Source organism: Streptomyces sp. NPDC044719, assembly GCF_056433405.1.
On record NZ_JBWKHE010000008.1, the window covers coordinates 413709 to 528630 of the forward strand.

Annotated in this window: 98 protein-coding genes, 1 pseudogene and 1 riboswitch (1 of these 100 running past the window's edge); of the genes and pseudogenes, 32 read left to right on the forward strand and 67 right to left on the reverse strand. The window is 70.8% G+C overall.

Going from position 1 to position 114922, the window contains the following annotated elements; all coding sequences use genetic code 11:
• Nucleotides 1-62: 62 nt before the first annotated feature.
• Entirely contained in the window at nt 63-269 is a 207-nt protein-coding gene (locus AC07DF_RS31350; protein ID WP_478978917.1) for a hypothetical protein, read from the forward strand.
• A gap of 19 nt (nt 270-288) precedes the next feature.
• On the opposite strand, the gene AC07DF_RS31355 is transcribed toward AC07DF_RS31350, so the two are convergent.
• From AC07DF_RS31355 to AC07DF_RS31375, 5 genes are all read right to left on the reverse strand, one after another.
• Nucleotides 289-630: an integrase core domain-containing protein gene (locus AC07DF_RS31355; protein ID WP_478978920.1), complete on the reverse strand. Its 342-nt coding sequence runs from the start codon at nt 628-630 to the stop codon at nt 289-291.
• Between the two features lie 55 nt (nt 631-685).
• Complete coding sequence (locus AC07DF_RS31360; protein WP_478978923.1) at nt 686-940, reverse strand: hypothetical protein; 255 nt, start codon at nt 938-940, stop codon at nt 686-688.
• A 310-nt stretch (nt 941-1250) separates the two neighbouring features.
• Complete coding sequence (locus tag AC07DF_RS31365) at nt 1251-2579, reverse strand: class I SAM-dependent RNA methyltransferase (protein WP_478978926.1); 1329 nt, start codon at nt 2577-2579, stop codon at nt 1251-1253.
• 131 nt (nt 2580-2710) lie between these two features.
• The gene (locus AC07DF_RS31370) at nt 2711-4762 is read right to left on the reverse strand and encodes an APC family permease (protein ID WP_478978930.1); all 2052 of its coding nucleotides are present in this window, start codon (nt 4760-4762) and stop codon (nt 2711-2713) included.
• Nucleotides 4763-5027: 265 nt separating this feature from the next.
• Nucleotides 5028-5942, reverse strand: a complete 915-nt coding sequence (locus AC07DF_RS31375) for an adenosine kinase (RefSeq protein ID WP_478978933.1) — start codon at nt 5940-5942, stop codon at nt 5028-5030.
• 269 nt (nt 5943-6211) lie between these two features.
• Here AC07DF_RS31375 and AC07DF_RS31380 point away from each other — a divergent pair, with 269 nt between their 5' ends.
• Nucleotides 6212-6883, forward strand: a complete 672-nt coding sequence (locus AC07DF_RS31380; protein ID WP_478978936.1) for a potassium channel family protein — start codon at nt 6212-6214, stop codon at nt 6881-6883.
• The gene (locus AC07DF_RS31385) at nt 6883-7560 is read left to right on the forward strand and encodes a potassium channel family protein (RefSeq protein WP_189721784.1); all 678 of its coding nucleotides are present in this window, start codon (nt 6883-6885) and stop codon (nt 7558-7560) included. The genes AC07DF_RS31380 and AC07DF_RS31385 overlap by 1 nt, the downstream gene beginning before the upstream one ends.
• Nucleotides 7561-7634: 74 nt before the next feature.
• On the opposite strand, the gene AC07DF_RS31390 is transcribed toward AC07DF_RS31385, so the two are convergent.
• From AC07DF_RS31390 to AC07DF_RS31425, 8 genes are all read right to left on the reverse strand, one after another.
• Entirely contained in the window at nt 7635-8366 is a 732-nt protein-coding gene (locus AC07DF_RS31390; RefSeq protein WP_478978941.1) for a DUF3159 domain-containing protein, read from the reverse strand.
• A 3-nt stretch (nt 8367-8369) separates the two neighbouring features.
• A complete protein-coding gene (locus tag AC07DF_RS31395) occupies nt 8370-8768 on the reverse strand; it encodes an OB-fold nucleic acid binding domain-containing protein (protein ID WP_478978944.1) in 399 nt (132 codons plus the stop codon).
• Nucleotides 8769-8821: 53 nt separating this feature from the next.
• Nucleotides 8822-9505 (reverse strand): response regulator, encoded by a 684-nt coding sequence (locus AC07DF_RS31400; protein WP_391101216.1) that lies wholly within the window; start codon nt 9503-9505, stop codon nt 8822-8824.
• Complete coding sequence (locus AC07DF_RS31405) at nt 9502-12045, reverse strand: sensor histidine kinase (protein WP_478978948.1); 2544 nt, start codon at nt 12043-12045, stop codon at nt 9502-9504. Before AC07DF_RS31405 ends, AC07DF_RS31400 begins: the two co-directional genes overlap by 4 nt.
• Nucleotides 12046-12175: 130 nt before the next feature.
• Complete coding sequence (locus AC07DF_RS31410; protein ID WP_478978951.1) at nt 12176-13342, reverse strand: alginate lyase family protein; 1167 nt, start codon at nt 13340-13342, stop codon at nt 12176-12178.
• 168 nt (nt 13343-13510) lie between these two features.
• The gene (locus tag AC07DF_RS31415) at nt 13511-14260 is read right to left on the reverse strand and encodes a DUF3710 domain-containing protein (protein ID WP_478978954.1); all 750 of its coding nucleotides are present in this window, start codon (nt 14258-14260) and stop codon (nt 13511-13513) included.
• 1 nt (nt 14261) lies between these two features.
• Complete coding sequence (dut, locus tag AC07DF_RS31420) at nt 14262-14813, reverse strand: dUTP diphosphatase (protein WP_382498495.1); 552 nt, start codon at nt 14811-14813, stop codon at nt 14262-14264.
• Between the two features lie 86 nt (nt 14814-14899).
• The gene (locus tag AC07DF_RS31425) at nt 14900-15484 is read right to left on the reverse strand and encodes a PaaI family thioesterase (RefSeq protein WP_478978956.1); all 585 of its coding nucleotides are present in this window, start codon (nt 15482-15484) and stop codon (nt 14900-14902) included.
• Between the two features lie 58 nt (nt 15485-15542).
• Here AC07DF_RS31425 and AC07DF_RS31430 point away from each other — a divergent pair, with 58 nt between their 5' ends.
• Nucleotides 15543-16010: a DUF3093 domain-containing protein gene (locus AC07DF_RS31430; protein ID WP_478978959.1), complete on the forward strand. Its 468-nt coding sequence runs from the start codon at nt 15543-15545 to the stop codon at nt 16008-16010.
• A 38-nt stretch (nt 16011-16048) separates the two neighbouring features.
• Here the strand turns inward: AC07DF_RS31430 and AC07DF_RS31435 are convergent, their stop codons facing one another.
• The 4 genes from AC07DF_RS31435 to AC07DF_RS31450 form a co-directional block, all read right to left on the reverse strand.
• On the reverse strand, nt 16049-17014 hold the full coding sequence (locus AC07DF_RS31435) for a hypothetical protein (protein ID WP_478978962.1): 966 nt from the start codon (nt 17012-17014) through the stop codon (nt 16049-16051).
• A gap of 13 nt (nt 17015-17027) precedes the next feature.
• Entirely contained in the window at nt 17028-17324 is a 297-nt protein-coding gene (locus AC07DF_RS31440; protein ID WP_003993510.1) for a DUF4193 domain-containing protein, read from the reverse strand.
• Nucleotides 17325-17730: 406 nt separating this feature from the next.
• Complete coding sequence (locus tag AC07DF_RS31445) at nt 17731-18963, reverse strand: sensor histidine kinase (protein ID WP_478978965.1); 1233 nt, start codon at nt 18961-18963, stop codon at nt 17731-17733.
• Between the two features lie 5 nt (nt 18964-18968).
• On the reverse strand, nt 18969-19622 hold the full coding sequence (locus AC07DF_RS31450) for a response regulator transcription factor (protein WP_003993508.1): 654 nt from the start codon (nt 19620-19622) through the stop codon (nt 18969-18971).
• 426 nt (nt 19623-20048) lie between these two features.
• Here AC07DF_RS31450 and AC07DF_RS31455 point away from each other — a divergent pair, with 426 nt between their 5' ends.
• Nucleotides 20049-20222: a hypothetical protein gene (locus AC07DF_RS31455; protein WP_478978967.1), complete on the forward strand. Its 174-nt coding sequence runs from the start codon at nt 20049-20051 to the stop codon at nt 20220-20222.
• 120 nt (nt 20223-20342) lie between these two features.
• Here AC07DF_RS31455 and AC07DF_RS31460 read toward each other — a convergent pair whose 3' ends face one another.
• Both AC07DF_RS31460 and AC07DF_RS31465 read right to left on the reverse strand, forming a co-directional pair.
• A complete protein-coding gene (locus tag AC07DF_RS31460; protein WP_478978970.1) occupies nt 20343-21158 on the reverse strand; it encodes an inositol monophosphatase family protein in 816 nt (271 codons plus the stop codon).
• Between the two features lie 8 nt (nt 21159-21166).
• On the reverse strand, nt 21167-22294 hold the full coding sequence (locus tag AC07DF_RS31465) for a ferrochelatase (RefSeq protein WP_478978973.1): 1128 nt from the start codon (nt 22292-22294) through the stop codon (nt 21167-21169).
• Nucleotides 22295-22464: 170 nt separating this feature from the next.
• On the opposite strand from AC07DF_RS31465, the gene AC07DF_RS31470 reads away from it, so the two are divergent.
• The 3 genes from AC07DF_RS31470 to sepH all read left to right on the forward strand — a co-directional run bounded on the left by AC07DF_RS31470 (nt 22465) and on the right by sepH (nt 26768).
• On the forward strand, nt 22465-23703 hold the full coding sequence (locus AC07DF_RS31470) for an MFS transporter (RefSeq protein ID WP_478978976.1): 1239 nt from the start codon (nt 22465-22467) through the stop codon (nt 23701-23703).
• Nucleotides 23663-24982 carry a D-arabinono-1,4-lactone oxidase gene (locus tag AC07DF_RS31475; protein WP_478978979.1) on the forward strand — a complete coding sequence of 440 codons (1320 nt, stop codon included), beginning with the start codon at nt 23663-23665 and terminating at the stop codon, nt 24980-24982. The genes AC07DF_RS31470 and AC07DF_RS31475 overlap by 41 nt, the downstream gene beginning before the upstream one ends.
• 736 nt (nt 24983-25718) lie before the next feature.
• Entirely contained in the window at nt 25719-26768 is a 1050-nt protein-coding gene (sepH, locus tag AC07DF_RS31480; protein ID WP_478978982.1) for a septation protein SepH, read from the forward strand.
• Between the two features lie 81 nt (nt 26769-26849).
• On the opposite strand, the gene AC07DF_RS31485 is transcribed toward sepH, so the two are convergent.
• Nucleotides 26850-27698 (reverse strand): sulfurtransferase, encoded by an 849-nt coding sequence (locus tag AC07DF_RS31485; RefSeq protein WP_478978985.1) that lies wholly within the window; start codon nt 27696-27698, stop codon nt 26850-26852.
• Between the two features lie 252 nt (nt 27699-27950).
• On the opposite strand from AC07DF_RS31485, the gene AC07DF_RS31490 reads away from it, so the two are divergent.
• Entirely contained in the window at nt 27951-28754 is an 804-nt protein-coding gene (locus tag AC07DF_RS31490; RefSeq protein WP_478978988.1) for a VOC family protein, read from the forward strand.
• 100 nt (nt 28755-28854) lie between these two features.
• On the opposite strand, the gene AC07DF_RS31495 is transcribed toward AC07DF_RS31490, so the two are convergent.
• Genes AC07DF_RS31495 through AC07DF_RS31510 form a run of 4 tightly spaced genes read right to left on the reverse strand, consistent with a single transcriptional unit; the run spans nt 28855 to nt 34207 of the window.
• Nucleotides 28855-29505 (reverse strand): thymidine kinase, encoded by a 651-nt coding sequence (locus AC07DF_RS31495; protein WP_478978991.1) that lies wholly within the window; start codon nt 29503-29505, stop codon nt 28855-28857.
• Nucleotides 29506-29549: 44 nt separating this feature from the next.
• The gene (locus AC07DF_RS31500; RefSeq protein ID WP_478978994.1) at nt 29550-30746 is read right to left on the reverse strand and encodes an alkaline phosphatase family protein; all 1197 of its coding nucleotides are present in this window, start codon (nt 30744-30746) and stop codon (nt 29550-29552) included.
• A complete protein-coding gene (locus AC07DF_RS31505) occupies nt 30746-31333 on the reverse strand; it encodes a DUF5998 family protein (protein ID WP_382591913.1) in 588 nt (195 codons plus the stop codon). The genes AC07DF_RS31500 and AC07DF_RS31505 overlap by 1 nt, the downstream gene beginning before the upstream one ends.
• Nucleotides 31334-31384: 51 nt before the next feature.
• Nucleotides 31385-34207 carry a bifunctional acetate--CoA ligase family protein/GNAT family N-acetyltransferase gene (locus AC07DF_RS31510; protein WP_478978998.1) on the reverse strand — a complete coding sequence of 941 codons (2823 nt, stop codon included), beginning with the start codon at nt 34205-34207 and terminating at the stop codon, nt 31385-31387.
• Nucleotides 34208-34386: 179 nt separating this feature from the next.
• On the opposite strand from AC07DF_RS31510, the gene AC07DF_RS31515 reads away from it, so the two are divergent.
• Nucleotides 34387-34668 (forward strand): HPr family phosphocarrier protein, encoded by a 282-nt coding sequence (locus tag AC07DF_RS31515; protein WP_003993478.1) that lies wholly within the window; start codon nt 34387-34389, stop codon nt 34666-34668.
• A gap of 147 nt (nt 34669-34815) precedes the next feature.
• Here the strand turns inward: AC07DF_RS31515 and AC07DF_RS31520 are convergent, their stop codons facing one another.
• From AC07DF_RS31520 to AC07DF_RS31535, 4 genes are all read right to left on the reverse strand, one after another.
• Nucleotides 34816-35511 carry a GntR family transcriptional regulator gene (locus AC07DF_RS31520; protein WP_478979002.1) on the reverse strand — a complete coding sequence of 232 codons (696 nt, stop codon included), beginning with the start codon at nt 35509-35511 and terminating at the stop codon, nt 34816-34818.
• A 196-nt stretch (nt 35512-35707) separates the two neighbouring features.
• Nucleotides 35708-36493 (reverse strand): M23 family metallopeptidase, encoded by a 786-nt coding sequence (locus tag AC07DF_RS31525; protein ID WP_478979005.1) that lies wholly within the window; start codon nt 36491-36493, stop codon nt 35708-35710.
• A gap of 12 nt (nt 36494-36505) precedes the next feature.
• A riboswitch (cyclic di-AMP (ydaO/yuaA leader) is annotated at nt 36506-36670 on the reverse strand.
• 203 nt (nt 36671-36873) lie between these two features.
• On the reverse strand, nt 36874-38262 hold the full coding sequence (locus tag AC07DF_RS31530) for a M16 family metallopeptidase (protein ID WP_478979008.1): 1389 nt from the start codon (nt 38260-38262) through the stop codon (nt 36874-36876).
• Complete coding sequence (locus tag AC07DF_RS31535) at nt 38259-39644, reverse strand: M16 family metallopeptidase (protein ID WP_478979011.1); 1386 nt, start codon at nt 39642-39644, stop codon at nt 38259-38261. The genes AC07DF_RS31530 and AC07DF_RS31535 overlap by 4 nt, the downstream gene beginning before the upstream one ends.
• Before the next feature lie 251 nt (nt 39645-39895).
• On the opposite strand from AC07DF_RS31535, the gene AC07DF_RS31540 reads away from it, so the two are divergent.
• Complete coding sequence (locus tag AC07DF_RS31540) at nt 39896-42352, forward strand: DNA gyrase/topoisomerase IV subunit A (protein ID WP_478979014.1); 2457 nt, start codon at nt 39896-39898, stop codon at nt 42350-42352.
• 26 nt (nt 42353-42378) lie between these two features.
• Here AC07DF_RS31540 and AC07DF_RS31545 read toward each other — a convergent pair whose 3' ends face one another.
• Nucleotides 42379-43437 carry a CobW family GTP-binding protein gene (locus tag AC07DF_RS31545; protein WP_478979017.1) on the reverse strand — a complete coding sequence of 353 codons (1059 nt, stop codon included), beginning with the start codon at nt 43435-43437 and terminating at the stop codon, nt 42379-42381.
• 322 nt (nt 43438-43759) lie between these two features.
• On the opposite strand from AC07DF_RS31545, the gene AC07DF_RS31550 reads away from it, so the two are divergent.
• On the forward strand, nt 43760-44317 hold the full coding sequence (locus tag AC07DF_RS31550; protein ID WP_478979020.1) for a DUF6082 family protein: 558 nt from the start codon (nt 43760-43762) through the stop codon (nt 44315-44317).
• A 74-nt stretch (nt 44318-44391) separates the two neighbouring features.
• Here the strand turns inward: AC07DF_RS31550 and AC07DF_RS31555 are convergent, their stop codons facing one another.
• Entirely contained in the window at nt 44392-44631 is a 240-nt protein-coding gene (locus AC07DF_RS31555) for a hypothetical protein (RefSeq protein WP_382498540.1), read from the reverse strand.
• A gap of 261 nt (nt 44632-44892) precedes the next feature.
• Complete coding sequence (locus AC07DF_RS31560; protein WP_478979024.1) at nt 44893-46056, reverse strand: citrate synthase/methylcitrate synthase; 1164 nt, start codon at nt 46054-46056, stop codon at nt 44893-44895.
• Between the two features lie 110 nt (nt 46057-46166).
• On the opposite strand from AC07DF_RS31560, the gene AC07DF_RS31565 reads away from it, so the two are divergent.
• From AC07DF_RS31565 to AC07DF_RS31580, 4 genes are all read left to right on the forward strand, one after another.
• On the forward strand, nt 46167-47423 hold the full coding sequence (locus tag AC07DF_RS31565) for a citrate synthase (RefSeq protein WP_478979027.1): 1257 nt from the start codon (nt 46167-46169) through the stop codon (nt 47421-47423).
• Between the two features lie 53 nt (nt 47424-47476).
• Nucleotides 47477-48421 carry a sucrase ferredoxin gene (locus AC07DF_RS31570; RefSeq protein ID WP_478979030.1) on the forward strand — a complete coding sequence of 315 codons (945 nt, stop codon included), beginning with the start codon at nt 47477-47479 and terminating at the stop codon, nt 48419-48421.
• A gap of 141 nt (nt 48422-48562) precedes the next feature.
• Complete coding sequence (locus AC07DF_RS31575) at nt 48563-50233, forward strand: ATP-binding protein (protein WP_478979033.1); 1671 nt, start codon at nt 48563-48565, stop codon at nt 50231-50233.
• Entirely contained in the window at nt 50233-50913 is a 681-nt protein-coding gene (locus AC07DF_RS31580; protein ID WP_478979036.1) for a response regulator, read from the forward strand. The genes AC07DF_RS31575 and AC07DF_RS31580 overlap by 1 nt, the downstream gene beginning before the upstream one ends.
• A 31-nt stretch (nt 50914-50944) precedes the next feature.
• Here AC07DF_RS31580 and AC07DF_RS31585 read toward each other — a convergent pair whose 3' ends face one another.
• The 4 genes and pseudogenes from AC07DF_RS31585 to AC07DF_RS31600 form a co-directional block, all read right to left on the reverse strand.
• The gene (locus AC07DF_RS31585; protein ID WP_478979039.1) at nt 50945-52537 is read right to left on the reverse strand and encodes a solute symporter family protein; all 1593 of its coding nucleotides are present in this window, start codon (nt 52535-52537) and stop codon (nt 50945-50947) included.
• A complete protein-coding gene (locus AC07DF_RS31590) occupies nt 52534-53103 on the reverse strand; it encodes a DUF485 domain-containing protein (RefSeq protein ID WP_478979042.1) in 570 nt (189 codons plus the stop codon). The genes AC07DF_RS31585 and AC07DF_RS31590 overlap by 4 nt, the downstream gene beginning before the upstream one ends.
• 69 nt (nt 53104-53172) lie before the next feature.
• A pseudogene (locus AC07DF_RS31595) lies at nt 53173-53396 on the reverse strand (DNA-binding response regulator); the annotation flags it as partial.
• Between the two features lie 257 nt (nt 53397-53653).
• The gene (locus tag AC07DF_RS31600; RefSeq protein WP_478979045.1) at nt 53654-55777 is read right to left on the reverse strand and encodes a DNA gyrase/topoisomerase IV subunit B; all 2124 of its coding nucleotides are present in this window, start codon (nt 55775-55777) and stop codon (nt 53654-53656) included.
• A 441-nt stretch (nt 55778-56218) separates the two neighbouring features.
• Between AC07DF_RS31600 and AC07DF_RS31605 the strand changes: the two genes are divergently transcribed.
• Entirely contained in the window at nt 56219-56449 is a 231-nt protein-coding gene (locus AC07DF_RS31605) for a DUF7455 domain-containing protein (protein ID WP_184589764.1), read from the forward strand.
• Between the two features lie 133 nt (nt 56450-56582).
• On the opposite strand, the gene AC07DF_RS31610 is transcribed toward AC07DF_RS31605, so the two are convergent.
• From AC07DF_RS31610 to AC07DF_RS31640, 7 genes are all read right to left on the reverse strand, one after another.
• Complete coding sequence (locus tag AC07DF_RS31610) at nt 56583-57419, reverse strand: S1 family serine peptidase (protein ID WP_478979048.1); 837 nt, start codon at nt 57417-57419, stop codon at nt 56583-56585.
• Nucleotides 57420-57568: 149 nt separating this feature from the next.
• Nucleotides 57569-59110 (reverse strand): RNA polymerase sigma factor, encoded by a 1542-nt coding sequence (locus tag AC07DF_RS31615; RefSeq protein ID WP_478979051.1) that lies wholly within the window; start codon nt 59108-59110, stop codon nt 57569-57571.
• 430 nt (nt 59111-59540) lie between these two features.
• On the reverse strand, nt 59541-60428 hold the full coding sequence (locus AC07DF_RS31620) for a FadR/GntR family transcriptional regulator (protein ID WP_478979054.1): 888 nt from the start codon (nt 60426-60428) through the stop codon (nt 59541-59543).
• A gap of 161 nt (nt 60429-60589) precedes the next feature.
• Complete coding sequence (locus AC07DF_RS31625) at nt 60590-63079, reverse strand: ABC transporter ATP-binding protein (protein ID WP_478979057.1); 2490 nt, start codon at nt 63077-63079, stop codon at nt 60590-60592.
• 101 nt (nt 63080-63180) lie between these two features.
• Complete coding sequence (locus AC07DF_RS31630; RefSeq protein ID WP_184589838.1) at nt 63181-63939, reverse strand: NUDIX hydrolase; 759 nt, start codon at nt 63937-63939, stop codon at nt 63181-63183.
• A 142-nt stretch (nt 63940-64081) separates the two neighbouring features.
• The gene (locus tag AC07DF_RS31635; RefSeq protein ID WP_478979061.1) at nt 64082-66001 is read right to left on the reverse strand and encodes a glycogen debranching N-terminal domain-containing protein; all 1920 of its coding nucleotides are present in this window, start codon (nt 65999-66001) and stop codon (nt 64082-64084) included.
• Nucleotides 66002-66660: 659 nt separating this feature from the next.
• Nucleotides 66661-68337 carry a DUF4192 domain-containing protein gene (locus AC07DF_RS31640; RefSeq protein WP_478979064.1) on the reverse strand — a complete coding sequence of 559 codons (1677 nt, stop codon included), beginning with the start codon at nt 68335-68337 and terminating at the stop codon, nt 66661-66663.
• 143 nt (nt 68338-68480) lie between these two features.
• On the opposite strand from AC07DF_RS31640, the gene AC07DF_RS31645 reads away from it, so the two are divergent.
• Complete coding sequence (locus tag AC07DF_RS31645; protein WP_478979067.1) at nt 68481-70646, forward strand: RecQ family ATP-dependent DNA helicase; 2166 nt, start codon at nt 68481-68483, stop codon at nt 70644-70646.
• Between the two features lie 345 nt (nt 70647-70991).
• Entirely contained in the window at nt 70992-71606 is a 615-nt protein-coding gene (locus tag AC07DF_RS31650) for a hypothetical protein (protein ID WP_478979070.1), read from the forward strand.
• A gap of 294 nt (nt 71607-71900) precedes the next feature.
• Here the strand turns inward: AC07DF_RS31650 and AC07DF_RS31655 are convergent, their stop codons facing one another.
• From AC07DF_RS31655 to AC07DF_RS31665, 3 genes are all read right to left on the reverse strand, one after another.
• Nucleotides 71901-72530: a hypothetical protein gene (locus AC07DF_RS31655; protein ID WP_478979073.1), complete on the reverse strand. Its 630-nt coding sequence runs from the start codon at nt 72528-72530 to the stop codon at nt 71901-71903.
• A gap of 68 nt (nt 72531-72598) precedes the next feature.
• Nucleotides 72599-73300, reverse strand: coding sequence for a ribonuclease HII (locus AC07DF_RS31660; RefSeq protein WP_478979076.1), 702 nt, complete (start codon nt 73298-73300; stop codon nt 72599-72601).
• Nucleotides 73301-73382: 82 nt separating this feature from the next.
• A complete protein-coding gene (locus tag AC07DF_RS31665) occupies nt 73383-74003 on the reverse strand; it encodes a TetR/AcrR family transcriptional regulator (RefSeq protein ID WP_478979079.1) in 621 nt (206 codons plus the stop codon).
• Between the two features lie 187 nt (nt 74004-74190).
• On the opposite strand from AC07DF_RS31665, the gene AC07DF_RS31670 reads away from it, so the two are divergent.
• A complete protein-coding gene (locus tag AC07DF_RS31670) occupies nt 74191-75738 on the forward strand; it encodes an MFS transporter (protein WP_478979082.1) in 1548 nt (515 codons plus the stop codon).
• Between the two features lie 314 nt (nt 75739-76052).
• Here the strand turns inward: AC07DF_RS31670 and AC07DF_RS31675 are convergent, their stop codons facing one another.
• The 3 genes from AC07DF_RS31675 to AC07DF_RS31685 form a co-directional block, all read right to left on the reverse strand.
• Nucleotides 76053-76958: an ADP-ribosylglycohydrolase family protein gene (locus AC07DF_RS31675; protein ID WP_478979084.1), complete on the reverse strand. Its 906-nt coding sequence runs from the start codon at nt 76956-76958 to the stop codon at nt 76053-76055.
• Nucleotides 76959-76970: 12 nt separating this feature from the next.
• The gene (locus AC07DF_RS31680; protein WP_478979087.1) at nt 76971-77630 is read right to left on the reverse strand and encodes a histidine phosphatase family protein; all 660 of its coding nucleotides are present in this window, start codon (nt 77628-77630) and stop codon (nt 76971-76973) included.
• Nucleotides 77631-77792: 162 nt separating this feature from the next.
• On the reverse strand, nt 77793-78398 hold the full coding sequence (locus tag AC07DF_RS31685) for a YdbC family protein (RefSeq protein ID WP_478979090.1): 606 nt from the start codon (nt 78396-78398) through the stop codon (nt 77793-77795).
• A gap of 155 nt (nt 78399-78553) precedes the next feature.
• On the opposite strand from AC07DF_RS31685, the gene AC07DF_RS31690 reads away from it, so the two are divergent.
• Nucleotides 78554-79087: a TerD family protein gene (locus tag AC07DF_RS31690; RefSeq protein WP_478979093.1), complete on the forward strand. Its 534-nt coding sequence runs from the start codon at nt 78554-78556 to the stop codon at nt 79085-79087.
• A 129-nt stretch (nt 79088-79216) separates the two neighbouring features.
• Here the strand turns inward: AC07DF_RS31690 and AC07DF_RS31695 are convergent, their stop codons facing one another.
• Nucleotides 79217-82102 (reverse strand): vitamin B12-dependent ribonucleotide reductase, encoded by a 2886-nt coding sequence (locus tag AC07DF_RS31695; RefSeq protein WP_478979096.1) that lies wholly within the window; start codon nt 82100-82102, stop codon nt 79217-79219.
• 164 nt (nt 82103-82266) lie between these two features.
• On the reverse strand, nt 82267-82827 hold the full coding sequence (gene nrdR, locus AC07DF_RS31700; protein WP_399027646.1) for a transcriptional regulator NrdR: 561 nt from the start codon (nt 82825-82827) through the stop codon (nt 82267-82269).
• 632 nt (nt 82828-83459) lie between these two features.
• Between nrdR and lexA the strand changes: the two genes are divergently transcribed.
• A complete protein-coding gene (gene lexA, locus AC07DF_RS31705; protein ID WP_215118136.1) occupies nt 83460-84239 on the forward strand; it encodes a transcriptional repressor LexA in 780 nt (259 codons plus the stop codon).
• A gap of 161 nt (nt 84240-84400) precedes the next feature.
• Here the strand turns inward: lexA and AC07DF_RS31710 are convergent, their stop codons facing one another.
• From AC07DF_RS31710 to AC07DF_RS31725, 4 genes are all read right to left on the reverse strand, one after another.
• A complete protein-coding gene (locus AC07DF_RS31710; protein WP_478979101.1) occupies nt 84401-86377 on the reverse strand; it encodes an ATP-dependent DNA helicase in 1977 nt (658 codons plus the stop codon).
• A 145-nt stretch (nt 86378-86522) separates the two neighbouring features.
• The gene (locus AC07DF_RS31715) at nt 86523-87143 is read right to left on the reverse strand and encodes a GNAT family N-acetyltransferase (RefSeq protein WP_478979104.1); all 621 of its coding nucleotides are present in this window, start codon (nt 87141-87143) and stop codon (nt 86523-86525) included.
• A gap of 81 nt (nt 87144-87224) precedes the next feature.
• Nucleotides 87225-89219, reverse strand: coding sequence for an IucA/IucC family protein (locus AC07DF_RS31720; RefSeq protein WP_478979107.1), 1995 nt, complete (start codon nt 89217-89219; stop codon nt 87225-87227).
• Nucleotides 89220-89354: 135 nt separating this feature from the next.
• Complete coding sequence (locus tag AC07DF_RS31725) at nt 89355-90788, reverse strand: diaminobutyrate--2-oxoglutarate transaminase family protein (protein ID WP_478979110.1); 1434 nt, start codon at nt 90786-90788, stop codon at nt 89355-89357.
• 332 nt (nt 90789-91120) lie between these two features.
• Between AC07DF_RS31725 and AC07DF_RS31730 the strand changes: the two genes are divergently transcribed.
• Together AC07DF_RS31730 and AC07DF_RS31735 are read left to right on the forward strand one after the other, a co-directional pair.
• On the forward strand, nt 91121-92344 hold the full coding sequence (locus tag AC07DF_RS31730) for a trypsin-like serine peptidase (protein WP_478979113.1): 1224 nt from the start codon (nt 91121-91123) through the stop codon (nt 92342-92344).
• Nucleotides 92345-92541: 197 nt separating this feature from the next.
• Nucleotides 92542-93744 carry a trypsin-like serine peptidase gene (locus AC07DF_RS31735; protein ID WP_478979116.1) on the forward strand — a complete coding sequence of 401 codons (1203 nt, stop codon included), beginning with the start codon at nt 92542-92544 and terminating at the stop codon, nt 93742-93744.
• 78 nt (nt 93745-93822) lie between these two features.
• On the opposite strand, the gene hflX is transcribed toward AC07DF_RS31735, so the two are convergent.
• The 6 genes from hflX to miaA all read right to left on the reverse strand — a co-directional run bounded on the left by hflX (nt 93823) and on the right by miaA (nt 102167).
• A complete protein-coding gene (gene hflX / locus AC07DF_RS31740) occupies nt 93823-95316 on the reverse strand; it encodes a GTPase HflX (RefSeq protein ID WP_478979119.1) in 1494 nt (497 codons plus the stop codon).
• Nucleotides 95317-95442: 126 nt separating this feature from the next.
• Nucleotides 95443-96969 carry a M1 family metallopeptidase gene (locus AC07DF_RS31745; protein ID WP_478979122.1) on the reverse strand — a complete coding sequence of 509 codons (1527 nt, stop codon included), beginning with the start codon at nt 96967-96969 and terminating at the stop codon, nt 95443-95445.
• Between the two features lie 93 nt (nt 96970-97062).
• Nucleotides 97063-99273, reverse strand: a complete 2211-nt coding sequence (locus AC07DF_RS31750) for a RelA/SpoT family protein (RefSeq protein ID WP_478979125.1) — start codon at nt 99271-99273, stop codon at nt 97063-97065.
• A 295-nt stretch (nt 99274-99568) separates the two neighbouring features.
• Nucleotides 99569-100447 carry a diaminopimelate epimerase gene (dapF, locus tag AC07DF_RS31755; protein WP_478979128.1) on the reverse strand — a complete coding sequence of 293 codons (879 nt, stop codon included), beginning with the start codon at nt 100445-100447 and terminating at the stop codon, nt 99569-99571.
• Nucleotides 100448-100605: 158 nt separating this feature from the next.
• Nucleotides 100606-101121, reverse strand: coding sequence for a hypothetical protein (locus tag AC07DF_RS31760; protein ID WP_478979286.1), 516 nt, complete (start codon nt 101119-101121; stop codon nt 100606-100608).
• A 107-nt stretch (nt 101122-101228) separates the two neighbouring features.
• Nucleotides 101229-102167, reverse strand: coding sequence for a tRNA (adenosine(37)-N6)-dimethylallyltransferase MiaA (gene miaA / locus AC07DF_RS31765; protein WP_478979131.1), 939 nt, complete (start codon nt 102165-102167; stop codon nt 101229-101231).
• 182 nt (nt 102168-102349) lie between these two features.
• On the opposite strand from miaA, the gene AC07DF_RS31770 reads away from it, so the two are divergent.
• Together AC07DF_RS31770 and AC07DF_RS31775 are read left to right on the forward strand one after the other, a co-directional pair.
• Complete coding sequence (locus AC07DF_RS31770; RefSeq protein ID WP_478979134.1) at nt 102350-102610, forward strand: hypothetical protein; 261 nt, start codon at nt 102350-102352, stop codon at nt 102608-102610.
• Between the two features lie 27 nt (nt 102611-102637).
• Nucleotides 102638-102961: an antitoxin gene (locus AC07DF_RS31775; RefSeq protein ID WP_478979137.1), complete on the forward strand. Its 324-nt coding sequence runs from the start codon at nt 102638-102640 to the stop codon at nt 102959-102961.
• A 128-nt stretch (nt 102962-103089) separates the two neighbouring features.
• On the opposite strand, the gene AC07DF_RS31780 is transcribed toward AC07DF_RS31775, so the two are convergent.
• The 4 genes from AC07DF_RS31780 to AC07DF_RS31795 all read right to left on the reverse strand — a co-directional run bounded on the left by AC07DF_RS31780 (nt 103090) and on the right by AC07DF_RS31795 (nt 107225).
• On the reverse strand, nt 103090-103812 hold the full coding sequence (locus AC07DF_RS31780) for a class III extradiol dioxygenase subunit B-like domain-containing protein (protein ID WP_478979140.1): 723 nt from the start codon (nt 103810-103812) through the stop codon (nt 103090-103092).
• Between the two features lie 84 nt (nt 103813-103896).
• Complete coding sequence (miaB, locus tag AC07DF_RS31785; RefSeq protein ID WP_478979142.1) at nt 103897-105423, reverse strand: tRNA (N6-isopentenyl adenosine(37)-C2)-methylthiotransferase MiaB; 1527 nt, start codon at nt 105421-105423, stop codon at nt 103897-103899.
• A 64-nt stretch (nt 105424-105487) separates the two neighbouring features.
• The gene (locus tag AC07DF_RS31790; RefSeq protein ID WP_184589925.1) at nt 105488-106147 is read right to left on the reverse strand and encodes a response regulator; all 660 of its coding nucleotides are present in this window, start codon (nt 106145-106147) and stop codon (nt 105488-105490) included.
• Between the two features lie 34 nt (nt 106148-106181).
• Nucleotides 106182-107225, reverse strand: coding sequence for a sensor histidine kinase (locus AC07DF_RS31795; protein ID WP_478979144.1), 1044 nt, complete (start codon nt 107223-107225; stop codon nt 106182-106184).
• A 140-nt stretch (nt 107226-107365) separates the two neighbouring features.
• On the opposite strand from AC07DF_RS31795, the gene AC07DF_RS31800 reads away from it, so the two are divergent.
• Nucleotides 107366-107851, forward strand: coding sequence for a cation:proton antiporter regulatory subunit (locus AC07DF_RS31800; protein ID WP_189721861.1), 486 nt, complete (start codon nt 107366-107368; stop codon nt 107849-107851).
• 4 nt (nt 107852-107855) lie between these two features.
• The gene (locus tag AC07DF_RS31805; protein ID WP_478979146.1) at nt 107856-109079 is read left to right on the forward strand and encodes a cation:proton antiporter; all 1224 of its coding nucleotides are present in this window, start codon (nt 107856-107858) and stop codon (nt 109077-109079) included.
• Between the two features lie 13 nt (nt 109080-109092).
• Here AC07DF_RS31805 and AC07DF_RS31810 read toward each other — a convergent pair whose 3' ends face one another.
• The gene (locus AC07DF_RS31810) at nt 109093-109512 is read right to left on the reverse strand and encodes a pyrophosphohydrolase domain-containing protein (RefSeq protein ID WP_478979149.1); all 420 of its coding nucleotides are present in this window, start codon (nt 109510-109512) and stop codon (nt 109093-109095) included.
• 98 nt (nt 109513-109610) lie between these two features.
• Between AC07DF_RS31810 and AC07DF_RS31815 the strand changes: the two genes are divergently transcribed.
• Nucleotides 109611-110612, forward strand: a complete 1002-nt coding sequence (locus AC07DF_RS31815; protein ID WP_478979152.1) for a TAXI family TRAP transporter solute-binding subunit — start codon at nt 109611-109613, stop codon at nt 110610-110612.
• On the opposite strand, the gene AC07DF_RS31820 is transcribed toward AC07DF_RS31815, so the two are convergent.
• Together AC07DF_RS31820 and AC07DF_RS31825 are read right to left on the reverse strand one after the other, a co-directional pair.
• A complete protein-coding gene (locus AC07DF_RS31820; protein ID WP_478979155.1) occupies nt 110602-112008 on the reverse strand; it encodes a sensor histidine kinase in 1407 nt (468 codons plus the stop codon). The two genes, AC07DF_RS31815 and AC07DF_RS31820, sit on opposite strands and share 11 nt — an antisense overlap.
• 9 nt (nt 112009-112017) lie before the next feature.
• The gene (locus AC07DF_RS31825; protein WP_478979158.1) at nt 112018-112704 is read right to left on the reverse strand and encodes a response regulator transcription factor; all 687 of its coding nucleotides are present in this window, start codon (nt 112702-112704) and stop codon (nt 112018-112020) included.
• A gap of 288 nt (nt 112705-112992) precedes the next feature.
• Between AC07DF_RS31825 and AC07DF_RS31830 the strand changes: the two genes are divergently transcribed.
• From AC07DF_RS31830 to AC07DF_RS31840, 3 genes are all read left to right on the forward strand, one after another.
• Complete coding sequence (locus tag AC07DF_RS31830; RefSeq protein WP_478979161.1) at nt 112993-113769, forward strand: amino acid ABC transporter ATP-binding protein; 777 nt, start codon at nt 112993-112995, stop codon at nt 113767-113769.
• A gap of 82 nt (nt 113770-113851) precedes the next feature.
• The gene (locus AC07DF_RS31835; RefSeq protein ID WP_478979164.1) at nt 113852-114694 is read left to right on the forward strand and encodes a glutamate ABC transporter substrate-binding protein; all 843 of its coding nucleotides are present in this window, start codon (nt 113852-113854) and stop codon (nt 114692-114694) included.
• Nucleotides 114695-114769: 75 nt separating this feature from the next.
• On the forward strand, nt 114770-114922 hold the 5' portion of the coding sequence (locus AC07DF_RS31840; protein WP_193476363.1) for an amino acid ABC transporter permease. 513 nt of this gene lie beyond the right edge of the window; only the first 153 of its 666 coding nucleotides appear in the window; it begins with the start codon at nt 114770-114772; its stop codon lies beyond the right edge, outside the window.

A 114922-nucleotide genomic window follows, 5' to 3' on the forward strand; every position in this document is an offset into this window, starting at 1 on the left:
TGCGAGCCGTCGCTTCGCCCGTGGCTATGAGCAGTGGTGGTGGACGATGCTGCTCTTACGCCGTGATCATCGCTACGATCGGGGCCGGTGTCCAGGCGGGAAAACTCAAGGACACGCCCGCATATGTGTTCATCCTGGTTGTGATCACCATTGGGGTGCACTACGGCACGAAGTGCGCGGCCGCCGGCCCGGCCGTCTGCGGCAGTATCGCGCGTGCCTTCTCCGCCGGACAGCGACTGGAGATTCTCCGCCGCCGGGGCATCAGCTAGTTCTGCGGCTGACGGACGCCTATGACAGTGGGTCTTGAGCTTTCTGTCGTAGGCGGTCATAGGGTGTCTGGCCAGCGAGGGCGCCGTGAAGGCGATGGCAGTTGTAGTCGTCCTCCCACTCCTGCAGCTTGCTGTTGAAGAGGTTGACGTCGTCAATGACCTGGCCCTCCAAGAGCCGGTAGAACTCCCCTGAGTCGACGCGGTGAGATCGCTCGACCTTGCCGTTCAGCCGCGGTGTGCGGGGCTTGATGCGGACGTGTCCGATGCCTTTGTCCAGCAGGTGCCAGTGGAAGGTCTGGCCGAACTGCTGGCCGTTGTCGGCCTGGACCTGCTCGACGGCGAAGGGGAGTTTGGCCAGCACATAGTCGATGAACTGTATGGCGGTGTACTGGTAGTAGCGCTTCTTCCGTCCGCTCTCACCCGATGAACTTGACGTCAACCTGCATCTGATGGCCCGGTCGCTGCTTCTCGTAGCGCTTCCAGCAGATGGAGCGGCGCTTGTAGCGTTGCGAGGCTGGCAGCCGGTTCAGTCCGGCTTTTTGCAGGATCCGCCAGACACCCGACGTGCTGATCGCGACGTCGTGGTGGCGCTGCAGATACATGGCGATCTTCGCCAGGCCGAAGTCTCGGTGGCCCGACCAGGTGTCGAGGCTCCAAGTCAGCGCCCCCACTCCCCCGCCTCTCTCTTCGGGCGGTGGTGCACGACAGACGTCGGCCCGACCTACCGACTCGCCGCCTTCGAGTCCAGGAGATAGGAGCCCACCCGGCGCCCCCGGCGACGACAAGCCCAGCGCGCCCGGGCACTGACAGACCATCAGAACGAGCGTCACCGGACCGGAGAGGCGCGCTCATCACCTCTGCACAGGCCGCAACACAGCAGTTCAGCGACGTCGATGAGCGCGCGGCGTGTTCAACTTGTGCACCTTGGAGAACAGGTCGAGGAACCACCGGCGATCCTCAGCAATCCAGAGAAACAGCAGGTCAGAGACCCTTTGCAGCAGGCTCCAAAATAGCCACGCACTCCACATGATGCGTCATCGGAAACAGATCAAACGCCCGAAGCGTCCGCACCCGATACCCCCCATCCCGGAAGTACCCCAAATCCCGCGCCAACGCCGCCGGATCGCAAGCCACATACGCGATCCGCCGCGCGCCGAGCGACGCCAGATGCTCCACGGTCCTCCGCCCCGCCCCCGCCCGCGGCGGATCAAGCACGATCAGGTCGACCTCCGTGATACCCGTCCGCGGCAACACGCTCTCGACCTTGCCCTGCTCGATACGCACACGGTCGAAGTCGGCGAGATTGTGCCGCGCGTCCTCCACCGCACGCTTGCCCGACTCGATGCCGAGGACCGCGCCCTGGTCGCCGACCCGGTCGGCGAGGGCGCCCGCGAAGAGGCCGACGCCGCAGTAGAGGTCGAGGGCCATGTCGCCCTTGCGCGGCAGCAGGCCCTGCATGACCGCGGTCACCAGCGTGTCGGCCGACTTCGGGTGGACCTGCCAGAAACCGCCGCCCCCGACCCGGTGGGTCCGGCCGTCCGCGCGCTCGCGGACGAAGGGGCGGCCGTGGACGCGGTGCACGCCGCCGGAGCGTTCGTCCACCCGCAGGACGGACACGGGGCGGTCCAGTTCGACCAACGGCAGGCGCGCTCCCGGCTTCGGCGTCAGGACCACCTGGCGGTCCTGCGACCCCGTCGCGGCGATCGCCTCGACCGAGTCCATGCCCGTCCAGTCGCGCTTCTCGATGCCCAGCTCGCTGACCTCCTCGGCGGCGATCATGCAGTGGTCGATCGGCTCGACCTCGTGGGAGCGGTGCCGGCGCAGGCCCGCCCGGCCGTCGGCGGTGACGGCGTACTGGACGCGGGTGCGCCACGCGGGGACCTGGCCCGCGGGCAGTTTGTCGCCCTCGGCGGGCAGCACCGTGCCGTCCCAGCCTGCCTCCTCCGGCGTGAGCCCGGCGAGCCGCTGGAGCTGTTCGGCGATCACGTCGGCCTTCAGCCGCCGCTGCGCGCCCGGCTTGGCGTGCTGCCAGTCGCAGCCGCCGCAGCGGCCGGGGCCGGCGAATGGGCAGGGCACGTCGATCCGGTCCTTGGAGGGGTCCAGGACGTCCACCGCGTCCGCACGCAGGAACCGGGCGCCCTCCTCGCCCTCCGTCACCCGCGCCACGACCCGCTCACCGGGCAGCGCGTGCCGGACGAACAGCACCTGGCCCTCGGACGTACGGGCGATGCAGTGGCCGCCGTGGGCGACGGGGCCGACCTCGACCTCGTACTCCTCCCCCACCAGCGACTTCCTCGGTTCTGCCTGCATGGCGGGGTGACTCCAAAAGCGTGAGGGGAAACGATCAAAGGGACGCGGCCGAACGGAACGGCCGGACAACAGCCCACCAGTCTACGTGGCTGCCGCCCGGCCGAATCACCCCCGTTTCCCGAGGCATCGCCTCAGGTCTTGTGCTCGGAGGACTCCTTCTGCCGCACCTGAGCGGGGCCTCGCCGCACCGACCCCGGCGCGTTCCACTCCTGCTGCTTGCGGGCCCGCTTCTTGGCCGCCTCGGAGGACTGGAGCTGGTAGGGCACCGAGGTCACCATGATCCCCGGCGTGAACAGCAGTCGGCCCTTCAGCCGCAGGGCGCTCTGGTTGTGCAGCAGGTGCTCGTACCAGTGGCCGACGACGTACTCGGGGATGATCACGGACACCGCGTCCCGCGGCGACTCCTTGCGCAGGCTCTTGACGTACTCGATGATCGGCCGCGTGATCTCGCGGTAGGGCGAGTCCAGGACCTTCAGCGGTACGTCGATGCCGCGCCGCTCCCACTCGGCCCGCAGCGCCTTGGTCTCCGCCGGGTCGACGTTGACGCTCAGCGCCTCCAGGCTGTCCGAGCGCATCAGCTTGGCGTAGGCCAGGGCGCGCAGCGTCGGGCGGTGGATCTTGGAGATCAGGACGACGGAGTGGATGCGGGAGGGCCGCACGCTGTCGTCGCTCGGGCCCTCGGGGGCGGCGATCTCCTCGGCGACGCGGTCGTAGTGCTTACGGATGGCCGTCATCGTGGCGTAGAAGATCACCATGCCGAGCAGGGCGACCCAGGCGCCGTGCGTGAACTTGGTGACGAGGACGACGACCAGCACGAGGCCCGTGAAGAACGCGCCGAAGGCGTTGATCGCGCGGGAGCGGATCATGTGGCGGCGCTTGGCCTGGTCCTGCTCGGTGCGCAGGTGGCGGTTCCAGTGCCGGACCATGCCGGTCTGGCTGAGCGTGAAGGACACGAACACGCCGACGATGTACAGCTGGATCAGGCGCGTGGAGTCGGCGCCGTAGATCCCCACCAGGAGTCCGGCGGCGCCGGCGAGGAGCACGATGCCGTTGGAGAAGGCGAGGCGGTCGCCGCGGGTGTGCAACTGGCGGGGCAGGTAGCGGTCCTGGGCGAGGATCGAGCCGAGCAGCGGGAAGCCGTTGTAGGCGGTGTTCGCGGCGAGGAACAGCACCAGCGCGGTGGCCGCGGCCAGGATGATGAAGAGGAAGCTGCCCTTGCCGAAGACGGCCTCGGCGACCTGGGAGATCACCGGGTTCTGGACGTAGTCCGGGCCGAGGGGTACGCCGTTGTGGACGAGGTCCTTGGCCGGGTTCTCGGCCATGCGGACGTCGGTGGCGGCGGCCAGCGCGATGATGCCGCAGAACATGGTGACGGCCAGCAGGCCCATCATCGCGAGGGTGGTCGCGGCGTTCTTGGACTTGGGCTTGCGGAACGCCGGGACGCCGTTGGAGATCGCCTCGACACCGGTGAGGGCGGCACAGCCGGAGGAGAAGGCGCGCAGGAGGAGGAAGACCAGGGCGAAGCCGGCCAGTCCCTGGTGCTCGGGTTTGATGACGTAGTCCGCCGTCGGGGCGCGCATGCTGTCGTCCAGGACCAGTCCGCGGAAGGCACCCCAGGCGATCATGGTGAAGACGCCGGCGACGAAGATGTACGTCGGGATCGCGAACAGCGAGCCGGACTCCTTCACGCCGCGCAGGTTCATCAGCGTCAGCAGCACGATCACGCCTATCGCGCAGAGCACCTTGTGCTCGACCACGAACGGGATCGCCGAGCCCAGGTTCTCGATGCCGGAGGAGATCGACACCGCGACGGTGAGGACGTAGTCGACGAGCAGCGCGCTGGCGACCGTGAGGCCGGCCTTGGGGCCGAGGTTGGTGTTCGCCACCTCGTAGTCGCCGCCGCCGCTGGGGTAGGCGTGCACGTTCTGCCGGTACGAGGCCACCACGGTGAACATCAGTACGACGACCGCGACGGCGATCCAGGGACTGAAGTGGTAAGCCGTCACGCCCGCGATGGACAGGACCAGCAGCACCTCCCCGGGCGCATAGGCCACAGAGGACAGCGGGTCGGAGGCGAAGACGGGTAGTGCGATGCGCTTGGGCAGGAGGGTCTCCCCCAGCCGGTCACTGCGCAGTGCGCGCCCGATCAGGATCCGCTTGGGCACGTCGGTCAGTTTGGACACAACAGAGGATCGTAAGCGTTCGATTGCGGGCTCGCCCACCCGCCACCCCTCATCGGCCTCCCATCTGCCCTCCGAGTGAATTCGAAGGCCACCGCGGCTGCGGATTCCGCGGGCCACCCGGTTCCCATGCCTATATGACTAAGCCCCGTCCGTCACCCGGCCGTTGTCGACCCCGGAGGTCCCATGCACACGCCCGCAGAACTGATCGGCGCCGCGGCCACCGTCATCGCCCTCGGAATCCTGACTCTCGCGAGCGTGCGCAGCATCAGCCGTCGCTGACGAGGTCGCCGACCCGGGCACACAGTTCCGCCCGCCCGATGCTGTCGGCCCGGGTCGAGGGCACCGTGCAGGCGTACGCCCCGGCCACCGTGCCGTACAGGGCGCAGCGGCGGGGCGGCTCACCGTTCAGCCAGGCGTAGAGGAAGGCGGCGGCGAAGGCGTCGCCCGCGCCGTTGGAGTCGACGACCGGTGCCGGGGGTGTCGCGGCGGGTACGTGGGTCAGCTCGCCATCGGCCAGCAGACAGGCTCCGTCGGCCCCGGCGGTGGCGACGACCACCCGGGCCCTGCCCTGTTCGGTGATCCGCCGCATGGTGCGCTCCGGGTCGGCCAGGGCCGCGCTGGACAGGAAGACCAGGTCGGCCTGGTGCGCGAAGGTCTCGTGGTACGGGTTGGACCCGTTCCAGTCGTGCAGGTCGGTCGAGACGGTCACGCCGGCCTCGCGCAGGGCGGGCAGGGCGTGGCCGCACGGCTGGGTGATGACGACATGGGCGTGCCGGCTGACGGCGGCCAGCTCCCGCAGGGTGGCCTCGGGCAGCCGGTCCGTCTCCGCCGCGCGCGTGGCGTCGTAGAGGGAGAGCCGCTTGCCGTCCGGGCCGACGAGGTTGACCGCGCGCTTGGTGCCGAGCGGCTGGGGGACGGCGGTGAGCGCGATGCCGCGGTCGCGGTGCAGGGCCCGGACGAGGTGGCCCTCGGGGTCGTCGCCCAGCATGTCGAGGTGGTGGGTGCGCAGGCCCAGCGCGCTCGTGCCGAGGGCGACGAAGTCTCCGCTCTGGCCCGCGCGCGTCACGATCCCGGGCCGGATCATGTGGCTGTCGGCGAGCGGCACGGGCAGCTCGGGCACGTGCACGATGGTGTCCACGCCCGCGCCGCCCAGGACCAGGACGTCGATCTCGGTACTCATGGTGTCTTCCTCCCCCGCCGAGGGCCCGGCCGAAGCCCGCTCCGGCCGGGGCGGGGCCCTCGGCAACCCCCTCGACTTTGCCGATACGTTGGAGTCGGGCAGTCGAACGCGGCACCGCCCCGCAGGGCATCATGGCCTGATTCCACCGGCATGATGTTGCCCGGCGGTCCGCACGCAGGCCGCGCTGTGATGCCCGGCGAGCCGAAAGAGAGACATGATCACGACATTCATGAAGGTCAGAGGGCCTGCAGGAAGCGCGGTGTGACGCGATGCATATTGTCATCATGGGTTGCGGGCGGGTGGGCTCGGCCCTGGCCCAGAACCTGGAGCAACAGGGCCACACGGTCGCCGTGGTCGACCAGGACCCCACCGCCTTCCGCCGTCTGGGGTCCGCCTTCGGAGGCCGCCGGGTCACCGGGGTCGGATTCGACCAGGACACCCTGCGGGAGGCCGGCATCGAGGAGGCCGGCGCCTTCGCCGCCGTCTCCAGCGGTGACAACTCCAACATCATCGCCGCACGCGTGGCCCGCGAGATGTTCGGCATCGAGAACGTCGCCGCCCGCATCTACGACCCCCGCCGCGCCGAGGTCTACCAGCGCCTGGGCATCCCCACCGTCGCGACGGTCCGCTGGACGGCCGACCAGATGCTGCGCCGGCTGCTGCCCTCCGGCGCCGAGCCCCTGTGGCGCGACCCCACGGGCGGCGTCCAGCTCGCCGAGGTGCACGCCTCCACCGCCTGGGTCGGCCACAAGATCAGCCGGATCCAGGAGGAGACCGGTGTGCGCGTGGCGTTCCTGACCCGGCTCGGCGAGGCGGTCCTGCCCACGTCGCAGACGGTGCTGCAGGAGGGCGACCTGGTGCACGTGATGATGCGCACCGACGAGGTCGACACGGTCGAGGCGGCGTTCGCCAAGGGTCCCGAAGAGGAGGGCGGTCACTGATGAGGGTCGCCATTGCCGGAGCCGGCGCGGTCGGCCGCTCGATCGCGGGCGAGCTGCTGGAGAACGGCCACGAGGTCCTGCTCATCGACAAGGCGCCGACGGCCATCTCGGTCGAACGCGTCCCGCAGGCCGAATGGCTGCTCGCCGACGCCTGCGAGATCACCTCCCTGGACGAGGCGGCGCTCCAGCGCTGCAACGTCGTCATCGCCGCGACCGGCGACGACAAGGTGAACCTGGTCGTCTCGCTCCTCGCCAAGACGGAGTACGGCGTACCGCGCGTGGTCGCGCGGGTGAACAACCCGAAGAACGAGTGGCTCTTCAACGAGTCCTGGGGCGTGGACGTCGCCGTCTCCACCCCGCGTCTGATGTCCGCCCTGGTCGAGGAGGCGGTGAGCGTGGGCGACCTGGTCCGCCTGCTCCGCTTCAGCCACGGCGACGCCAACCTGGTCGAACTGACCCTGCCGGAGGAGTCGGCCCTGGCCGGCACGCAGGTCGGCGACGTCGAGTGGCCCGAGGACACGTCCCTGGTCACGATCATCCGCGGCACCCGCGTCCTGACCCCCTCCCGGGAGGACTCCCTGGAGGCGGGCGACGAGCTCCTCTTCGTGGCCGCACAGGCACGCGAGGAACAGCTGGAGGACCTGCTGTCGGTACGCCGGGACAGCGCGAAGAGCTGAGCGAGGTCTTCGCAGGGCAAGCAGGAAGGGGCGTCCCTGGTACTCGGGACGCCCCTTCTCTCAGCTCTGGGGACTCACTGCTGGGCGGATCGAGAAGCAGCCTCCCGCTCCCTCTCCTCCGCGGCCTTCTCCTCCGCCTCCATCTCCGCGAACACATCGATCGGCGCGGGCGCCTTCGCCAGGAACACCCAGGTCAGCCACACGGCGAGCAGGAACGGCGGGATCTTCAGGGCGATCAGGACCCAGCCCAGCTGGGTGGTGTCGGCCCACCAGTACAGCGGGAAGAGGATCGCGCACTTGGCGAGCAGGATCGCGCCCCACGCGTAACTGGCCTTGGCGTAGGCCTTCTTACGGCCGGGGTTGCGCGTGCGCCAGGAGAGGTTCTCCTTGAAGACCGGGCCGAGGATCAGCCCGATCAGCGGGACACCGCACAGCGTGGTGACGATGTACGCGAGTCCGAGGCCCAGCGTGTAGAGCATGCCGGGCAGGTAGAAGTCCTTGGCGTTGCCGGTCATCATCGCGAAGACGACACCGAAGGCCACACCGAAGACACCGCTGAAGGCGTGCTTGACGGTGTCCTTCATCACCAGCCGGACCGCGACCAGCACCAGCGACACGGCCAGCGCCGCGATCGCCGACAGATGCAGGTCCTTGTTGATCGTGTAGATGCTGACGAAGAGCAGGCCGGGCAGCACCGTCTCGACCATGCCCCGGACGCCGCCGAACGCCTCGAACAGGGCGGCCTCGGTCACCGCCCGGTTGTCGTCCGCAGATGTCTCTTCGGTCGGCTTGTCGAGCGACGTCACCGGCTACTCCCGTCCGAGGGGTCTCAGTTCGTACTTGGGGTTGAACAGCACCCGGCGGCCCCGGCTCATCGAGATCCGGCCCGATGCGATCAGCTTGCGCCCCGGTTCTATGCCCACGATGGAGCGTCTGCCCAGCCACACCACGTCCAGCGCGGCGGAGCCGTCGAACAGCTCGGCCTCCAGGGCCGGGACTCCCGCGCGCGGCCGCAGGGTGACCGTGCGCAAGGTACCAGTAACCGTCACTATCTGCCGGTCCTGACAGTCTCCGATCCGGATACAGCCGGCCGTCTCGGTGTCCTCCCGCAGCTCCTCGGACTCCAGGTCCTCCTGCGACGAGGAGAGCCGGTCGAGCATGCGCCGGAACCGGCCCGCCGGCTTCTGCGAACGAGGAACAGCACTCATGACTAGAGCGTACCGGGGCGCGCTGACAGGTACGCAGCCCTGTGCCACAGGCGCTACTTCTCGAACCGGTACCCCATCCCCGGCTCGGTGATGAAGTGCTTCGGATGCGAGGGGTCCGCCTCCAGCTTCCGCCGCAGTTGTGCCATGTACACGCGCAGATAGTTCGTCTCCGTCCCGTACGACGGCCCCCACACCTCCTGGAGCAGCTGCTTCTGCCCGACCAGGCGGCCGCTGTGGCGCACCAGGACCTCCAGCAGATGCCACTCCGTCGGCGTCAGGCGTACGTCCTTCCCGGCGCGGTTGACCTTCTTCGCGGCCAGGTCGACGGTGAACTCGTCGGTCTCCACGATCACGTCGTCCTCACCTCCTCCGGCCGGCTCGGCCCGGCGCACGGCGGCCCGCAGCCGGGCCAGCAGTTCGTCCATGCCGAACGGCTTGGTCACGTAGTCGTCGGCACCCGCGTCCAGCGCCTCCACCTTCTCGTCGGAGGAGTGCCGGGCGGAGAGCACCAGGATCGGCACCCGCGTCCAGCCGCGCAGACCCCTGATCACCTCGACGCCGTCCATGTCGGGCAGCCCGAGGTCGAGGACGACCACGTCGGGGTGGCGGGCGGCGGCGAGCTCGAGAGCGCCGGCGCCGTCGTGGGCCGCGTCGACCTCGTACTTGCGTGCCTTGAGGTTGATCACGAGAGCGCGCACGATCTGGGGCTCGTCGTCGACCACCAGGACGCGGGTCATGAGACCTGCCTTTCGGGTTCTGCCGCGTGCAGCGGTTCCGGGCGTGTTCCCGCCGCGCGGAGGGTGAGGACCATGGTGAGACCACCGCCGGGCGTGTCCTCGGCGTTCAGGGTGCCGCCCATGGCCTCGGCGAAGCCGCGCGCCACCGCGAGACCCAGACCCACGCCGGCGCCGCGCGGGGCGTCGCCGTAGCGCTGGAAGGGTTCGAATATGCGGTCCTTGGCCTCGTCGGGGACGCCGGGCCCCCGGTCGACCACCCGCACCTCCACCCGGTCGGCGAGCGCGCTGGCGGAGACCAGCACGGGCGAGCCGGCCGGACTGTACTTGACGGCGTTCTCGACCAGGTTGGCCATCGCCCGCTCCAGCAGCCCCGGGTCCACGGCGACCATCGGCAGGGTCTCCGGCACGTCCAGGCCGGCGCTGCCCTCGGGCACCCCGCCGAGCGCCATCGGCACCACCTCGTCGAGGTCGATCTCGCGGATCAGCGGGGTGACCGTGCCGGTCTGGAGACGGGACATGTCGAGCAGGTTGCCGACGAGGTGGTCGAGGCGGTCGGCGCCCTCCTCGATGCCCTCCAGGAGTTCCGCCCGGTCCTCCTCGGACCACTCGACGTCCTCGGAGCGCAGGGAGGACACGGCCGCCTTGATCCCGGCGAGCGGGGTGCGCAGGTCGTGGCTGACGGCGGCCAGCAGCGCCGTACGGATGCGGTTGCCCTCGGCGAGCGCACGGGCCTGGTCGGCCTCCTCCTGGAGCCGGCGGCGGTCCAGTACGACGGCGGCCTGGGCGGCGAAGGCGGCCAGCACCCGGCGGTCCTCGGCGGGCAGGACGCGGCCGGTCAGCGCGAGCGCCATATGGTCCCCGACCGGCATGTCCACGTCCGCCTGCTCGGGCCGCTCCACGGGGTGCCCCTGCCCGACGCGGCCCGCGCAGGTCCACGGCTCGACGTCGCTCGCCCGCTCCAGCAGGGCCGCCGACTCCATGCCGAAGGTCTCCCGGACGCGTTCCAGCAGGTCCTCCAGGCCGGTCTCGCCGCGCAGCACGTTGCCCGCGAGGAAGGACAGGATCTCGGACTCGGCCCGCAGCCTGGCCGCCTGGTGGGTGCGGCGGGCCGCGAGGTCGACCACGGAGGCCACCGCCACACCGACGGCCACGAAGATCACGATGGCGACGATGTTCTTCGGGTCGGAGATGGTCCACCGGTGCAGCGGCGGTGTGTAGAAGTAGTTCAGCAGCAGCGATCCCACCGCCGCCGAGGCCAGGGCGGGGAGCAGCCCGCCGAGCAGGGCCGCCGCGACCGTCAGCGCCAGGAACAGCAGCATGTCGTTGGCCAGGCCGAGGTCGACGGTGTTGAGCAGCGCCGCCAGGGCCGGCGGTCCCGCGACGCCGACGATCCAGCCCCACACCCGGCGGGAGCGCCCGAGGCGCGCGTCCCGGGCCACGGGGAGGCCGCGGCCCTTGGCGACCTCGTCGTGGGTGACGATGTGCACGTCGAGGTCGGGCCCGGACTCCCGGGCGACCGTCGCGCCGACGCCGGGCCCGAAGACGTACTGCCAGGTCTTGCGGCGCGAGGACCCCAGCACGATCTGGGTGGCGTTCACGCCTCGGGCGAAGTCGAGCAGGGCGGCCGGTATGTCGTCGCCCACCACGTGGTGGAAGGTGCCGCCGAGGTCCTCGGCCAGGGTCCGCTGTATCGCCAGTTCCTTGGGCGAGGCCGAGGTCAGCCCGTCGCTGCGGGCTATGTAGACAGCCAGTACCTCGCCGCCGGCCCCCTTCTCGGCCAGCCGGGCGGCGCGGCGGATCAGCGTCCGGCCCTCCGGACCTCCGGTCAGGCCGACGACGATCCGCTCGCGCGAGCCCCAGATCCTCGACACCCGGTGATCGCTGCGGTACTGGGTGAGGTACGCGTCGACCCGGTCGGCCACCCACAGCAGCGCCAGCTCGCGCAGGGCGGTCAGGTTGCCGGGCCGGAAGTAGTTCGACAGGGCGGCGTCCACCTTGTCCGGCTGGTAGATGTTGCCGTGCGCCATCCGCCGCCGCAGCGCCTCGGGCGACATGTCGACGAGTTCGATCTGGTCGGCCCGCCGTACCACCTCGTCCGGCACGGTCTCCTGCTGCCGCACCCCGGTGATCGACTCCACGACGTCGCCGAGGGACTCCAGGTGCTGGATGTTGACGGTCGAGATCACGTCGATGCCGGCCGCCAGCAGTTCCTCCACGTCCTGCCAGCGCTTGGCGTTGCGGGAGCCGGGGACGTTCGTGTGGGCCAGTTCGTCCACCAGGGCGACCTGGGGGCGGCGGGCGAGAACGGCGTCGAGATCCGTCTCGGGGAAGACGCCGCCGCGGTACTCCAGCCGCCTGCGCGGCACCTGCTCCAGGCCGTGCAGCATCACCTCGGTGCGCGGCCGGTCGTAGTGCTCGACGAACGCCACCACACAGTCGGTGCCCCGCTCCACACGGCGATGCGCCTCGGAGAGCATCGCGTACGTCTTGCCGACGCCCGGTGCCGCACCGAGATAGATCCGAAACTTGCCGCGTGCCATGGCCTCATTGTCTTCCGGTCCGCTGCCTGCGCAGCGTCGACCTTACGGCCGGCTGATGCGGCATATGGGTGCCGGACGCGCCCGCGGGCCGTCTTTGACGGAACTCTGACGCGCCCGGCGGGTCAGGGCCTCACGCGGGATTGTCGCCGTGGCTGAGGGTCTCCCAGGCGACGAAGAGGTTGTTGCTGCCGGCCGGACGGCCCCGCGCGGTCAGCGCCTCGGTGTTGGTCATGGCGTGTCCGAGGCGGTTGGCCAGGGCGTTGTGGCCGACCTCGGTGACCGGCCCGAGGCCGGGCTTGAGCGAACCGCCGCACAGCCAGCCCGGGACGGCGGCGCCCAGCTCGTACTTGGCGTGGAAGCCCAGCCCGTGCCGCAGCCGCTCGCCCACGTCGGTGCGGTAGAGGTCCTGGCCCTGGATCCGGCTGGTCTCGGCGACGTGCGAGATGGCGGAGAGGCCGTAGCCGGTGTGGGTGAAGTCCCGGCAGGTCTCCTGGCTGAGCCCGTCGACGAAGCTCGACTGCCCCTGCCAGTACCGGACGATCTTCTCCCGGGTGTTCAGGTTCTGGCTCGGCACGGTCTTCGGCAGCTCACCGTCGGAGGCCAGGTAGACGTAGGCGGCCGTACGCGTCCGGAACTTCGCCATGGCCTTGTCGTACGACGCCTTGTCCTCCAGGAAGACGGAGATGCCGACGGCGGCCTCCATCATCGACAGCTCCCAGTTCCCGTTGGAGTGGGAGCCGTTGATCACCTCGGGGAGGTAGACGTCGCGGAGCATGGTGGCGAAGCGGCCGGAGTTCGCCCAGGTCCCGGCGTAGGTGTACTTGATGATCTCTGCGGCCTTGGGCCAGGAGGAGCCGGCCCAGCCGGTCTGCAGGGGCGCGTTGCTGTTGGTGTGGTCCCTGATCACGGCCGACCAGGCGTCCATCAGCTCGATCGCCTTGCGCGCGTGCCGTTCGTCGCGGGTGACGTACCAGGCGAGGGCCTGGGTGTAGGCGGCGATCGCGTCCTGACGTTCGTCGGTGCAGCCGTGGTTGGGGTTGGAGTACGAACCGCACTCGACGACCGTCCGGGGCGCGGGCGTGCGATTCAGGTCGGCGTACTTGCTCGCCATCATCCGGTCGAAGGCGCCCTTCCAGGGCTGGGCACCGGAGTCGACCTTGGAGCGGGCGAAGTCCAGCTGCCCCTTGGAGACGGTGACTCCGGGGTGGACGAAGCTGCTGGGAGCGGCGTTCGCGGGCCAGGCGAGGAGGCCGGCGACGAGGGAGGCCGTGGCGGTTAACAGAGCGGTTCTGCGCATGCGGAGGAGCCTTCCGTTCTTGTATGTGAACGTGAAGCGCCTTTATGAACAGACGCGGTGAACGGAGGCGGTAGGTACAGACCAATGACCCGTCAAGGCTTCACGCATGAGCACGCATGAGAAAGGGCCGCACCCCTGGGGAGTGCGGCCCTGCTGTCCCTACGCGCCTCAGCGGACCTCGGTGATCTCCGGTCCGCGCTGGAGCTGGCCCATTCCGCCCGCGAAGCGGGAGCCCTCCTCCTGCTGGACGCCCTCGGGGACCATCTGAGCGTCGTTCGGCAGCTTCAGGACGATCGGGTCGCGGGGCGCCATCGGGCCCTCGCCGCGGACCACGACGGTGTCCCGGAAGATCTGCTCGAGCAGCCCGGCGGCCTGCGGCTGCACCGCACCCTGACCCGAGATGACCCCGCGCAGGAACCACCGGGGACCGTCCACGCCGATGAACCGCACGACCTGGAAGCCGCCGGTGCCGTCCGGCAGCTGTACCGGCACCTGGGCCCGCAACTCCCAGCCCAGCGGCCCCTCGACCTCGTCGACGATGCCGCCCTGCTGGGTGATGCCCGAGCCGATCTCCTCGCGCACCTCACCCCAGATGCCCTCGCGCTTGGGCGCGGCGAAGCCCTGCAGCTGGATGGCGCTGTCCCGCAGCACGACCGTCGCCGCCACGATCGCGTCGCCCGCGACCTCGACCCTGAGCTCCATGCCCTCGACGCCCGGTACGAACAGACCACCCAGGTCGACCCGGCCCTCGGCCGGATCGCGGACCTCGGAGTCGTCCCAGGGCCCGTCGGGCCGCGGCGCCGGCTCGAGCCTCAGGCGCTCGCCCTCATCCGCCTCACTGTCGACACCGTCGACGACCTGCTCGGTCTCGCCGGCCGCGCCCTCGGCGGCATCCCTATTCTTGCGACGTCCGAACACGTCACTGTCCTTCCCGGTCGGATACGACCGAAGCGTATCGATTCCCACCCGTCCGACCGCCCAGGGCGGCCTGACCGCTTGTGCCGCTCGTCCCGTCCACCGCCGCATGGCCTCCGGTGGACCCGAAGCCCCCCTCGGCCCGCGCCGAGTCGGGAAGTTTTGCCACCTCTTGGAAGCGAACCTTCTCGACCTGCTGGACTACCAGTTGGGCAATCCGGTCGAAGCGCTCGAACCGCACGCACTCGCGCGGGTCGAGATTCACCACGATCACCTTGATCTCCCCACGGTACCCGGCATCAACCGTCCCCGGGGCATTCACCAGGGCGACGCCGCAGCGGGCGGCCAGACCGGAGCGCGGGTGCACGAAGGCCGCGTACCCCTCCGGCAGCGCCACAGACACTCCCGTGGGCAGCACCGCCCGCTCGCCCGGCTCCAGTTGGCACGCCTCGGTGGTGCGCAGATCGGCTCCCGCGTCACCGGGCTGCGCATACGACGGAAGAGGTACCTCCGGATCGACGCGCCGGATCAGCACGTCGAGAGGCTGACGGCTCACGGGGCTCGTGGAAGTCATGGGGCTTTCCGGGCTCGCGGGGTCGGTGGGGCTCTTGGGGCCGGCCTGGCTCACGGGGCCTTCCAGGCTCACGGGTTCACCTCGAAGGCCCGGGCGCGCCGGACCTGGTCCGGGTCGTTCATGGCCGCCTGGATCTCCTCATGGCGGCCGTGCTCGACGAAGTGGTCGACCTTCACCTCGACGAAGAGCGCGTCGGCGCGCACGGCGACGGGTCCGTCGGGGCCTCCCACGCGTCCGGTCGCGGTCGAGTAGATCTTCCGCCCGGCCACCGCCGTCACCTCCGCCTGAAGGTGCAGTGTGGTGCCGACGGGCACGGGCCCCATGAAGTCCGTCTCCAGCCGCCCGGTCACGGCGATCGTGCGCAGCAGCCAGTTCAGCGAGCCGAGGGCCTCGTCCAGGGCGGTGGCGAGCACCCCGCCGTGCGCGAGGCCGGGGGCGCCCTGGTGGGCGGACCGCACGGTGAACTCGGCGGTGAGTGACACGCCCTCTCCGGCCCGCGCCTCCAGGTGCAGCCCGTGCGGCTGGTCACCACCACAGCCGAAACACTGGCCGTAGTGCGCGCCGAGGAGCTCACCGGGCGCCGGAGCGTCCGGATGCCGCACCGGTCGCACGGCGTCGGCCGGAGGCTGAAGAGCTGCGGAAGTACGACTCACAGCCGGAGACCTTACCCGCGCGTCGGCCCGTTCCGGACACCGTGTCAAGCTTGGCTCCATGCAGCTCTCCGCCGCCCCGTACGAAGAACGCCTCACCGCCCCCCGGACCTGGTGGCTGATCTCGTTCCTCGTCGGCGTCTCGATGGCCCTGATCCTGCTTCCGTTCGGCACGCTGCCCATGCTCGGCGGCTTGGCCGGAGGCACCGCGGTCGCCGCCGTCGCCGCGAGTTCGTACGGCTCGGTCCGCATCCGTGTGGTGGGCGATTCGCTGATCGCGGGCGAGGCGAAGATCCCGCTGGCGGCGCTGGGCGAGGCGGAGATCCTGGACGCGGAGGGGGCGCGCGCCTGGCGCACCCACAAGGCCGACCCGCGCGCCTTCATGCTGCTGCGCGCCTACATCCCCACGGCCCTGCGCGTGGAGGTCACGGACCCGGAGGACCCGACTCCGTACCTGTACCTGTCCACGCGCGAGCCGGAGCGCCTGGCGGAGGCGCTGAAAGCCACGAGGCCGGCGAAGTCCGAGTAGCACATCCGAGCGGGGCTTCACCCGACGGACGGGCGGCTTCAGCGTCCGTCGTCGGGCTTGTGCCCGTCGTCGCGTTTCGCGTCCGCGTCGCGGCCCAGCGGGTCGCTCGTGATCTCGCCCATCTCCAGGGCGTCCGCCGGACGTTCCAGGGCGGGAAGCGCCTCGAGTGCCTCCCAGGGCACCTGGAGCTCGCGCAGGTCCTTACGGATCCGCCCGGCGAGCTTTCTCGTCTCGCTGCGGTTCATGGCCGCCCCCACGGCGGCGCCCACCAGGAACGGGATCAGGTTCGGCATGCTGCGGACCATCCGCTTCATGATCCGCTGCCGCAGCTCCCGCTTCATGCGGCTGTTCAGCGCCACGCTCAGCGTCGACGGCTTGGTCGCGTCGATCCCGCGCTCCCCCGACCACGAGTCGAGATACGCGGTGCTGCGCTGCTTGAGGTTGCCGGGCGGCCGTACGCCGTAGACCTCGTGGAGTTCGGCGATCAGCTTCAGCTCGATCGCGGCGACGCCGGTGACCTCGGCGGCCAGTTCCGTCGGCAACGCGGGCGGTACGGGAAGCATCGCGGCCGCGCCGATGCCCGCTCCGACCGTCGCCGTCGCGCTCGCCGCGCCCGCCACGAGTTTGTCCGCGAGCTCTTCGGGCCCGAGGCCCGGGAACTGTCTGCGGAGTGTCGCCAGGTCCCGTACGGGGATCCGTGGCGCCAGTTCGATGATCCGGTCGGCGAGGTAGGCGAGCCCTGCCCGGGCCCGGACACCGCCCTTGCGGGCGCTCTCCCTGGCCCTTTCCCGGATCGTCCCCGCCCGCCGTCGGGCGACGGGTGCGGGGACGTCCACGGACGCCGGGAGGTCACTCCGGTCCGCGGCCGGTTCGAGCGAGGCCGCCCCCGTACCGGTTGGGCCTCGCTCGTCGTCACGCGCGCCGTACTGCGGGCCGTCCATCGGCCCTTCGTCCGCCTTCCGCTTGGAGAAGCGGCGCTTCCAGGGAGGGGTCGAGCCAGTCACGGCCGACCCGTCCTCAGTCGCAGTCGCGGCAGATCGGCTGACCGTTCTTCTCCCGGGCCAGCTGGCTGCGGTGGTGCACCAGGAAGCAGCTCATGCACGTGAACTCGTCCTGCTGCTTCGGGAGCACCCGGACGGCGAGCTCCTCGTTCGAGAGATCGGCTCCGGGCAGCTCGAGGCCTTCGGCGGCCTCGAATTCGTCGACGTCCACTGCGGAAGCCGACTTGTCGTTCCGCCGGGCCTTCAGTTCTTCGAGGCTGTCCGAGTCAACGTCGTCGTCGGTCTTGCGTGGAGTGTCGTAATCGGTTGCCATGGTCGCTCTCCCCCTCTGGGTGTCTGCGGTGTCTCCAGCGCACGTAACGCGTGAGAGGCCGGACTTGTGCCCGACCTGAGGCGGAGATTTTGCCTCACATCAAGGTCTGTTACTCAATCGACACCCAACCGGACTCCTCACGAGTGATCGGCTTGGATGGCGATGGGGACCGTACACGGTCCGAATGCCGCACCTCAAAGGCGTCTCACCCTGTACTTCCCGTGATCAAGACCCCCGAAAACCGGGATTTTCCCGGCTTTCCGACGCGGCCCATGATCACGGAGAGTAGATGGCCGGAAAGGCGCCTCTGTGATCGATCACACACGAGGTGCCCGAGGTGAGGCCTCAGAAATTCCGCGCAAAGCGAACATCCCCGTGCACCGCCGAGTTGATCGGCGACATGATCTCAGATGGGCAGCGTGACTCGCATCACGAGCCCACCTCCCTCGCGGGGCTGGGCGTAGATGTGCCCGCCGTGCGCCCGGGCCACGGACCGGACGATGGACAGACCGAGTCCGACGCCCTTGTCGCTGCCCGTGCGCTCTGTGCGCAGCCGCCGGAACGGCTCGAAGAGATTGTCGATCTCGTACGCCGGCACGACCGGGCCCGTGTTCGACACGACCAGGACCGCCTGGCCGTGCTGGACCTCGGTGGTGACCTCGACCCAGCCGTCCTCGGCCACGTTGTAGCGCACGGCGTTCTGCACCAGGTTGAGCGCGATCCGCTCCAGCAGCACGCCGTTGCCCTGGACGACCGCGGGCTTCTGTTCGCCGCGGATCCGCACGCCCTTGTCCTCGGCCTCGCCGTACACCTGGTCGATGGCCTGCGAGGCGACCTCGGCCAGGTCCACCGGCCCCCGCTCCACGATCTGGTTGTCGCTGCGGGCGAGCAGCAGCAGGCCCTCGACGAGCTGCTCGCTGCGCTCGTTGGTGGCCAGCAGCGTCTTGCCGAGCTGCTGGAGCTCCACCGGTGCGCCCGGGTCGGACAGGTGCACCTCCAGGAGCGTGCGGTTGATCGCCAGCGGTGTCCTCAGCTCGTGCGAGGCGTTGCCGACGAAGCGCTGCTGGGCGGTGAAGGCGCGCTGCAGCCGCTCCAGCATGTCGTCGAAGGTGTCCGCCAGCTCCTTCAGCTCGTCGTCCGGGCCGTCCAGCTCGATGCGGCGGGACAGGTCGGAGCCCGCCACCGTGCGGGCGGTGCGGGTGATCCGGCCCAGCGGCGACAGGACCCGGCCGGCCATGGCGTAGCCGAAGGCGAAGGCGATGACCGCCAGGCCCAGCAGGGCCAGCAGCGAGCGGCTGAGCAGGTTGTCCAGGGCGTGCTGGCGCTGGTCGTTGACGCACTGGTTCATCGCGTCGTTGAACTCGCTGGGCGAGGCCTGGCTGGGGAGGTTGCAGATGTCGCTGGTGACCTTGCCCTCGACGATCTTGAACGGCAGCTCGCTGCCCACGTTGAGCGCCTGCGCGGCCAGCAGGTAGATGATCGACAGCAGCAGGATGCCGGCGATCAGGAACATGCCGCCGTAGAGCAGCGTGAGCCGTATGCGGATGGTCGGGCGCAGCCACGGGAAGGGCGGCGCGGGCCTCCTGGGGTCCCAGGTGGGCTTCGGGGGCGCCTGCGGGGGCGCGGGAGTCGCTGCCACGGGTATCAGATCCGGTAGCCGGAGCCGGGGACGGTGACGATGACGGGCGGCTCGCCGAGCTTGCGGCGCAGGGTCATGACGGTCACGCGCACGACATTCGTGAACGGGTCGGTGTTCTCGTCCCAGGCCTTCTCCAGCAGCTGCTCCGCCGACACGACGGCGCCCTCGCTGCGCATCAGCACTTCCAGGACGGCGAACTCCTTGGGCGCGAGCTGGACCTCCTTGCCGTCGCGGAAGACCTCCCGGCGGTTGGGGTCGAGCTTGATCCCGGCGCGCTCCAGGACCGGCGGCAGGGGCACGCTGGTGCGCCGGCCGAGGGCCCGCACGCGCGCGATGAGCTCGCTGAACGCGAAGGGCTTGGGCAGATAGTCGTCGGCGCCGATCTCCAGACCCTCCACACGGTCGCTGACGTCGCCGGAGGCCGTGAGCATCAGCACGCGTGTGGGCATGCCGAGCTCGACGATCTTGCGGCAGACGTCGTCGCCGTGCACGAGCGGGAGGTCACGGTCGAGGACGACCACGTCGTAGTCGTTGACGCCGATGCGCTCCAATGCGGCCGCACCGTCGTACACGACGTCGACGGCCATGGCCTCCCGGCGCAGTCCGGTGGCCACCGCATCGGCGAGCAGTTGCTCGTCCTCGACGACGAGTACGCGCACGTCCTGGTCCTTCCTCATGTCCACCCGCACCGCGCTTTCTCGGGCGCATGCGGGCAGGGGTCTTCGACGGTCTGTTGGTGTGTTGCCCTCCATCCTGCCCTTTTCGGCCATAAGTCGGAGGTAAGGCGGGTGAGGGAGAGGTCGGGCGCGGGTGTGGCCGCGGGGAATAGGAGATTTTCTCCTCCGGTTAGGTTTCCACGGAAGGGAGCTTGGGGAGGACGGCTTTACATCCCACGATCACACTCTGCTGGTACCGCACCACCATGCGGTGCGCATCAATCCGCTTTTCCGCAGGGCGGGCGTGGGTGTCCGGCACCGTCGCCGCCCAGCTGAGCGGCGCTGGGCATCCACCGGAGACGTGATCGTCCCTTCCGAACGGCACACCCCCGTGCCAACGACCCACGACCCAGGACGAGGGGGCGCAGCATGGACGCATTCACCGCAGGACTTCTGCAGCGCATAAGGGCGACCGAGTCCGATCTGTCCCGGGCTCGAGACGAGGGCGACGACTTCCTCGTCGAAGTGGAGCAGGGCGAGCTCGACGACCTGCGCCGCCTCGCCGCCGAGCACGGTGTGGAGGTCGGCGCAGCGAGCGTCTGATCAAGGCGTACGAAGCGGGCCCCGGCGAATCCAGCGCCGGGGCCCGCTTCGTCGTCGTACGGACCCGTTCACCCGGTGTTCAGCACGGCACGGCCCGTCGTACGCCGGTCCGGGCCGTCCTCAGTCGTGCCAGGCGCCGAAGTCCTCCAGGAGGCGCTGGAGGGGTTCGAAGACGCCGGGGGTGGCCGCGACCGTCAGATCACCGGACGGGCGCTCTCCGGGGCGTCCACCGGTCAGGGCGCCCGCCTCCCGGGCGATGAGGTCACCCGCCGCGAGGTCCCAGGCGTGCAGACCGCGCTCGTAGTAGCCGTCCAGGCGTCCCGCGGCCAGGTCGCACAGGTCGACCGCGGCCGAGCCGCCGCGCCGGATGTCACGCAGCAGCGGGATCAGGCGCTGGGCGACCCCGGCCTGGTGGGCGCGGACCTCGGCGACGTAGTTGAAGCCCGTCGAGACCAGCGCCTGGTCCAGGGGCGGCGCGGGGCGGCAGGCCAGCCGGCGCTCGCCGTCCCAGGCGCCCGTGGCCCAGGCACCGCCGCCGAGCACGGCGTGGAACGTCTCGCCGCGCATCGGGGCCGTGACGACTCCGACGACGGTCTCCCCGTCCTGCTCGGCGGCGATGGAGACGGCCCAGGTGGGCAGGCCGTACAGGTAGTTGACCGTGCCGTCGAGCGGGTCGATCACCCAGCGGATGCCGCTCGTGCCGTCGCTGGAAGCGCCCTCCTCACCGAGGAAGCCGTCGGCCGGGCGGCGCTCGGCGATCAGGCCGGTGATCAGCTTCTCGGCCGCGATGTCCATCTCCGTGACGACGTCGATGGGGCTGGACTTGGTCGCGGCGACCGCCAGGTCGGCCGGGCGCCCGTCCCGCAGCAGCGCGCCGGCGCGGCGGGCGGCCTCCTGGGCGAGTCCGAGCAGGTCCGTGTGCAGGGGGTCGGTCACGGGGCTCCTCACGCGTAGGTGCTGTCGGCGCCCGCGGCGGCGGGCCGGGGGGCACGGGCCGGGCAGCAGCCGACCGGGCAGAGGTCGTGGCTCGCCCCGAGGGCGCCCAGGGCGCAGGGGGTGACCTCCTGCCCGCGCTCGGCGGCTGCCCGCTCCACGACCAGCTCGCGGATCGCGGCGGCGAACCTCGGGTCGGCGCCGACGGTGGCCGAGCGGCGCATCGGCAGCCCCAGCTCCTCGGCCTTGGCCTTGGCCTCCGTGTCGAGGTCGTACAGGACCTCCATGTGGTCGGAGACGAACCCGATGGGCGCGATCACGACGGCCGGGACACCGGCCGCGTGCCGCTCCTCCAGGTGGTCGCAGATGTCGGGCTCCAGCCACGGGATGTGCGGGGCTCCGGAGCGGGACTGGTAGACGAGCTGCCAGGGGTGGTCGACGCCGGTGCGCTCGCGGACGGCGTCCGCGAGCAGCTTCGCCACGTCCAGGTGCTGCCTGACGTAGGCGCCGCCGTCGCCGTGGTCCTCGACGGGCCCGGAGGTGTCGGCGGAGGCCGTCGGGATCGAGTGGGTCGAGAAGGCGAGGTGCGCCCCGTCCCGGACGTCCTCGTCGAGCTCGGCGAGGGACCGGAGCACCCCGTCGATCATGGGCTCAAGGAAGCCCGGGTGGTTGAAGTAGTGCCGCAGCTTGTCGATCTTCGGCACCTCCAGGCCCTCGGCCTCCAGGGCGGCGAGCGCGTCGACGAGGTTCTCGCGGTACTGGCGGCAGCCCGAGTACGAGGCGTAGGCGCTGGTGGCGAGGACCAGAACGCGGCGGCGGCCGTCGCGGACCATCTCGCGCAGCGTGTCCGTCAGGTACGGCGCCCAGTTGCGGTTGCCCCAGTACACCGGCAGGTCGACGCCGTGGTCGGCGAAGTCCTTGCGCAGGGCGTCCAGCAGGGCGCGGTTCTGGTCGTTGATGGGGCTGACCCCGCCGAACAGGAAGTAGTGCTGCCCGACTTCCTTGAGGCGTTCCTTGGGGATACCACGCCCGCGCGTCACGTTCTCCAGGAACGGGACCACGTCGTCCGGGCCTTCCGGACCGCCGAAGGAGAGCAGCAGCAGGGCGTCGTAGGGGGTGACATCGCGCGCGTCTGGCATGGGTCGATCCTGCCACCCTGCACTGACACCCGGGAAACGGCGGGGTGACACCTGCGCGGCAGCCGGGTCGGGGCGCATCCGCGGCTGGTCCGAACGGGTGCCGCAAGGTGTTGCGGGACGTAAGCTGTGTCGACTGCGTTCGCAGCTTACTGAGCCCTTGGGAGCCCTCGTTGCCCAGTCCCTACCGCGCTCTGTTCGCAGCCCCGGGCTCCAAGCGTTTCTCCGCTGCGGGCTTCCTCGGTCGCATCCCGGTGTCGATGATGGGCATCGGCGTGGTCACGATGGTCTCCCAGCTCACCGGACGCTATGGGCTGGCGGGCGCCCTCTCGGCCACCATCGCGCTCTCCGCCGCGGTGGCCGGACCGCAGGTCTCGCGACTGGTCGACCAGTACGGGCAGCGGCGGGTGCTCCGCCCGGCGACGCTGCTCTCGCTGACCGCCGCCGCGCTGCTGCTGCTCGCGGCGCACCACGAGTGGCCCGACTGGGTGCTGTTCCTGGCGTGCGCCGGCATCGGCTGCGTGCCGAGCGTCGGCGCGATGGTCCGGGCCCGCTGGGCGGCCCTGTACCGGGGCACGCCGCAGTTGCACACCGCGTACTCCTTCGAGTCCGTGGTGGACGAGGTGTGCTTCGTCTTCGGGCCGATCATCTCCATCGGGCTGTCCACGGCATGGTTCCCGGAGGCCGGTCCGCTCCTCGCGGCCTGCTTCCTGGCGGCCGGCGTGTTCTGGCTGACCTCGCAGCGCGCCACCGAACCCGAGCCGCACCCGCGCGAGCGGCACGGCGGCGGTACGGCGATCCGCGCGCGGGGCCTTCAGGTCCTGGTGGCCACCTTCGTGGCGACCGGGGCGATCTTCGGCGCGGTCGACGTCGTCACCGTGGCCTTCGCCGAGGAGGAGGGGCACAAGGCGGCCGCGAGCATCGTCCTCGCGCTGTACGCGGCGGGTTCCTGCGTGGCGGGCATGATCTTCGGGCTCCTGCACTTCGCCGGGGCGCCGGAACGTCGGTGGTTGCTGGGCGTGTGCGCCATGGCCGTGAGTATGATCCCCCTCCTACTGGTCGGAAACTTGCCGTTTCTGGCCGTGGCGCTGTTCGTTGCGGGACTGTCCATCGCTCCGACGATGATCACGACGATGTCCCTCATCGAAGAGCACGTACCACGTGCGCAGCTCACCGAGGGCATGACCTGGGTGAGCACCGGGCTCGCGGTGGGGGTCGCGCTCGGCTCCTCCGCGGCCGGCTGGGTGATCGACGCGGCCGGGGCGCGTGCCGGGTACGGGGTTCCGGCGGTGGCCGGGGCCGTCGCGGTCGCGGTGGGTTTCCTGGGATTCCGCCGGCTCAAGCGGCCGGCTCCGGGTCGGGGAGGCTCCGTTGAGCAGCACAGCGAACGGAAAGAACGGCACGTGGCGTAACTGGGGCGGCAACGTCTCCGCGCGTCCCGCGCGGCAGGTCACCCCGGCCTCCGTCGAGGAGCTGGCCGCGGCCGTGCGGCGGGCCGCCGAGGACGGCCTCAGGGTGAAGGCCGTCGGCGCCGGGCACTCCTTCACGTCCATAGCCGCGACGGACGGTGTATTGATCCGCCCTCAACTGTTGACCGGTATACGTGGCATTGATCGCGACGCCATGACGGTCACGGTGGAGGCCGGCACCCCGCTCAAGAGGCTCAACATGGCCCTCGCGCGTGAGGGCCTGTCGCTCACGAACATGGGCGACATCATGGAGCAGACCGTCTCCGGGGCCACCAGCACCGGCACGCACGGCACGGGCCGCGACTCGGGCTCGATCGCCGCCCAGATCCGGGGCCTGGAACTGGTCACCGCGGACGGCTCGGTGCTCAGCTGCTCCGAGAAGGAGAACCCGGAGATCTTCGCCGCGGCCCGCCTCGGCCTCGGCGCGCTGGGCATCGTCACCGCGATCACGTTCGCCGTCGAGCCGGTCTTCCTGCTCACGGCCCGCGAGGAACCGATGCCGTTCGACAGGGTCCTCGCCGACTTCGAGGAACTCTGGGCCGAGAACGAGCACTTCGAGTTCTACTGGTTCCCGCACACCGGCAGCACCAACACCAAGCGCAACAACCGCAGCGCGGGGCCGGAAAACCCAGTGCCGCAGCTCAAGAGCTGGTTCGAGGACGAGTTCCTCTCCAACGGCGTCTTCCAGGTGGCCAACTGGGTCGGCCGCGCGGTGCCCGCCACGATCCCCGCGATCGCGCAGATCTCCAGCAAGGCCCTGTCGGCGCGGAGCTACACCGACATTCCCTACAAGGTCTTCACGTCTCCGCGCCGCGTGCGCTTCGTGGAGATGGAGTACGCCGTTCCGCGCGCGGCCGTCGTCGACGCGCTGCGCGAGCTGAAGGCCATGGTCGACCGCTCCGGCCTGCGGGTCAGCTTCCCCGTCGAGGTGCGCACCGCTCCCGCCGACGACATCACGCTGTCCACCGCCTCCGGCCGCGACACCGCGTACATCGCCGTCCACATGTTCCAGGGCACGCCCTACCAGCGGTACTTCACCGCGGCCGAGCGCATCTTCACCGCCCACGAGGGCCGTCCGCACTGGGGCAAGGTCCACACCAGGGACGCCGAGTACTTCTCCCGGGTGTATCCGCGCTTCGGCGAGTTCACGGCGCTGCGGGACCGTCTCGACCCTGATCAACGGTTCCAGAACGACTACTTGCGGCGGGTTCTGGGGGCGTAGGCGACGCGCTGGGGGGTTGTGCTCCCGGGGTCCTCACTCCCCTCGTCACTCGGCGTGGGCACCGGGTCGGTCGCCGTACCGGTGTCCTCGCCGGGAGGGGGCGAAGTGCCCCCATCCCGCGGTGTGCCGGTGCCCTCGCTCGTGCCGGACGGGCCGGGGCGTCGCGGTGCCGGCGCCGGAATCGGAGTCTCCCGAGTGATTCCGGCCATCGTGACGCCGAAGGCCACGGCCGCCGCGAGCACCGGCCGCTTCCACACTGACGACGCCGGCGCCCAGGATCGCGCCGTAGACCCCGAAGCAGGAAGCCAGTTCGGCGGCCAGGACCGCCGCGAGGGCGCCGCCCGCGACCTGGGGCGTTACGTGAACTTCCCCACGTTCAAGATCACGAATTGGGGGCATGGGGCGACCAAGTCCCCCCTCTTGTCAGAAGTTGGGCGGCGTGCCAATCCACGCACGTGGCCCAAATGGAGTACTGTGGCGAGCCCTGGGTCCGGTCTCCCACCAGGGTGTACGGGGCCTTTAAGGACCGCCGGGAGGGGGCTAGTTGCACAGGGTGACAGAGTTCGTCACTTAGCGTTGCGAATAGGTAACCGTGCCATAACGGCGATCCAGGGCCCGTGCCCGACACGCCGGGCAACTCGGCAAGGTTGTGGCAGGCTGCACCCGGGCAGGCCACACTCGACTAGCGGAAGCAGCGACGCACGTGACGTCGGCAGGCACCACCCGGGAGGTCCCCATGCCCGAACTGCGTGTCGTGGCCGTCTCGAATGACGGCACACGGCTGGTGCTGAAGGCTGCGGACAGCACGGAGTACACGCTTCCGATCGACGAACGGCTCCGCGCCGCCGTGCGCGGCGACCGTCCCCGCCTCGGCCAGATCGAGATCGAGGTGGAGAGCCACCTCCGCCCCCGTGACATCCAGGCGCGTATACGAGCCGGCGCGACCGCCGAAGAAGTCGCGCAAATGGCAGGCATCCCCGTCGACCGGGTACGCCGCTTCGAGGGCCCCGTGCTCGCCGAGCGCGCGTTCATGGCCGAGCGGGCCCGCAAGACCCCGGTCCGCCGCCCCGGCGAGAACTCCGGTCCGCCGCTGGGCGAGGCCGTGCAGGAGCGGCTGCTCATGCGCGGCGTCGACAAGGACACCGTCCAGTGGGACTCGTGGCGTCGCGACGACGGCACATGGGAGGTCCTGCTGGTCTACCGCGTCGCGAGCGAGCCGCACTCGGCGAGCTGGACCTACGACCCGCCCCGGCGGCTCGTCCAGGCCGTCGACGACGAGGCGCGCATGCTCATCGGCGAGACCGACGACCTGGCGGCGCCCGAGCCCAGCTTCCCGTTCGTCCCCCGGATCGCCAGGCTGCCGCGCGACCGGCCGCTGGACCGGCCCGCCGACCGTGAGCGCCCCGCCCTGCCCGCGCAGGCGTCCGAACCGCTCGAGGAGAGCACGACCGCCACGGGCGAGCGGGACTCGCTGACCAGCCTGCTGGAGGCGGTGCCGAGCTTCCGTGGCGATCTGGTGGTGCCGGAGCGCCCCACGCCGGAACTCGAGGAGGAAGAGCCCCTCGTCGTCGAGCCCGAGGAGGAGGAGCCCCCGGCCCCCGCCGCCTCGGCCGGTTCCGCCTACGCGGACGTCCTCATGCCGCGCTCCGTCGGCAGCCATCGCGACCGGCTCATCGGTTCCACCGACCGGCAGGCCGAGGCCGACGGTGTCCGTCCGGGTCGCAGAGCCGCCGTCCCGAGCTGGGACGAGATCGTGTTCGGGACGCGGCGCAAGAAGCAGGAGTAGCCGGACCACACGGCGTTGACGCCGACCGTACGGCCATGAGGGCCGCGCCTTCCGGGGCGCGGCCCTTCCGTACGCTCCGGGCTACTGGGGATCCGGCCCCACCGCGACCGGCCGGTCCGGGTCCGAGGACCAATCCGACCACGACCCCACGTACAGCTCCGCCGGAATGCCCGCGACCGCCAGCGCCAGGACCTCATGGGCGGCGGACACCCCCGACCCGCAGTACACGCCCACCCGCGAGCCTTCGGACACTCCGAGTCCCTTGAAGCGCTCCCGAAGCTCCGGCGCGGGGAGATAGCGCCCGTCCGCTCCCACGTTCTCGGTGGTGGGCGCCGACACCGCGCCCGGAATGTGCCCGGCCACCGGATCGATCGGCTCGACCTCGCCCCGGTACCGCTCCCCCGCCCGCGCGTCCAGCAGCACCCCGGACCGCGCCAACTCCGCTGCGGCATCGGCGTCGAGCAGCCCCGCCCCGGGCTCGGGCACGAAGTCGCCCTCCGCCGGGGTGGGCACGGACTTCTCCAACGGCCCCTCCCAGGCCGGCAACCCCCCGTCGAGGACCCGCACGTCCGGGTGACCCGTCCAGCGCAGCATCCACCAGGCCCGGGCGGCCGCCCAGCCCTGGCCGCCGTCGTAGACGACCACCGGCGTTCCGGACGACACGCCCGCCCGGCGCATCGCGGCGCCGAAGTGCGCGAGGCCGGGCAGTGGATGCCGGCCGCCCTCGCCCGGCGGGGAGGCCAACTCCCGGTCCAGGTCCACGAAGACGGCCCCGGGCAGGTGCCCGGTCTCGTAGTCGGCCCGGCCGTCGTACGGCGGTTCACCCGCGGCCTTGGCCGCGGTGAGCTGCCAGCGGACATCGAGCAGGACCGGCGGGTTGGCGCCCGTCAGATCGTTCGCGAGGTCGGATGCGGAGATGATGGCGTTCATGGCCCCATCCTCGCGCACGGGGGTGGCCGAGCCGTCCGTGTCCGGCTACTCTGCTCGGCCGGACCGGGGCGATCACGTGGCGTACCGGAGCGGGCACATGTTGTACAGCTGAACGACACGTGCCGATAAGCGCGCCGCAAGGGACAGCGCCCCGCACATCGGGCATTCTCCCGGACACGGGCCGCCCCACAGGGCGGGCCCCACGAGGGCTGCGGAGAGCACGGCCACCGCGAGGCCGAGAAGAGAGTGACAATGACCGACGCACGGGAGTCCGCCGGCCCGAAGGGCGAAGCGCCCGCTCGGCACACGCCCGGCACGCCCTGCTGGGTGAGCCTGATGGTGCACGGGCTGGCGGCGACCGAGGAGTTCTACGGGGCGCTGTTCGGCTGGGAGTTCCGGCCCGGTCCCCAGCAACTCGGCCCGTATGTGCGTGCACTGCTCGACGGGCGCGAGGTCGCCGGCCTCGGCCAGCTGCCGCCCGAACGTCAGCTGCCCATCGCGTGGACGCCCTACTTCGCCTCCCGGAACGCGGACTTGACGGCCGAGACGGTGCGCAGCCGCGGCGGCACGATCGGCGTCGGCCCGCTCGACGCCTCCGACGCCGGCCGCCTCGCGATCGGCTCCGACCCCTCTGGCGCGGTCTTCGGCATCTGGCAGGCCGCCGCGCATCTCGGCACGGCCGTCTCGGGCGTCCCCGGCACGCCCGCCTGGAACGAGCTGCTGACCTTCGAGTCGGCGAGCGTCGCCAAGTTCTACCGGACGGTGTTCGGCTACGAGGAAGAGCCGGTGGTCTCCGCCGACTTCGACTACGTGACCCTGCTCAGCGACGGCGAGCCCATCGCCGGCATCCACGGCCTGGGGCAGTCCCTGCCCCGTGACCGGGGTCCGCACTGGGTGACGTACTTCCAGGCAGCCGACCTCGACGACACGCTGGACCATCTCGTCCACCTGGGCGGGCACGTCCTCAGACCGGCCCACGACACCGCGCACGGCCGGGTGGCGACCGTGGCGGATCCGGAGGGGGCACGGTTCGCGCTGCTGCAGCGGCGGCGCTGATGTGCTGCCGGACGTGCAGGCGGTCGGACTCAGGCGGTCAGGGCGTCAGGCTCGGGCCGTCCGGCGCCGGCGGTCACAGCGGTCAGGGCAGTCGGGGCGGTCAGGCGGTCGACATCGGCAGTACGTCCGGTGACAGGGCGGCCGCGTGGGCCGTCGCCGCGGTCATGCGGCGACGGTGGTGGCGGCGGCACAGCACCTCGTACCCGACCTCGTCGCCGGAGTGGGTGACGTCGCCGACGACCACCTGGGCGCCCTCGACGACCATGGCGCCGCCTATCGTGCGGGCGTTGTGCGTGGCGCGGGCGCCGCACCAGCACAGGGCCTCGACCTGGAGCACCTCGACCCGGTCGGCCAGTTCGACCAGCCGCTGGGAGCCGGGGAACAACTTGGAGCGGAAGTCCGTCGTGATGCCGAAGGCGTAGACGTCCAGGCCCAGGTCGTCGACCACGCGCGCGAGTTGGTCTATCTGCTCCGGCACGAGGAACTGCGCCTCGTCCGCGATCACGTAGTCCGCGCGGCCGCCCTGCGAGAGATGGTCCACGAGGTAGGCGTAGAGGTCCTGCCCGTCCCCGACCTCCACCGCGTCCGTGACCAGGCCGAGGCGTGAGGACAGCTTGCCCTCGCCGGCGCGGTCGTCGCGCGAGAAGATCATGCCCGCCAGGCCGCGCGCCGAGCGGTTGTGCTCGATCTGGAGAGCCAGGGTCGACTTCCCGCAATCCATCGTTCCGGAGAAGAACACCAGCTCGGGCATGGGAAGGTGAGCACCTTTCGGTGAAGCGGGGATGTGGCGGGACGTCAGGAGCGTACTTCGAGCAGGGGGACCAGTTGCTCGGCAGGGGTCATCGAACCGTGGTTCCCGACCATCGCCGACTCGTTGGGCTCCCGCTCGGAGGCGATGATCAGGACGTCGTCCCGGGCGGCGGCGACCACGTCCCCGATACGGCCGTACACCCGCTCGTCGATCCGCGGGCCGAACCAGCCCGCCGCGATGGCCTCGTCGCGTGAGGCGACCCAGAACTGCTCGCCGAGCACCTCGCGCCAGCAGGTCAGGACGTCGTTCGCGGCACCCGGTACCGCGTAGACGTGCCGGGCGCGGCCCTCGCCGCCGAGCAGGGCGACTCCGGCGCTCAGCTCCCAGTCCTCGTCGAAGTCGATGCGGTGCTCTTCGTCGAAGGGCACGTCGATCATGCCGTGGTCGGCGGTGACGTAGAGGGCGCTGCGGGGCGGCAGTTGCTCGGCGAGGCGCTGGACCAGGCGGTCGGCGTACATGAGCTGGCCGCGCCAGGTGTCGGAGTCGACGCCGTAGCGGTGGCCGGCGCCGTCGACCTCGGCGAAGTACGTGTACACCAGGGAGCGGTCGCCCGCGGCCAGTTGCTCGGCCGCCAGGTCGACGCGGTCCTCGCCGGGCAGCCGCCCGAGGAACGTTCCGCCGCTGAGCGCGACCTTGGTCAGCGGGGTGTTCTGGAAGGTCGGGGACGACACCTGGGCGGCGTGCACGCCCGCCTCGTGCGCCAGCTGGAACACCGTCGGGTACGGCTGCCAGGGGCCGGGCGGGGCCCACGGCTGCCAGCGCAGCTGGTTCATCAGCTCGCCGGTGTCCGGGTTGCGCACCGTGTAGCCGGGCAGGCCGTGCGCGCCGGGCGGCAGGCCGGTGCCGACGGAGGCGAGGGAGGTCGCGGTGGTCGCCGGGTAGCCGGCGGTGAGCGGGCGGCCGGTGCCGCCGCGCGAGGTGGCGAGCAGGGACGTCATGAACGGGGCGTCCTCGGGGTGCGCCCTCAGCTGCTCCCAGCCGAGCCCGTCGATCAGGAACACGCAGTTCCGGTCGGCGGGGGCCAGCTCGGAGATCGCGGCGCTCATCCCCGGCACACCGAGGCCGGCGGCCAGGGTGGGCAGCAGGTCGGCGAGGGAGCCGCTGCCGTACTCGGGGACCGGTGCGGAGGCGACGGCGAGCGGTTCGGGGTGGTGGTCCCAGACCGTGTCGGGCTGTGCCATCAGCGGGTGGCGTCCGCGGTCGCCTCGGAGAGGGCCTGCGCGAAGGCGAGTGCCTGGCGCACGGTCTCCGGTCCGTCCCCGGCCTCGCTGACGCGCAGGCTGAGGTCGTCCGCCGTGGAGTTGCCGGTGTAGCCGTGGTCCGCCTCGCAGTTGGGGTCGCCGCAGGCGGCCGGCTCCAGATCGATGCGGGAGACGGCGCCCCAGCCGATGGTGAGGACGACCTCGCGGGGCAGGGTGCCCGGTTTGTACGACTCCGGGTTGGCGACGACCCGGCTGACCACGATCGACGAGATGCGGCCGATCTTCACGGACTCCGTCGACGTCGTAGCGTACGGCGTCGGGGAGGTGCTGTCGGCGGCCTGCTCGTCGGTGTGGCTGACGATGAAGCGGTTGTCGGTGAGGACGAGCACCGTCACATGCCGCCGCACCTCGTTCTGGTCGAACGTCGTTTCCTGGTGGACCAGGTACGACCGCATGGGCTCGCCGCCCACGGCGGCCTCCACCGCCTCGGCCACGAGGGCCGGGTAGTAGCCGCTGCGCTCGATCGCCGCCCGCAGCCCCTGGGTCGTCGTACTGGTCTTGGCCATGACGCCCATCCTACGGGGGCCCACTGACTGCGAGGCACAGCTCGCCCCCTGTCAGTACGCGGGGAGGGTCCGGGGGCCGAGGTCGTCGCGGGCGGGCGGTGTCGCCAGGCGGACGGAGGCGCCCAGGACGCTCAGGCCGTGCGAGGCGACGACCACGGGCTCCAGGGTGACCGCGACGACCTCGGGGTGGTCGTCCACCAGCCGGGACACGCGCAGCAGCAGCTCCTCAAGGGCGCGGGTGTCGGCCGGTGCGGAGCCGCGCCAGCCGAACAGCAGGGGCGCGGTGCGGATCGACCGCACCAGCGAGCCCGCCTCACGATCGGTGACCGGGATCAACCGGTGCGCGGTGTCGCCGAGCAGCTGTGAGGCGGCGCCGGCGAGCCCGAAGGAGAGCACCGCTCCGGCCGCGGGATCGATGACGGCCCGTACGACGACGTCCACTCCGCGCGGCGCCATCCGCTGCACCACGGGGCGCAGCTCGTCCGGTGCGCCGAACAGCTCGGTCAACTCGGTGTACGAGCGTCGCAGTTGTTCCTCGTCCGCGAGGTCGAGGCGGACGCCGCCCAGGTCGGCGCGGTGCCGCAGATGCGGGGCGGTGGCCTTGAGGGCCACGGGGTAGCCGAGGGTGCGGGCGGCCTCGGCGGCGGCGTCGGGGGTCGGGGCGGGCAGGGTGCGGTGGACATGGATGCCGTAGTGGCCGAGCAGGTCGCAGGTCTCTTCCGGGCCGAGCGTGAGTCCCTGCCCGCGCGCGAGCAGCCCGTCGATCAGGGTGGCGGCGCCCCTCTCGTCGATGTCGTCGTACTCGGGCACCTTGCCGGGGTCGGCGGCGTCGCGCCGCCACTGCGCGTAGGTGACGGCCTGGGCGAGGGCGCGGACGGCGCGCTCGGCGGCGGGGTAGGCGGGGATGAGGTGGGCGCCCTCGGGGGCCTCGACAGCGGGGGGTGGTTCTTCCGCGGGCGACGGCCGAGGAGCGGTTTGCGGTGAGGTGCCCGACTCCGCTTGGGGCGCGGTGCTCGCCGCCGCCGACAGGGCCTCGGCCAGGCCGCCGAGCTCCACGTGCACGACCAGGACGGGCTTGCCCGGGGCGGCGGCCGACGCCGACCTCAGGGCCTCGGCGAGGGCCGCGTCCGCGACCGAGGCCTCCCCCACCGCCGGTATGGCCGTGACGACGACCGCGTCGCACCGGTCGTCGGCCAGTGCGCGCGAGAGGGCCGCGTGGAAGTCCGCCGCGGACGCCGCCGTGGTCAGATCCTGCGGGGAGTGCGGCCTCAGGCCCTCGGCGAGGCACGCGTCGTAGGTGAGCAGGCCGAGCGACTCGGAGTTGCCGAGGATCGCCACCCGGGGGCCGGCCGGCAGGGGCTGGCGGGCGAGGAGCAGGCCCGCGTCCACCAGGTCGGTGATGGTGTCGACGCGGATGACTCCGGCCTGCCGCAGCAGGGCCGAGACGGTCTCGTGCGGCAGCCGGGTCGCCCGGACCGCGTGCCCCTGGGGAGCGGCCGCGTGCCGCGCGCCCTGGACCACGACCAGCGGTTTCGCCGCGGCCGTCCGGCGGGCGAGGCGGGTGAACTTGCGGGGGTTGCCGATGGACTCCAGGTACATGAGGACGACATCGGTGTCGGGGTCCTCGTACCAGTACTGGAGCACGTCGTTGCCGGAGACGTCGGCCCGGTTGCCGGAGGAGACGAAGGTGGAGACGCCGGTCACGCCGGTGACGCCGCCGCCGCGGCGGTGCAGCCGGGAGAGCAGCGCGATGCCGATGGCGCCGGACTGGGCGAACAGGCCGATCCGGCCCGGGCGGGGCGTCTCGGGGGCGAGGGAGGCGTTGAGCCGTACTCGCGGGGAGGTGTTGATGATGCCGAAGGCGTTCGGCCCGATGATCCGCATGCCGTACGTGCGCGCCTGCCGCACCAGCGCGCGCTGGCTCTCGCGCCCCTCGAGGCCGCTCTCGGCGTATCCGGCGGAGACCACGACGAGCCCCTGCACGCCGTGCTCGCCGCACTCGGTGACGACCTCGGGGACGTGCTCGGCCGGTACGGCGACGACCGCGACGTCGACCGGGCCGTCGATGTCGCGCACCGAGCGGTGGGCCGGCACGCCGTCGAGCTCCTTCTGCCCCTCGGGCAGGGCCTTGTTCACGGCGTACAGGCGGCCGGTGAACCCGGCGTCGCGGATGTTGCCGAGGACGCTGCGGCCCACGCCGCCCGGTGTGCGCCCGGCGCCGATGACGGCGACCGAGCCGGGCGCGAGCAGCCGCTGCACGGACCGGGCCTCGGCGCGGTGTTCGCGCGCGTACTGCACGGCCAGGGAGCGGTCGGTGGGTTCGAGGTCGAACTCCAGACGGACCACGCCGTCCTCGAAGCTGCGCTTCTGGGTGTACCCGGCGTCCGTGAACACCTTGATCATCTTGTTGTTGGCGGGCAGCACCTCGGCGGCGAAGCGGCGGATGCCGCGCTCCCGGGCGACGGCGCCGATGTGCTCCAGCAGGGCGGAGGCGACGCCGCGGCCTTGGTGGGCGTCCTGCACGAGGAAGGCGACCTCGGCTTCGTCGGCCGGTGCCGACGCGGGCGTTCCGTCGGCGCCGATCCGGTCGTAGCGTACGGTGGCGATGAACTCGCCGCCGACCGTGGCCGCGAGTCCCACCCGGTCCACAAAGTCGTGGTGCGTGAAGCGGTGGACGTCCTTGGCGGACAGGCGAGGGTACGGCGCGAAGAAGCGGTAGTACTTCGACTCGTCGGAGACCTGCTCGTAGAAGCTGACCAGGCGATCGGCGTCATCAACGGTGATGGGCCGGATGCGCGCGGTACCACCGTCGCGCAGCACCACGTCGGCTTCCCAGTGGGCGGGATACTCGTGCCGGTCCGGCGAGGTCTGCATGGGCCCCAGAGTACGGCTAGCGCCTGACAACGGGCGCGAGGCAATCTGTGGAGGGCGTCAGTCGGGTCGAGGCCGCGATCCGACGGCACCCCGGGGCGGGTCATCAGGACCGCTCCGGCACAGCTTCACGTTATGGGAAACTGGTCTAGACAACCCTGAACACCGAAGGGCAGCAACACATGGCTGAGCGCCGCGTCAACGTCGGCTGGGCCGAGGGCCTCCACGCCCGCCCCGCTTCCATCTTCGTCCGAGCCGCCACGGCCGCAGGCGTCCCGGTGACGATCGCCAAGGCAGACGGCAACCCCGTCAACGCGGCCTCCATGCTGGCCGTCCTCGGCCTGGGCGCCCAGGGCGGCGAGGAGATCGTCCTCGCCTCCGACGCCGAGGGCGCGGACGCCGCCCTGGACCGGCTGGCCAAGCTGGTCTCCGAGGGCCTGGAGGAACTGCCCGAGACCGTCTGAGTATTTCTCCGCGCCTGACCCGGCGCACTCTGAAGGGCTCGTCCGAATTCTCCGGGCGAGCCCTTCGCCTTTTCCGTGCATTTCCTGCCGACGGGCAGCAGAAATAATCCCCCGCGAATTTCCCACTCTTTGTATACGGCTCCCGTGTTAATGCCGCAGGCTTGCCGTGTTTACGGCATGTTGCGAGTTCCTCACACGTTGGGCGCGCTCCCCGGCGGAGCCGAAGCGCAGCCGGTGCGCGGCGGTCGCGCGCTCGGTGTGCAGCGCCGTGACCGCCCGCGCGCGCTCGCCGTCCCCGCGCGCCACCGCGTCCACGATCGCGCCGTGCTCGGCCCAGGACTCCACGGGTCCGGCCGGTGGATCCACCGCGTACATCCAGGCGATCTTGTGCCGGAGCTGGGTGAGCATCGAGGTCAGCGCGGGGCTGCCGGAGGCCTGGGCGAGCGTCTCGTGGAACCAGCCGCCCAGCGAGCGCAGGTCGTCGCTGTTGCCCCGGCGGGCGCGCTCCTGGCCGAGCTTGACCAGGCCGCGCAGGACCTTCAGATGGGCCTCGGTGCGGCGCTGGGCGGCGCGGGCGGCACCCAGCGGCTCCAGCAGCATGCGCATCTCCAGCAGGTCGGCGGCCTCCTGCTCGGTGGGTTCGGCGACGCACGCGCCCGCGTGCCGCCGGGTGACCACGAAGCCCTCGGCCTCCAGAGTGCGCAGGGCCTCCCGGACGGGGACGCGCGAGACGCCGTAGCGGCGTGCGAGAAGTTCCTCGGTGAGCCGGCTGCCGCGCTCGTAGACACCCGCGACGATGTCGTCCCGGATGGCCGTGCACACCGAGTGCGCGGGAATACGCATGACCGACCTCCGCTTAATCCCCGTGAAACGTCGACTGGTGACGTGTGTTCCGTGACTCTATTGCAATGAGCCGGAATTTCCGACGGGGGGCAGGAATCCAGGGATATTTTTTGGACAGTCGGCCGTGGTGAACGCCGAAAGCCCCGGCTCGGGGAGCCGGGGCTTTCGGGAGGCGGAGCGGTCGCCGTCAGACGATTCAGACGTCCACGCCGTGCGAGCGGAGGTAGGCGACGGGGTCGATGTCGGAGCCGTACTCGGGGCTGGTGCGGGCCTCGAAGTGCAGATGCGGGCCGGTGACGTTGCCGGTCGCGCCGGACAGGCCGATCTGCTGGCCGGGGGTGACCTTCTGGCCCACCGAGACGCTGCTGGACGACAGGTGACCGTACTGGGTGTACGTCCCGTCGTTCATCTTGATCACGACCTGGTTGCCGTAGGAACCGCCCCAGCCGGCCTCGACGACCTCACCCATGCCGACCGAGCGGACGGCCGTGCCGCTGGAGGCGTGGAAGTCGACACCGGTGTGGCTGCCGGAGGACCAGACGGCGCCGCCGGTCTTGTAGCCGGTGGAGACGTACGAGCCGGAGATCGGGGAGACGAAGGTGTTGAGGCGCTTGCGCTCGGCCTCGCGGGCGGCACGCTCCTTGGCCTCGCGGGCCTCCTCAGCGCGCTCCTTGGCCTCCTTGGCCGCCTCGGCGGCGCGCTTGCGGGCGGCCTCCTCGGCCTTCTTCTTGGCGGCGGCCTCTTCGGCCGCCTGCTTCTGGGCGACGGCCTGGGCGTCGATCTTCTGGGCCACGGTGTCGCCCATGGTCACGACCGGGGTGAGGCCCGTCTGCTCGACAGCGGGCTCCGCGGCGAAGGCCGGGGCGGCCACGGTGCCGACGACGCCGGTGGTGGCGAGGGCGGCGACGCCCGCCGCGCGGGCCGTGCGACGCTGGATCCGGCTGGGACGACGGTGCTTCCCGGTGGCGCGTGTGAACGCCATGTAGTGGCTGATCCTTTCCTTCCCTCTCGCCTACCGGGTTAGCTGACGGGTTCGGAGCAGGAAGGTCTCCTACGGACCCCCTCGCGACTCGCGCGGGCGTCCGATTCACCCCAGGGACTGCGGTGGGTCCCCGGCTCCCCTGGCTCGCGCCGTACGGGGACTCGGCGATGACTGTCCGGTGCCGCGGGTGCGGCGCACTGCCTGACGAACAGCCCGGACGACGCTAAGCGGCGCCACTTTCAATTCCCAAACGGATCCCGGGTTTTGTAGCGCATCCCACAGGGCAGACGGGCAACTCCCATCCCAATTCAGACATAAAGGAGCCCTGGTGCCTTAGAAGACAACCAGGGCCCCTACGCGCGCGTGCCGCTCGCCTCCCGCTACTCGGCGGCGACCACGGCGACTTCGCCGATGCCGAGGGCCTCGACCGGGCCCTTGATCTGCGCAGCGTCACCGACGAGGACGGTCACCAGACGGTCCACCGGGAAGGCGCTGACAGCCGCCGCGGTGGCCTCCACGGTGCCGGTCGCGGCGAGCTGCCGGTACAGCGCGGCCTGGTAGTCGTCGGGCAGGTGCTGCTCGACCTGGTCCGCCAGCGTGCTCGCGACAGCCGCCGCCGTCTCGTACTTCAGCGGCGCCACACCGACCAGGTTCTGCACGGCGACGTCCCGCTCGGCGTCGGTCAGCCCCTCGGCGGCGAGGGTGCGCAGCACCGTCCAGAGGTCCTCGAGGGCGGGGCCGGTGTTGGGCGTGTCCACGGAGCCGCTGATGGCGAGCATCGCGGCGCCGGTCCCGTCCGGGGCGGACCTGAGGACCTGGGCGAACGCCCGCACACCGTAGGTGTAGCCCTTCTCCTCGCGCAGGACGCGGTCCAGGCGGGAGGTGAGGGTGCCGCCCAGGCAGTACGTGCCGAGCACCTGGGCGGGCCAGACGCGGTCGTGCCGGTCCGAGCCGATCCGGCCGATGAGCAGCTGCGTCTGGACGGCGCCCGGGCGGTCCACGATGACGACCCGGCCCGTGTCGTCGGCGGTCACCGGCGGCACCGGACGCGGCTCGGCCGAGGAACCGGTCCAGGCGCCCAGTGTGTCGCCGAGCAGCGCGTCGAGGTCGATGCCGGTGAGGTCGCCGACGACCACGGCGGTGGCCGTCGCCGGGCGGACGTGCTTCTCGTAGTAGGCGCGTACGGCCGCGGAGTCGATCGCGGCGACGGTCTCCTCGGTGCCCTGCCGGGGCCGGGACATGCGCGAGTCCGCCGGGAACAGCTCCTTGGAGAGCTCCTTGGCGGCACGGCGGGCGGGGTTGGCCAGCTCGTGCGGGATCTCGTCGAGGCGGTTGTTCACCAGCCGCTCGACCTCGCTGTCCGCGAACGCGGGCGCCCTGAGGGCGTCGGCGATCAGGCCGAGGCCCTTGGCGAGCCGGGAAGCGGGAACCTCCAGGCTCAGCCGGACGCCCGGGTGGTCGGCGTGCGCGTCGAGGGTGGCGCCGGCGCGCTCCAGCTCGGCGGCGAACTCCTCGGCGGAGTGCTTGTCAGTGCCCTCGGAGAAGGCCCGGGCCATGATCGTGGCCACCCCGTCGAGGCCGGCCGGCTCGGCGTCCAGGGGCGCGTCCAGCAGCACCTCCACGGCGACGACCTGCTGACCGGGGCGGTGGCAGCGCAGCACGGTGAGGCCGTTGTCGAGCGTGCCGCGCTCGGGGGCCGGGAAGGCCCACGGCTTGGCGTCGCCCGCCTGCGGCTGCGGGTGGAAGTCCATCGTGGCGAGCTCGGTCACTTGGCCGCCTCCTCGTTCTCGTTCGTGACCGCGGCTGCGGCGTCCTCGGTGCTGTTGTCGGCGTCCTCGCCGGTCTCGTCGGCGACGGGCTCGTAGACGAGCACCGCGCGATTGTCGGGCCGCAGCCGGGCCTTGGCGACCTCCTGGACCTCCTCCGCCGTGACCTCAAGCACGCGCTGCACGGCGGTCAGGGCGAGCTGCGGGTCACCGAACAGCACGGCGTACCGGCACAGTTCGTCGGCCCGGCCGGAGACCGTGCCGAGCCGGTCCAGCCACTCGCGCTCCAACTGGGCCTGGGCGCGCTCCATCTCCTCGGCCGTGGGGCCCTCCTCGGCGAACCGGGCGAGCTCCTCGTCGATGGCGGTCTCGATGACCGGCACCTCCACGTCACCGGACGTCTTCACGTCCAGCCAGCCCAGCGAGGGCGCACCGGCGAGCCGCAGCAAGCCGAAGCCGGCCGCCACGGCCGTACGGTCCCGGCGTACGAGGCGGTTGTAGAGACGGGAGGACTCGCCGCCGCCGAGGACGGTGAGGGCCAGGTCTGCGGCGTCGCACGCGCGCGTGCCGTCGTGGGGCAGCCGGTAGGCGGCCATCAGGGCGCGCGCCGGGACCTCCTCCTCGACGACCTCGCGCAGCTGCTCGCCGAGGGTCTCCGGCAGGGCGCCGTCACGTGGCGCGGGCTTGCCGTCGTGGCCCGCGATGGAGCCGAAGTACTTCTCGATCCAGGCCAGGGTCTGCTCCGGGTCGATGTCACCGACCACGGAGAGCACGGCGTTGTTCGGCGCGTAGTAGGTCCGGAAGAACGCGCGCGCGTCCTCCAGGGTCGCCGCGTCCAGGTCGGCCATCGAGCCGATCGGGGTGTGGTGGTAGGGGTGGCCCTCCGGGTAGGCGAGGGCGGTCAGCTTCTCGAAGGCGGTGCCGTAGGGGACGTTGTCGTAGCGCTGCCGGCGCTCGTTCTTGACGACGTCGCGCTGGTTCTCCATCGACTCGTCGTCGAGCGCGGACAGCAGGGAGCCCATCCGGTCGGCCTCCAGCCAGAGGGCGAGCTCCAGCTGGTGGGCGGGCATGGTCTCGAAATAGTTGGTGCGCTCGAAGCTCGTGGTGCCGTTCAGCGAGCCGCCCGCGCCCTGGACGAACTCGAAGTGGCCGTTGCCCTTCACCTGGGCGGAACCCTGGAACATCAGATGCTCGAAAAGGTGAGCCAGGCCGGTACGCCCCTTGACTTCGTGGCGCGAGCCGACGTCGTACCAGAGGCACACCGCCGCGACCGGGGTCAGGTGGTCCTCGGAGAGCACCACGCGCAGGCCGTTGGCCAGGCGGTGCTCGGTCGCTGTCAGGCCCCCGGAGCCTGCCTGGGCTGTGGCCGTGTGACCCATGGGCATGTACGTCCCTTCGATCGCGGTGCGGTCGTTCCAACCGCGGATTCCTGCCGGTCCTGCCACTGTATGCAAGCGTGCGAAGCGCTGGTGAAGTTCCCGGGCGCGTACGCGGAGAGCGAGACGGGGTGACCCGCTGTGCCGGGCCGGGACGGCGCGGCAGGCGTCAGAGACCGGGTCCTGGTCCCGGTTGTCAGTGCGGCGGTCCACAATGGTCGGCGTCAGATCCGGATCGCAGAGGCAAGGAGCCGGCAGCGATGGCCCGCCGCAGCACGAAGACCCCGCCGCCCGACGACTCGTACGAGGAGAGGATCCTCGACATCGACGTCGTCGACGAGATGCAGGGCTCCTTCCTCGAGTACGCGTACTCGGTCATCTACTCCCGCGCCCTGCCGGACGCACGCGACGGCCTCAAGCCGGTGCACCGCCGCATCGTCTACCAGATGAGCGAGATGGGCCTGCGCCCCGAGCGCGGGTACGTCAAGTGCGCCCGCGTCGTCGGCGAAGTGATGGGCAAGCTGCACCCGCACGGCGACGCGTCGATCTACGACGCCCTCGTGCGCATGGCCCAGCCCTTCTCGATGCGCGTGCCCCTGGTCGACGGCCACGGCAACTTCGGCTCGCTGGGCAACGACGACCCACCGGCCGCCATGCGGTACACCGAGTGCCGGATGGCCGAGGCCACGAGCCTCATGACGGAGTCCATCGACGAGGACACCGTCGACTTCAACCCCAACTACGACGGCCAGGAGCAGGAGCCGGTGGCTCTGCCCGCCGCCTTCCCGAACCTCCTGGTCAACGGCGCCTCGGGCATCGCGGTCGGCATGGCCACGAACATGCCGCCGCACAACCTGCGCGAGGTCATCGCGGCAGCCCGCCACCTGATCAGGTACCCGAACGCGGATCTCGACGCGCTGATGAAGCACGTCCCGGGCCCCGACCTGCCCACGGGCGGCCGCATCGTCGGCCTGCCCGGCATCCGGGACGCGTACGAGACGGGCCGTGGCACGTTCAAGATGCGGGCGACCGTCGCCGTGGAGACGGTGACGGCCCGCCGCAAGGGCCTGGTCGTCACGCAGCTGCCCTTCACGGTCGGCCCGGAGAAGGTGATCGCCAAGATCAAGGACCTGGTCGGCTCGAAGAAGCTCCAGGGCATCGCCGACGTCAAGGACCTCACCGACCGCGAGCACGGCCTGCGCCTGGTCATCGAGATCAAGAACGGCTTCGTGCCGGAGGCGGTCCTGGAGCAGCTGTACAAGCTGACGCCGATGGAGGAGTCCTTCGGCATCAACAACGTGGCCCTGGTCGACGGCCAGCCGCTCACGCTGGGCCTCAAGGAGCTCCTGGAGGTCTACCTCGACCACCGCTTCAACGTCGTACGGCGGCGTTCGGAGTTCCGCCGCGGCAAGAAGCGCGACCGGCTGCACCTGGTCGAGGGCCTGCTGACGGCGCTGCTGGACATCGACGAGGTCATCCGCCTCATCCGCTCCAGTGAGAACTCCGCGCAGGCGAAGCAGCGCCTGATGGAGCAGTTCTCGCTGAGCGAGGTGCAGACGCAGTACATCCTCGACACGCCGCTGCGCCGTCTGACCAAGTACGACCGCATCGAGCTGGAGGCGGAGAAGGACCGGCTGAACGCGGAGATCGAGGAACTGACCCGGATCCTCGATTCGGACGCCGAGCTGCGCAAGCTGGTCTCCTCCGAACTGGCCACCGTCGCCAAGAAGTTCGGCACCGACCGGCGTACGGACCTGCTGGAGTCCAGCGGCACCCCGGTCGCGACCGTGCCGCTGCAGGTGGCCGACGACCCGTGCCGGGTGCTGCTGTCCTCGACGGGTCTGCTGGCGCGTACGGCGAACGGCGAGCCGTTCGCGGAGGACGCCGGCGCCGCGCGCGTGAAGCACGACGTGATCGTCTCGGCGGTGCCGGCCACCGCCCGTGGCGAGGTGGGCGCGGTCACCTCGTCGGGCCGGCTGCTGCGGCTGAACGTGATCGACCTGCCCCAGCTCCCGGACTCGATGCCGACGCCGAACCTCGCTGGGGGCGCCCCGCTGGCGGAGTTCCTCTCCCTGGAGGACGGCGAGACGGTGGTCTGTCTGACGACCCTCGACGAGTCGTCGCCGGGCCTGGCCCTCGGCACGGCACAGGGCGTCGTCAAGCGTGTGGTGCCGGACTACCCGTCCAACAAGGAAGAGCTCGAGGTGATCACCCTCAAGGAGGGCGACCGGATCGTCGGCGCGGTGGAGCTGCGCACCGGCGACGAGGACCTCGTCTTCATCGCCGACGACGCCCAGCTGCTGCGCTACCCGGCCGCGCAGGTCCGCGCCCAGGGCCGTGCGGCGGGCGGCATGGCGGGCATCAAGCTCACCGAGGGCGCGAAGGTCATCTCCTTCACGGCGGTGGACCCGGCCACGGACGCCGTCGTCTTCACGGTCGCGGGCTCGCGCGGCACGCTGGACGACTCCGTCCAGACGACGGCCAAGCTGACCCCGTTCGACCAGTACCCGCGCAAGGGCCGCGCCACGGGCGGCGTCCGCTGCCAGCGGTTCCTGAAGGGCGAGGACTGCCTGTCCCTGGCCTGGGCGGGCCCGGTCCCGGCCCTCGCCGCGCAGAAGAACGGCACTCCGGTCGACCTCCCGGAGATCGACCCGCGACGGGACGGCTCGGGGGTGTCCCTGGCGAAGACCGTCTGGGTGGTGGCGGGCCCGGCCTAGGCTCCGGCGGGTTCCGGACAGCAGGCCTAGGCAGGCTCCGCTAGATCCTCCTCGGTGCCCGGTACGTACCGCAGGACGCCCCACATGCCGTGCTCATCGGCGTGTGGGGCCTCACTGCGGCACGCGTCGAGCTGCTTGCCGAGGGCGGCGGTGTCGATGCCGGAGCCGATGAGGACCAACTGGGAGAGGCGTTCGTCGCCGGCCGGCCAGGGCTCCGGGTAGAAGCGCAGGAACCGTCCGACGGCGTGGACGGCGTAGCGGTTGCGGACGTCGTAGGGGCCGAAATCGACGTAGCCCTTGATCCGGTACAGCCCCTCGGGCCGGCTGTCGAGGAACTCCATCAGCCGGCGTGGGTCGAGGGGCTCCCGGGAGACGAACGACAGGCTGTCGTACGCGCTGTGCAGATGACCGGCATGGCTGTCCGCGCCGATCTCGTGCAGGTCGTCGAAGGACAGCTGCCCGACGCGTTCCGCGCTCGGCCGGCAGTCGAAAAGGAACTCGGGGTCGATCCGGCCGTAGGTGGCCGGGACGACGGCCGCCCGGTCGACGAAGGACCGGACCAGCTTGAGGACGCGTTCGCCGTCCACTGCCCGGTCGACCTTGTTGACCACGACGAGGTCGGCCAGCGCGAGATGCCGGTCGATCTCGGGGTGCCTGGTCCGGGTGTCGTCGAACTCGGCGGCGTCGACGACCTCGACGAGCCCGCCGTACACGATCCGCGGATCCTCGCTCGCGAGCACCATCCGCACGAGTTCCTGCGGCTCGGCGAGACCGCTGGCCTCGATGACGATGACGTCGATGCCGAGGGACGGCTCCGTGAGCCGCTCGAGATAGAGATCCAGTTCGTCGGCGTCGACGGCGCAGCACAGGCATCCGTTGCCGAGCGAGACGGTCGAATCGCCGAGCGCACCCGCGACGGCCATCGCGTCGATCTCGATGGCCCCGAAGTCATTGACGACCGCGCCGATCCGGCTGCCTCCGCTGCGGTGGAGGAGATGATTGAGCAGCGTGGTCTTTCCGGATCCGAGGAATCCGGCCAGCACCACGACCGGGATCTGCCGCGGACTCGGGCTCGGCTGACTCACCGTGCGACCTCTCTCACGCCGACGCGTGCACCGGCTCGCGTTCTCGGCACAGGGACGAAGAATGAATGCCGAACCAGGATACGAGCCGCAAGAATCGCGCCGAAGTGAACGATTGTTAGCTGCACTTGCGGGGCAGACGTTCGGCAAGGCGCCGGATCGTGCGACCCTCGCTTCCCTCCGTGCGCCGCCTCTCCGCCTCCCCGCCGATCAGAGCCGCTCGGCACTCTGGGGAGACGGCAAGCGCCGCCCACTGCTCGCCGGTCCCCTCCAGTCGACCCGCATCCCGACGACCGGCGGACGGCCGCCTGACTCGGGGGTTGACATGGCCACACGGAACTTTGGGATACAGGGACTGCGCTCCGCCGCCGCGGCCGGCCTCGGCATGGTGGCCGGCGCTCTCGTCGCCATGGCGGCACAGAAGCAGGCGATGGACACGCTGCACGAACGCCTTGACCAGTTGGAACAGCACGCACGTACGCAGCAGCGCTCCAATCTGGCCAGGCAGCAGCGGCAGCACTGGGAGCTGTTGAGCAAGGCGATCGACGACACCGAACTCGCCGAGGTCCTGGACATCTTCGAGAGGCCCGTCACCCCTGAACGGCGTCGGCAGTACCTCTTCGCCAACGCCCTGTACACCAACCTGCTCTGCTACTACCGCATCGGCAACATGGGAAGGGACGAGTTCTTCAAGCACGTCCGGGGCATCTTCCAGAACCCGATCGTCAGGGAGTACTGGTACGCGACCCAGGGGCAGCGCGCGAGCCTCACGGGCACCGAGGAGGCGGAACTCGGCCGGCTCGTCGACGACCTGCTACTGCAACTCGACGAAGCGGACACCGATGAGTGGTGGGTGGTCGGTGAGCCTCCCACCGACCCATGACGGGAGGAGCCGTCCCACACGGCAGCGCCGAGACGGGACGGCTCCTTCACGGCGGCGACATCACCAGGACATCACTAGGCGTCCGGGATGTCCTTCTTCGCCTTGACCAGGGTCTCCCGGGTGATGACGACAATGCGTTCGTAGTCGGCGCGTCCGGCGTCGGCGGGCAGCTGAGTATCGAGGGAGTCAGTGACATCCGTACCGATGACCGCGAAGTTCCCGTCGGCCAATTCAAAGATGTCGGGACATGTCCCGCCACCGGCACTGCCTCGATAGCGGGGAGCGACACCAAGGCGGCGGATGATCTGACTCACTGTTGAATTCCCTCTGTTCTCAAGGCACAAGCGCCTGCGCCCGCGGCCGCGCGAGCGGTGGCATCCTCGCAGGTCCGAGCCTTGGCCGCCGCGCGACACGCACACAGCCCGCCCCCACGCCCCAAGGAGGCAAGGCATCTATGCGGCCCTGTTTTATCACCCGCGAGGGTGGAGCCACGCGCGATCCTGGAGAACATCCGCAAGAGTGACGGAAGGCAGCGAAGAATCGATCATCAGCCCGTATGGGGCAGTTGCGACCGTTTACGCAGTCGGCACGGACACCGGCGCCTCCGGCCCCACATACCGCGCCACCGGCCTGATGATCTTCGTGTCCTCCGCCTGCTCCAGGATGTTGGCGCTCCAGCCCACCGCGCGCGCGGCGGCGAACGTCGGGGTGAACATCTCTCGGGGCAGGCCACAGAGTTCCATGACCACGCCCGCGTAGTACTCGACGTTGGTGTGGAGCTCACGGCCGGGTTTCAGCTCCGCCAGGATCGCCTCGACGCGACGCTCCACCTCCACGGCGAAGTCCACGCGCGGCCCGCCGAACGCCTGGGCGACCTCGCGCAGCATCCGCGACCGTGGGTCCTCCGTGCGGTAGATCGCGTGCCCGAAGCCCATGATGCGATCTCCCGCGAGCACCCGCTGACGCACCCAGGAGTCGATCCGGTCCGGGGTGCCGATCGCGTCCAGGGTGTCCAGCGCGCGGCTGGGCGCACCTCCGTGCAGCGGCCCGGACAACGCCGCCACCGCACCGGCGAGGCATGCCGCCACGTCCGCGCCGGTCGACGCGATCACCCGGGCCGTGAAGGTCGATGCATTGAATCCGTGATCAATGGTTGAGATCAGGTATTGCTCGATCGCCCGCGCATGCCGCTCGGTCGGTACCGAGCCGGTCAGCATGTAGAGGTAGTTCGCCGCGTACGACAGATCCTCGCGCGGCTCCACGGGCTCGAGACCTCGCCCCAGCCGGTGCAGCGCGGTGAGCAGTGTGGGTACGGCGGCGGCCGCCTCGAGCGTGTCCCGCAGGCGCTGCTCGGCGTCGACGTCGTACACGGGACGGAACCCCTTCGCCGCACCCAGCAGCGACAGCGCCGTGCGCATCCCGGCGAGCGGGCCGGAGCGCCCGCCGGCTGCCGCTATGGCCGGCAGAGCCGCTCGCACCTCGTCTGGGAGCCGCCGCAGCTTGGCGGTCTCGGCCGCGAAGGCCGCGCTGCGGCGGGCATCCGGCAGTTCGCCGTGCACGAGCAGGTGCCAGACGTCCTCGAACCCGCGGGTCCGCGCGAGGTCGACGGCCGAGTACTGCCGGTAGTGATAGAAGCCCTCGAGACCGCGGACGTCCCCGATCCGGGTGTCGGTGACGACGACCCCGGCGAGTCCCCGTGGCACGTCGAGAAGAGTGGCTGCGGGCCTGTTGACGGACATGTCTTCCTCCCTGGACTTGATTCGACTGTCCATGATTGACTTAAGACCTGTCAATATTGATTCAGTCAATACATCAGTCAATGGGCTGCTAGGCGGATACGGTGACCCCCATGCGCGATCAAGAACCCGCCCCCCGCGACGCGGACAGGCGCCTGAGCACCAAGGAGGCCGCCGAGCTGCTCGGCGTGAAGCCGGAGACCGTGTACGCGTATGTGAGCCGCGGCCAGCTCAGCAGCCGGCGGGTCAGCGGCGGCCGGGGCAGCACCTTCGACGCCCGTGAGGTCGAGGCGCTCGCCCGGCGCAACAGGCGGGAGGGGGCGGGCAGTTCCGGATCGGGCGGCGAGCTGTCCGTACGCACCCGCATCACGCTCATCGAGAGCGACCGCTACTACTACCGCGGTGTCGACGCGGTGGACCTGGCCGCACGGCACACCTACGAGGAGGTCGCCGAGTGGCTGTGGACCGGCCGGATGCACCCGGGTGGCACCTTCACCGCGCCTTACGCCTCCGTCGCCGTGGCCCGCCGCGCCGTCGACGCCCTGCCCGAACACGCCGCGCCCACCGATTCGCTGCGCGTCGCCACGATCGCCGCCGCGACCGCCGACCCGCTGCGGTTCGACCTGTCCGAGGAGGCCGTGCTCGGCACGGCGCGCACGCTCATTCCCACGCTCGTCGCCGCTCTGCCACCCGTGAGACACGACCGCCGCGGCGAGGGCCCGCTGGCCCACCGCCTGTGGACCCGGCTGACCGGACGCGACGCCGACGAGGCATCGCTGCGCGCCCTGGACACCGCTCTCGCCCTGCTCGTCGACCACGACCTGGCCGCGTCCACGCTCGCCGTGCGCGTCGCCGCGTCGGCCCGCGCCCACGCCTACGCTGCGGTGTCCGCGGGGCTGGGCGTGCTCGAGGGCCCGCTGCACGGCGCGGCCAGCGGGCTCGCCCACCGGCTGCTCCTCGATGTCCTCGACCAGGGCGACGCGGCGCCCGTGATCGCGGACGAACTGCGCGCCGGCCGCCGCATCCCGGGGCTCGGCCACCGGCTCTACCCCGGCGAGGACCCACGCGCGCGTGCCCTCTTCGCCCTCCTGGAACAGATCCCGCGCGCGGAGCCCGCCCTGCTCGCGGCCCGCGACATCGTCGAGACCACCGCCCGCCACGCCCCGCTGCACGCCAACGTCGACCTGGCACTCGCCGTGCTCACGACGTCGTGCGGCATGCCCTCGACCGCGGGCGAGACGATCTTCGCCGTGGCCCGTACGGCGGGCTGGATCGCTCACGCCCTGGAGGAGTACGGCGAACGCCCCCTGCGCATGCGCCCGAGCGGCCTCTACGCGGGTCCGAAGCCGCCTCGGCCACTGCCGGAGTAGGGGAGGGCGGACCCGGGCGTCGCCGCGAGCGAACTCAGGTTAGGCTCACCTGTGTGAGTACGTGCACGAGCGTCTCCCGGGACTTCGACGAGCCCGTTTCGGCAACCGCGGCCACCGCGAGGACCTGGCTGCTGCTGGAACAGCCCGGTCCGTGGGGTGCCAAGGCGCTCACCTCGAGCCACCTGGACCCCGTGCTGGGCCGTGCCCTGGAGGCGGCCGCCAAGGACACGGGCGTGCGGATCGCGCTCATCCGCCGCCCCGGGCGCCACGCGGACCGCCGTATGCCCGCCTCGCGCCGGGTGTACGCGGCCCACACCGTCCCGGGAAACGTCTGGCTGCACGGCGCCACCACCTCGGACCCGGAGCAGCTGCTCGATCTCGACTTCGCCGCGCTCGGCCGGGGCGACCACCACGCGTTCGACGCGGTGCTCGGCGGCCGGCCCCACGACGGTGATCCGCTCGCGCTCGTCTGCACCAACGGCAAGCGGGACCGCTGCTGCGCCCTCCTGGGCCGGCCTCTGGCGGCCGAGCTCGCCACGTCGGGCGTCGAGGGCGTCTGGGAGGTCACCCATCTGGGTGGTCACCGCTTTTCCCCGACCGTGCTCGTGCTGCCGTACGGATACGCGTACGGCCGGGCCGAGGCCCACACCCTCAAAGAGGTCCTGCACGGCGCCGGGGAGGGGCGGATCGTCGTGGAGGGCTGCCGGGGCAGCTCGGCCTGGGAACGGCCCGGTCAGGCGGCCGAGCTCGCCGTGCGCACCGCGACCGGCGAGTATGCCGCGGAGGCGCTGAGCGTCGTACGGACGGCGGGCGCGGCCCCGCGCTGGGAGGTGACCGTCGCCCACACCGACGGACGCCGCTGGCAGGTCGAGGTGGCCCAGGGCGCGGCTCTGCCGCCCCGCCCGGAGAGCTGCGGGGCGTCCGTCCTCGGTTCGCCCGCGCGGATGGACGTCGTGGCGGTGCACGAACTGAGGGTGACGACGGCGCTCGCGAGCTGATCGGCCGACCTCCGGGGCGGGGCGGTTCCTCGTCAAGCATTGATGCCACCTCTCGCCCGACGCCGCCGTCACAAGCATTGATCAAGAGATCCACGCCACACCAGTTACGGCAGGTAGGCAGCCGCACGTACCGTCTTGGGTATGAGCCCCACTCCCCCCGCACGCCGCCTGCGCCTCGGCCTCCCACGGCGGGTGTTCTCGCAGGTGCTGCTGATGCAGGTGGCGATCGCCGCGGGAGTCGCGGTCCTCGCGACCGGGCTGTTCCTCGCGCCTCTGAGCAACCAGCTGGACGACCAGGCGATGCGCCGCGCGCTCGCGATCGCGCAGACGACCGCAGAGCAGCCGGATCTCGCACAGGACCTGAGGGAGACCCCTCCGTCCCCGAACGGCCCGGTGCAGCAGGAGGCGGAGCGAATCCGCAAGGCCACCCAGGCCGAGTACATCGTGGTGATGGACTGGCGCGGTGTGCGCTGGTCGCACCCCGACACGCAGCAGATCGGCGGCATCGTCTCGACCGACCCCGGCCAGGCCCTGGCCGGCAAGGAGGTCATGGAGATCGACAGCGGCACCCTGGGCCGCTCCGCCCGGGGCAAGGTGCCGCTGCGCGACAGCGGCGGCTCCGTCGTCGGCGCCGTCTCGGTCGGCATCGCCTACGACAGCGTCCGGGCCCGGCTGATCCACGCGATCCCGGGGCTGCTCGCGTACGCCGGCGGTGCCCTGGCCGTCGGTGCGCTGGCCGCGTGGCTCATCTCCCGGCGGGTCCACAGGCAGACCCGCGACCTGGCCTTCTCCGACATCGCGGCCCTCCTGTCGGAACGCGAGGCGATGCTGCACGGCATCCGGGAGGGCGTCGTCGCCCTGGACCGCACCGGCCGCATCCGTCTCCTCAACGACGAGGCGCAGCGGCTGCTGAGCATCGGCGACGCGGCGGTGGGGAGCTCCCCCGACGAGGCGCTGGGCGCGGGCCGCACGGCCGATGTGCTGGCCGGACGCGTGACCGGCACGGACCTGCTCACCGTGCGCGGTCAGCGCGTTCTGGTCGCCAACCGCATGCCCACCGACGACGGCGGCGCCGTGGCCACCCTGCGCGACCGCACCGAGCTGGAGCAACTGGGCCGCGAACTCGACTCCACCCGTGGTCTGATCGACGCCCTGCGCGCCCAGGACCACGAACACGCCAACCGTATGCACACGCTCCTGGGGCTGCTGGAACTGGAGATGTACGACGACGCCGTCGAGTTCGTCGGCGAAGTCGTCGGTGACCACCGGGCCACCGCGGAGCAGGTCACCGAGCGGATCGAAGACCCGCTGCTCGCCGCGCTCCTGGTGGGCAAGGCGACCGTGGCGGCCGAGCGGGGCGTCGCCCTGGGGGTGTCGGACCGGACCCGGCTGCCCGACCGGCTGATCGACCCCCAGGGGCTCGTGACGGTCGTCGGCAACCTGGTGGACAACGCCCTCGACGCCGTGGCGGGCAAGCCGCATGCGCGCGTGGAGGTCGAGTTGCGCGCCGAAGGACGTACGGCGATCCTCCGGGTGCGCGACACGGGCCCGGGCATCCCGCCGGAGCACCGGGAGTTGATCTTCACCGCCGGATGGTCTACGAAGAAGCCGCCGGCGCACCGCGAGCGGGGCATCGGCCTCTCCCTGGTGCGCAGGCTCGCCGAGCGGCAGGGGGGCAGCGCGACCGTCGACGAGGCGTACGGCGGGGGCGCGGAGTTCACGGTCGTCCTGCCCGAAGCGCTCGCCGAGCCGGGCCCCGAACCGGCTCTGACCGTGCCGTCAGCTCCGCAGACCGCCAAGAAGGAGTCGTGATGATCGAGGTCCTGGTCGTGGACGACGACACCAGAGTCGCACGGGTCAACGCCGCCTACGTCGAGAAGGTGCCGGGCTTCCACGTCGCCGGCGAGGCCCACAGCGCCGCCGAGGCGCTGCTCCAGCTGGAGACGCTGCCCCGGCTGGACCTGGTGCTCCTGGACCATTACCTGCCCGACGAGACGGGGCTGCAGGTCGTCCAGGAGATGCGGCGGCGCGGCCACCAGACCGACGTGATCATGGTGACGGCGGCCCGGGACGTGTCCACCGTGCAGGCGGCGATGCGGCAGGGCGCGCTGCAGTACCTGGTCAAGCCGTTCGCCTTCGCCGGCCTGCGCGCCAAGCTGGAGGCGTACGCGGAGCTGCGCCGCACCCTCGACGGCGGCGGGGAGGCCGAGCAGGCCGAGGTGGACCGCATCTTCGGGGCGCTGTCGACCCCGTCGGAGCCCGATCTGCCCAAAGGGCACTCCCCCACCACCGCGGAGCTGGTCCGCCAGTCCCTGATGCACGCCGACGGGCCCCTGTCGGCCCAGGAGATCGCCGAACGCACCGGGGTGAGCCGCCAGACCGCCCAGCGCTATCTGAAGCTCCTGGAGCGCACGGGGCGGGCCAGACTGACCCTCAAGTACGGGGACGCGGGCCGCCCGGAACACCGCTACGTGTGGGCGACCCGCGCCTAGCCCGAAGATCCGCCCGGGGAGGGCACGGGCCCTACGCCGCTCCCGCCCCGGTCAGCGACCGCACCTCGGTCTCCGCGTGCTTGGCCTCGTCCGGGACGTCCGCCGAGGTGACCGTGCCCAGCCAGCCCGCGAGGAAGCCCAGCGGGATCGAGACCAGGCCCGGGTTCTGCAACGGGAAGTACTGGAGGTCGGCGCCCGGGAACAGCGAGTCAGGGCTGCCCGAGACCACGGGTGACAGCACCACGAGCACGACGGCCGGAACGAGACCGCCGTAGACGGCCCACACGGCGCCACGCGTCGTGAAGCCGCGCCAGAACAGGGAGTAGAGCAGCACCGGGAGGTTCGCCGACGCGGCGACGGCGAAGGCGAGACCCACCAGGAACGCCACGTTGAGATCCCGCGCCAGCAGGCTGAGGGCGATCGCCACCACCCCCACTCCGACGGCCGCGACGCGGGCCACCGCGACCTCGCTGCGCGGCTTGCCGCCCCGGCGCCGCAAGGACGCGTACAGGTCGTGGGCCACCGAGGCCGAGGACGCGAGCGTGATCCCGGCGACCACGGCGAGGATGGTGGCGAACGCGACGGCGGCGACGATCGCGAAGAGAACTGTTCCTCCCGTGGACCCGGCACCGCCCCCCAGATCGAGCGCCAGCAGCGGAACCGCCGTGTTCCCGGCCGCGTTCGACCCGCGTACGGCGTCCGGCCCCACGAGGGCGGCGGCGCCGAAGCCGAGCACGATCGTCATCAGGTAGAAGCCGCCGATGAGTCCGACGGCCCAGACGACCGAGCGGCGTGCGGCGCGCGCGGTGGGGACGGTGTAGAAGCGGGACAGGATGTGCGGCAGCCCGGCCGTACCCAGTACCAGGGCCAGTCCCAGGCTGATGAAGTCGAAGCGAGCGGTCCAGTCCCCGCCGTACTTCAGCCCGGGCGCCAGGAACGCCTCCCCGTGACCGCTGCGCTCGGCCGCCGTGAGCAGCAGCCGGTCCAGGTCGCCGTGGAAGCGCATCAGGACGAGGACCGTGAGCGCGATGGTGCCGCCGAGCAGCAGAACGGCCTTGACGATCTGAATCCACGTGGTCGCCCGCATCCCTCCCAACGACACATAGATCACCATGAGCGCGCCCACGCCGATGACCGTCCATGCCCGCGCCGCCTCGCTCGTACCTCCCAGCAGCAGCGCCACCAGGCTGCCCGCGCCGACCATCTGCGCAACCAGGTACAGAACGGACACGGTGACCGAGGAGGTTCCCGCCGCGATCCGCACCGGCCGCTCCCTCATCCGCGCCGCCACGACGTCGGCGAGTGTGAACCGGCCGCAGTTGCGCACGAGTTCGGCGACGAGGAACAGCACCACCAGCCAGGCCACGAGGAACCCGACGACATACAGCAGCCCGTCGTAGCCGAACAGCGCGATGAGCCCGGTGACCCCCAGGAAGGAGGCGGCCGACATGTAGTCGCCGGCGAGGGCAAAACCATTCTCCATCGGTGAGAAGAGCCGCCCGCCCGCGTAGAACTCCTCTGCCGAACCGCGCCGTTTACGGCTCACCCACGTCGTGATCGCCAGCGTGACCGCGACGAACGCGCTGAACAGCAGCAGCGCCAGCGTCTGATGTTCACCCGTCACGAGACACCGCCGTTCGCTCCGCGCGTCAGTTCCTGTGTGTCCCAGCGCAGTTCGAGCGCCGCCCGGTCCCTGCGCAGCCGCGCGTGCCGGGCATACGCCCAGGTGAGCAGGAACGTGGTCAGGAACTGCCCGAGCCCCGCGGCCATCGCCACGTTCACCGCTCCGGCCACGGGCCGGGCCATCAGCTCCGGCGGCGCGGTCGTGGCAGCCACGACGTAGCCCAGGTACCAGGCGAAGAAGGCCACGAAGGCCGGCACCACGAACCTCCGGTACCTCCGCCGCACCTCCTGAAAGGCCGCACTGCGCTGCACTTCCAGGTACACCTCGGCCGGCGCGGGCCCGGTCTCGCTCTCGCCTTCCCTTCGCGCCGACGGCACCCCCGTCTGAGCGGGCACCCCGGCACCGGCCGACTCGCCCCAGCCGGAGGCAAGGGCGTCGTACCAGGGGTCGTCGTACCTGAGATGCCCGGCCTCTTCGGCCGGGACCGGGTCCTGAGCGTCGAGAGGCTCGACCCAACTTTCCTGACCGGCCCCGCTTCCGCGGGGACGGCCCTTGCTTGGCTGCATGCCCAAGGATGGACAGAACGGGAAGATCCCCGACTCTTCTTCCCTTTCCGCTTCACCCCTTCAGGTGACTCAACCCGCTGGTGGCCGCACGAGACCCTTTCCAGGGGCGTAACGCACCGCCTGGGGACGGTCCTTGATCCCTGCCTTGGCGAAGAGGCTCTTGGTGTGGGTCTTCACGGTCTCAGCTCCGCCAGGCGTAGCCGTCTCTGGATGCTCGGCGAGAGCCCCGCATCCCCGGACAGCACACTGTGCGCGGCCCGCACGATCTCGTCTCCGCCCGCATCCTTCGTGAGAGCCACCAGCGGCGCTCGCCGTCGATCCGGCTTGCGCGGAGCTGACAGGCGCTCACCACTACGGCACCGGCCGCGATCATCAACGCGTCCACCCGGGTGGATCCCGGCCCGGGCACCTCTCCACCCACGGGTGGAGAGACACTTCGGGCAAGGCCGGGGTCATGTCCGGACGCCCCATGCGCGCTGCTCGCCGGTCACCGACGCCCTGGCCCTGCCCGGCTACCGTCGGGCACGGCGGCCGCGGCCCGGCGCGGCGGCTACGCGTCGATCCGCGACCGGTCCAGCGTCGCCGCCGAGTTGGAGATGAACTCCTTGCGCGGCGCGACGTCGTTGCCCATCAGCAGGTCGAAAACCTGCTCGGCTGCCTCCAGGTCGGAGAGGTTGATCCGGCGCAGAGTGCGGTGGCGCGGGTCCATGGTCGTCTCGGCCAGCTGGTCGGCATCCATCTCGCCGAGACCCTTGTAGCGCTGGATCGAGTCCTTGTAGCGGATGCCCTTGCTCTGGAACTCCATGAGCTTGTCGCGCAGTTCCCGGTCCGAGTACGTGTAGACGTACTTGTCCTGGCCCTTCTTCGGCTGGACGATCTCGATGCGGTGCAGCGGCGGCACCGCCGCGAAGACCCGGCCGGCCTCGACCATGGGCCGCATGTAGCGGTGGAACAGGGTCAGGAGCAGGGTGCGGATGTGCGAGCCGTCGACATCGGCGTCGGTCATCATGATGATCTTGCCGTAGCGAGCCGTGTCGATGTCGAAGGTCCGGCCCGATCCGGCTCCTATGACCTGGATGATCGCGCCGCACTCGGCGTTCTTCAGCATGTCGGTCACGGACGACTTCTGGACGTTGAGGATCTTGCCCCGGATCGGCAGCAGTGCCTGGAACTCGGAGTTCCGGGCGAGCTTCGCCGTACCGAGCGCGGAGTCACCCTCGACGATGAACAGTTCACTGCGGTCGACGTCGTCGCTGCGGCAGTCGGCGAGCTTGGCCGGCAGCGAGGAGGACTCGAGGGCCGTCTTACGGCGCTGCGCGTCCTTGTGCTGCCGGGCGGCGATGCGCGTACGGGCCGCGGCGACGGCCTTCTCCAGCACGACACGGGCCTGCTGTGCGGCGTCCCGCTTCGTGGAGGTCAGGAACGCCTTGAGCTCCTTGGTGACCACGTTGTTCACGATCCGGCGGGCCGCCGAGGTGCCGAGCACCTCCTTGGTCTGGCCCTCGAACTGGGGCTCGGCGAGACGCACGGTGACGACCGCGGTGAGGCCTTCCAGAGCGTCGTCCTTGACGATGTCGTCCTCGGCGACGCGCAGGAGCTTCTTGGTGCGCAGCACCTCGTTCATCGTCTTGGCGACGGCCTGCTCGAAACCGGCGACGTGCGTACCGCCCTTGGGGGTGGCGATGATGTTCACGAACGACTTGAGCGTCGTGTCGTAACCCGTGCCCCAGCGCAGCGCGACGTCGACGCCGAGTTCGCGAGTGACCTCGGTGGGCGTCATCTGGCCGTGGTCGTCGAGGACGGGGACCGTCTCCTTGAAGATGCCCTGTCCGGAGAAGCGGAGGACGTCGCAGACCGGCTTGTCGTTCGCCAGGTACTCGCAGAACTCGCTGATTCCGCCGTCGAAGCGGAAGGACTCCTCGCCCTTGCTGCCGCCCTCGCCGAGCCCGTACTCGTCGCGCACGACGATGGTCAGGCCGGGCACCAGGAACGCGGTCTGGCGGGCCCGCTGGTGCAGCGTCTCCAGGGCGAGCTTGGCGTCCTTGAGGAAGATCTGGCGATCGGCCCAGTACCTCACGCGCGTACCGGTGCGGCTCTTCGGGATCTTCTTGGCCTTGCGCAGCCCGCCCTTGGCCTCGAACTTGGCGTCCGGGCCGTTCCCGGCGAAAGCGCCCGGGACGCCGCGCCGGAAGCTGATGGCGTGGGTGTGCCCGCCGCGGTCCACCTCGATGTCCAGGCGGGCGGAAAGGGCGTTCACCACGGAGGCGCCGACGCCGTGCAGGCCGCCGGAGGCGGCGTAGGAACCGCCGCCGAACTTGCCGCCGGCGTGCAGCTTGGTCATGACGACCTCGACACCGGAGAGTCCGGTCTTGGGCTCGACGTCGACCGGGATACCCCGGCCGTTGTCCCGGACCTCGACGGACCCGTCGTCCTGGAGGATGACCTCGATGTGGTCGCAGTAGCCACCCAGGGCCTCGTCGACGGAGTTGTCGATGATCTCCCAGAGGCAGTGCATGAGACCGCGGCTGTCGGTCGACCCGATGTACATGCCCGGGCGCTTGCGCACGGCCTCGAGCCCCTCAAGGACGAGCAGGTGCCGCGCGGTGTAGTTGGAACCGTCCCGGTCTGCTCCTGCCAGCAGAGCTGTGGACGGCACGGACGTTTCGGCGGTCACGCGGTTCGCTCCTCGCTGAATTTCAGATGGGGCCCTCGTGGGTAAGGGCGCGGCTTCAGTCACCGGTGAGAGGGTACCGAGGCCTGGTAGAGCCGATGTAACGCCACCCTCGTCAGAGACTCAGACTAGTCCAGGCTCGCATGCGTGTTCGATCCCTCGATGGAGTGAAGTACACATCACGTTCCCTTCCAGGCATGAACCATTTAGGCTCCGGGCACGTCCTCATGAACAACCGGCAACCCAGCCGGGAGGACCGACCACCGAAACAACGCGAAGCCCCGTAAGACACATAGACACGCAATACGGCACATTCGCCGCCAACCGGCAGCAGACAGCCGCCTCGCAAGATTTTTTCGAGGAAAAGCCACGAGCGGGAACGTTTTATGGCTGGTTGGATGTTGACCCTGGTACGACAGCTCGTCGAGCTAGAGAAGAGGCGACGTGACTACTGTTCTGACCCCCGCGAGCCCGTTGACGGCCGCTGATCGCTGCGACCGCTGCGGCGCCCAGGCGTACCTGCGCGTCGTCTTGCTCAGCGGCGGAGAACTGCTCTTCTGCGCCCACCACGGCCGCAAGTTCGAGCCGGAACTCAAGAAGATCGCCGCTGAGATACAGGACGAGACGGAGCGGCTCACGACCGTTCCCGCGACCGCCTCCGAAGAAGAGCGCTGAGACCTCGCGTCCGACGACGAGCCAGCCCGGCACAGGCCGGTGAACGGGCGGCTGCCTCTGGAGAGCAGAGGCAGCCGCCCGTCCTCGTCCCCACAAGCCCGCCCAGGCTCCGCCGGACGCCCTTCGAGCCCTCTCACCTTCGTGCCCAGCCGAGCGTCCGCATGATGTCGGACACACGCATGTACACCCCGGGACTGCCGGCCCGCCCGCAGCCGATCCCCCAGGACACGAGCCCGATCAACCGCCCCTTGGCCACCAGCGGCCCCCCGCTGTCGCCCTGGCAGGCGTCCCGGCCTCCCTCCCGCTCCCCGGCGCACAGCATGCTCTCCGCTTCGTACGTGCCGTCGGATCCGCCCGGATAGGCGTCCTCGCAGCGCTCATCCGAGAGCACACGCACCCGCGCGGCGCGCAGACTGTTCGGGTACTCGCCCACGCCGGAGATGTCGCCCCACCCGTACACCGTCGCGACCCCACCCACTGCGTACGCGGGATCACCGTCGGCCGCCATACCGATGACCGAGCCGGCGGGCAGAGGTTCGGCCAGGGTGAGTACGGCGTAGTCCCCGAAGTTGCTGACACCGTCGTACGCAGGGTTCACCCAGGATCGCCGCACGGCGATCTCCCGGCCGCTGCGGTCCGAGAGCAGGTCCGTGCGTCCCGCTATGACCTTGAGGTCCCGCACACGCTCCGGCGCTACGCCCAGGACCTCCTTGTCCAGACAGTGGGCCGCGGTGAGCACCGTGCTGCGACCGACCACCACGCCGCCACAGAACTGCCCCGCACGCGTACCCCCGAACCGGTCACGGCTGGACAGGGCGACCGTCCACGGACTCTCGGACACATCGACCGGGTAACCACCTATGACCACGCTGTCGGCGGCCACAGGGGCGCTGGAGGCCACTGATATGGCGGATGCCGCGGCCGCCAGGACCAGCGGTCGGGCCAAGGCCCGGGCAAGGCGACGACGCATACGCACTCCTCACTCCATGCTGTTCACTGAACACCAAGAGTGATTCACCCGGCGCCGCGCCGCACCCGCGGAGAGACACGGAGAGACACGGCACGGCGAAGGCCCGGTCCCCTGAGGGAACCGGGCCTTCCGCGTCGTACGACCTGCGACTAGTCGAGGTAGTCGCGCAGCACCTGCGAACGGGACGGGTGGCGCAGCTTCGACATGGTCTTGGACTCGATCTGGCGGATCCGCTCGCGCGTGACGCCGTAGACCTTGCCGATCTCGTCGAGGGTCTTCGGCTGACCGTCGGTGAGACCGAAGCGCATGGAGACGACGCCCGCCTCGCGTTCGGAGAGCGTGTCGAGCACGGAGTGCAGCTGCTCCTGCAGGAGCGTGAAGCTGACCGCGTCGGCCGGGACGACGGCCTCGGAGTCCTCGATGAGGTCACCGAACTCGCTGTCGCCGTCCTCGCCCAGCGGGGTGTGCAGGGAGATGGGCTCGCGGCCGTACTTCTGGACCTCGATGACCTTCTCGGGGGTCATGTCGAGTTCCTTGGCCAGCTCCTCCGGGGTGGGCTCGCGACCCAGGTCCTGGAGCATCTGACGCTGCACACGCGCCAGCTTGTTGATGACCTCGACCATGTGCACCGGGATACGGATGGTGCGGGCCTGGTCGGCCATGGCGCGGGTGATCGCCTGACGGATCCACCAGGTGGCGTACGTGGAGAACTTGTAGCCCTTGGTGTAGTCGAACTTCTCGACCGCGCGGATCAGACCGAGGTTGCCCTCCTGGATCAGGTCCAGGAAGAGCATGCCGCGGCCGGTGTAACGCTTGGCCAGGGAGACCACCAGACGGAGGTTGGCCTCCAGCAGGTGGTTCTTGGCGCGGCGGCCGTCCTCGGCGATGATCTCCAGCTCGCGCTTGAGCTTGGGGGCGAGCTTGTCCGCGTTGGCCAGCTTGTCCTCGGCGAACAGACCAGCCTCGATGCGCTTGGCGAGCTCGACCTCCTGCTCGGCGTTGAGCAGGGGGACCTTGCCGATCTGCTTGAGGTAGTCCTTGACCGGGTCGGCGGTGGCGCCGGCGGCCGCGACCTGCTGGGCGGGCGCGTCGTCCTCGTCCTCGTCGGACAGCACGAAGCCCGCGTTCTCCGGCGTGCCCTCGGGCTCCTCGCCGGGCTTGCCGGGGGCTGCTTCCTCGAGCACCTCCTCTTCGAGGAGTTCGGCGTCGTCCTTCTTGGCGCTGGTCTTCTTGGCCGCCGTCTTCTTGGCGACGGTCTTCTTCGCGGCCGCCTTCTTGGCGGTCGTCTTCTTGGCGGCCGCCTTCTTGGCGGGCGTCTCTTCCTCGACGGCGGGCTCGGCGGCGGGCGCCGCCGGCGTGGCGGAGGCGGTGGCCTTCCTGGTGGTCACCGCCTTGGCCGCGACCGCCTTGGTGGCGGTGCGCTTGGCGGGACTCTTCGCTGCGACGCTCTTTCGGGTGCGCTTGGGCTCTGCGGCACTGACCATCAGCGTCACACCCTCTTCCTCGAGGATCTGGTTGAGGCTGCGCAGTACGTTCTTCCACTGAGTGGCCGGAATCTGGTCAGCTTCGAAGGCCCGACGCACGTCATCGCCGGCGATCTGCCCCTCAGCCTTTCCCCGCTCAATGAGCGCCATGACAGAGACGGACTCGGCGATCTCCGGCGGGAGCGTACGGGATGTGCTGGCCGACACGAACAACCTCTCGGAACGTTGGAAAACGGCTTCCGGCCCCGTCCACAGGGGACAGGAGCCGACCGCCGGCTTGGGGATGTGGGCCGACGGCGCGGGCGGGGGCCGGGAAGATGCACAGCGCCGTGAACGGCGTCCGTATTCCCTCCGCGGCTGTCACCTCTTAGGTCATCGCGTTCTTCCCGCGAGCGTTACGCCCAATCCGCGTGGCCCGAGTCACACCCCGTAAGCGAATAAAAACGGTCAGATACGGATAGAGGCTGTCACTCCTGGACGTGACTTTACCGCTGCGGCGGATGGGCGGCCCCCTTCAGGCCGTCGGACCCCGCGGGATCGCGAAGATCCCGCGGGGTCCGACGGGAGGCGGTTCACCGATCGGGCGCTGCCACAGGAGGGGGGTGGCACACCCGGCCGCGCCGCCCGCGGAACGCGGTCAGTGCTCGCGCGGGGCGGGCACTACCCGTTCCACCTCGGGGTGGACCGTGAGGAGTTGGCGCATCGCCGCCTCGGCCGCGGCTCCGTCACCGGCGCCGAGGGCGTCACAGATGCGGCCGTGGTGCGCCAGCGACGTCTCGTTCGGCCGGTCACAGCCCGTGACCGGACCGCCCGAGACCTGGAGGGCCGCGGACACGATCCCCGAGAGGTGCTCCAGCATGCGGTTGCCCGCGACCTGGATGAGCAGCGAGTGAAACTCGGAGTCGGCGCGGGAGAACGTGAGCGCATCACCCTGGGCCATCGCGTGCCCCATGATCTCGACCATGTCGACCAGGCGCTGCTGGACGTCCTCGCGCCCGTGGCCGGCGGCGAGGCGGGCGGCGAGCGGCTCGATCGTCCAGCGCAGCTCGCTCAGCTCGCGGCGCTGGTCGTCGCGCTGCGGCCCGAAGGCCCGCCACTCGATGATGTCCGGGTCCAGGAGGTTCCAGTCGCTCACCGGGCGCACGCGCGTGCCGACGTTCGGGCGGGCGCTCACCAGGCCCTTGGCCTCCAGGACGCGGAGGGACTCGCGGACGACGGTGCGGGAGACCTCGAAGCGCTGGCCGATCTCCTCGGGCACCAGCGGGCGGTCGGCGCCCAGGTCGCCGGAGACGATCATCTGTCCCAGTTGCTGAACGAGTTGTCCGTGCAGCCCGCGTCCGCGGCTGCCCGCGGCACGTCGGCCCACACGGCCCAGCTCGGGGTCCGCGCCGTCCCAGGCAGAGACCCCGACGCGGTCGACGGCGGGCGTCTCGGCGTACGGGTAGCGGTCGAGTTCGCCCGGGCTCGCGAGGCCGGAGTCAGCGGAGCGGGCGGCGGTCATCATGGTGTGCGCAAGGGTACTCACGCATCCTTTGTCGGCGCCGTCTTCAACTCCCTTGAGGTCTTTGGTGAAAAGCACACGAAAGGGTGATCGCTCACCCCGTCGCAATTGACGCCTTATCGGAAAGAAATGGGCGTTCTGCGGGGAGTTGTGCGCATGGCTGAACGGGGGGTTACGGACAGTCGTCACCGGAATCTGCTCCGCAGGGTGGTGAGCAGGTACGCGCAGAGCAGCGCGGCCAGCGACAACGTCATTGCGCCGCCGACGGGTTGGGACAGCACTCCGAGCGCGGCCTCCAGGTAACGCTCTCCTCCGAAGGGCCACCGCGGTACGAGGACCTCTCGCAGCCGCATGGGCAGCCCGGCCGCGGTTCGAACGGACGGTCCGTCCAGGACCTTGTGCACGACAGGTACGACGAGAAGGGGCACGGCGGCCACCGCGGCGAGCCCGGCCGTGGTGGACCGGAAGACCCCTGCGGCCAGAACGCCGGCCCAGGCACAGCCGATGACGAGGCCGACCCAACTCGCACTCAGCGGCAGCCAGTCGGCGGGAACCTGCGCGAGCTCCCGTCCGTAGACGAGATAGAGCACCTCGGCGTCGCAGCCGACGGTGAGGACCGCCAGCGCCAGGGCGGTGGCCGAGGCGACGAGCAGTTTGGCGGCCAGCAGCCCCAGTCGGCGGGGCACGGTGCCGCGGTCAGCGGCCAGGGCAGGGTGACGGAACTCGTCGCCGAAGGCCAGCGCGCCGAGCAGTCCCGCGCCGAGCGCCGCGGGCGGCAGGGGCAGCTCCCGCGGCCAGGCGGCCAGCAGGCGCGGCTGCGGGGTGTGCCCGATGCGGGCGAGCACGACGGCGGTCACGGCGGACACGGCTAGCACAACGGCCCCGGTGAGAAAGCCGGTGCCGATCCCGGTGGCACGGCGGATCTCGTAGCGGAGGGGACGGAGCGGGCTCGGGGCGGGACGGACGGAGATGGGAGGCGGCAGAGGAGGCAGTGCGTCGATGCTGCGAGCCATGCCACGGGCTTCGACGGCGTGCGGCGCAGGGGTCGTCTCCCCCTGGGGAGGGGCGGCTGCGTTGCTCGTACGACCCGCCGCGGGTGTGTCGGGGCGCTCACGAGGCTCGGCGACGGGCTGCGCCTGGCCGGAGGCGGGCAGCGGCGCGTCGGCGGCTGGTTCCGGTGGGTCAGCGGTCGGCAGCGGTTCGAGGGTGGGTCGCAGCTCACAGGAGGGCGTCCTCGTCTCCTCCTGAGGGGGGACGACGGCATTGCCCGGGTGGTCGGCCGGGGGCGCGTCCGGGCACTCGTCAGGGTCGACGGCGGGCTGCGCATGATCGGAGGCGGGCAGCGGCTTGACTGTGGCTGGTGCCGGTTGGTCAGCAGCAGGCATCAGCTCGATGGTGGGGAGCGGCTCAGGGGCGGTGGCCACCGTGTCCGATGTGGTCGGCGCCGACTCGTCGAAGGAGGGCTCCGGCTCAACGGCCAGGGGCGCGGCGGTTGGCCAGAGGGCGTTGGTGAGGCGCCTCGGCTGGGCAGGGACTCGCTCCGGCTCGGCACTGGCTCCCTCCAGCTCGACGCTGTCGTGGCCCTGCTCGGCGCTGTCGTGATGCTGCTCGGCGCTGTCGTGATGCTGTCCAACGCTGTCGTGATCGCGCCCGACGCTGCCATGATCCGGCTCGTCGGCGGAGTTTCGCCCCGTGTCACCCCGCTGCCGCTCGTCCGCCGGCTGCCCCGATTCGGCCAGGGCCCCAGCCGGCTCACGGTGCGGCTCACCCGGCTGCGCAGCGCCCGCACCGGGGCCCATGTCTCCGATCTCGTCGGCGAGTTGGTGGACGACGATGCCGTGGCGGAACGCGGTCTCCCCGACGTCCGCGCAGGTACTGCCGTACACGGAGAGGCGGTTGTTGCCCTCTCGTACGACTTCGACGGAGCGCTGCGCGGTGCGGGCCTGCTTGGCCAGGAGAGCAGCCAGACGGGCCGCGTGCGGGCTGCGTACGGCCACTCGGGGACGTAGGCGGGTGCGCGAGAACTCCGTGGCCTCCTGGTCGGCCACGAGCCTGCCCTGCTCCAGTGTGACGACGCGGTCGGCGGTGCGCGCGGCCTCCTTGGGGTCGGCCGTGGTGAACAGGACCGTGCCGCCGTGGCCGGCGTGTGCCCGGAGCATGCCGTGCAGCCAGTTGCCCTCGCGGACGGAGAGCCCGTCGGCCGGGTCGTCGAGGACGAGCGTGTGCGGGTCGGCCAGGAGGACGCAGGCCAGGCCGAGGCGTCGGTCCATGCCCCGCGACAGGGCGCCGAGGCGTTCGTCGCGCAGACTCACGAGCCCGACCGCCTCGAGGACTTCGTCCGCGCGCCGGACCGGAACCCCCGCGGCGGCACACAGCATGCGCAGATGGCCACGGACCGTGCGGGCCGGGTGCCCCGGCACGTCGCCCAGCAGCACGCCGACCTCGCGCGAGGGATGGGCGATGCGGTGCAGGGGGCGGCCCCGGAAGTAGGTGATGCCACGACCCTGTTGGAGCTCGAGCATGAGCCTGAGTACCGTCGTCTTTCCGGCGCCCGGTGCTCCGAGCAGCGCGGTGACGCGGCCCGCTCGCGCCTCGAAGGAGACGTCGTCGGCCGCGGGCGGAAGCTCTTTGCGAGGGTTGCTGGTCAGTCCGAAGGCCTGGATCACTCGCAGCAAGATAGCGCGCTATGTCCGTTTTTTCGGGCAGCGCAAGGCCGTCTCCAGTAGGGCAATCACCCTTGTCAGGGCTGCGGGCGGGTCATGTTCCAGGCCCGGCGTCACACCTCGGGGCGCAGCATCGGAGGGTTGAGCAGCGTCGCGCCACCTGCCCGGAAGAGCTGTGCCGGGCGGCCGCCCTGGCGGGTGGTCGTCCCGCCGGTGGGGACCAGGAAGCCCGGGGTGCCCGTGACCTTGCGGTGGAAGTTGCGCGGGTCGAGCGCCACCCCCCACACCGCCTCGTAGACACGCCGCAGCTCACCGACCGTGAACTCGGGCGGGCAGAAGGCTGTGGCCAGCGACGAGTACTCGATCTTGGATCGTGCTCGTTCCACTCCGTCCGCCAGAATCTGCGCGTGGTCGAAGGCGAGCGGGGCGACCGGCTCGGCGTCTCGCCCGTAACCGCCCTGCTGCAGCAGTTCCTCGACCGGAGCCCAGCGGGCGTTGCTGGCGTCGCCGCCCGCCCTGGGCGCGGGCAGGTCGGGAGCCAGAGCGAGGTGGGCGACGCTCACGACCCGCATCCTGGGGTCCCGCTTGGGGTCGCCGTAGGTGGCGAGCTGCTCCAGATGTGCGCCGTTGTCCTGGGCGGGTACGGCCGGGTCGTGGACGCGCAGCCCCGTCTCCTCGGCCAGCTCACGCGCGGCGGCCTGTGCCAGGTCCTCGTCGGCCCGTACGAAACCGCCGGGAAGCGCCCAACGTCCCTGGAACGGTGGTTCGCCCCTCCGTACCGCCAGCGCGCACAGGGCATGGCGACGCACGGTCAGTACGACCAGGTCCACGGTGACGGCGAAGGGCGGAAACGCTGACGGGTCGTAGGGCATGCGGCGATCATAGTCGTCTGCCTGACGATAAACACTCCCTTCGCGGCTCGCATCGCTTACTGATCCACTACTGATCCACTTCGGTCGGTTATGGGCTTCACTGTCGATTCCCGGTGATCCGGCGGTGATCCGTCGTGGCAGGTCAAGCCCCCAGCTGCAGTCCGTCGGCCGCCTCCTCGACCATGGCGAGGCCGAGCCGGCTGACCCGTACGGAGAACGGGGCGCCCACCACGCGCAGGCCGGTGAAGCCGACCTCGCCCAGGGGTGCGCAGCGCACGGGGCGCAGGGTGACGGTCCCGGCCGGGGCGTCGGGACGAATGCCGGCGAGTGTGGTGAGGAGGAGGACTCCGGCAGCCGCCGGGGTGGCCGCGGGGCGGCAGGCCGCCGGGTGCGGGAGGGGGGCGCTTCCCTCCGTACGCTGTTCCCCCGCATACATCTCGGGCAGGCGATGTGTGAAGGTCTCGGCGGCCTCGAGTACGCCGCGCAGCAACGAGCTCGCCTCCTTCTCGTAGCCTGCGGCGGCCAGACCGGCGACGGCGAGTGCCGTCTCCTGGATCCGTACGGCCCCGGCGCGGTGGCCGAACGGGTTGAATCCTGGTTCCTTCGCGCCCAGTCCACGCAGGCCCCAGCCCGAGTCCATGACGGGGCTGCCGAGCAGCCGGGCGAGCTTCTCCGTCTGGACCTTGTCGAGCAGACCGGGTGCCACCGCGCCCCCGCCCAGCAGGCCGGTGTCGAGAAGGTGGACGGCGGCAGCGCCCAGGTGAGGCACGGGCCTGCCGTCCGGGGCACGGGCTGCCGCGGGCCGTCCGCCCCCGCGGTCGTCGAGCCAGAAGTCCTCCCGGAACGCGGGACGTAAGGTCTGCGCCCACTCCCGGAGTGCCGCTCCGCCGGACCGGCCGCAGGCGTCGAGCAGATCGGCACCGAGCAGTGCGGCACGGTGGGCGTGGGCCTGTGTCTCGCAGCGGACGGGTCCGCCAGGGTGTGGGTCGCGCAAGTACGCGTCGTCTCCCACGGTGGTCCGCAGCCAGGTCAGGCAGCGCTCGGCGGCGGGCAGCAGTTCCTCCGTCTCCTGCTCGCCGAGCCCCCAGCGTCGGGCTTCTGCGAGCAGTACGGGGAAGAGCAGCGTTGCCTCCGTACCGGTGCACTGCGGCGGAAGGTACGGCCCGGCATCCCGTCTCGGGCCGGGGATCATCCCGGACTGCGCGCCCGGGCCGGTGAGTTGGGTCCGGGCGAGGATCCGCAGCGTCCCCGCTGCCAGACCGGTACCGAGCGGCAGGGCCATCCGGGCAGCGACGAGCGCATCGGCTGGTGCCAGACCGCAGCGCCAGGGCGCCCCGCCCGCGAGATGGGTGTCGGCGGGGTTGGCGGAGTCACGCAGCAAGAGGGCCTGGAGGTCCTCGATGCTCGTCCGCAAGAGGGCGGAGACTCTGGGGTCGTCGCCTTCCGCACACGCCGCGGCCAGGGGGCTGGTCGCGGCTCGGCCCACAGCTCGGAGAGGCCCCGCACCGTCCGGCCGCACCCGCAGTTCCACACTTCTGCTTCCGCCCGGCGGCAGGTCGAGCTCCCACCGCAGCAGCCCGGCCGAGGCCAGGGCGTCCGAGGGGGGCGGTTCGGCCGTCACGGACGCGTTGCCGGTGAGGCAGGACCAGCGCAGGCCGGAGCCGTGCACGCTGGCGGGGAGTTCGGGTCCCGCGGTGCCCGAGGCGATCGAACCGAGGTCGGCCAGGTCCGTGCCCAGGACCACCTCGACCGGCAGGCGCATCGGGCGGGGAGCCGCGCTGTGCAGGGTGATCCGCTCCGTGCCGTCCGCGAAACGGTTGCGTTCCACGATGACGTCCGGGTCCGGGCCGGCCTGCGGGGACATGCGGAGCGTGCCCACGAACCTGGCGCGGTCGGCCGAGGCCATGCGGGCCTGCACCGCGAGGGGTTCCCGTCCGCCCACTCGGATCTCGCACCGGGAGAGCACGCGCCGGCCGCCGCGATAGAACCCTTGCAGCCCCCGGCCGGTCATCTGCCCTTCCTCCGTCGAGATGGCCAGGCCGGGAAGAGCGACACAGATCATCGCGGTGTGGGCGGGCGGCAAATCTGCGGACCAGCGCAGGCCCGGGATCGTGGCACCCCGGGGCGGGGGCGCGTGCCCCGGGGGCGCCGACGTACGGCCCTGAGCCGAGGACGGTGCGGGTGAGCCGTACCCCGACGCGGACCCGGGGCGACGGCTCTGGCCCGCCCATCGGGGCGACGAACGGCCCGGGCCCGGCGGCGAGGGAGAACGAGAGTCCGGGCCGGTGGGCGGCGCGACGTCTGAGGCACCTCCGGGGAACCTGGGCCCGTAGCCGTCGACACGGGCCACTGGTCGCGGAGAGACGTCCTGGTCCCCCGGCCGCGGAACGCCGCCCTCGGACAGGCCGAGGCCAGACACGGAGGACGGTGGAAGCCCCTCTGTGGAGCGGCGGTCGCCGGCAGCGGAGGAAGGCGGAGTCGGCTGATGCATGGGAAGGCTTCCTCTGGGCTCTGTGCGCCTCGATGGGGTTCGGCGCCGGTGCCGGAGGGCTCCGACGGGGCAGGGGCGGTGCGGCGTCACCCCTTGTTCGGGCGTTCCGCCACTCAGGTGAACGCCGTGGACGTCCTCCGAGTCACGCCCGCACCCCGGCCCCCTCCGAGTCACACCCCCGCCTCGTCCCTTGTGCGTCAAGGCCACCCGGCGACAGGAGCGGCGATGAGTCACTCCTCCCCCTCCGTGCCGTGGCCGGGCTGAACGCCGTCCTGACCCGCGTCCCGGCAGGGCATGGCCGCCTTCCGTGAGGTACGCGCACGCGTGCCGCCCGCGCGGGCACTGCCGGACCGCGCGGGACCCGTCGTCGCACTCTCGGGGCGCATGCCCGTTTCCGGGGCACCGGCCGGGCGCGTGGCACCCGCCGGCTTACGCCCGAGCGCGGTCGGGGTGCTCGTGTCACGGCCGGCACGGGTACGGCCGGAGGCGGTGTCGGCAGCACCGGCGGAGCGGGAGCGGCGGCGACGGCGTGAAGGCGACGCCGCGGGCGTGGGTGCGGGGTCGGGCTGTGGTGCCACTGTCTCTCGCTCGACATCCTCGGCAACATGCGCACGGATCATGGCGTGGTCGACCACCGCTCGCCCTCGGCCTTCGCGCTCCGCTTGCAGGCAGGTGCGGATCGACTCCGGGTCGAGGCCTTCGTTGCAAGCCTGGTGCAGGAGACGGGCGAAGAGGTAGTCGGGATCCGCGCCCAGGGCCATGGCGAGGGCTTCCCGGGCCTCCAGTTCGTCACCGGTGGACCATGCGACCCAGCCCGCGAGGGTGAGCGGCGCGGCGGCATGTTCGCCATAGGGTCCGACGCAGCGGCGGGCCAGCGTCCGCCAGAGACGAAGGGCGCGTGCGGCTTCGTCGCCCTCCATCCATTCGGCCGCGCGGTCGCGGGTCGCGCGGTCCTGAAGACCGAGGATCAACCGGGCGGCCTCGTCGTGCCCCAGTAGTTCGTCGTCGCGGAGGTCCGCCAGAAGCATCCCGGAGACGGGCGGGGCCTCGGCGAAGCGGTCCAGGATCCTCCCGGCCAGTTCCAGCGTCTCGTCGGCCACGGAGGCGCGGCCCACGTCGTCCAGGATCCTTGGGACCAGCGCCATGCTGGCGGTGTCGAGGGCGGCCTCCTGTTCGAGGGCGGCAGCGTTCTCCCAAGGCAGCAGCCTGGCCCGTAGCTCGCGTAGCGTGCCGCGCACCTGGATCCCCGCGTAGGTGGCCGCGGCGGCCAGCACGGAGGTGCCGGGCAGGCCCATGGGGGCTCCCTCGGACGGGCAGCATGCCGCGTTGTCACAGCAGTACGACCAGTAGCGGCCCTCCGAGATGCACAGCGCCTCGACCACCACCACGTCCCGGGAACCGCACTCGACGCGCAGCCTCTGGGCCAGAGGCCTCAGCCGCTCCATGACCTGCTGCCCGGACTCGCCCTTCCGCGGCTCCTGGCAGAGGAAGGCGACCATCGACTCGGGCTTGGCCCCTCGGCGCTCGCTGCCCGTCACCAGGCCGTGGGCCAGTTGTCCGGCCGCGGACGGCCAGTCGTCCGCGTTGGCGGGGATACCGAGCCGGGCCCGCCCTCCGAACCGTCCGCGTCCGTCCTTGTCGTGCAGGGCGACGAGGACGATGCTGTCCTCCGGGCGGTAACCGAGCAGATACGGCAGGGCGTCGGCCAGTTCGGCCGGGGTGCGCAGGGTGACCTGGTGCTCGCCGCCGTGACCGTCGTGCGCGGGGCTGGGAACGTGCAGTCCCGCCGTGTCGGCCGCGTTCGTCTCCCGTTTCCGCTGCCCACCGTCCTTGTGCCTGCCTGACGCATCGGGCCCGGTGATGTCGCCGTTCTCAGGGGATCCAGTCGCTTCGCTGTGGTTCGTCATGCGGAGACGATCTCGCGGAATGCGCAGCTCCGGTTTGCCCTGTGGATAACTTCGATCAGGGACACGTCACCATAAATCTCCCGGCACCCGCCTCTCCCGGTGCGGCGATCCCGTTGTCACTGCCGTCCTGTTTCATGGAACGCATGGAGCACACAAGCAACGCGGATCTCCGGGCGGCGGCCGACACGGTCCTCGCCCGTCTCGTCGGGGATGCCTCGGGAGCGGCCCGGCTACGCGAGGACCAGTGGCGGGCGATCGAGGCACTGGTCGCCGACAGACGACGTGCCCTGGTCGTCCAGCGCACGGGCTGGGGCAAGTCCGCGGTCTACTTCGTGGCGACCTCGCTCCTGCGGGCACGCGGCAGCGGTCCGACGGTGATCGTCTCCCCGCTGCTCGCCCTCATGCGGAACCAGGTCGAGGCGGCGGCCCGGGCCGGCATCCACGCCCGGACCATCAACTCCTCGAACACGGAGGAGTGGGAGGCCGTTCAGGACGAGATCGCCGCGGGTGAGGTGGACGTCCTGCTGGTCAGTCCGGAGCGGCTCAACAACCCGGACTTCCGGGACCAGGTGCTGCCCCGGCTCGCCGCCGCCACCGGGCTCCTGGTGGTGGACGAGGCCCACTGCATCTCCGACTGGGGCCACGACTTCCGGCCGGACTACCGTCGCCTGCGCACCATGCTCGCCGACCTCCCGCCCGGTGTGCCGGTGCTCGCGACCACGGCCACCGCCAACGCACGTGTGACGGCCGATGTCGCGGAGCAGCTCGGCACCGGCGGGAGCTCGGACGCCCTCGTGCTGCGGGGTCCGCTGGACCGCGACAGCCTGAGCCTGAGCGTGCTGCGGCTGCCGGATGCCGCGCATCGGATGGCCTGGCTCGCCGAGCACCTCGACGAGCTGCCGGGCTCCGGGATCATCTACACGCTCACCGTGGCCGCCGCCGAGGAGGTCACCGCCTTCCTCAGGCAGCGCGGGCACACGGTCTCCTCGTACACGGGCAAGACGGAGAACGCTGATCGTCAGCAGGCCGAGGAGGACCTGCTCACCAACAAGGTGAAGGCACTGGTCGCCACCTCCGCACTCGGCATGGGTTTCGACAAGCCCGATCTGGGCTTCGTGGTGCACCTCGGCTCGCCCTCCTCGCCCATCGCCTACTACCAGCAGGTGGGCCGAGCGGGACGCGGTGTGGAGCACGCCGAGGTGCTCCTGCTCCCCGGGAAGGAGGACGAAGCGATCTGGAAGTACTTCGCGTCGCTCGCCTTCCCCTCGGAAGACCTGGTGCGCCGCACGCTCGATCTCCTCGCGCACGCGGAGAAGCCCTTGTCGCTGCCCGCGCTGGAGCCCTTGGTGGAACTGCGCCGCTCCCGCCTGGAGACCATGCTCAAGGTCCTCGACGTGGACGGCGCGGTCAGGCGGGTCAAGGGCGGCTGGGTCGCGACCGGGCAGCCATGGACGTACGACGCCGAGCGGTACGCGTGGGTGGCGCGTCAGCGGGAGACCGAGCAGCAGGCGATGCGCGCGTACGCGTCGACGACGGACTGCCGCATGGAGTACCTGCAGCGCCAGCTCGACGACGAGGCCGCCAAGCCGTGCGGTCGCTGCGACAACTGCGCGGGCCCGCGCTTCGTCGCCGATACGTCCGTGGAGGCACTCGACGCCGCGCGCGTGGACCTGGGCCGGGCGGGGGTCGAGGTGGAGCCCCGCCGCATGTGGCCCACGGGGCTGCCGGCGATCGGTGTGGACCTCAGGGGACGTATCCCGGCCGGCGAACAGGCGGCGGCGGGACGCGCCTTGGGGCGGTTGTCGGACATCGGCTGGGGCAACCGGCTGCGCCCCCTGCTCGCTCCCCAGGCTCCTGACGGGCCCGTTCCGGACGACGTGGCGAACGCGGTGGTGAACGTGCTGGCCGACTGGGCCAAGGGGCCCGGCGGCTGGGCTTCCGGCACGTCGGACGCCCAGCCGCGCCCGGTCGGCGTCGTCACCGTGACGTCCCGCAGCCGCCCCGTGTTGATCCACTCCCTGGGAGCACGCATCGCCGAAGTCGGCCGACTGCCGCTGCTGGGTGCCATCGAGTACACCGGCGAGGCGCACGCCGGATCCCGGAGCAACAGCGCACAGCGGCTGAAGGCGCTGGACGGCGCTCTGACCGTGCCGCCCGCCCTCGCCTCCGCTCTGGCCGAGGCCCAGGGCCCGGTCCTCCTCGTGGACGACTACACGGAGACCGGGTGGACCCTCGCGGTCGCCGCCCGCATGCTCCGACGCTCCGGTGTGCAGGGGGTGTTGCCGCTCGTGCTGGCCTTGCAGGGCTGACGACCGACGGTCCGGGGCGGAGTGTCAGCCCCGGAGCGCAGGGCACTCGCCACCTGATCACCTGCGCACACCTCTGGACGCCGCACACCCCCGTGACGTACGAACGTGTCGCGCTCGAACGCCCCATGGGTGGCCCGGCGGCGCACAGGGTAGGGATATTAGCCGCGCATCATCTGATAACGGTCGACGGCCTCAATTGCTCGTTGCCGCATTCAAGTTCGACAGGAAGAATTGGGGTCCGCTCCCGTACGGCGCGCCCGCCGATCCGGTAGGGCTTCGCTGCGGTGCGCGCTCCCAGGAATCCGACCTCGCCCGCAGTGTGGGCGCGTAGCCGAAGGGAGGACCGTGACCTTCGGATTCGCTCCGGCCTCGGCAGCGGCGTCGACGTCCGCCGCTTCCGCCAACCGCTTGCTCGAACCCGCGGAATGGGCCGCCGCCGGGATCCCACTGTTGCGCGACCCCCGTGAGGTCGTCAGCGGACTGCACGCCCGGCACCATCCGCAGCCGGCGACCGCCGTCGTCGCCGTGCTCGACCCGGACGAACGACTGCGGGCAAGCGCCTCGTTCGTACGCCGCCCGGCCCCGGCCGACGGCTGGATGTTCCGCAACGTGCTGCTCGCGCAGCTGCGCCGGGTCATCCCGCACGACCTGCGGCGCCGCACTCCGGTGCGGACCGCGGTGCTGCTCTACTGCCGTGAGGGCGACGCGCGTTGGACGGAGGAGGACGGCGCGTGGATGTGGGGCCTGCGCGACGCGTGCACCCTGCACGGGTTGCGCTGCGGGGCGTACATCACGCTGACGCGTGACGGCTGGCAGGTCCTCGGCGAAGGCCGCGGCGGTCGCCGCCCCCACTCGGGCTCGGCACCGGAGCCGTTCGCGACGTCCGAGGCGGCGCCACCACCTCCGCGCACCGGTGGCGCCGCCTCGGAGGTCCTGCGCCGCGCGGCGGCGGCACGCTGAAGTTCTCCGGCCAGACCATTTCGCACGGGTGCTGTGCCGTGCCCCCAAGGCACGGCATACGAACCCGTGCGTTCCGACCGGCGCAGGGCCGCAGGACGCATTCCGGGCCGAGCATGCCGCCGCCCAGCGCGGCCAGCGCCGCGCCCGCGACGAGCCAGAAGTCCCCAGCCGGGCAAGGCCGGTAGCAGCCACGACGTCGAGTCCTTCGGGCATGCCGAACCAGCCACCCTGCGGAGCCGCCGCAGCGGCGCCTGAAGCCCTCCCCAGCGCCCGACCGGACGCCGAGGAAGCGGCTCAGACGCCCGCGCCCAGCACCGAGTTGATCTGCTGCGGGTCGCCGCAGACGATCAGCAGGGTGCTCGCCCGGGAGTGGGCCAGGGACAGCGCGCTCGCGGCTGCGGCCTCGGACCCACCGTTGACGGCGACCACGACCACCGGACGCGACGCGGCGCGGGCCGCGATGGTGGCGTCCGTGTAGAAGACGTCGTCACGGGCGTCGTGCTGGGCCCAGTAGGAGGTTTCACCGAAGGACAGCTCGTGGGTGGCCCACGGGTGCTGTTCGCCGGTCGTGATCACCAGAACGTCGCTGGGGGCGCGACCGGAGTCCAGGAGCAGGTCCACGGCTTCCTCGGCAGCGTCGAGCGCGCCCTGCGCGGAAGCCGGGATCAGCTGGATCTGCGGGCCGGCCGGAGCGGCGGCACCGGCGGCGGGCCCGGTCGGACCGGGCTTGGCGGCTGTGTCACGCGGCGTACGCTGCACCGGCGGCGCGGGCCGGAGAGGGCCTGGACGACCGGGACGCGACGGAGCCGCGGGACGGGGGCCGGGTACGGGACGGGGGGTCGGCGCGGTGCGGCCGCTGGCCGGAGTGGCGCGGGGACCCTGGGCACTCTCGTGAATCTGAGGCTCCTCGGGAATGAGAGGCATGAGTTGATTTTTATCAAACGCTGGTACGGCCCGCGTCGGCGGGTGGCGCATGTGTGCGAACGAAACCGTCAGAAATCGAAGCCGAGCTGACCCTCGATTTCCGGAACACTTCCGTCCGCCCAGTTGCGGACCTTCTTGAGGTGCCGCCACTGGGGCAGCGCATCAAGATACGCCCATGACAACCGGTGGTGGGGGGTGGGGCCCCGCTCCGCCAGTGCGGCCTTGTGCACGGGGGATGGATACCCGGCGTTGTCCGCAAAACCGAAGTCTGCATGGTCGATACCCAGTTCGGCCATCATTTTGTCGCGCTGAACCTTGGCGATCACCGATGCCGCGGCCACCGCCACGCAGGACTGGTCGCCCTTGATCACCGTACGGACCCGCCAGGGCGCACCGAGATAGTCGTGCTTGCCATCGAGGATGACCGCGTCCGGGCGGACTGGCAAGGCATCCAGCGCACGCCCCGCCGCCAGCCGCAGCGCGGCCGTCATCCCCAGTTCGTCTATCTCCTCCGGGGAGGCATGACCCAGGGCGTACGACGTCACCCATGTCCGCAGCGCCTCGGCGAGTTGGGTGCGTCGCTTGATGGTGAGCAGCTTCGAGTCCGTGAGGCCCTCGGGCGCCCGGCGCAGTCCGGTGATCGCCGCGCAGACAGTGACAGGACCGGCCCACGCGCCGCGCCCCACCTCGTCGACGCCTGCAACGATCTTCGCTCCGGTCGTGGCTCGAAGGGAGCGCTCGACGGTGTGAGTAGGCGGTTCGTACGGCATGGCGCCCCTAGGTTACGCCGCCCTGAAGCGCCCGCGACACCCTGGCCCACCCCTGCGGCTTCACATCCCTCGCGAGCACCTGTCAGGAGCCGCTCGGCCGCAGCAGCGGAACCATCAACTGGTCGATCATCTCCTCGATTTCATGATCCTGCCATTCGCAGCCGCACATCTTGGAGCGGTACATCATCATCGCCGGGACGGCGTCGAAGACAAAGCCGTTCGCGGCGTCAGAGCGCACCTCTCCTCGCTGGATCCCGCGCTCGATGACCTCTCGAAGCCTCCTGATGGTGGGCTCCACGACCCCGTCCAAGATCACGCCATGAAACCGCTCGGCCTGCGTCGTATCGCATTCGTGAATCACCGAGCGAAGCGCGACACCAGGGCGGGAGAACATCGCGTCCCGGGCTCGCAGACACAGCGCCAAGAGGTCCTCACGCACCCCACCCTCGTCGGGTGCCGCGTCGAAATGAGGGAGACCGGCGCGCAGGGCGTCGGCGACAAGGTCCTCCTTGGACGGCCAGCGCCGGTAGACCGCGGCTTTGCCGGTCTGCGCTCCGGCGGCGACACCCTCCATCGTCAGGCCGTTCCAGCCGACGGTGCTGAGTTGGTCCAGTGCGGCGTCGAGGATCGCACGCTCGAGCACGGCGCCGCGGCGGCGGGCGGCTGTCTGAGCGGGGGCATCCGCCCAGCTCGGGGTAACCATCTGACTCTCTCCAACGAACAGAGAAGCGGGGGGTTTGGGGATGTGGGGGCGCGCCGGACGGCGACAGAGGGGGACACACCGAACAACGACGCCACGAGTGAACGCTTGCGTTCACTGTCGGGGACTCACTACCTTTGACGCGGCAGTGAACGCGAGCGTTCACTAACGCACTCGTGGGGGACCCATAGTGACAACCTCTCCATTGCTCAAGGACCAGAAGCCAGGTGCGGCCCGCCGGGAGGGACATCCCGGCATCGCGCTCACCGTCATCGCGGCCTGCCAACTCATGGTGGTACTCGACGCGACGATTGTGAACATCGCGCTCCCGCACATTCAAGACGCGCTCAAGTTCAGCACCACCGACCTCACCTGGGTCGTCAGCTCCTACACACTCACCTTCGGTGGTCTGCTGCTCCTCGGCGGTCGCGCCGGTGACATCCTCGGCCGCCGCCGGGTCTTCATGACCGGCATCCTGCTGTTCACCCTCGCCTCGCTGCTCGGCGGGCTCGCCCAGGAGCCCTGGCAGTTGCTGGCCGCACGAGTGCTGCAAGGAGTGGGGGGCGCCATCGCCTCGCCCACCTCGCTGGCCCTCATCACCACCACGTTCCCCGAGGGCCCGGAGCGCAACCGGGCCTTCGGGGTCTTCGCCGCCGTGTCTGCGGGCGGCGGCGCCATCGGCCTGCTCGCCGGCGGCATGCTCACCGAGTGGCTCGACTGGCGCTGGGTGCTCTTCGTGAACGTGCCGATCGGCGTGCTGATCGCCGTGCTCACACCGCTCTACATCAGCGAGTCCGACCGGCACACCGGCCGGTTCGACATCGCGGGTGCGGTGACCTCGACGACGGGCATGGCGTCCCTCGTCTACGGCTTCATCCGGGCGGCGGACGAGGGATGGCGGGACAGCCTCACCATCGGATCCTTCGGCGCCGCCGTGGTCCTGCTGCTGGCCTTCGGCATCATCGAGTCCCGGGCCAAGGAACCGATCACCCCGCTGCGGATGTTCACCGACCGCAACCGCTCCGGCACTTACGTGATCATGCTGAGCCTGGCCGCGGCGATGTTCGGCATGTTCTTCTACATCGTGCTGTTCGTGCAGAACGTGCTCGGCTACAGCCCGATCGAGGCGGGGCTCGCGTTCCTGCCCGTAACGGTCGTGATCGCGCTCGGCGCGGGTCTGTCGCAGCGGTTCCTGCCAGTGCTGGGACCCAAGCCGTTCATGCTCGCGGGCTCGGCCCTCGCGATGATCGGACTGGCCTGGCAGGCGCTCATCAGCTCCGACAGTTCCTACGCCGGCGGGGTCCTCGGTCCGATGCTGGTGTTCGGCTTCGGTATGGGACTGAACTTCGTCACGCTGACGCTCACCGCCGTCTCCGGTGTCGCCCCCCACGAGGCGGGCGCCGCGTCCGGGCTGCTCAACACGACGCAGCAGGTGGGCGGATCGCTGGGCCTGGCCATCCTGACGACGGTCTTCGGCACGGCGACCCGGGACGAGGCGGAGAAGCAGCTTCCGCAGTTCATGGCCGAGGGCTCCGCGGAACAGAAGGCGGAGTTCGCCCGTACGCAGCAACTGCCCGCACCGTGGGGGCACGAGGTGCTGGCCCAGGGCATCTCGGCAGCCTTCGTCCCGGCGGCGGCGATGGCCGTCCTCGCCCTGGCCACGGCCTGGCTGGTGATCCGGGTCCGCAAGAGTGACCTGGAGGCACTCGCCGGCTCGGCAGGGCCGGGACTCGGCTGACGCGACAGCACCACGAGCCGGCTTCGGCTGCTCGCCGACGGGCGTGACACTGGCCTGACGGCGGCCGCCGGGCCGGTTCGCGACCCGTTCGTTCCCCGGACGGCACGCGAAAGCGCCCCACCAGTGGATCAGAACCGCGAGCAGGACGCCCATGTTCACCCCCATTGCTGCACTCCGGTGCCTGCGCGCCCTGACGGCTCGCACAGCGGATGTCACGACAACGAGCGGGTGATTACGGAGAGTTCCCGCGAGGTACGGAGAGTTCGCGAAGGAAAGTACGGAGAGTTCACGAAGAGGCCCAAGAGCCCCTGCCGCTAGGCCGAAACAGGCACCCACTCAGGGAGCGGTTCGGTCCGACTCGCCCACTCGACGGGCGGCGTCCCCGCCTTGCCCGCGGCGATCACGCCGCCGACGATGGCGCAGGTGGTGTCGACATCCCCGCCGACCTGCGCGGTCGTCCAGAACGCCTGCTCATAGTCACCGAGGCTTCTCGCCGCCGACCAGAGGGCGAAGGGCACGGTGTCGTGGGCAGTCGTGCGCCGGCCGCACCCCAGTACCGCCGCGACCGTGGCCGGATCGCCGTAGTCGAGCATGTCCCGGGCCCGGCGCAGCCCCGCGCCCACCGCGCTCTTCGGCACCAGGTCGATGACCCCGTCGAGGAGTGCCTCGGCGCCGGGCGGCCCGCCGGGGTCGGCCGCGAACGAGGCGGCGGCGGCGACGGCCATCGCTCCGACGACCGCCTCACGGTGCTGGTGGGTGGTGTAGGCCGAGATCTCCGCCTGGTGGGTCGCCTGCTCCGGGTCGCCCGCGTACCAGGCGCCCAGCGGGGCGATCCGCATCGCGGCGCCGTTGCCCCAGGACCCCTGTCCGTTGAAGAGCGCGGCGGCGAGTTCACGCCAGTCCCCGCCCTCCCGGACGAGTCGCAGCAGGCGGTTGACCGCAGGGCCGTAGCCGCGGTCGAAATCGTGGTGCTCGGCGAAGGAGCGGGCCAGGGCGTCCTGGTCGACGCGGTGGTGGGCGGCCAGGACGGCGACGACGGAACCGGCCATTTCCGTGTCGTCGGTCCACTGCCACAGCCCGGACGGCACCTCGCGGCGCTTCAGCAGCGGGTAGTTCACCGGCACGAAGTACTGGGAACCCAGGGCGTCCCCGACGGACAGTCCGCGCAGGCTGGCCAGGGCGCGGTCCAGGCGCACGTCATGGGAGGAATCAGCGGTCATCGCCCTGCCACTCTATCCGGAGATCCCGTAGGGCTCGGGATCTCGCCAGCGGTCGAACGGCCGGTCGAGGGTGTACTTGCCGTCCTCTCCCAGAACGAGCATCCGCACCTCGCCGTTCCCCGGGTTCGACAGCGACTCGAACTCCGCGACCGTCCAGTGGAACCACCGCATGCAGAACAGCCGCATGGCCAGACCATGGGTGACGATGAGGACGTTCGGCGGATGGTCGGGGTCCTCGAAACTGCGGAACAGGCTCTCCAGGAAGCCGCCGACCCGGTCGTAGACATCGGCGCCGGACTCGCCCTGGGCGAAACGGTAGAAGAAGTGGCCGTACGCGTCCCGATAGGCCTTCTGGAGACGGACCTCGTCCCGGTCCTGCCAGTTGCCCCAGTCCTGCTCGCGCAGCCGGGGCTCCTCGCGTACGCGTATCAGCTCAGGGTCGAGGTGGAAGGCGCGCAGCGTCTCGTGCGTACGGCGGTACGGGGAGACGTAGACACTCACCCGCTCATCGCCGAACTGTTCACGCAACTGCTCGCCCGTCGCCTCCGCCTGCCACCGACCCCGTTCGGTCAGTGCCAGGGCGTGGTCGGGTTCACGCTCGTACACGGAGTCATCAACATTGCCCGTTGACTCGCCGTGCCGGACAAGGACGATGCGCCGTGGTCGTGCCATGCCAAGACCCTAGATCGGGTGAGGGCTCGTGGAGCACTCCTACCCCACCCATACAGCGTAGGTCACACAGATCCTGCACCACAGGTCACACAGGTCACGCCGGTCGGCGACCTGAACCGATCCGGCCAAACCATTCTGAATCAGACCGTCCGGCCGGCCGGGTCAGACGGTCCAGCTCGACTCCATGCCCACGATGTCCCCGGTGAGCGCCGCCACGTCCGCCTCCGTCTGGGCCCTCAGGGCGAGCCGCTCCACGCGCTCGGTGCGGTACTTGCCGTGCTCGGCGTCCGAGCGCCACATCGACAGCACGAGGAACTCGTGCCCGGGCGCCTCGCCGAACAGTCCGCGCACCATGCCGGGAGAGCCGGCCATCGCCGGGTTCCAGACCTTCTCCTGCATCAGCACGAAGTGCTCGGCCCGCTCCTGGTGGACACGGCAGAGCGCCACCCGCAGCAGGTCGGCGTCCGTGAAGCGCGGTTCGAAGCCCGTCTTCACGTCGAAGCGATAGTCGAAGAGCCTGACCTGGGCGTCCTTGAAGGTGCCCGACTGGGCCGACGCCAGCCGGTCGTGGGACCGCGCCATGAACGAGTCGTAGAAGGCACGGCTCTCCCAGAACGCGAAGATGTGCGCCACGTCCGGCCGCCCCCGGCTCCAGCCACCCCCCTGCCCGCGAAACCCCGGCTCCCCCAGAAGCCCCGCCCACTTCCGCTGCCCCCGCTCGAAACCGCGGCGGTCCACCACGGTGCAGCGAATCCACTTGACCAGCACCGCGCCATGGTAAGGCCACGGAGCGTGGCGCCGGTCACTCTCGGCCGGACCGCTCCCCCACGCGCGCACCCGCTCCCGTGGCAGGATGGACAAACAGTCGCAAGCGCCCGGCAGTTGGGGCGAACAGGCGGGTCGGTACGGGGAAGGGGACTCTGGTGGACGGGCTCAACAAGGGACTGAGCAAGATCGAGATCGCGATGAGGTGGGATCCCAGTCCGGCAGGGCAGCCGTCCACCGATCTGGACCTCGTGGCGGCGACGTATCCGGCGGACGACCCGCACGGCGATCCCGCCTATGTGGTGCACTTCGACAGCCGCTCCCCCGACGGCACCATCTACCTCAACCGGGACAGCAAGGACGGCCAGGGCTTCGGCTACGACGAGGTCATGACGCTGGAGCTCGACCGGCTCGACGACCGGTACGCGCGCGTGGTGGTCGGTGTCGTCATCCAGCAGCGCCCGGCGGAGCGCACCTTCGTCAGCGTGGTCAACCCCGGCCTGCGGATCCGCGAGGGGTACACGGTCCTCGCGGAGGACGACTTCGGCGGCGTCCTGGGAGCGACGGCTGCGACGGTCGCGGAGTTCACCCGGGACGGCTCGGGCCCGTGGGCCTTCCACTCCGGCCTCCGTGGTTTCGAGGGCGACCCCGTGGCCTTCACCAGGACGATGGGCGCGGCCCGCCGGGCATGAGCACCATGCCGTGACATCCGCGGCCTGTGACGACAAGAGGGGCTACCGCCCATGGGCGGTGGCCTGTGACAACAAGAGGGGCACCGCCCAAAGGCGGTGCCCCTCCGTCATCGGCTCAGGCGTTCGGCGTCAGCTGCAGCCGCTGGTCGAGCCGCAGCCCTCGCAGATGTAGCACGAACCGGCGCGCTGCATCTTCGTACCGCAGGAGAAGCACAGCGGGGCGTCGGCCTGGATGCCCAGCTGCATCTCCACCAGTTCGGCACTGGTGTGGGCCTGCTGCGGGGCGGGCTGGGGCGCCACTTCGCTCTTCGGAGCGGTGACGGCCTTCAGCTCCTGGGCGCGCGGCGCCGACTGGGCCAGACCCTCGACGTCGACCTCGTCCTCGCCGATGTTCTGCTCGTACGAACCCGTCTCCAGGTGGCGCTGGCGCTCCTCGGCGGAGTGGATGCCGAGCGCGGAGCGCGTCTCGAAGGGCAGGAAGTCGAGCGCCAGGCGGCGGAAGATGTAGTCGACGATCGACTGCGCCATCCGCACGTCCGGGTCGTCCGTCATGCCGGCCGGCTCGAAGCGCATGTTCGTGAACTTCGAGACGTACGTCTCCAGGGGGACGCCGTACTGGAGGCCGACGGAGACCGCGATGGAGAAGGCGTCCATCATGCCCGCGAGGGTCGAGCCCTGCTTGGACATCTTCAGGAAGACCTCGCCCAGACCGTCGTCCGGGTAGGAGTTGGCGGTCATGTAGCCCTCGGCACCGCCGACGGTGAAGGACGTGGTGATGCCGGGACGTCCCTTCGGGAGGCGCTTGCGGACCGGGCGGTACTCGACCACCTTCTCGACCTTGGCCTCGACGGCCGCGGGCTCCTCGGCCTTCTCCTCCTCCTTCTTCTTGGCGGAGAGGGGCTGGCCGACCTTGCAGTTGTCGCGGTAGATCGCGAGCGCCTTGACGCCCAGCTTCCAGGCCTCGAAGTAGATCTCCTCGACCTCCTCGACGGTCGCCGACTCCGGCATGTTGACCGTCTTGGAGATGGCGCCGGAGATCCACGGCTGGATCGCGGCCATCATGCGGACGTGGCCCATCGCGGAGATGGCCCGCTCGCCCATGGCGCAGTCGAACACCTCGTAGTGCTCGGGCTTGAGGCTCGGGGCGTCGATCACATTGCCGTGGTCGGCGATGTGGGCGACGATCGCCTCGATCTGCTCTTCCAGGTAGCCCAGCCGACGCAGGGCCTGCGGGACGGTGCCGTTGACGATCTGCATCGAGCCGCCGCCGACCAGCTTCTTGAACTTGACCAGCGCGAGGTCGGGCTCGACACCGGTGGTGTCGCAGGACATCGCGAGACCGATGGTGCCGGTCGGGGCGAGCACCGACGCCTGGGAGTTACGGAAACCGTTCTTCTCACCGAGGCGCACCACGTCCTGCCAGGCCTCGCTGGCGGCGGCCCACACCGGGGTGTCCAGGTCGTCCATGCGGACGGCCTTGTCGTTTGCGTCCGAGTGCTGCTTCATGACGCGCTTGTGGGCGTCGGCGTTGCGGGCGTAGCCGTCGTACGGGCCGACGACCGCGGCGAGTTCGGCGGAGCGCCGGTACGCCGTACCGGTCATCAGCGAGGTGATGGAGCCGGCGAGGGCGCGGCCGCCGTCGGAGTCGTAGGCGTGACCGGTCGCCATCAGCAGGGCGCCGAGGTTGGCGTAGCCGATGCCGAGCTGGCGGAAGGCGCGCGTGTTCTCGCCGATCTTCTGGGTCGGGAAGTCGGCGAAGCAGATCGAGATGTCCATCGCGGTGATGACCAGCTCGACGACCTTCTGGAAGCGCTCGGCCTCGAAGGACTGGTTGCCCTTGCCGTCGTCCTTGAGGAACTTCATCAGGTTCAGCGAGGCCAGGTTGCAGGACGTGTTGTCCAGGTGCATGTACTCGCTGCACGGGTTCGACGCGGTGATCCGGCCGGACTCGGGGCAGGTGTGCCAGTTGTTGATGGTGCCGTCGTACTGGATGCCGGGGTCGGCGCAGGCCCACGCGGCCTCGGCGATCTTGCGGAAGAGCGCCTTGGCGTCGACCTCCTCGATGACCTCGCCGGTCATCCGGCCGCGCAGCCCGAACTGGCCGCCCTGCTCGACCGCGGTCATGAACTCGTCGTTCACACGGACCGAGTTGTTGGCGTTCTGGTACTGGACGGACGCGATGTCGTCGCCGCCCAGGTCCATGTCGAAGCCCGCGTCCCGCAGGATGCGGATCTTCTCCTCTTCCTTGACCTTGGTCTCGATGAAGTCCTCGATGTCCGGGTGGTCCACGTCGAGGACGACCATCTTGGCGGCACGGCGGGTGGCGCCACCGGACTTGATCGTTCCTGCGGAGGCGTCGGCTCCGCGCATGAAGGAAACCGGGCCGGAGGCGTTGCCGCCGGAGGACAGCAGTTCCTTGGAGGAGCGGATCCGGGAGAGGTTCAGGCCGGCGCCGGAGCCGCCCTTGAAGATCATGCCCTCTTCCTTGTACCAGTCGAGGATCGACTCCATGGAGTCGTCGACGGCCAGGATGAAGCAGGCGGAGACCTGCTGGGGCTGCTTGGTGCCGACGTTGAACCAGACAGGGCTGTTGAAGCTGAAGATCTGGTGCAGGAGGGCGTACGCCAGCTCGTGCTCGAAGATCTCGGCGTCGGCGGGAGAGGCGAAGTACTTGTGGTCCTCGCCGGCCTTCCGGTACGTCTTCACAATGCGGTCGATGAGCTGCTTCAGGCTCACCTCGCGCTGCGGGGTGCCCACGGCACCGCGGAAGTACTTGCTGGTGACGATGTTGACCGCGTTCACCGACCAGAACTCGGGGAACTCGACGCCACGCTGCTCGAAGTTGACCGAGCCGTCGCGCCAGTTAGTCATGACGACGTCACGGCTCTCCCACGCCACCTCGTCATAGGGATGGACCCCAGGGGTGGTGTGGATGCGCTCGATACGCAGGCCCTTGTTCGCCTTGGTGCCCTTGGCGCGGGAACTCCGTGCCGGACCGCTCGCCGTCTCTGTCATGCCGCCTCCCTGTACGGGCGAAAACGCCCTGAAGTGCCCCGTTGTTCCCGTGGCACGGTGTTCTGTCTGGTGTTGCGGGCACCCACTCACATCGCCCGCAACAGGTCTTCACATCGCCGCCGCCCGGCCGGGCCCGGAGCTGCCGTCCGGGTCCGGCCCGCCGGTCAGTCGGCGGCGCCTGCGGGCTCGGGGACCTGTGTCGTCCCTCCGGGCCCGCGGTCGTCTTCCTGGCTCCCCGCACCCGTGTCCTCGCGGTCGCCGTCGTCCGCGTCGGTGCGTCCCGTCTCTTCCCTCAGTTCCGTGATGGCCGCCTCGAAGTCCTCGAGCGAGTCGAACGCGCGGTAGACAGAGGCGAATCGCAGATAGGCGACGAGATCGAGCTCCTGCAACGGGCCGAGAATGGCCAGCCCCACGTCGTGGGTGGTCAGCTCGGCGCTTCCAGTGGCCCGCACCGCCTCCTCGACCCGCTGGCCGAGCTGGGCGAGCGCGTCCTCCGTGACGGGCCGTCCCTGACACGCCTTGCGCACACCATTGATGACCTTGGTGCGGCTGAAGGGTTCGGTGACTCCGGACCGCTTGACCACCATGAGCGAGCACGTCTCCACGGTCGTGAAACGACGGGAGCAGTCAGGGCACTGGCGGCGCCTGCGGATCGACGTGCCGTCGTCGGTCGTACGACTGTCGACGACACGGCTGTCGGGGTGCCTGCAGAAGGGGCAGTGCATGAACTCCCAACCCTCCTCACAGCAGACTCAATGGCCTCGCGGGGCCTCTTGCGCCCCACGAAGCAGTCCCAAGCATAGGCGATGACCATGGGCACCGAGACCCGGGGGACCACAACTTGTGGGCTGCTGCTGCAATCCAACCACTAGATGTGGGGATTGGCTCATACATCCACGCCATCCACGCGTGTCGCACGCGTAGCCGCAGGTGAGGCCCGGAAGGCCGGGCCACACCGGCCTCCACCGCACACCGGCACCCGCCGTTCACGCGCGAACGCGCCCGCCACTCGCGCCCCGGAGGCATCCGTTGGCGCGCGGCCGTATCGCTACGGCACATGCGGAGATACCGTGGGCGCCGCGAGGAGGGGGCGTGGGACTCCCGCACAGATGGCCGCTGCCCCCAGGGCAGGGGAATGCCGGATGGCAGACTGGGGCAACAGTCCACGAGGCGATCACTCCGGCGGTGAAGAGTACAGCAATGGACCCTTTTGCCCGCCAGGACACACGGCAGCCAATACACCCGGACACATGATCGCGGCAGTCGATTCGCGATTTTTCACTCGAACGTGTGTTTGGCGCAACCTTTCGAAACCAACTACCGTTGTCCAGCAGGGAGACCATCGAGAGGGGCCGACGTGACCACCACCGCAGACAGTGCCACCATCACTGCCCAGGACCGCTCCCAGGGCCGACTCGAGCCGGTGCACGCGATGAACGAAGTTACGAACCCGGAGGGGCACAAGCGCTCCCTGCCGGGACGACCTCCCGGCATCCGGGCGGACAGCTCCGGACTTACCGACCGCCAACGCCGCGTGATCGAGGTCATCAGGGACTCAGTGCAGCGGCGCGGCTACCCGCCGTCGATGCGGGAGATCGGCCAGGCCGTCGGCCTTTCCAGCACCTCCTCCGTCGCACACCAGCTGATGGCCCTGGAGCGCAAGGGTTTCCTGCGCCGCGACCCGCACCGCCCGCGCGCGTACGAGGTGCGCGGCTCGGACCAGGCCGCCTCCGTGCAGCCCACGGACACCGCGGGCAAGCCCGCCGCGTCGTACGTCCCGCTGGTCGGGCGCATCGCCGCCGGTGGCCCGATCCTCGCCGAGGAGTCCGTCGAGGACGTCTTCCCTCTCCCTCGCCAGCTCGTCGGCGACGGTGAGCTGTTCGTCCTGAAGGTCGTCGGCGACTCGATGATCGAGGCCGCGATCTGCGACGGCGACTGGGTCACGGTCCGCCGCCAGCCCGTCGCGGAGAACGGCGACATCGTGGCCGCGATGCTCGACGGCGAGGCCACCGTCAAGCGCTTCAAGCGCGAGGACGGCCACGTCTGGCTCCTGCCGCACAACGCGGCCTACGAGCCCATCCCCGGCGACGACGCGACCATCCTCGGCAAGGTGGTGGCCGTGCTGCGCCGCGTCTGACGCCACGCACCGCGTCGGGTGGGCCCCAGCGGGCCCGCCCTCTGACCGGGCCCCGGAACCCCTGCGCCGGTTCCGGGGCCCTGTGCTGTCCGGGGCCGACCGGCACCCGCAGGTCGGCCTGCAGCCGGATGAGTGTCGGGGGCCGGGCCGGCCCCCGACACTCATCCGGCTTCCGTCTCCTGCGCCGCCGCGTCGATCGCCGCCAGCGACTTCCGCACCTGATTGCGGTCGGTCGTGACCCAGAAGTCGGGCATCGACGCCTTGAGATAGCTCCCGTAGCGGGCCGTGGCGAGCCGCTGGTCCAGCACGGCGACCACACCGCGATCGCCCGACGCCCGTACGAGACGGCCGGCGCCCTGGGCCATGAGGAGCGCGGCGTGGGTGGCCGCGACCGCCATGAAGCCGTTGCCGCCCGCGTCCTCCACGGCCTTCTGCCGGGCGCTCATCAGGGGGTCGTCGGGACGCGGGAACGGGATCTTGTCCATCACGACCAGCTGGCAGCTTGGCCCGGGGACGTCCACGCCCTGCCACAGCGACAGCGTGCCGAACAGACAGGCCTTCGGGTCCGCCGCGAAGTTCTTGATGAGCTCGCCGAGCGTTTCCTCGCCCTGGAGGAGGATCGGGAACTCCGGGATCCGGGAGCGCAGTTCTTCGGCGGCCAGCTGGGCGCCGCGCATGGAGGAGAACAGGCCCAGGGTGCGGCCGCCCGCCGCCTGGATCAGCTCCGTGAGCTCGTCGAGCATGTCGGCTCGATCGCCATCCCGCGCCGGGCGCGCCAGGTGCTTGGCGACGTACAGGATGCCCTGCTTGCGGTAGTCGAAGGGCGAGCCGACGTCGATGCCCTTCCACTGCGGGAGGTCGTCGCCCTCGGTGCCCTCGGGGGCGAGGCCGAGGGAGGCACCGACGCCGTTGAAGTCGCCGCCCAGCTTCAGGGTCGCGGACGTCAGGACCACGGAGCGGTCCGCGAAGAGCTTCTCGCGCAGGAGGCCCGAGACGGACATGGGGGCGACGCGCAGGGAGGCACCGAAGCGGTCGTGGCGCTCGTACCAGACCACGTCCCATTCGGAGCCGTTCGTGATCCGCTCCGCCACGTCGTGCACGTTCTCCACGGACGCCAGGGCCTGTTTGCGGATGGCGTCCTCGTCCTGGACGGACTTGTCGCGGGTCGCGCCCATCGCGGAGATGACGGTGCGGCACGCGTCGCGCAATGCCATGAGCGCGTAGCCGAGGTCCTCGGGGATTTCCTCGAGCCGGCCCGGCAGCGCCAGCTCCATCAGCCGTTCGAACCCCTCGGAGGCGGTCTGGAGCTGGTCCGCCGCCTTCTCGTTGACGAGTTTCGCGGCGCGGCGCACCGCGCGGTTGACCTGGCCGGGGGTGAGCTCGCCGGTGGCGACTCCGGTGACCCGGGAGACCAGCTCATGGGCCTCGTCGACGATCAGCACCTCGTGCTGCGGAAGGACCGGGGCGCCCTCGATGGCGTCGATGGCGAGCAGCGCGTGGTTGGTGACGACGACGTCGGAGAGTTTGGCCCGCTCGCGGGCCATCTCGGCGAAGCACTCCGCCCCGTACGCGCACTTCGAGGCGCCCAGGCACTCCCTCGACGACACCGACACCTGGGCCCAGGCCCGGTCCGAGATACCCGGCGTGAGGTTGTCCCGGTCCCCGGTCTCGGTCTCATCGGCCCAGTCGCGCACCCGCAGCAGATCCTGACCCAGCTTGCTGGTGGGCGCGGCCGCCTCGAACTGGTCGAAGAGGCCTTCCTCCTCGTCCTGCGGGACACCCTCGTGCAGACGGTGCAGGCACAGGTAGTTCGACCGGCCCTTGAGCATCGCGAACTCCGGGCGGCGGCGCAGCAGCGGGTGCAGCGACTCGACCGTTCTCGGCAGATCGCGCTCCACCAGCTGGCGCTGCAGGGCCAGGGTGGCGGTCGCGACGACCACACGCTCCCCGTGAGCGAGCGCGGGCACCAGATAGCCCAGTGACTTTCCTGTGCCGGTGCCGGCCTGGACCAGCAGGTGGGAGCCGCCGTCGATCGCTTCCGCGACGGATTCGGCCATGGTCACCTGACCGGGGCGCTCCGTACCGCCGACGGCAGTGACGGCGGCATGCAGGAGTTCGGGGAGTGAGGGCTTCGTCATAGCGCGACCACCCTACGACCCGGCACTGACAAACGGGTGATCAAGGCGGAGGCGGGGGACGGGATCAAGACCTTGGACTCCTCGGCGGGTGGGAACCACAGCGTCACGCGCCGCGTTCAATGAGTGATGGTGCGGTGACACAGCGCTACAGCAGATGCCGGAGGGACCGGTCTCGGACCATGAGGGCGGCCCGCTTCGAGGGCAGGTCGACCTCGGCGGAGAACCGGAAGCCGGCAGTCAGGAAAGCGGCGATGGAGGGGGTGTTGCGAATGTCGGGCTCTGCGATGACGCGTGCGCAGGAGGGCCGCTGCGCGAGAGCGAGATCGGCTACGGCTCGCAACAGCAGACCGCCCAGGCCACGCCTCCGGTCGGCGACGGCACCGACGAGGAGGTGGAGTCCCGTGTCATGAGGCCGGGCGGGATAGTGGCGGGCCAGCGGGTCGAGGTCCGCCCGGTAGATCTCCCAGTAGCTCATCGGCGTTCCGTCCAGCACGCCGATACACGGGACGCTCCGTCCGTCGTCGGCGAGCTGGGCCCGTAGATGCTCCTCGGTCACCGTCTGCGGTCCGGACAGCTCCCAGAACGCCGCGGCAGGGTCGTTCATCCATCGGTTGATGAGCGGAAGGTCACGGTCGACGCGCACTGGGACGAGGCGGAAGACGCCCGCGGAAGTGTCGGCCGGGCCCCAGTGGGCGACGCGGTCGAGGAGGTCGGCCGTGACGGGAACAGCGGTGCCGGCGTCGGTCATGGGGTCGGCGAAGGGCACCGAACGCTCCTCTCGGTAAGGGGGTGGGGCAGGTCCTCAGGGATGAAGGAGATCGGTCGTGGTCAGAGACGGCAGGGGCGGTCAGGAGTGCAGGGGGTTGGCAATGGTGACGTAGACGGACTGGGTGTCGACCGGGCCGACGAGTTCGTCGAGGCCGTGCAGCCGGGTCAGCAGGTTGGCCTTGCAGCGCAGGACCGGTGAGTCAAGCAGGCGGGTGGGCAGCGACGTGCGCAACCGGGCCGGACCGGAGGCGGCGTTTCCGAGGAAACGGCGGAAGGCGGCGAGCAGCAGCCGCTCGTCGGCCAGCCCCTGGGAGCCGAACGCGCCGATGAGGCCGAGGACGTTGTTGACGGCCAGGTAGTACACGAAGCGCTCGTCGGCGACCTCGTCACGGACGAACGTGTCGCTCTGCTCTCCGATGCCGGGCAACCGGGCATCCAGCTCCGTCCGCCGGGACTCGCGGAAGTAGTAGCCCTGGTTGTCGCGGTAGCGGCCGCCCGTGGGCCAGCCCTCGGCGTCCATCAGGAGCAGGGTGTTCTGCTGGTGCGCTTCCAGGGCGATGCCGGCCTCGGCGTCCAGCCACAGGACGGGGCGCACGACATGCTGGAGGTAGCGCAGGAACCACTCGGCGGCAACGGCTCCCTGCGGTCGGCCGGTCCGGCGGGCGAGGCCTGTGACGACCTCGGCCAGCCTGGACCGGAGTACTGGGCCTTGCGTCTCCGGGCGGTCCGGAACGGCCCCTGGCCCAGCCGGGGAGCTCGGGCGAGGCGAGACGAGTCCGGCGACGCAGGAGACGTCGTCGGAGGGGGCGAACGGGTTGTGGCGGATCACCACGTCCAGGCCGGGCAATGGCGCGCCGTCGGCATCGTCGACAGCCAGCCAGGCCGGGTCACGCACGATGTCGAAGCCCGGGTGCACGGCACGCCACTGTTGCGCGAGACCGCCGCGGAGCAAGCGGTGGACCTCGACGCCCCGGCGGAGTTCCTTACGGAGGTTCTCGCGGCGGGAGTTGGTGATACGCAGGCCCAGCGACAGCTTGAGCATCGCGGGGGCATCGGTTCGGTAGACGGTTCGTACGGAGGAGGTGGGCTGCCAGGGAGCGCCGTGCGTGCCGAGGTCACGGAGCAGCCCCGAGTCCAGCAGGGCAGCCGTCTCCGGACGGTGCCGGACCTCGCGCACCTGCCAGGGGTGCAGGGGCAGCAGGGAGTACCCGTCCGGCAGCGACAGGCCGGTCCCCGCCAGGCGTGCGGTGAGCCGGGCGGCGGGGACAGGGCGGCCGCGTTCGGTCCAGGCGGAGTCGGTGGCGAGGACGGAGGGAGCGACAGCGAGCCAGTGCAGAGGGAAGCAACCGCGCGACTCGGGTGAGTACAGCCGTGCTTCGGTCTCGGAGAGGCCCTCGCGGCTCTTCGGGGACGGGTGCAGAGGGTGTCCGAGGACGAGTGCCTGCTCCGCGGCGAGGAAGAGGTCAGGGCCGTCGGCCGGATGTTCCCGGCGATCACTGACGAAGGTGGCGACACGGCGTAGGGAGTCGGCGACACCTGCGACCAGCGCGACGCATCCTGGACCGTCACCGCCACCGTCACAGGCACCGGCACCGGCACCGGCACCGGCACCGGCAGCGCGGCCGGCCTCGGGGCTCTCCGCGAACGTCTCCCTGGTGAGCAGGGCGGCGACTGTGACGGCATCGGCCGGCGAGGCGTGTTCGGGGGCTTCGGCCAGCTGTGGCTGGCCGAAGCGGTGCCAGCCCGTCGGGGACCAGTAGCGGACCGGGGCGAGGAGGGCCGTGCCGCTGGCGGGCAGGGGGATGCGGAGGATCCCGTCGGCAGGGGCGGGCTGGTCGTTCTCACGCACCCAGCAGCGCAGCAGGTTCTCCACGGCGGCCGCTTGGGCGGCGATGTGCGGGTCGGGGTGGTCCAGGAGGTCGATGACGGGTCCGGCGTTCAGCCCCTCCGCGGGACGTGCCCCGGGCCTCGGGGCAGGGACCACCGGCTCGCCAGGCACGCCCGGCAGCCGGGCGTCGACCGCCCCCTCTCCCCGCATCGCGGCGTGTTCGTCGGGCTCGGGGATGGCGTTCAACACGGTTACCTCGCGGGGTGGTTCAGGGTCGTGCGGTCGGGGCGGGCGAGCCGAGGAGTGTTACTCGGCCGGCTGGTCGGAGCCCGAGGCCCAAGGCGTGCGGGCTCACCACGTGCACCCGCACGGCATGGAGGCTCACGGCGTGAACGGCGCCGCTGCCGCGCCCCCAGGGCACCGAGCGGCCGCTCGGACGGCGTCGGCCAGGCGGTCCAGCACGGCGGCCGCCTGTTCGTCGGTGATCGTCAGTGGCGGCAGCAGTCGTACGACGCTCGCGTGACAGCCGCCGAGTCCGACGATGAGGCCGCGGCGCAGGCACTCCCGCTGTACCGCGGCGGCCAGTCCGGGGGCGGCGGGAAGGGGCCGGGGCGCACGGTCCGGCATCACCGACGCTCCCCCGGCTCTCCCCTCGGGATCCACGAATTCCACCCCGATCATGAGCCCCTTCCCTCGCACATCCCCTACACAGGGGAACTGGTCTGCCAAGCCTCGGAGTCGGCCCAGCATGCGCGCGCCGAGAGTCGCGGCGCGCTCGGCGAGGTCGTTCTCGCGGACGTGGGCGAGAGTTGCCGTGCCGGCGGCCATGGCGAGCTGGTTGCCGCGGAAGGTGCCGGTGGGAGCGCCTGATTCCTCCGTGTCGAGGTCGTCGCGGTGAACGACGACGGCCAGCGGCAGGCTGCCCCCGATGGCCTGGGAGAGGACCATCACGTCGGGGGTCACTCCGCTGTGTTCCACCGCCCAGAAGGCGCCGGTCCGCCCGACGCCCGTCTGGATCTCGTCGGCGATCAGGAGGACGGACCGGTCGGCGGTGAGCTGCCGCATGCGCCGCAGCCAGGCGTCCGGTGCGGGGATCACCCCGCCCTCGCCCTGGACGGGCTCGACGATCATCCCGGCGGGGAGGGGCACCCCTGACCCGGGGTCGTCGAGGACGGACTCGGTCCAGCGGGCGGCGAGGTCGGCCCCGGCCTCTCCGCCGACTCCGCACGGACATGGGGAGTCCTGCCGGTAGGGCAGGCGGGTGACCCGTACGTCGTGGGCGCCCGGGGGCGTGTCGGGCAGCCCGGCGGTTCCTCCGTGGCAGGCGCCGGTGAACGCGATGAGGCCGGTCCGCCCGGTCGCCGCGCGGACGAGTTCGCAGGCGGTCTCCACGGCGTCGCTGCCGCCCGGTCCGCAGAAGCGCACCCGGGCCCGGCCGACGAGGCCTGGCGGCAGGGTGTGGAACAACTCGGTGATGAAGGCGTCCTTGACGGGGGTCGCCAGGTCGAGGACGTTCAGGGGCGCACCGGAGTCCAGGACCTTGCGGATGGCCTCCAGGACGACGGGGTGGTTGTGCCCGAGCGCGAGCGCGCCGGCGCCGGAGAGGCAGTCAAGGTAACGGCGGCCGTCGGCGCCCTCGATGGTCATTCCTCGCGCCCGCACCGGGACGATCGGCAGGGCCCGGGCGTAGGTCCGGGCAGCGGACTCGCGCGCGGACTGGCGGCGCAGAATCCCCTCCTGTGCGACACGCGTTCCTGGTGCCCTGTCGTCGTCGACCGCACCACCGGGGAGGGTTCTCACCGGCGTACGCCCCACAGCGGCCTCCTCTGACGCACATCCCCCACGGGTGGATTCCGCCACGACTTCCCTGACCTCCCACTGGGCACGGGCATAGAGGACCGCACACAGACAGCAGACCCCCCACCGCTACCAACCCCGGACCGCTCACCGGGTTACGGGTTGCTTCAAGATCCTTTCCGTGACGGAACTGTTGCGGTTCCGTCGGACTGCCCCCACAGCCACCGCATAGTGTGTGGTGCCGTTCCCGGGCGCCGGGAGGTCGGCCCGAACTCCCCGCGAGTTCGGTGGACACCGCGCCCGAGGCGCCGGTTCGTGCCAGTTCGTTTCACATCAGGGGGAGTCAGATCATGCGATCCATACGGCCGTCGTCCACCACCAGCCGAGGGGGGTGGACGCGCCGCAGGAACTCCCCCGTGCTGGTGGCCGTGACCCTTGCCTCGACGCTCGCGCTGACCGCCACCGCCTGCGAGTCGGGCGACGCCGCGGCGGGCGGTGAGGCCTCCGCGTCCGCCACCGCCTCCGACGACGGCAAGCTCAAGATCCCGGACGACATCAGGGACCGGCTCCGCGAGCACGGGATCGACGTCGACAAGTGGAAGAACGGCGCCTGGAAGAACTGGGACCGGGACGACTGGCTGCGCGAGGCCAACGAGTACATCAACCCGATCATCGAAGGCCTGTGGAACCCGGACCGCATGCGGGAGGCCGAGGAGCCCGACCAGGGCGTGGACGACAGCGATCTCGCCGGTGACCAGGGCGTGACCGACCCCACGCCCGAGCCCGTCGAGGCGCAGGCCGTGCCGCCGTCGTACCACGCCAACGCCCCCACGGCCGGGAAGGTGTTCTTCGACTCCCCCAAGGGTTCGGCCGTCTGCTCGGCGACGGTGGTGAAGGACCCCGCCCACCCGGGCAAGTCCAACCTGGTGTGGACGGCGGGCCACTGCGTGCACGCGGGCCAGAAGGGCGGCTGGTACCGCAACATCGCGTTCGTTCCGTCGTACAACGACGACGGCAAGCCGGTCGCGGAGCTGCAGAACGCCACCCGGGAGGACGTGGCTCCCTACGGAGTCTGGTGGGGCGACTGGGCGCAGACCTCGGACCAGTGGATCGAGCAGGGCGGTTCGACGGGCGGGGACGGCGCCGCGTACGACTTCGCGGTGATCCATGTGACGCCGGAGAAGGGCAGCGGCGGCAAGTCGCTGGAGGAGATGGTCGGTTCGGCGCTGCCGGTCGACTTCAAGGCTCCCGCCGTACCGAAGACGAAGAGCGTCACGGCGATCGGTTACCCGGCCGCGCCGCCGTACGACGGGCAGAAGCTCTACCGGTGCCAGGACCGGCCCGGCCGGCTGTCGGTCACGGCGTCGGATCCGACGATGTACCGCATCGGCTGCACCATGACCGGCGGTTCGTCGGGCGGCGGTTGGGTCGCGCCGGGGCCGGACGGCAAGCCGGCGCTGGTGTCCAACACCTCGATCGGCCCGGTGACATCGGGCTGGCTGGCCGGACCGCGTCTCGGCGGCGAGGCCAAGGGCGTGTACGACTCGGTGAGCGAGAAGTTCGCGGGCCACTGACCGCAGGCCGGTCAGCGCGGTGGCGGGGCCGGGGGCTCACGGAAACCTTCACCGGCCCACCGCTGTTCGCACCCAACTCCACGGGCATAGTGGGGAGTCACGCATCCGAGGCCACATCGCGGCCTCTGCGTGACAAGCACATGACATTCACAAGCGGCAGCACCTTTTCTGCACGCACCAACGGGGGTCATCGCACCATGCGTTCCACACGTACGTCCTCGGTACCGAGGCGCGGGCGGCGCACCGTCCTCGCCGCCACCGGGCTCGTCGCCGCCCTGGCGCTCACGGCTACCGCCTGTGACGGTTCGGCGGACTCGGCGAGCGACAAGCCCGACGCCACCACCTCGCAGGCCGCGGACGGCGGCGGCAAGGTCCGGATCCCGGCCGACCTCGCGGGCAAGCTCAAGGAGCACGGGATCGACGCCGACCGGTGGAAGGACGGGGGCTGGAAGGACTGGGACAAGGACAAGTGGCTCAGTGACGCCAAGGACTTCGTCAACCCGGTGATCGAGGGCCTCTGGAAGCCCGACCGGATGCAGTCCGCGAAGGAGGCCGACAAGACGGTCACCACCAAGGACGCGTCGGCCGGTCAGGGCGTCAGCGACCCGGATCCGGCGCCCGTCCGGGCACAGGCGGAGAAGACGCCGTACCACCGGAACGCGGCGCCGGTCGGCAAGGTCTTCTTCGACTCCCCCGACGGCCCGGCCGTCTGCTCCGGCACGGTCGTCAAGGACGTCAACCATCCGGGCAAGTCCAACCTGGTGTGGACGGCGGGCCACTGCGTGCACGCCGGCGGCAACGGCGGCTGGTACCGCAACATCACCTTCGTCCCCGCCTACAACGACTACGGCAAGTCCGAGGCGGAGCTGACCAACGCGAACCCGACCGAGATCGCCCCGTACGGCAACTGGTGGGCGGACTGGGCCTCGACCTCGAACCAGTGGATCAAGGGCGGTTCGGAGACCGGCGGCGAGGGGGCCGCGTACGATTACGCCGTGCTGCACGTGAAGCCCGAGCGGGGCAGCAAGTCGCTGGAGGAGACGGTCGGCGCCGCGCTGGACGTGGACTTCTCCGCCCCCTCCGCGGCCCAGGCACGCAAGATGGGCGCCTGGGGCTACCCGGCCGCGCCGCCCTACAACGGCCTGAAGATGTTCAAGTGCGTCGACATCCCCGGCCGGTTCTCGCTCAGTGCGACCCTGCCGACGATGCACCGCATCGGCTGCACCATGACCGGCGGTTCGTCCGGCGGCGGCTGGTTCCGGGTGCTGAACGGCAAGTCCGTGCTCGTGTCCAACACCTCGATCGGCCCGGCCGACAACACCTGGCTGGCGGGCCCGCAGCTGGGCCGCGACGCCGAGGCGCTCTATCAGAACATGAGCAAGACGTACGGCGGTCGCTGACCGAAGCACGCCGAAGGCCCGCTCCCTGCGGACAGGGAGCGGGCCTTCGGCGTGTTTGCTTGCGCGCTTGCGCTTACGTCAGAGCGCCGGTGCCGGAGCGTACGGCGCGAGCTCCGCCGCCAGCTCCTCGTGCACCCGCACCTTGAGCAGGGTGCCCTCCGGGGTGTGCTCCTCGGAGATCACCTCGCCCTCGTCATGGGCACGGGCGACCAGCTTGCCGTGCGTGTACGGCACGAGCGCCTCGATCTCGACCGACGGGCGCGGCAGCTCGTTGTCGATGAGCGCGAGCAGGGCGTCGATGCCCTGGCCGGTGCGGGCCGAGACGGCGATGGACCGCTTCTCGACGCGCAGCAGCCGCTGCAGGGTCAGCGGGTCGGCCGCGTCGGCCTTGTTGATCACGACGATCTCGGGTACGTCGGTGGCCCCGACGTCCCTGATCACCTCGCGCACGGCGGCCAGTTGCTCCTCCGGGAACGGGTGCGAACCGTCCACCACGTGCAGGATCATGTCGGACTCGCCGACCTCCTCCATCGTGGAGCGGAACGCCTCGACCAGGTGGTGCGGCAGATGGCGGACAAAGCCGACCGTGTCGGCCAGCGTGTACAGCCGTCCGCTCGGGGTCTCGGCCCGGCGCACGGTCGGGTCGAGGGTCGCGAACAGGGCGTTCTCGACCAGCACGCCCGCGCCCGTGAGGCGGTTGAGCAGCGAGGACTTGCCGGCGTTGGTGTAGCCCGCGATGGCGACCGAGGGCACCTTGTTGCGCTTGCGCTCCTGGCGCTTGATCTCGCGGCCGGTCTTCATCTCCGCGATCTCCCGGCGCATCTTCGCCATCTTCTCGCGGATCCGCCGCCGGTCCGTCTCGATCTTGGTCTCACCGGGACCACGGGTGGCGAGGCCGCCGCCCTTGCCGCCGCCCATCTGCCGGGACAGCGACTGACCCCAGCCGCGGAGCCTCGGCAGCATGTACTGCATCTGCGCGAGCGCGACCTGTGCCTTGCCCTCCCGGGACTTGGCGTGCTGGGCGAAGATGTCCAGGATCAGGGCCGTACGGTCGATGACCTTGACCTTGACGACGTCCTCGAGGTGGATGAGCTGGCCCGGGCTGAGCTCACCGTCGCAGATGACGGTGTCCGCGCCCGACTCGAGGACGATGTCCCGCAGCTCCTCGGCCTTGCCGGAGCCGATGTACGTGGCCGCGTCGGGCTTGTCGCGACGCTGGGTGACACCGTCGAGCACGAGCGCGCCGGCCGTCTCCGCGAGGGCGGCGAGCTCCGCGAGGGAGTTGTCCGCGTCCTGCACGGTTCCCGAGGTCCAGACGCCGACGAGCACGACCCGCTCCAGGCGGAGCTGGCGGTACTCGACCTCGGTGACGTCCTCGAGCTCGGTGGAGAGGCCCACCACACGGCGCAGGGCCGCGCGGTCGGAGCGGTCGAACTGGTCGCCGTCCCGGTCTCCGTCGATCTCGTGGCTCCAGGCGACGTCCTCTTCCATCAGGGCATCGGCCCGAAGACCCTCGGGGTGGCTCTGCGTGAAGCGCTTGGTGTCCTGGGAAGGGGAAGAAGAGGAGGTCATTGGATCCTTACGTAGCTGGGAAGCCGTTCACTGTTCAGAACGCACGAGCACTCCGGGAGATTCCCGGCGCTCCGTGCCGCGCCGACCCGTCGATAGTCGCACGGCACGGGGCGTCTCGTCACCGTGTTATCGGGCGGCCCCCGGCGCGGGCGCGCTCTGCTTCGCGGGCACAGCCGGTTTCGCGGACGCCAGAGGCTTCCAGTCAGGGTGTCCCGGCATCGGCGGGGTCTTCTCGCCGTACAGCCAGCTCTTGAAGAAGCCGCTCAGGTCGCGCCCGGAGATCTCGGAGGCGAGCCGGACGTAGTCCGCCGTCGAGGCCGTGCCGTCCCGGTAGCGGCCGACCCAGGCGCGCTGCAGGCGGTCGAAGGCGGGGCCGCCGATCTCCTCGCGCAGGGCGTACAGGACGAGCGTCGCGCCCTCGTACACGTTGTGCCGGAAGATGCCGGTCTTGCGGCCGGGCTCGGGAACCTTCGGGGCGGCGGGCGGGCCGCCGACCGTCCGCCAGCCGTCGGAGGAGCCGTACGCGGCCTTCATGCGGTCCCGCATCGGCTTGCCGCCCCGGGCCTCGGCGTACATCGCCTCGTACCAGGTGGCGTATCCCTCGTTGAGCCACAGGTCCGACCAGGTGCGGGGGCTGACGCTGTCGCCGAACCACTGGTGGGCCAGCTCGTGGACCATGATCGACTCGACGTACCACTCCGGGTAGGCGGACTGGGTGAAGAGCTCCCGCTCGAAGAGGGAGAGCGTCTGGGTCTCGAGTTCAAAGCCGGTGGAGGCGTCCGCCACGAGCATGCCGTACGTCTCGAAGGGGTAGCGGCCGAGCTTCCTCTCCAGCCAGGCGATCTGGGCGGGAGTCTTCCTGAGCCAGGGTTCGAGCGCCTTGCGGTCCCGGGTCGGCACGACGTCCCGTACGGGCAGCCCGTGCGGGCCGGTGCGGTGCAGCACGCTGGAGCGGCCGATGGAGACCTGGGCGAGCTCGGTGGCCATGGGGTGATGGGTGCGGTAGATCCACGTGGTCGAAGCGTCGGACCTGGCCACACCGGCGGGCAGACCGTTGGACACGGCCGTGAGGCCCTTGGGTGTGGTGACCCGGATGGTGAACATCGCCTTGTCGGAGGGGTGGTCGTTGCAGGGGAACACCCGGTGCGCGGCATCGGCCTGGTTGGCCATGGCGAGGCCGTCCGTGGTGCGTACCCAGCCGCTCTCACGGCCCTTGGCGGACACCGGGTCGCTGGTGTGCCGCACGGTGATCCGCATCCAGTCGCCCTCCGGCACGGCTTCCTGGGGCGTGATCACCAGGTCCTCGCCGGCGGTGCTGAACCCGGCGGGCTCGCCGTCGAGCTCGACCGAGTCGACCGTGCCGTTGGCGAAGTCGAGATTGACGCGGTCCAGGTCGGCGGTGGTCCGGGCCTTGATGGTGGTGACGGCCCGCAACGGCCGGCTGTTGCTGCCGGGATAGGTGAAGGAGAGGTCGTACGACGTCACGTCGTAGCCGGGGTTGCCCAGGTACGGGAAGAGGCGGTCGCCGACGCCGAGCGGGACGACGGGGGCACTCGCGGCGACGAGGCAGACGGAGACGGCCGAGGCGAGCAGCGCAGCGGTCGTTCTCCGACGACGCGAACGGGGGGCCTGGTTCTGGGGGGTGAGGAGCATGCCCCACGGCTATCAGCGCAGGCGAGCAGGGTGGGGACGGCGCGCGTCCGGCCGGTCCGGGGCTCACCCGCCCGGCCGTCCTTCCGTACCTGCTCAGCCGCCCGGTGCCTGCGGCTGCGCCCGGCTGACGTCGTACACCCCGGCCACGTCGCGCATAGCGCGCATGAGGGCGGGCAGGTGGGCGGCGTCCGGGAGTTGCACGGTGTACGTGTGCCGCACCTGCTGCTGGGTCGGGGGTTCGACGGTCGCGGAGACGATCTCGGCGCCTTCGAGGGCCATGGCCTCGGTGAGGTCCGCGAGCAGATGGGGCCGGACGAACGATTCGGCGACCAGTGTGACCCGGCACTCGGTGGTGTCGCCCCAGCGCACGCCGACCTCAGGACGCCCCGTGTCCTTCATACGGGCCACGGCGGCGCACTCGACGCGGTGCACCGTGACCGCTCCGCCGCGTACGGAGAAGCCGGTGATCTCGTCGGGCGGTACCGGCGTACAGCACCCGGCGAGCCGGACGGCCGCGTCGGGCAGGTCGGCGAGGACGTGGCCGGTGGCGGGGCGGGCGGACGTCTGTTCGGGAGCCGGCCCGTCCGTGGCGGAGGCGTCGCCGGTGGCGGGCCGGGGAGCCGCCGCGCGATCCTCGGCCTGCCGGTCCTCCTGGGCCTCGGTCTCCCGGGCCTCGGTCTCCTGGGCCTCGGCCTGCGCCGGGTGGGCGGTCAGCCACCGTTGGATGGCGATCCGGGCCGCGGGCGTGTGGGCGTGCTCCAGCCACTCCCGGGACGGCTCGGACGCCGGGTCCTGGCCCATGAGGAGCTGGACGGTGTCGCCGTCCTTCAGGACGGTGCTGAGCGTCGCCAGGCGGCCGTTGACCCGGGCGCCGATGCACGCGTGCGCGTCCTCGCCGTACTGCGCGTACGCGGCGTCCACGCAGGTCGCGCCGTCGGGCAGGCCGATCGTGCCGCCGTCGGGCCGGAACACGGTGATCTCGCGGTCCTGGGCGAGGTCCTCGCGCAGCGTCGACCAGAAGTGGTCCGGGTCGGGCGCCGCCTCCTGCCAGTCGAGGAGCCGGGAGAGCCAGCCGGGGCGGGTGGGGTCGACGCGCTCGCCGTCGGCAGGATCGTCGGGGGCCGGTGCGTAGGGGTTGCCGAGGGCGACGACGCCGGCCTCGGCGACCTTGTGCATCTGGTGCGTGCGGATGAGGACCTCGACGACCTGGCCGTCCTCGCGCGCCACGGCCGTGTGCAGCGACTGATAGAGGTTGAACTTCGGTACGGCGATGAAGTCCTTGAACTCGGAGACCACGGGCTTCATACACGTGTGCAGTTCGCCCAGGACGCCGTAGCAGTCGGCGTCCTCGTTCACCAGGACCAGGACGCGGCCGAAGTCGGAGCCGCGGAGCCGGCCGCGTTTGCGGGAGACCCGGTGCACGGAGACGAAGTGGCGGGGCCGGATGAGGACTTCGGCCGGGATGTCCGCCTCGCACAGCACGGTCCGCACCTCGTCGGCGACCTCCGCGAGCGGGTCGTCCGCGCGAGCGGCGTTGCGGACGATCAGCTCCCTTGTGTGCGCGTACTCGTCGGGGTGCAGGATCGCGAAGACCAGGTCTTCCAGTTCGGTCTTGAGCGCCTGGACGCCGAGCCGTTCGGCGAGCGGGATGAGCACGTCACGTGTCACCTTGGCGATGCGCTCCTGTTTCTCGGGGCGCATGACGCCGAGGGTGCGCATGTTGTGCAGCCGGTCGGCGAGTTTGATCGACATGACACGGACGTCGTTGCCGGTGGCGACGAGCATCTTGCGAAAGGTCTCGGGCTCGGCGGCGGCGCCGTAGTCGACCTTCTCCAGTTTGGTGACGCCGTCGACGAGATAGCGGACCTCCTCGCCGAACTGGTCGCGGACCTGGTCGAGCGTCACGTCCGTGTCCTCGACGGTGTCGTGCAGCAGGGACGCGGTCAACGTCGTGGTCTCGGCGCCGAGTTCGGCGAGGATCAGGGTCACGGCGAGCGGGTGCGTGATGTACGGCTCACCGCTCTTGCGCATCTGCCCTCGGTGCGAGGACTCGGCCAGGACGTAGGCGTGGCGCAGGGGTTCGAGGTCGGCGTCGGGGTGGTGGGCGCGGTGGGCCTCGACGACGTGGCTGATGGCGTCGGGCAGCCGGTCGCGGGCGGCGGAGCCGAGGAGCGCGGCGCGGCCCAGGCGGCGCAGGTCGATCCGGGGACGGGCCTTTCTGCGCGGGGCCGTCGGCGTCACCGGTGATGACACCGCGCCCGGCATCGGGCCTGGGGTCACGGAATTCGTGGCCTCCGCACTCATGGGCACCTCCGGCTGCGTGGACCGGCGGACGGGTGCCCCTGGGCGGACACGGCTCACGGGGCGACTTCGGTCCCCCGTCCGGGCCGGTGCTTGATGCTACCGAGCCCACCACGCCCGGCTGACCGCCTCTCGCCGAGCGTGAAACTGATCACCCATTCGAGGGATGAATGTGAGGTTTGTGCCCCGTTACGTCGCGAGCGTGACAATCACTTTTCCGCCAAGTGGCCGATTTTCACGGCGGTTTCGAGTCGAGTGGCCGAGCGCGAGCGGGTGTTTCGGGCCGATCGCCCCCTGCTCACGCGCCGATGGAGGTTTCCAGCCAGACCGAGTCGATCTCGCCCTCCGCCACGATCACGGCCGGGCCGGTCATCTCGATCTCGCCGTCGGGCCGCTCGGTGATCACCAGGGTGCCGCCGGGGACGTCCACCGTGTAGGTCGCCGGGACGCCGGTGGCCGCCGGGTCGGCACCGTCACGCCGGGCAGTGGCCACGGCGACCGCGCACGCGCCCGTACCGCACGAGCGGGTCTCGCCGGCACCGCGCTCGTGCACGCGCAGCGCGACATGCCGGGGGCCGCGGTCGATCACGAACTCGACGTTCACACCGTCCGGGTAGGCGGCGGCCGGGCTGAAGGGCGGCGGGGAGAGCAGGTCACCGGCGTGGGAAAGGTCGTCCACGAAGGCGACCGCGTGCGGGTTGCCCATGTTGACGTTCCGCGCGGGCCAGCTGCGCTCACCGACGCTCACCGTGACGTCGCCCTCGGGGAGCAGCGCCCTGCCCATGCCCACGGTGACGTCACCGTCCTTGGCGATGTGCACGGCCTTCACGCCCCCGCGCGTGGCGACGGCGATGTCCCCTTCGGTCACATGCCCGGCGCGCTGGAGGAAGCGCGCGAACACCCGCACGCCGTTGCCGCACATCTCCGCGATCGAGCCGTCGCCGTTGCGGTAGTCCATGAACCACTCCGCCTCGGCCGCCATGTGCCGGGCCTCGGGGTGCGCGGCGGACCGCACGACGTGCAGCAGTCCGTCACCGCCGATGCCCGCGCGGCGGTCGCACAGGGCGGCGACGGCGGCCGGGGGCAGGTCGATGGCGTTCTCGGGGTCCGGGACGATCACGAAGTCGTTCTCGGTGCCGTGGCCCTTGAGGAAGGCGATCCGCGTGCGCGTGCTCATGCCTCGATCGTACGGGGCGCTCCGCGGGGAGAGCCGGATCGGGGCGGTGCGGTCCCAGTGCGGTCCGTCGCGGGCTGCGGGTGCGTCGTGGCTGGTCGCGCCCACGCGGCGGAGCCGCATATTCGACGCTGCCCCGCGCCCCTTTGGGGGCGCGTGCTCTAGCGGAGCCTCGCCACCCGCCAGACGGCGAGGATCACCACGACCGCCACGACCAGAGCGTACGCGAGTACGACGCGCCAGTCCGGTCTGCGGCCGGAGCCGCGGGCCGGCAGGCCCGGCCAGGTGTGGCCGACGCGGCGGGCGGCCATCATTCCCCAGCCGGCCGCGCACGAGCAGATCAGCAGTCCGAGCATGGCGATGACGGCCCCGCTGTCGCCGAAGTCGAAGGCGAGCGGGAACGCGAACATCAGGGAGCCGAGTGCGGCCAGGCCGACGATGGGCGCGAGCTGCCAGATGCGGAGCCGGCGCTGCGGGCGCAGCTCGACCTCGACCTCCTCCGCGAACATCTCGTCGGGCTCGGGGCCGTCGTCCGTCACACCCTGCGTCTCGTCGTCGGGCCCGTCGGAGCTGAGACGGTCCGTCTCCTGCTCGGGGCCGTCCAGGCGCTCCGGTTCATCCCGGTCGGCGGTGATGTGATCGGTGCCATGTGCGGTGTCGCGAGGGCCGGCCTCCATCGCCACGCGCCCTCCCAACTAGGACTCACTCGGTCGATCGAAGCTCGATGATGGCACGCCGCCGGAGGCCCGGATGACGGCCTGGGCGTCCCGATGCCATGACGTGATCAGGCTGTAACCGGTCGTTCGACCAAGGACAGCGCGAGCTGCGGAAGTTCTGTGAGATCGGCCGCAGCCCCACTCAACCAGTGCACCCGAGGATCGCGCCTGAACCATGAATCCTGACGGCGCGCGAAGCGCTTGGTGGCACGCACGGTCTCGGCCCGGGCTTCCTCGATCGTGCACTCCCCGGCGAGCGCCGCGAGGACCTGCTGGTAGCCGAGCGCGCGCGAGGCCGTACGCCCTTCTCGCAACCCCTGCGCCTCCAGTGCGCGCACCTCGTCCACGAGTCCGGCGTCCCACATCCGGTCGACCCGGCGTGCGATGCGCTCGTCGAGTTCGGGGCGGGCCACGTCGACGCCGATCTGGAAGGTGTCGTAGACGGAGTCGTGACCGGGGAGGTTGGCGGTGAAGGGCCTTCCGGTGATCTCGATCACCTCGAGGGCGCGGACGACCCGGCGGCCGTTGCTCGGCAGGATCGCGCGAGCGGCCTCGGGGTCGGCGGCGGCCAGGCGGGCGTGCAGCGCGCCCGAGCCGCGCAGGGTGAGTTCCTCCTCCAGGCGGGCGCGGACCTCGGGGTCGGTGCCGGGGAACTCCATCTTGTCGACGGCCCCGCGCACATACAGTCCGGAGCCGCCGACCAGGATCGGCCAGCGGCCCTCGGCGAGCAGCGCGTCGATCCGCTCCCGGGCGAGACGCTGGTACTCGGCGACGGACGCCGTGACGGTCACGTCCCAGATGTCCATGAGGTGGTGCGGGACGCCGCCGCGTTCTTCGGGCGTCAGTTTGGCGGTGCCGATGTCCATCCCTCGGTAGAGCTGCATGGAGTCGGCGTTGACGACCTCGCCACCGAGACGCTGGGCCAGGAAAACGCCCAGATCGGACTTTCCGGCCGCGGTTGGTCCGACGACGGCGATGACGCGGGGGGCGGGGGGTGCACTGCTCACCGAGACAGTCTCGCAAACCTCGAACCCCGCTCTCGAACGAGTTACGTGACGCGACGCCTGTGGGGTCGTTGCCCGTTGCGAGGTTCCTGCCGCCGGATCACAGCGGCGGTGGCCCGGGCCGCGCAAACGGACGCACCGGGCAACGCGGGATTTCGCCCGCACGAGTAACGTATGGAGTGGATATGGGCGTTTTTGCACGACTTCTCCGACGGTCGAAGACCACGGCTGAGGCGCCTGCCGCCGAGGCTCAGACAGACACGGCGAAGACCGGTCCCGAGGCGGAGGAGGCGGCCGAGGCCCCGGAGGCGAAGGGGGCTGACGGAGTCACGGAAGCGGCCGAGGCGAGTGCCGAGGCCACCGAGGGCGAAGGCGTCGACATCCCCAAGCAGCAGTCCACCGACAAGGCTGCCGACAACGAGGCCGGCGAGGGCGCCCGTACGTGACCGCCCCGCGCGAGGGAAGGTGAAGCGATGGGTCTCCTGGACAACGTGAAGGCCAAGCTGGGCCCGGCCAAGGGCAAGGTCTCGGACCTCGCGCAGCGGCACGAGGGCAAGGTGCACCACGGTCTCGAGAAGGCCGCGCACGCCGTCGACAAGAGGACCAAGGGCAAGTACAGCGACAAGATCCAGTCAGGCACGGGCAAGGCCAAGGGCGCCATGGACCGGCTCGCGCACAAGGGCGACCACGGACCGGACGCGACCGGCACGGCACCGCCGCCGGATGCGGGCGGTACGACACCCCCGCCGAACGCGGGCGGCACCACCCCGCCGAACGCGCCACCGCCCGCTTCCTGAGCGCGCGTCGACGCATTGACTCTCTGAAGGCAGCACTTCTGAACGCAGCACTGAAGGGCACATCGGCGGACGGCCGCGGAGCACGAGGGCTCCCGGCCGTCCGCCGTATCCGTGCCTCGGCGCCCGGTCTACGACCAGGTGGCCACGAGGTATCCCACCCCGTACGGCGCGTCCTCGTACAGCAGCGCCCCCTCGAGGTCCGCGCCCTCGGCCGCGCCCGCCAGGACCTGCCAGGGAGCCCGGCCGGACGCCTTCAGCTCGTGCGCCAGCCGGGTGTCCAGGGCCGTGAGGGCGGCCGTGTCCGCCGCGCCGAGTGCTCGCGCGACCTCGGCGTCGAAGGGCGCCGCCCGTTCGTCGAGATAGCCCGGGGCCTTGAGCGTCCGGCACGCGCTGGCGTCCCCCATCACCAGCAGCGCGACCCGGTCGGCCCGTGCGGCGACGTCCCGTCCGGTCCGCGCACACCTCTCGGGCGTGGCGGGTTCCCCCACACCGAGCCCCTCGACCGGGGCGCCGGACCACCCGGTCCGCTCCAGCAGCCAGGCGGCCACCGCCAGCGAGTACGGCAGCCGCTGTTCTCCGCGCGGGCCCGGGGCCGGCCCCAGCCGTACGTCGAGATCGACTCCGAAGCTCCGGAACGAGCCCCGTGTGCCCTCCGGGTAGGTCCCGGGTCCGGCGCCCTCCACCGTCCCGCCCGGCCCGAGGACCACGAGCCGGTCGGGCCGGGCGGCGGCGAGCACACCCAGGGCGTCCGTGCAGGCGGCCCGCGCGGCGTCCAGCTCCGGTGCGGCGCCCGCGGCTACCTCGGGGACCAGAAGCGGCGGGCAGGGGCAGACAGCGGCGGCGACAAGCATGATCGGCAGGGTAACCCCGGGGACCCACTGGCACGCATCCCGCGCCCGGCGAACCAGGCTGTGGGTCTCCCGAGGCGGGACCGGTCAGTCCAGGCCGCAGCCGCTCGTCGCGACCGGCAGCGGCTCGGGCACGCCGATCTTCGGCAGGCCGAGCAGCACTCCCGCCGACTGGGCCGGCTTGCCCGACTTCTCGGCGTTGCGCTTCTCCCAGGCGTCGCCCGCGCGCGTGCGGCGCACGTCGAGCACGGCGCCCTCGGCGAGGAGGTGGTGCGGAGCGGCGTAGGTGATCTCGACCGTCACCACATCGCCGGGGCGGACCTCCTGGTCCGGCTTGGTGAAGTGGACGAGCCGGTTGTCGGGGGCGCGGCCGGACAGGCGGTGGGTGGTGTCGTCCTTGCGGCCCTCGCCCTCGGCGACCATCAGCTCCAGCGTGCGGCCGACCTGCTTCTTGTTCTCCTCCCAGGAGATCTCCTCCTGAAGGGCGACGAGACGCTCGTAGCGCTCCTGGACGACCTTCTTGGGGATCTGGCCGTCCATCTCGGCGGCCGGTGTGCCGGGGCGCTTGGAGTACTGGAAGGTGAAGGCCTGGGCGAAGCGGGCCTCGCGCACCACGTGCAGCGTCTGCTCGAAGTCCTCCTCGGTCTCGCCGGGGAAGCCCACGATGATGTCGGTGCTGATCGCCGCGTGCGGGATGGCGGTGCGGACCTTCTCGATGATCCCCAGGAAGCGATCCTGGCGGTAGGAGCGGCGCATGGCCTTCAGGACCGGGTCCGAGCCGGACTGGAGCGGCATGTGCAGCTGCGGCATCACGTTCGGCGTCTCGGCCATGGCGGCGATGACGTCGTCGGTGAAGTCACGCGGGTGCGGAGAGGTGAAGCGGACGCGCTCCAGGCCGTCGATCCTGCCGCAGGCGCGCAGCAGCTTGCTGAAGGCCTCGCGGTCGCCGATGTCGGAGCCGTACGCGTTGACGTTCTGGCCGAGCAGCGTGATCTCGGAGACGCCCTCGCCGACCAGGGCCTCGATCTCGGCGAGGATGTCGCCGGGGCGGCGGTCCTTCTCCTTGCCGCGCAGGGCCGGGACGATGCAGAAGGTGCAGGTGTTGTTGCACCCGACGGAGATCGACACCCAGGCCGCGTAGGCGCTCTCACGGCGCGTCGGCAGCGTCGAGGGGAACTCCTCCAGCGACTCGGCGATCTCGACCTGCGCCTCCTCCTGCACGCGCGCGCGTTCCAGCAGGACGGGCAGCTTGCCGATGTTGTGCGTGCCGAAGACGACGTCCACCCAGGGCGCCCGCTTCACGATGGTGTCGCGGTCCTTCTGCGCCAGACAGCCGCCGACCGCGATCTGCATGCCGGGGCGGCTCGCCTTCTTCGGCGCGAGGTGGCCCAGGTTGCCGTACAGCTTGTTGTCGGCGTTCTCCCGCACCGCGCACGTGTTGAAGACGACGACGTCCGCCTCGCCGTCGGAGCCCTCGGGGGCGCGCACATAGCCCGCGTCCTCCAGCAGACCGGACAATCGCTCGGAGTCGTGGACGTTCATCTGGCACCCGTAGGTGCGTACCTCGTACGTGCGCGTGCCGCCCACTGACTGGCTCCGGTCGATGCTGCTCATGGGGACAAGGGTAGGCGGTCGCCGGAAGTGGCTCGGTCGCCTGTGGACAACAGGGCCCGCGGGCCTACGGCTCGATCAGGCCGGCGCGGATCGCGTAGCGGGTCAGCTCCAGGCGGTCGCGCATGCCGAGCTTCTGGAGGAGGTTGGCGCGGTGGCGTTCGACCGTCTTGGCGCTGATGAAGAGGAGTTCGCCGATCTCCTTCGAGGTGTGGCCCTCGGCGACCAGCTTGAGGATCTCCTCCTCGCGTTCGGTGATGGCCCGTTCCGGCAGGCCGTCGCCCCGGTGCAGCCGCTCCAGGTAGGAACGGACGAGGGCCCGCTCGGCGCCCGGGTAGATGAACGGCTCGTCGCGCACGGCCGCCCGGCAGGCCTCGACCAGGTCGCGGTCGGCGACGGACTTGAGGACGTAGCCGCTGGCGCCGGCCCTGAGCGCCTCGAAGAAGTACTCCTCGTTGTCGTACATCGTCAGGATCAGGATGTGCAGGTCGGGCAGCCGGCGGGAGAGTTCACGGGCCGCCTGGAGACCGGTCATGCGGGGCATGGCGACATCGAGGACGGCCAGGTCCACGGCGGTGTCCCGGGCCCGGGCGACGGCCTCGGCACCGTCCCCGGCCTCGGCCACGACCGTCAGGTCCGGCTCCCCGTCCAGGATGAGGCGCACTCCTCGGCGTACGAGGGTGTGGTCGTCGGCGAGCAGGACCCGGATCGGGGTGGGGGCGGACATCAGCGGGCTCCTCGGCCTGACCGGTGTGGACACATCAGCGGGCTCCTTCCGTCACCGGTACGCGCAGGCGTACGTCGGTGCCCCGGCCGGGGGCCGGTTCGACGGTGAGGGCGGCGCCGATCAGCAGGGCGCGTTCGCGCATGCCCGTGATTCCGGCGCCCTCCGGGGCGTCGCCGACGCCCGTGCCGTTGTCGCGTACGAGGAGTTCGACGCCGCCGGGTACCTGCTCGAGGCGGAGTTCGGCGCGGTCGGCGGTGGCATGGCGGGCGGTGTTGGTCAGGCCTTCCTGGGCCACCCGGTAGACGACCAGTTCCGATTCCGGGCTCAGGGCGGGGAGGTCGCCGGTGACGTGGTGGCGCACGGTCAGCCCGTGGGTCGTGAACTCGGAGGTGAGCGAGCGCAGGGCACGGGCAAGCCCGAGCTCCTCCAGGACACCGGGACGCAGCCTGCGGGCGATACGGCGGATCTCGTCCAGGCCGGCGCGGGTCGCCTCCTGCGCCTGGCCCACCTCCTCGCGCAGGTCCTCGGGCGCCCGGTCGGCGACGCGCTTCAGCTGGAGCAGGACGGCGGTCAGCGTCTGCCCGACCTCGTCGTGGAGCTCCCGGGCGATCCGCTGCCGTTCGCTCTCCTGTGCGGACAGGGCCCGGGCGGCACCCGCGGCCCGCTCCGCCTCCAGCCGGTCGAGCATCGTGTTGTACGTCGTGATCAGCGCGGCCGTCTCCGCCGGGCCGGCGACCACCGGGCGGGTTCCCGGACGCAGCAGGTCGGCGGTGGCCATGGCCCTGCCGAGCCGTTGCAGGGGCGCGAGGCCGAAGCGCAGCACGAGCGCGTTGCCCGCCAGCAGCAGCACCAGCCCGACGAGCAGGACGAGTGCCTCACCCGCCAGAACGGGGGTGGACACGGTGACCGGACCGAGCAGCAATGCCGTGGCCACGACCAGGCCCGCGGCGTTGAGCGAGAAGATCCGCCAGAACAACGACACGCTCCTGGATCCGCCCCTTCCGGCCTTCGCGTACGGCACCTCCCGCTCCACCCTTTCCGGCGACCGGCCGCTGTGTATATCCGTCACAACACCCATGTCGTCACCGTACGGCCGGATGGCAGCATGCGGACTTGACCCGTCCGTTGATCGACAGCGTTCACGGCACCGCTCACGACACCGACACAGCACCACCAACAAGACAAACAAACCAAACAGCACGAAAAAGGGGAAGAAACGTGTCAGCTCCGCGCCTGAGGGCGACGCCGCTGCCGGGTATCGGGGTCCAGTACGACCTGGAGACCCGCGAACACCGCCATCTGTCGGTGGTGGCGCACCGCGACGGCACGCGCACGGTGAACGTGTACCGGGCCGACGATCCCGACTCCTGCGCGCATTCGCTGCGGCTGACCAGCTCGGAGGCGGGTTCGCTGATCGACGCGCTGAAGCCGTCCCACCACAGCCCGAGCCTGCTGTACACCACGGACCTGGGGCTGGTGGCCGAGCGGATCGAGGTGGCGGCGACCTCGCGCTGGAACGGGCGGGTGCTGGGCGACATGAAGATGCGGACGGAGACGGGCGCGTCGGTCGTGGCGGTGCTGCGCCGGGCCGAGGCCATTCCGTCGCCCGCGCCGGACTTCCGGCTGGCGGGCGGTGACACGCTGATCGTCGTCGGGACCCGTGAGGGCGTCGACGCGGCCGCGACGATACTCGGGCGGGAGTGAGCCTGTGCACTCCGCGGTCCTGCTCATCGAGTTCGGTTCCATCATCCTCGGCCTCGGCCTGCTCGGCCGGTTCGCCGCCCGTTTCCGGCTCTCGCCGATACCGCTGTACCTTCTGGCCGGTCTGGCCTTCGGCGAAGGCGGGCTGCTGCCGCTGGGCGCGAGCGAGGAGTTCGTCGCCACCGGCGCCGAGATCGGCGTCATCCTGCTCCTGCTGATGCTGGGCCTGGAGTACACGGCGAGCGATCTGGTCTCCAACCTCAAGACGCACTACCCGTCCGGTCTGGTCGACTGCGCGCTCAACGCGCTGCCCGGAGCGGCGGTGGCGCTGCTGCTCGGCTGGGGGCCGGTGGCCGCCGTCGTCCTGGCCGGTGTCACCTGGATCTCGTCGTCCGGCGTGATCGCGAAGGTGCTCGGCGACCTGGGCCGGGTCGGCAACCGGGAGACACCCGTCATCCTCAGCGTGCTGGTGCTCGAGGATCTGGCGATGGCCGTGTACCTGCCCATCGTCACGGCACTGGTGGCGGGCGCCGGGCTGATGGCCGGCAGTGTGACCCTGGCGATCGCGCTGGGCGCGGCCGGGCTCGTGCTGTTCCTCGCCCTGCGCTACGGCAGGCTCATCTCGCGGTTCGTCTCCAGCGACGACCCGGAGAAGCTGCTGCTGGTGGTGCTGGGCCTGACGATCCTGGTCGCGGGTGTCGCGCAGCAGCTCCAGGTGTCGGCGGCGGTGGGTGCCTTCCTGGTGGGCATCGCGCTGTCGGGAGAGGTGGCGGAGGGTGCGCACACCCTCCTCAGCCCTCTGCGCGACCTGTTCGCGGCGGTCTTCTTCGTCTTCTTCGGACTGCACACCGACCCGTCCAGCATCCCGCCCGTCCTGCTGCCCGCCCTCGCGCTGGCCGTCGTCACGGCCCTGACGAAGATCGCCACCGGCTACTGGGCGGCCCGGCGCGCCGGGATCTCCGTCAAGGGCCGCTGGCGGGCGGGCGGTGCGCTGGTGGCCCGCGGGGAGTTCTCGATCGTCATCGCCGGACTGGCGGTCGCGGCCGGCATCGAACCGTCCCTCGGCCCACTGGCCACGGCCTACGTCCTCATCCTGGTCGTCCTGGGCCCCCTCACCGCGCGCTACACGGAGCCGGTGGCGATGTGGTGGAGCGGCCGCCGCGAGACCCGCCGGGGAGCCCCGGAACCCGCGCCCCGGAAGGCCGAGGCGGAGGCGCCGGTGGGCGACTGAGGAGGGGGGTGGGTCACCTCGGCGGCCTCCGGTCACTGCCCGGAGCCCACCCCTGCCTCCGCAGCACCCCCGGCACATCCGGTGCCTCGTAGTGCTCGCCCTTGAGGACCTTGCCGTCCTCACGTCGGGAGACCGTGCCGTCGGGGCCGATCTTGGTCATGTTGGAGCGGTGGATCTCGGTCAGTACCGCGTCGAGGTCGATCCCATGGACGAGTGCGGTGCCGTAGGCGACGTAGACGACGTCCGCCAGTTCGTGGGCGAGCTTGTCGAGCGGGCCCCGGACCGACACCTCGGCGACCTCCGCGGCCTCCTCCGCGAGGAGTTCGCCGCGGTGGGCGGCGAGTTCCGGGGAGACCTCCGTCGGGGTACTGCGGGCGTCCAGGCCGAAGGCGAGGTGAAATTCACGGACCAGGTCAGCGGGCGAGGAGCTCATGGGGACGACAGTAGCGGCCGCCACTGACACTCCTCCCCGCCCCGGTGCCGGACCCCGCCCCTGGTCAGCGGGGCACCAAGGCTGGCAGGATCTCGCGCATGTCCAAGATGTTCCCCCGTATCGGCAGGCGCCTGGCCCTGCAGGGCGGCGCCGCCTCCCTCCTGGTCCTCGGGCTGCTGCTGTCGTGGCTGCGCCCCTGGGCCGAGGAGCCTCCGGGCGGGGCGATCACGTTCAGCACGGGCACGCGTGCCGGCGTCTACCACGAGTACGGCGAACTCCTGCGCTCCGAGATCGACCAGGACATGCCGGACCTGAGGGTGCGCTTGCTGACCAGCGCCGGCTCGCAGGAGAACGTCTCGGACGTGGCCACGGGCAAGGCCGACTTCGCGATCGCTGCGGCGGACGCGGTCGCCACGTACAAGCTCGACCACGGTGCGAGCGCCGGACGGCTGCGCGGTATGGCCCGCCTGTACGACGACTACCTGCAGCTCGTCGTACCGCCGGACTCGGACATCCGCTCCGTCGCCGACCTGCGGGGCAAGCGCGTCGCCATAGGGCTGCCGAACTCCGGCGTGCGGCTGATCGCGAACGGGGTCCTCAAGGCGGCCGGGATCGACCCCGAGAAGGACATCAAGCCCTCCTCGGACGGCATCGACACCGGTCCCAAGCGGCTGGGTCACGGCCTCGACGCGTTCTTCTGGTCGGGCGGCCTGCCCACGGACGGGCTCAGCCGCCTCGCCAAGAAGTCGTCCTCCGCCTTCCGGTTCGTGCCGATCGACGCCGGGCTCGTCGCCAAGCTGCACGACCAGGGCGGTGCCACGCGGTACTACCGCGCCACCAAGATGCCGGAATCGGCCTACCCCACCATCCAGCGGGGTGACCCGGTGCCGACCCTGGCGGTGTCCAACCTGCTGGTGACGCGCAGCGACATGGACCCCCGGCTCACCGAGTGGCTGACCCGTACGGTGATCGACAGCCGGGACGGCATCGGCGCGACCGTCCACTCCGCCCAGCTGGTCGACGTCCGCACGGCGATCTACACCGACCCGCTCCAGCTGCATCGCGGCGCCCAGCGCTACTACCAGTCCGTCAAGCCGTAGGACCCGACCTGGGCACCGTCACCGTCACCCGCAGCCCGTGCGGCTCGTGACGGTCGTACGCGATGGAACCGCCGCCCGCCGCGAGCAGCGCCCGCGAGATGGACAGTCCGAGGCCCGAACCCTTGATGTTCTGGTGGCGGCTGCTGCGCCAGAAACGGTCGCCGATGCGGGCCAGCTCCTCGTCGGTGAGGCCGGGGCCGTGGTCGGTGACGACGATGGTTGACGTGGCGCCGTTGGAGGCGACGGTCACCTCGACAGTCTGGTCCTCGGGCGTGAACTTCACCGCGTTGTCGATGACCGCGTCCAGCGCGCTGGACAGCGCGACCGGGTCGGCCCACCCCGTCGTGGGCGGGCAGTCGCCGATCAGGCGTACGCCCTTGGCCTCGGCGGTCGGGGCCCAGGCCGCGAGGCGTTCGGCGGCGAGCTCGCCGATGTCGGTGATCCTCAGGTCCGCCTCGGTGTGCTCGGCCAGCGCCAGATCCAGCAGATCGTCCAGGACCTGCGCGAGGCGCTTGCCCTCGGCCTGGACGGAGGCGATCTCCTTGTTGCCCTCGGGCAGTTCGAAGGAGAGCAGCTCGATGCGCAGCAGCAGCGCGGCGAGCGGGTTGCGCAGCTGGTGCGAGGCGTCGGCGACGAAGGCGCGCTGCTGCTCGAGCACGTCCTCGACGTTGTCCGCCATCTCGTTGAACGACCTGGCCAGACGCCGGAGTTCGGGCGGTCCGCCGGCGGCCGCGACCCGGGACTTGAGCCGTCCGGTGGCGATGTCGTGGGTGGTGGCGTCGAGAACGCGGACCGGCCGCAGGACCCAGCCGGTCAGCCGCAGTGCGGCGCCGACGGCCAGCAGCATCGCGGCCGCCTCGCCCGCGCCGATGACCAGCCAGCCGTGCAGGGTGCGCGAGCGCATCTGCCCGGTGGGCGAGTCGGTGACGACGACCGCGACGACGTCCCCGTCCCGGATGACCGGCGAGGCGACCACCAGGTTGTGGCGCTGCCAGGGCCAGACCTGCTTCGGGTCGTGGCTGCGGCGGCTGAGCAGCGCCTCGTCGAAGGCGTCGCGCACCTCGCCCTCTTCCGGCAGGGACCACCTGGCCGGTGCGTGAGCCATGGCACTGCCGCTGCGGTAGAAAACGCCGGCCCGGATGCCGTAGACGTCGTAGTAACTGTCGAGTTCGCTGCTGAGCGTGGCCAGGCGTTCGTTCTCGAACGCGCCGGCGGTGCCGGTGGGCGAGTCGGTGACGAACTGGGCGAGGGCGGCGAAGCGCGCGGTGTCGTCGATCCGGTCGACGACGACCTTCTGCTGCTGGGCCCCGGCCAGGCTGACGGCGAGCGGGACGCCGAGCGCGAGCAGCACGGCCGCCATCAGGATGATCAGCAGCGGGAGCAGACGAGTGCGCACCCGGCCCCGCTACCCGGCAGGCGCGACGAGCCGGTAGCCGACTCCGCGTACGGTCTCGATGAGGGCCGGCATGCGCAGCTTGGCGCGCAGGGACGCCACATGCACCTCAAGGGTCCGCCCGGTCCCCTCCCAGCTGGTCTGCCACACCTCACTGATGATCTGCTCCCGGCGGAAGACCACCCCGGGCCGCTGCGCGAGAAGGGCCAGCAGGTCGAACTCCTTGCGGGTCAGCTGGATCGCCGACCCGTCCACGCTGACCCGGCGGTTGGGCAGCTCGATGTGCACCGGGCCGAGCCGCAGCTCGGTCTCGATGCCGCTGGAGGTGTCCTCGTGGGAGGTGCGCCGGCTCACCGCGTGGATGCGGGCGAGCAGCTCCCCGGTGTCGTACGGCTTCACCACGTAGTCGTCGGCGCCGAGGTTGAGGCCGTGGATGCGGGAGCGGACGTCGGAGCGGGCGGTGACCATGATCACCGGGGTGCCGGTGCGCTTGCGGATCTTGCCGCAGACCTCGTATCCGTCCTGGTCCGGCAGGCCGAGGTCGAGGAGGACGACACCGAAGCAGTCGCTCTCGGGGACCAGCGCCTGGAGGGCCTCCTCACCGCTGCGCGCGTGCGTGACGTCGAACCCGTGCCGCGCCAGGACAGCCGACAGGGCGGCGGCGACGTGGTTGTCGTCCTCGACGAGCAGCAGTCTCATCCGAGCCCCCTTCGGTTCACTGGCCGTACGATCTATCTGTGTACAAAAACGCGTGCACGCGCGCGTGCACGCCTTGCAGTCACGCTGATGGATGAGGACGACGTCAAGAGGGTTCCGGTTGCGGAGAGCTTCCGTTACCCGGCCGATATGAGCGCTGCTCACAAGTGCTACGACACGTGTCCGATTGCTATCGGATCGTGATGCTCAGATTCCCCTCAGATGTAATGACGCAGGTCGTAGAGGGTAACTACTGTCCTCCGAAACCGAGGAGGACGGAGCCTGAGAGCGATGACCGAAGTATCGGTGGCCAAGGAAGATGTGGCCGCGACCGGCGAACTGGTCGTCCTGAAGAGCGTCAACAAGCACTTCGGCGCGTTGCACGTACTCCAGGACATCGACCTGACGATCGCCCGCGGCGAAGTCGTCGTGGTCATCGGACCCTCCGGGTCCGGAAAGTCCACCCTGTGCCGCACCATCAACCGCCTGGAGACGACCGACTCCGGCACGATCACGATCGACGGCAAGCCGCTGCCCCACGAGGGCAAGGAGCTGGCCAAGCTCCGGGCCGACGTCGGAATGGTCTTCCAGTCCTTCAACCTCTTCGCGCACAAGACCGTGCTCGAGAACGTGATGCTCGGCCAGATCAAGGTCCGCAAGAAGGACAAGAAGGCGGCCGAGGAGCGGGCTCGGGCCCTGCTCGACCGGGTCGGCGTGGGCGCGCAGGCCGAGAAGTACCCCGCACAGCTCTCCGGCGGCCAGCAGCAGCGCGTCGCGATCGCGCGGGCGCTGGCCATGGAGCCGAAGGTCATGCTCTTCGACGAGCCGACCTCCGCGCTCGACCCCGAGATGATCAACGAGGTGCTGGAGGTCATGCAGCAGCTCGCCCGCGACGGCATGACCATGATCGTCGTCACCCATGAGATGGGCTTCGCACGATCGGCCGCAAACCGCGTGGTGTTCATGGCGGACGGCCGAATCGTCGAGGAGGCTGCGCCCGACCAGTTCTTCAGCAATCCGCGCAGTGACCGTGCCAAGGACTTCCTGTCGAAGATCCTGCACCACTGACGGCGCGGGTCGCGCCGGACGCGCCCTACGTCGCCCGCCCTTCGTGGGCCCGCATCTCTTCACCAGTCAAAGGATGTTCATCATGAAGCTCCGCAAGGTCACCGCCGCCTCGGCCACCGTGTTCGCCCTCGCCCTGACCGCCACCGCGTGCGGTGGTGACAACAGCACGGGCGGCGACTCGGGCTCTGACGGCGGCGGCAAGTCGATCACGGTCGGCATCAAGTTCGACCAGCCCGGCCTCGGCCAGAAGACGCCGCAGGGTTACGCCGGCTTCGACGTCGACGTCGCCACGTACGTCGCGAAGAAGCTCGGTTACAACGAGGACCAGATCGAGTGGAAGGAAGCGAAGAGCGCCGACCGCGAGACCATGCTGCAGCGTGGTGACGTCGACTTCATCGCCGCGACCTACTCGATCACCCCGGAGCGCCAGGAGAAGGTCGACTTCGCCGGGCCTTACCTGCTGGCTCACCAGGATGTGCTGGTCCGGTCCGACGACAACAAGATCAAGTCGCCGGAGGACCTCAACAACGCCAAGCTCTGCTCGGTGACCGGCTCCACCTCCGCGCAGAACGTGAAGGACAAGCTGGCGCCGAAGGCTCAGCTGCAGCCGTACCCGACGTACTCCGCCTGCCTGCCCGGTCTGCAGAACGGTGCCGTCGACGCGCTGACCACCGACGACTCCATCCTCGCGGGTTACGCCGCCCAGTCGCAGTTCAAGGGCAAGTTCAAGCTCGGCGGCTTCAAGCTGACCAACGAGAACTACGGCATCGGTGTCAAGAAGGGCAGCGACCTCAAGGCCGACATCAACAAGGCGCTCGAGGCCATGGTGGCCGACGGTGCCTGGCAGAAGGCCGTGGACAAGAACCTCGGCCCGGCGAACTACAAGAACGAGCCCGCGCCGAAGATCGGCGACATCAAGAGCTGAGGCAACGCCTGACGGGTGCGCCGCCCTGCGGGGCGGCGCACCGGGGCATCCCTATACGCGGAAGCGCGGGAGATCGTGTTCGACTTTCTTGAGGATTACGACCTGCTGGGAGCCTTCTGGACGACAGTGCAACTCGCTGCGCTGTCGGCCGTCGGCTCTCTCATCTGGGGCACCATGCTGGCCGCCATGCGCGTCGGCCCGGTGCCGCTGATGCGCGGTTTCGGGACC

What these genes read in the sequence shown, in the direction of transcription:
- AC07DF_RS31365 (WP_478978926.1), bottom strand. Translation starts at nt 2,579, where the DNA reads ATGCAGGCAGAACCGAGGAAGTCGCTGGTGGGGGAGGAGTACGAGGTC.
- AC07DF_RS31375 (WP_478978933.1), bottom strand. Translation starts at nt 5,942, where the DNA reads ATGAGTACCGAGATCGACGTCCTGGTCCTGGGCGGCGCGGGCGTGGAC.
- AC07DF_RS31380 (WP_478978936.1), top strand. Translation starts at nt 6,212, where the DNA reads ATGCATATTGTCATCATGGGTTGCGGGCGGGTGGGCTCGGCCCTGGCC.
- AC07DF_RS31385 (WP_189721784.1), top strand. Translation starts at nt 6,883, where the DNA reads ATGAGGGTCGCCATTGCCGGAGCCGGCGCGGTCGGCCGCTCGATCGCG.
- AC07DF_RS31395 (WP_478978944.1), bottom strand. Translation starts at nt 8,768, where the DNA reads ATGAGTGCTGTTCCTCGTTCGCAGAAGCCGGCGGGCCGGTTCCGGCGC.
- AC07DF_RS31400 (WP_391101216.1), bottom strand. Translation starts at nt 9,505, where the DNA reads ATGACCCGCGTCCTGGTGGTCGACGACGAGCCCCAGATCGTGCGCGCT.
- AC07DF_RS31405 (WP_478978948.1), bottom strand. Translation starts at nt 12,045, where the DNA reads ATGGCACGCGGCAAGTTTCGGATCTATCTCGGTGCGGCACCGGGCGTC.
- AC07DF_RS31410 (WP_478978951.1), bottom strand. Translation starts at nt 13,342, where the DNA reads ATGCGCAGAACCGCTCTGTTAACCGCCACGGCCTCCCTCGTCGCCGGC.
- AC07DF_RS31430 (WP_478978959.1), top strand. Translation starts at nt 15,543, where the DNA reads ATGCAGCTCTCCGCCGCCCCGTACGAAGAACGCCTCACCGCCCCCCGG.
- AC07DF_RS31440 (WP_003993510.1), bottom strand. Translation starts at nt 17,324, where the DNA reads ATGGCAACCGATTACGACACTCCACGCAAGACCGACGACGACGTTGAC.
- AC07DF_RS31455 (WP_478978967.1), top strand. Translation starts at nt 20,049, where the DNA reads ATGGACGCATTCACCGCAGGACTTCTGCAGCGCATAAGGGCGACCGAG.
- AC07DF_RS31465 (WP_478978973.1), bottom strand. Translation starts at nt 22,294, where the DNA reads ATGCCAGACGCGCGCGATGTCACCCCCTACGACGCCCTGCTGCTGCTC.
- sepH (WP_478978982.1), top strand. Translation starts at nt 25,719, where the DNA reads ATGCCCGAACTGCGTGTCGTGGCCGTCTCGAATGACGGCACACGGCTG.
- AC07DF_RS31485 (WP_478978985.1), bottom strand. Translation starts at nt 27,698, where the DNA reads ATGAACGCCATCATCTCCGCATCCGACCTCGCGAACGATCTGACGGGC.
- AC07DF_RS31490 (WP_478978988.1), top strand. Translation starts at nt 27,951, where the DNA reads ATGACCGACGCACGGGAGTCCGCCGGCCCGAAGGGCGAAGCGCCCGCT.
- AC07DF_RS31495 (WP_478978991.1), bottom strand. Translation starts at nt 29,505, where the DNA reads ATGCCCGAGCTGGTGTTCTTCTCCGGAACGATGGATTGCGGGAAGTCG.
- AC07DF_RS31500 (WP_478978994.1), bottom strand. Translation starts at nt 30,746, where the DNA reads ATGGCACAGCCCGACACGGTCTGGGACCACCACCCCGAACCGCTCGCC.
- AC07DF_RS31505 (WP_382591913.1), bottom strand. Translation starts at nt 31,333, where the DNA reads ATGGCCAAGACCAGTACGACGACCCAGGGGCTGCGGGCGGCGATCGAG.
- AC07DF_RS31510 (WP_478978998.1), bottom strand. Translation starts at nt 34,207, where the DNA reads ATGCAGACCTCGCCGGACCGGCACGAGTATCCCGCCCACTGGGAAGCC.
- AC07DF_RS31515 (WP_003993478.1), top strand. Translation starts at nt 34,387, where the DNA reads ATGGCTGAGCGCCGCGTCAACGTCGGCTGGGCCGAGGGCCTCCACGCC.
- AC07DF_RS31520 (WP_478979002.1), bottom strand. Translation starts at nt 35,511, where the DNA reads ATGCGTATTCCCGCGCACTCGGTGTGCACGGCCATCCGGGACGACATC.
- AC07DF_RS31525 (WP_478979005.1), bottom strand. Translation starts at nt 36,493, where the DNA reads ATGGCGTTCACACGCGCCACCGGGAAGCACCGTCGTCCCAGCCGGATC.
- AC07DF_RS31535 (WP_478979011.1), bottom strand. Translation starts at nt 39,644, where the DNA reads ATGCCCATGGGTCACACGGCCACAGCCCAGGCAGGCTCCGGGGGCCTG.
- AC07DF_RS31540 (WP_478979014.1), top strand. Translation starts at nt 39,896, where the DNA reads ATGGCCCGCCGCAGCACGAAGACCCCGCCGCCCGACGACTCGTACGAG.
- AC07DF_RS31550 (WP_478979020.1), top strand. Translation starts at nt 43,760, where the DNA reads ATGGCCACACGGAACTTTGGGATACAGGGACTGCGCTCCGCCGCCGCG.
- AC07DF_RS31560 (WP_478979024.1), bottom strand. Translation starts at nt 46,056, where the DNA reads ATGTCCGTCAACAGGCCCGCAGCCACTCTTCTCGACGTGCCACGGGGA.
- AC07DF_RS31565 (WP_478979027.1), top strand. Translation starts at nt 46,167, where the DNA reads ATGCGCGATCAAGAACCCGCCCCCCGCGACGCGGACAGGCGCCTGAGC.
- AC07DF_RS31575 (WP_478979033.1), top strand. Translation starts at nt 48,563, where the DNA reads ATGAGCCCCACTCCCCCCGCACGCCGCCTGCGCCTCGGCCTCCCACGG.
- AC07DF_RS31580 (WP_478979036.1), top strand. Translation starts at nt 50,233, where the DNA reads ATGATCGAGGTCCTGGTCGTGGACGACGACACCAGAGTCGCACGGGTC.
- AC07DF_RS31590 (WP_478979042.1), bottom strand. Translation starts at nt 53,103, where the DNA reads ATGCAGCCAAGCAAGGGCCGTCCCCGCGGAAGCGGGGCCGGTCAGGAA.
- AC07DF_RS31610 (WP_478979048.1), bottom strand. Translation starts at nt 57,419, where the DNA reads ATGCGTCGTCGCCTTGCCCGGGCCTTGGCCCGACCGCTGGTCCTGGCG.
- AC07DF_RS31630 (WP_184589838.1), bottom strand. Translation starts at nt 63,939, where the DNA reads ATGCCCTACGACCCGTCAGCGTTTCCGCCCTTCGCCGTCACCGTGGAC.
- AC07DF_RS31635 (WP_478979061.1), bottom strand. Translation starts at nt 66,001, where the DNA reads ATGATCTGTGTCGCTCTTCCCGGCCTGGCCATCTCGACGGAGGAAGGG.
- AC07DF_RS31640 (WP_478979064.1), bottom strand. Translation starts at nt 68,337, where the DNA reads ATGACGAACCACAGCGAAGCGACTGGATCCCCTGAGAACGGCGACATC.
- AC07DF_RS31645 (WP_478979067.1), top strand. Translation starts at nt 68,481, where the DNA reads ATGGAGCACACAAGCAACGCGGATCTCCGGGCGGCGGCCGACACGGTC.
- AC07DF_RS31655 (WP_478979073.1), bottom strand. Translation starts at nt 72,530, where the DNA reads ATGCCTCTCATTCCCGAGGAGCCTCAGATTCACGAGAGTGCCCAGGGT.
- AC07DF_RS31660 (WP_478979076.1), bottom strand. Translation starts at nt 73,300, where the DNA reads ATGCCGTACGAACCGCCTACTCACACCGTCGAGCGCTCCCTTCGAGCC.
- AC07DF_RS31665 (WP_478979079.1), bottom strand. Translation starts at nt 74,003, where the DNA reads ATGGTTACCCCGAGCTGGGCGGATGCCCCCGCTCAGACAGCCGCCCGC.
- AC07DF_RS31675 (WP_478979084.1), bottom strand. Translation starts at nt 76,958, where the DNA reads ATGACCGCTGATTCCTCCCATGACGTGCGCCTGGACCGCGCCCTGGCC.
- AC07DF_RS31680 (WP_478979087.1), bottom strand. Translation starts at nt 77,630, where the DNA reads ATGGCACGACCACGGCGCATCGTCCTTGTCCGGCACGGCGAGTCAACG.
- AC07DF_RS31695 (WP_478979096.1), bottom strand. Translation starts at nt 82,102, where the DNA reads ATGACAGAGACGGCGAGCGGTCCGGCACGGAGTTCCCGCGCCAAGGGC.
- nrdR (WP_399027646.1), bottom strand. Translation starts at nt 82,827, where the DNA reads ATGCACTGCCCCTTCTGCAGGCACCCCGACAGCCGTGTCGTCGACAGT.
- AC07DF_RS31710 (WP_478979101.1), bottom strand. Translation starts at nt 86,377, where the DNA reads ATGACGAAGCCCTCACTCCCCGAACTCCTGCATGCCGCCGTCACTGCC.
- AC07DF_RS31730 (WP_478979113.1), top strand. Translation starts at nt 91,121, where the DNA reads ATGCGATCCATACGGCCGTCGTCCACCACCAGCCGAGGGGGGTGGACG.
- AC07DF_RS31735 (WP_478979116.1), top strand. Translation starts at nt 92,542, where the DNA reads ATGCGTTCCACACGTACGTCCTCGGTACCGAGGCGCGGGCGGCGCACC.
- hflX (WP_478979119.1), bottom strand. Translation starts at nt 95,316, where the DNA reads ATGACCTCCTCTTCTTCCCCTTCCCAGGACACCAAGCGCTTCACGCAG.
- AC07DF_RS31745 (WP_478979122.1), bottom strand. Translation starts at nt 96,969, where the DNA reads ATGCTCCTCACCCCCCAGAACCAGGCCCCCCGTTCGCGTCGTCGGAGA.
- AC07DF_RS31750 (WP_478979125.1), bottom strand. Translation starts at nt 99,273, where the DNA reads ATGAGTGCGGAGGCCACGAATTCCGTGACCCCAGGCCCGATGCCGGGC.
- dapF (WP_478979128.1), bottom strand. Translation starts at nt 100,447, where the DNA reads ATGAGCACGCGCACGCGGATCGCCTTCCTCAAGGGCCACGGCACCGAG.
- AC07DF_RS31760 (WP_478979286.1), bottom strand. Translation starts at nt 101,121, where the DNA reads ATGGAGGCCGGCCCTCGCGACACCGCACATGGCACCGATCACATCACC.
- AC07DF_RS31770 (WP_478979134.1), top strand. Translation starts at nt 102,350, where the DNA reads ATGGGCGTTTTTGCACGACTTCTCCGACGGTCGAAGACCACGGCTGAG.
- AC07DF_RS31775 (WP_478979137.1), top strand. Translation starts at nt 102,638, where the DNA reads ATGGGTCTCCTGGACAACGTGAAGGCCAAGCTGGGCCCGGCCAAGGGC.
- AC07DF_RS31780 (WP_478979140.1), bottom strand. Translation starts at nt 103,812, where the DNA reads ATGCTTGTCGCCGCCGCTGTCTGCCCCTGCCCGCCGCTTCTGGTCCCC.
- miaB (WP_478979142.1), bottom strand. Translation starts at nt 105,423, where the DNA reads ATGAGCAGCATCGACCGGAGCCAGTCAGTGGGCGGCACGCGCACGTAC.
- AC07DF_RS31790 (WP_184589925.1), bottom strand. Translation starts at nt 106,147, where the DNA reads ATGTCCGCCCCCACCCCGATCCGGGTCCTGCTCGCCGACGACCACACC.
- AC07DF_RS31795 (WP_478979144.1), bottom strand. Translation starts at nt 107,225, where the DNA reads ATGGGTGTTGTGACGGATATACACAGCGGCCGGTCGCCGGAAAGGGTG.
- AC07DF_RS31810 (WP_478979149.1), bottom strand. Translation starts at nt 109,512, where the DNA reads ATGAGCTCCTCGCCCGCTGACCTGGTCCGTGAATTTCACCTCGCCTTC.
- AC07DF_RS31815 (WP_478979152.1), top strand. Translation starts at nt 109,611, where the DNA reads ATGTCCAAGATGTTCCCCCGTATCGGCAGGCGCCTGGCCCTGCAGGGC.
- AC07DF_RS31825 (WP_478979158.1), bottom strand. Translation starts at nt 112,704, where the DNA reads ATGAGACTGCTGCTCGTCGAGGACGACAACCACGTCGCCGCCGCCCTG.
- AC07DF_RS31830 (WP_478979161.1), top strand. Translation starts at nt 112,993, where the DNA reads ATGACCGAAGTATCGGTGGCCAAGGAAGATGTGGCCGCGACCGGCGAA.
- AC07DF_RS31835 (WP_478979164.1), top strand. Translation starts at nt 113,852, where the DNA reads ATGAAGCTCCGCAAGGTCACCGCCGCCTCGGCCACCGTGTTCGCCCTC.